This is a genomic window from Spinactinospora alkalitolerans (genome assembly GCF_013408795.1).
Taxonomy (GTDB): domain Bacteria; phylum Actinomycetota; class Actinomycetes; order Streptosporangiales; family Streptosporangiaceae; genus Spinactinospora; species Spinactinospora alkalitolerans.
In genome coordinates this window covers 2,629,434-2,744,776 of the sequence record NZ_JACCCC010000001.1, presented here as the reverse complement: position 1 = coordinate 2,744,776, position 115,343 = coordinate 2,629,434, and the positions used below count along the sequence as shown (strand labels likewise).

General features: G+C 73.7%; 95 protein-coding genes and 2 pseudogenes (2 of these 97 cut by a window edge). 40 read left to right on the top strand and 57 right to left on the bottom strand.

The window, feature by feature from the left end; translation table 11 throughout:
* The 3 genes from HDA32_RS12075 to HDA32_RS12065 form a co-directional block, all read right to left on the bottom strand.
* Window positions 1-216, bottom strand: the start of a protein-coding gene (locus HDA32_RS12075; protein ID WP_179643284.1) for a DedA family protein. Its footprint begins 459 nt before the window's first position; the window shows 216 of its 675 coding nt (coding positions 1-216); the start codon lies at window positions 214-216; its stop codon lies off the left edge, out of view.
* 103 nt (window positions 217-319) lie between these two features.
* Entirely contained in the window at window positions 320-1,009 is a 690-nt protein-coding gene (locus tag HDA32_RS12070; protein WP_179643283.1) for a GntR family transcriptional regulator, read from the bottom strand.
* 174 nt (window positions 1,010-1,183) lie between these two features.
* On the bottom strand, window positions 1,184-2,431 hold the full coding sequence (locus HDA32_RS12065) for a molybdopterin molybdotransferase MoeA (protein WP_179643282.1): 1,248 nt from the start codon (window positions 2,429-2,431) through the stop codon (window positions 1,184-1,186).
* 193 nt (window positions 2,432-2,624) lie between these two features.
* On the opposite strand from HDA32_RS12065, the gene HDA32_RS12060 reads away from it, so the two are divergent.
* The 7 genes from HDA32_RS12060 (at window position 2,625) to HDA32_RS12030 (ending at window position 13,780) form a co-directional block, all read left to right on the top strand.
* Entirely contained in the window at window positions 2,625-3,641 is a 1,017-nt protein-coding gene (locus HDA32_RS12060; protein ID WP_179643281.1) for a 2-dehydropantoate 2-reductase, read from the top strand.
* 106 nt (window positions 3,642-3,747) lie between these two features.
* On the top strand, window positions 3,748-5,706 hold the full coding sequence (locus tag HDA32_RS12055; protein WP_179643280.1) for a molybdopterin oxidoreductase family protein: 1,959 nt from the start codon (window positions 3,748-3,750) through the stop codon (window positions 5,704-5,706).
* 497 nt (window positions 5,707-6,203) lie between these two features.
* Window positions 6,204-8,210: an NAD(P)H-dependent oxidoreductase subunit E gene (locus tag HDA32_RS12050; RefSeq protein ID WP_179643279.1), complete on the top strand. Its 2,007-nt coding sequence runs from the start codon at window positions 6,204-6,206 to the stop codon at window positions 8,208-8,210.
* Window positions 8,207-9,154, top strand: coding sequence for a 2Fe-2S iron-sulfur cluster-binding protein (locus HDA32_RS12045; RefSeq protein WP_179643278.1), 948 nt, complete (start codon window positions 8,207-8,209; stop codon window positions 9,152-9,154). The genes HDA32_RS12050 and HDA32_RS12045 overlap by 4 nt, the downstream gene beginning before the upstream one ends.
* An 80-nt stretch (window positions 9,155-9,234) precedes the next feature.
* The gene (gene fdhD, locus HDA32_RS12040; RefSeq protein ID WP_179643277.1) at window positions 9,235-10,095 is read left to right on the top strand and encodes a formate dehydrogenase accessory sulfurtransferase FdhD; all 861 of its coding nucleotides are present in this window, start codon (window positions 9,235-9,237) and stop codon (window positions 10,093-10,095) included.
* A 369-nt stretch (window positions 10,096-10,464) separates the two neighbouring features.
* Entirely contained in the window at window positions 10,465-11,742 is a 1,278-nt protein-coding gene (locus tag HDA32_RS12035; RefSeq protein ID WP_312863143.1) for an ATP-grasp domain-containing protein, read from the top strand.
* A gap of 10 nt (window positions 11,743-11,752) precedes the next feature.
* Window positions 11,753-13,780 (top strand): CocE/NonD family hydrolase, encoded by a 2,028-nt coding sequence (locus tag HDA32_RS12030; RefSeq protein ID WP_179643276.1) that lies wholly within the window; start codon window positions 11,753-11,755, stop codon window positions 13,778-13,780.
* 57 nt (window positions 13,781-13,837) lie between these two features.
* Here HDA32_RS12030 and HDA32_RS12025 read toward each other — a convergent pair whose 3' ends face one another.
* Window positions 13,838-14,191, bottom strand: coding sequence for a hypothetical protein (locus HDA32_RS12025; protein WP_179643275.1), 354 nt, complete (start codon window positions 14,189-14,191; stop codon window positions 13,838-13,840).
* A 99-nt stretch (window positions 14,192-14,290) separates the two neighbouring features.
* Entirely contained in the window at window positions 14,291-15,025 is a 735-nt protein-coding gene (locus tag HDA32_RS12020; RefSeq protein WP_312863142.1) for a FadR/GntR family transcriptional regulator, read from the bottom strand.
* A gap of 381 nt (window positions 15,026-15,406) precedes the next feature.
* Here HDA32_RS12020 and HDA32_RS12015 point away from each other — a divergent pair, with 381 nt between their 5' ends.
* The 8 genes from HDA32_RS12015 (at window position 15,407) to HDA32_RS11980 (ending at window position 22,449) form a co-directional block, all read left to right on the top strand.
* Window positions 15,407-16,147, top strand: coding sequence for a (Fe-S)-binding protein (locus HDA32_RS12015; RefSeq protein WP_179643273.1), 741 nt, complete (start codon window positions 15,407-15,409; stop codon window positions 16,145-16,147).
* A 58-nt stretch (window positions 16,148-16,205) separates the two neighbouring features.
* The gene (locus HDA32_RS12010; protein WP_179643272.1) at window positions 16,206-17,666 is read left to right on the top strand and encodes a lactate utilization protein B; all 1,461 of its coding nucleotides are present in this window, start codon (window positions 16,206-16,208) and stop codon (window positions 17,664-17,666) included.
* The gene (locus tag HDA32_RS12005; protein WP_179643271.1) at window positions 17,663-18,292 is read left to right on the top strand and encodes a LutC/YkgG family protein; all 630 of its coding nucleotides are present in this window, start codon (window positions 17,663-17,665) and stop codon (window positions 18,290-18,292) included. The genes HDA32_RS12010 and HDA32_RS12005 overlap by 4 nt, the downstream gene beginning before the upstream one ends.
* A gap of 97 nt (window positions 18,293-18,389) precedes the next feature.
* Window positions 18,390-18,644, top strand: a complete 255-nt coding sequence (locus HDA32_RS12000) for a hypothetical protein (RefSeq protein ID WP_179643270.1) — start codon at window positions 18,390-18,392, stop codon at window positions 18,642-18,644.
* Between the two features lie 217 nt (window positions 18,645-18,861).
* A complete protein-coding gene (locus HDA32_RS30610; RefSeq protein WP_179643269.1) occupies window positions 18,862-19,158 on the top strand; it encodes a hypothetical protein in 297 nt (98 codons plus the stop codon).
* Window positions 19,159-19,241: 83 nt separating this feature from the next.
* Window positions 19,242-20,864 (top strand): RecQ family ATP-dependent DNA helicase, encoded by a 1,623-nt coding sequence (locus HDA32_RS11990; protein ID WP_179643268.1) that lies wholly within the window; start codon window positions 19,242-19,244, stop codon window positions 20,862-20,864.
* Window positions 20,865-20,937: 73 nt separating this feature from the next.
* Window positions 20,938-21,168, top strand: coding sequence for a CDGSH iron-sulfur domain-containing protein (locus HDA32_RS31750; RefSeq protein ID WP_179643267.1), 231 nt, complete (start codon window positions 20,938-20,940; stop codon window positions 21,166-21,168).
* A gap of 606 nt (window positions 21,169-21,774) precedes the next feature.
* Entirely contained in the window at window positions 21,775-22,449 is a 675-nt protein-coding gene (locus HDA32_RS11980) for a hypothetical protein (protein WP_179643266.1), read from the top strand.
* 77 nt (window positions 22,450-22,526) lie between these two features.
* Here the strand turns inward: HDA32_RS11980 and HDA32_RS31405 are convergent, their stop codons facing one another.
* From HDA32_RS31405 to HDA32_RS11950, 7 genes are all read right to left on the bottom strand, one after another.
* A complete protein-coding gene (locus HDA32_RS31405; protein WP_281370382.1) occupies window positions 22,527-22,652 on the bottom strand; it encodes a hypothetical protein in 126 nt (41 codons plus the stop codon).
* Between the two features lie 260 nt (window positions 22,653-22,912).
* Entirely contained in the window at window positions 22,913-23,977 is a 1,065-nt protein-coding gene (locus HDA32_RS11975) for a glycosyltransferase family 2 protein (protein WP_218882419.1), read from the bottom strand.
* Window positions 23,974-24,999 carry an iron-containing redox enzyme family protein gene (locus HDA32_RS11970; protein ID WP_179643265.1) on the bottom strand — a complete coding sequence of 342 codons (1,026 nt, stop codon included), beginning with the start codon at window positions 24,997-24,999 and terminating at the stop codon, window positions 23,974-23,976. The genes HDA32_RS11975 and HDA32_RS11970 overlap by 4 nt, the downstream gene beginning before the upstream one ends.
* A 58-nt stretch (window positions 25,000-25,057) precedes the next feature.
* Window positions 25,058-25,795, bottom strand: coding sequence for a class I SAM-dependent DNA methyltransferase (locus tag HDA32_RS11965; RefSeq protein WP_179643264.1), 738 nt, complete (start codon window positions 25,793-25,795; stop codon window positions 25,058-25,060).
* Between the two features lie 346 nt (window positions 25,796-26,141).
* Entirely contained in the window at window positions 26,142-29,174 is a 3,033-nt protein-coding gene (locus HDA32_RS11960) for an FAD-binding and (Fe-S)-binding domain-containing protein (protein ID WP_218882418.1), read from the bottom strand.
* Window positions 29,175-29,305: 131 nt separating this feature from the next.
* Complete coding sequence (treZ, locus tag HDA32_RS11955; RefSeq protein WP_179643263.1) at window positions 29,306-31,117, bottom strand: malto-oligosyltrehalose trehalohydrolase; 1,812 nt, start codon at window positions 31,115-31,117, stop codon at window positions 29,306-29,308.
* 30 nt (window positions 31,118-31,147) lie between these two features.
* Window positions 31,148-32,038 (bottom strand): putative RNA methyltransferase, encoded by an 891-nt coding sequence (locus HDA32_RS11950; protein WP_179646631.1) that lies wholly within the window; start codon window positions 32,036-32,038, stop codon window positions 31,148-31,150.
* Between the two features lie 305 nt (window positions 32,039-32,343).
* Between HDA32_RS11950 and HDA32_RS11945 the strand changes: the two genes are divergently transcribed.
* Together HDA32_RS11945 and HDA32_RS11940 are read left to right on the top strand one after the other, a co-directional pair.
* Window positions 32,344-32,793, top strand: coding sequence for a DUF4383 domain-containing protein (locus HDA32_RS11945; protein WP_179643262.1), 450 nt, complete (start codon window positions 32,344-32,346; stop codon window positions 32,791-32,793).
* A gap of 130 nt (window positions 32,794-32,923) precedes the next feature.
* Window positions 32,924-34,702, top strand: coding sequence for an HAD family hydrolase (locus HDA32_RS11940; protein WP_179643261.1), 1,779 nt, complete (start codon window positions 32,924-32,926; stop codon window positions 34,700-34,702).
* 119 nt (window positions 34,703-34,821) lie between these two features.
* On the opposite strand, the gene HDA32_RS11935 is transcribed toward HDA32_RS11940, so the two are convergent.
* Window positions 34,822-35,913, bottom strand: a complete 1,092-nt coding sequence (locus HDA32_RS11935; protein WP_179643260.1) for a zinc-dependent alcohol dehydrogenase — start codon at window positions 35,911-35,913, stop codon at window positions 34,822-34,824.
* A gap of 5 nt (window positions 35,914-35,918) precedes the next feature.
* The gene (locus HDA32_RS11930) at window positions 35,919-36,887 is read right to left on the bottom strand and encodes a Gfo/Idh/MocA family protein (protein ID WP_218882417.1); all 969 of its coding nucleotides are present in this window, start codon (window positions 36,885-36,887) and stop codon (window positions 35,919-35,921) included.
* A gap of 257 nt (window positions 36,888-37,144) precedes the next feature.
* On the opposite strand from HDA32_RS11930, the gene HDA32_RS11925 reads away from it, so the two are divergent.
* Together HDA32_RS11925 and HDA32_RS11920 are read left to right on the top strand one after the other, a co-directional pair.
* Entirely contained in the window at window positions 37,145-38,188 is a 1,044-nt protein-coding gene (locus tag HDA32_RS11925) for a glucosyl-3-phosphoglycerate synthase (RefSeq protein ID WP_179643259.1), read from the top strand.
* Window positions 38,185-39,402, top strand: a complete 1,218-nt coding sequence (locus HDA32_RS11920) for a glycosyltransferase (RefSeq protein WP_179643258.1) — start codon at window positions 38,185-38,187, stop codon at window positions 39,400-39,402. Before HDA32_RS11925 ends, HDA32_RS11920 begins: the two co-directional genes overlap by 4 nt.
* On the opposite strand, the gene treY is transcribed toward HDA32_RS11920, so the two are convergent.
* Window positions 39,366-41,774 carry a malto-oligosyltrehalose synthase gene (gene treY, locus HDA32_RS11915; protein ID WP_179643257.1) on the bottom strand — a complete coding sequence of 803 codons (2,409 nt, stop codon included), beginning with the start codon at window positions 41,772-41,774 and terminating at the stop codon, window positions 39,366-39,368. The genes HDA32_RS11920 and treY overlap by 37 nt on opposite strands.
* Before the next feature lie 53 nt (window positions 41,775-41,827).
* Window positions 41,828-44,002, bottom strand: a complete 2,175-nt coding sequence (gene glgX, locus HDA32_RS11910; protein WP_312863418.1) for a glycogen debranching protein GlgX — start codon at window positions 44,000-44,002, stop codon at window positions 41,828-41,830.
* A 325-nt stretch (window positions 44,003-44,327) separates the two neighbouring features.
* Between glgX and aroQ the strand changes: the two genes are divergently transcribed.
* The 3 genes from aroQ to HDA32_RS11895 all read left to right on the top strand — a co-directional run bounded on the left by aroQ (window position 44,328) and on the right by HDA32_RS11895 (window position 47,101).
* Complete coding sequence (gene aroQ, locus HDA32_RS11905) at window positions 44,328-44,777, top strand: type II 3-dehydroquinate dehydratase (RefSeq protein WP_312863417.1); 450 nt, start codon at window positions 44,328-44,330, stop codon at window positions 44,775-44,777.
* Between the two features lie 251 nt (window positions 44,778-45,028).
* Window positions 45,029-46,114, top strand: a complete 1,086-nt coding sequence (locus HDA32_RS11900; protein WP_179646629.1) for a phosphate ABC transporter substrate-binding protein PstS — start codon at window positions 45,029-45,031, stop codon at window positions 46,112-46,114.
* Window positions 46,115-46,252: 138 nt separating this feature from the next.
* Window positions 46,253-47,101, top strand: a complete 849-nt coding sequence (locus tag HDA32_RS11895) for an SDR family oxidoreductase (RefSeq protein ID WP_179643254.1) — start codon at window positions 46,253-46,255, stop codon at window positions 47,099-47,101.
* 223 nt (window positions 47,102-47,324) lie between these two features.
* Here HDA32_RS11895 and HDA32_RS11890 read toward each other — a convergent pair whose 3' ends face one another.
* Window positions 47,325-48,968 carry a glycosyltransferase family 2 protein gene (locus HDA32_RS11890; RefSeq protein ID WP_312863141.1) on the bottom strand — a complete coding sequence of 548 codons (1,644 nt, stop codon included), beginning with the start codon at window positions 48,966-48,968 and terminating at the stop codon, window positions 47,325-47,327.
* A 193-nt stretch (window positions 48,969-49,161) separates the two neighbouring features.
* Window positions 49,162-49,335 (bottom strand): hypothetical protein, encoded by a 174-nt coding sequence (locus HDA32_RS11885; RefSeq protein ID WP_179643253.1) that lies wholly within the window; start codon window positions 49,333-49,335, stop codon window positions 49,162-49,164.
* Between the two features lie 313 nt (window positions 49,336-49,648).
* Between HDA32_RS11885 and HDA32_RS11880 the strand changes: the two genes are divergently transcribed.
* The gene (locus tag HDA32_RS11880) at window positions 49,649-51,091 is read left to right on the top strand and encodes a WGR domain-containing protein (protein WP_179643252.1); all 1,443 of its coding nucleotides are present in this window, start codon (window positions 49,649-49,651) and stop codon (window positions 51,089-51,091) included.
* 104 nt (window positions 51,092-51,195) lie between these two features.
* Here HDA32_RS11880 and HDA32_RS11875 read toward each other — a convergent pair whose 3' ends face one another.
* The 10 genes and pseudogenes from HDA32_RS11875 to HDA32_RS11830 form a co-directional block, all read right to left on the bottom strand.
* Window positions 51,196-52,521 (bottom strand): ABC transporter substrate-binding protein, encoded by a 1,326-nt coding sequence (locus tag HDA32_RS11875; protein ID WP_179643251.1) that lies wholly within the window; start codon window positions 52,519-52,521, stop codon window positions 51,196-51,198.
* Window positions 52,522-52,589: 68 nt separating this feature from the next.
* On the bottom strand, window positions 52,590-53,669 hold the full coding sequence (locus HDA32_RS11870; RefSeq protein WP_179643250.1) for a branched-chain amino acid ABC transporter permease: 1,080 nt from the start codon (window positions 53,667-53,669) through the stop codon (window positions 52,590-52,592).
* Between the two features lie 2 nt (window positions 53,670-53,671).
* Window positions 53,672-54,523 (bottom strand): branched-chain amino acid ABC transporter permease, encoded by an 852-nt coding sequence (locus tag HDA32_RS11865; protein ID WP_179643249.1) that lies wholly within the window; start codon window positions 54,521-54,523, stop codon window positions 53,672-53,674.
* A gap of 8 nt (window positions 54,524-54,531) precedes the next feature.
* Window positions 54,532-55,020 (bottom strand): annotated as a pseudogene (locus HDA32_RS11860) (ABC transporter ATP-binding protein); the annotation flags it as partial.
* A 36-nt stretch (window positions 55,021-55,056) separates the two neighbouring features.
* Window positions 55,057-55,851 (bottom strand): ABC transporter ATP-binding protein, encoded by a 795-nt coding sequence (locus HDA32_RS11855; protein ID WP_179643248.1) that lies wholly within the window; start codon window positions 55,849-55,851, stop codon window positions 55,057-55,059.
* 165 nt (window positions 55,852-56,016) lie between these two features.
* Window positions 56,017-58,782, bottom strand: coding sequence for a LuxR C-terminal-related transcriptional regulator (locus tag HDA32_RS11850; RefSeq protein WP_179643247.1), 2,766 nt, complete (start codon window positions 58,780-58,782; stop codon window positions 56,017-56,019).
* A gap of 430 nt (window positions 58,783-59,212) precedes the next feature.
* Entirely contained in the window at window positions 59,213-60,778 is a 1,566-nt protein-coding gene (locus HDA32_RS11845; protein WP_179643246.1) for an FAD-binding oxidoreductase, read from the bottom strand.
* Window positions 60,779-61,020: 242 nt separating this feature from the next.
* On the bottom strand, window positions 61,021-61,482 hold the full coding sequence (locus HDA32_RS11840) for a PPOX class F420-dependent oxidoreductase (protein ID WP_179643245.1): 462 nt from the start codon (window positions 61,480-61,482) through the stop codon (window positions 61,021-61,023).
* Window positions 61,483-61,660: 178 nt separating this feature from the next.
* The gene (locus tag HDA32_RS11835) at window positions 61,661-61,900 is read right to left on the bottom strand and encodes a type II toxin-antitoxin system antitoxin (RefSeq protein ID WP_179643244.1); all 240 of its coding nucleotides are present in this window, start codon (window positions 61,898-61,900) and stop codon (window positions 61,661-61,663) included.
* Window positions 61,901-61,913: 13 nt separating this feature from the next.
* Entirely contained in the window at window positions 61,914-62,831 is a 918-nt protein-coding gene (locus HDA32_RS11830) for an SPFH domain-containing protein (RefSeq protein ID WP_179643243.1), read from the bottom strand.
* 93 nt (window positions 62,832-62,924) lie between these two features.
* Between HDA32_RS11830 and HDA32_RS11825 the strand changes: the two are divergent.
* Window positions 62,925-63,197: pseudogene (locus HDA32_RS11825) on the top strand (ATP-binding cassette domain-containing protein); the annotation flags it as partial.
* A 97-nt stretch (window positions 63,198-63,294) separates the two neighbouring features.
* Entirely contained in the window at window positions 63,295-63,984 is a 690-nt protein-coding gene (locus HDA32_RS11820; RefSeq protein WP_179643241.1) for an ABC transporter permease subunit, read from the top strand.
* A 55-nt stretch (window positions 63,985-64,039) separates the two neighbouring features.
* Here HDA32_RS11820 and HDA32_RS30600 read toward each other — a convergent pair whose 3' ends face one another.
* Together HDA32_RS30600 and HDA32_RS11810 are read right to left on the bottom strand one after the other, a co-directional pair.
* A complete protein-coding gene (locus tag HDA32_RS30600) occupies window positions 64,040-64,429 on the bottom strand; it encodes an STAS domain-containing protein (protein WP_179643240.1) in 390 nt (129 codons plus the stop codon).
* Between the two features lie 140 nt (window positions 64,430-64,569).
* The gene (locus HDA32_RS11810) at window positions 64,570-65,643 is read right to left on the bottom strand and encodes a tartrate dehydrogenase (protein WP_179643239.1); all 1,074 of its coding nucleotides are present in this window, start codon (window positions 65,641-65,643) and stop codon (window positions 64,570-64,572) included.
* Window positions 65,644-65,773: 130 nt separating this feature from the next.
* Here HDA32_RS11810 and HDA32_RS11805 point away from each other — a divergent pair, with 130 nt between their 5' ends.
* Window positions 65,774-66,118: a hypothetical protein gene (locus tag HDA32_RS11805; protein WP_179643238.1), complete on the top strand. Its 345-nt coding sequence runs from the start codon at window positions 65,774-65,776 to the stop codon at window positions 66,116-66,118.
* Here the strand turns inward: HDA32_RS11805 and HDA32_RS11800 are convergent.
* Window positions 66,057-67,250, bottom strand: coding sequence for a lycopene cyclase family protein (locus HDA32_RS11800; protein WP_179643237.1), 1,194 nt, complete (start codon window positions 67,248-67,250; stop codon window positions 66,057-66,059). The genes HDA32_RS11805 and HDA32_RS11800 overlap by 62 nt on opposite strands.
* Before the next feature lie 152 nt (window positions 67,251-67,402).
* On the opposite strand from HDA32_RS11800, the gene HDA32_RS11795 reads away from it, so the two are divergent.
* Entirely contained in the window at window positions 67,403-68,125 is a 723-nt protein-coding gene (locus tag HDA32_RS11795; RefSeq protein ID WP_179646627.1) for a class I SAM-dependent methyltransferase, read from the top strand.
* Window positions 68,122-69,660 (top strand): FAD-dependent oxidoreductase, encoded by a 1,539-nt coding sequence (locus HDA32_RS11790; RefSeq protein ID WP_179643236.1) that lies wholly within the window; start codon window positions 68,122-68,124, stop codon window positions 69,658-69,660. Before HDA32_RS11795 ends, HDA32_RS11790 begins: the two co-directional genes overlap by 4 nt.
* Before the next feature lie 10 nt (window positions 69,661-69,670).
* Here the strand turns inward: HDA32_RS11790 and HDA32_RS11785 are convergent, their stop codons facing one another.
* From HDA32_RS11785 to HDA32_RS11770, 4 genes are all read right to left on the bottom strand, one after another.
* Window positions 69,671-70,678: a DUF5914 domain-containing protein gene (locus tag HDA32_RS11785; protein WP_179643235.1), complete on the bottom strand. Its 1,008-nt coding sequence runs from the start codon at window positions 70,676-70,678 to the stop codon at window positions 69,671-69,673.
* A 61-nt stretch (window positions 70,679-70,739) separates the two neighbouring features.
* Window positions 70,740-71,672: a phytoene/squalene synthase family protein gene (locus tag HDA32_RS11780; RefSeq protein ID WP_179643234.1), complete on the bottom strand. Its 933-nt coding sequence runs from the start codon at window positions 71,670-71,672 to the stop codon at window positions 70,740-70,742.
* Window positions 71,672-73,171: a phytoene desaturase family protein gene (crtI, locus tag HDA32_RS11775; RefSeq protein WP_179643233.1), complete on the bottom strand. Its 1,500-nt coding sequence runs from the start codon at window positions 73,169-73,171 to the stop codon at window positions 71,672-71,674. Before crtI ends, HDA32_RS11780 begins: the two co-directional genes overlap by 1 nt.
* Before the next feature lie 79 nt (window positions 73,172-73,250).
* Window positions 73,251-74,330 carry a polyprenyl synthetase family protein gene (locus HDA32_RS11770; RefSeq protein ID WP_246334309.1) on the bottom strand — a complete coding sequence of 360 codons (1,080 nt, stop codon included), beginning with the start codon at window positions 74,328-74,330 and terminating at the stop codon, window positions 73,251-73,253.
* A gap of 344 nt (window positions 74,331-74,674) precedes the next feature.
* Between HDA32_RS11770 and idi the strand changes: the two genes are divergently transcribed.
* Complete coding sequence (gene idi, locus HDA32_RS11765) at window positions 74,675-75,241, top strand: isopentenyl-diphosphate Delta-isomerase (protein ID WP_179643231.1); 567 nt, start codon at window positions 74,675-74,677, stop codon at window positions 75,239-75,241.
* An 18-nt stretch (window positions 75,242-75,259) separates the two neighbouring features.
* Here idi and HDA32_RS11760 read toward each other — a convergent pair whose 3' ends face one another.
* Window positions 75,260-76,417 (bottom strand): magnesium and cobalt transport protein CorA, encoded by a 1,158-nt coding sequence (locus HDA32_RS11760; protein ID WP_218882415.1) that lies wholly within the window; start codon window positions 76,415-76,417, stop codon window positions 75,260-75,262.
* A gap of 519 nt (window positions 76,418-76,936) precedes the next feature.
* Between HDA32_RS11760 and HDA32_RS11755 the strand changes: the two genes are divergently transcribed.
* Complete coding sequence (locus tag HDA32_RS11755) at window positions 76,937-77,662, top strand: GAF and ANTAR domain-containing protein (protein WP_179643230.1); 726 nt, start codon at window positions 76,937-76,939, stop codon at window positions 77,660-77,662.
* Here the strand turns inward: HDA32_RS11755 and HDA32_RS11750 are convergent.
* On the bottom strand, window positions 77,659-78,699 hold the full coding sequence (locus HDA32_RS11750) for an SDR family NAD(P)-dependent oxidoreductase (protein WP_179646625.1): 1,041 nt from the start codon (window positions 78,697-78,699) through the stop codon (window positions 77,659-77,661). The genes HDA32_RS11755 and HDA32_RS11750 overlap by 4 nt on opposite strands.
* A 339-nt stretch (window positions 78,700-79,038) precedes the next feature.
* On the opposite strand from HDA32_RS11750, the gene HDA32_RS11745 reads away from it, so the two are divergent.
* Window positions 79,039-79,941, top strand: a complete 903-nt coding sequence (locus HDA32_RS11745; RefSeq protein WP_179643229.1) for a manganese catalase — start codon at window positions 79,039-79,041, stop codon at window positions 79,939-79,941.
* 60 nt (window positions 79,942-80,001) lie between these two features.
* On the opposite strand, the gene HDA32_RS11740 is transcribed toward HDA32_RS11745, so the two are convergent.
* On the bottom strand, window positions 80,002-80,937 hold the full coding sequence (locus HDA32_RS11740) for a glycosyltransferase family 2 protein (RefSeq protein WP_179643228.1): 936 nt from the start codon (window positions 80,935-80,937) through the stop codon (window positions 80,002-80,004).
* On the bottom strand, window positions 80,934-81,824 hold the full coding sequence (locus HDA32_RS11735; RefSeq protein ID WP_312863140.1) for a glycosyltransferase family 2 protein: 891 nt from the start codon (window positions 81,822-81,824) through the stop codon (window positions 80,934-80,936). The genes HDA32_RS11740 and HDA32_RS11735 overlap by 4 nt, the downstream gene beginning before the upstream one ends.
* Before the next feature lie 404 nt (window positions 81,825-82,228).
* Here HDA32_RS11735 and HDA32_RS11730 point away from each other — a divergent pair, with 404 nt between their 5' ends.
* A complete protein-coding gene (locus HDA32_RS11730) occupies window positions 82,229-83,068 on the top strand; it encodes a SigB/SigF/SigG family RNA polymerase sigma factor (RefSeq protein WP_179643227.1) in 840 nt (279 codons plus the stop codon).
* Between the two features lie 793 nt (window positions 83,069-83,861).
* On the opposite strand, the gene HDA32_RS11725 is transcribed toward HDA32_RS11730, so the two are convergent.
* The 14 genes from HDA32_RS11725 to HDA32_RS11660 form a co-directional block, all read right to left on the bottom strand.
* Complete coding sequence (locus tag HDA32_RS11725; RefSeq protein ID WP_179643226.1) at window positions 83,862-84,851, bottom strand: UDP-glucuronic acid decarboxylase family protein; 990 nt, start codon at window positions 84,849-84,851, stop codon at window positions 83,862-83,864.
* A gap of 41 nt (window positions 84,852-84,892) precedes the next feature.
* Window positions 84,893-85,579 carry an SDR family oxidoreductase gene (locus HDA32_RS11720; protein ID WP_179643225.1) on the bottom strand — a complete coding sequence of 229 codons (687 nt, stop codon included), beginning with the start codon at window positions 85,577-85,579 and terminating at the stop codon, window positions 84,893-84,895.
* A gap of 45 nt (window positions 85,580-85,624) precedes the next feature.
* Window positions 85,625-87,004: a PfkB family carbohydrate kinase gene (locus tag HDA32_RS11715; RefSeq protein WP_218882414.1), complete on the bottom strand. Its 1,380-nt coding sequence runs from the start codon at window positions 87,002-87,004 to the stop codon at window positions 85,625-85,627.
* Window positions 87,001-87,588 (bottom strand): D-sedoheptulose-7-phosphate isomerase, encoded by a 588-nt coding sequence (locus tag HDA32_RS11710; protein ID WP_179643224.1) that lies wholly within the window; start codon window positions 87,586-87,588, stop codon window positions 87,001-87,003. The genes HDA32_RS11715 and HDA32_RS11710 overlap by 4 nt, the downstream gene beginning before the upstream one ends.
* Complete coding sequence (locus HDA32_RS11705; RefSeq protein WP_179643223.1) at window positions 87,588-88,865, bottom strand: glycosyltransferase; 1,278 nt, start codon at window positions 88,863-88,865, stop codon at window positions 87,588-87,590. The genes HDA32_RS11710 and HDA32_RS11705 overlap by 1 nt, the downstream gene beginning before the upstream one ends.
* Entirely contained in the window at window positions 88,862-89,902 is a 1,041-nt protein-coding gene (locus HDA32_RS11700) for a glycosyltransferase (RefSeq protein WP_376766954.1), read from the bottom strand. The genes HDA32_RS11705 and HDA32_RS11700 overlap by 4 nt, the downstream gene beginning before the upstream one ends.
* On the bottom strand, window positions 89,899-90,939 hold the full coding sequence (locus HDA32_RS11695) for a glycosyltransferase family 9 protein (RefSeq protein ID WP_179643222.1): 1,041 nt from the start codon (window positions 90,937-90,939) through the stop codon (window positions 89,899-89,901). Before HDA32_RS11695 ends, HDA32_RS11700 begins: the two co-directional genes overlap by 4 nt.
* Complete coding sequence (locus HDA32_RS11690) at window positions 90,936-92,447, bottom strand: HAD-IIIA family hydrolase (protein WP_179643221.1); 1,512 nt, start codon at window positions 92,445-92,447, stop codon at window positions 90,936-90,938. The genes HDA32_RS11695 and HDA32_RS11690 overlap by 4 nt, the downstream gene beginning before the upstream one ends.
* A 2-nt stretch (window positions 92,448-92,449) precedes the next feature.
* Window positions 92,450-94,099: a carbamoyltransferase family protein gene (locus tag HDA32_RS11685; protein WP_179643220.1), complete on the bottom strand. Its 1,650-nt coding sequence runs from the start codon at window positions 94,097-94,099 to the stop codon at window positions 92,450-92,452.
* A gap of 878 nt (window positions 94,100-94,977) precedes the next feature.
* Entirely contained in the window at window positions 94,978-95,397 is a 420-nt protein-coding gene (locus HDA32_RS11680; protein ID WP_179643219.1) for a CBS domain-containing protein, read from the bottom strand.
* A gap of 106 nt (window positions 95,398-95,503) precedes the next feature.
* Window positions 95,504-95,992: a YflT domain-containing protein gene (locus HDA32_RS11675; protein WP_218882413.1), complete on the bottom strand. Its 489-nt coding sequence runs from the start codon at window positions 95,990-95,992 to the stop codon at window positions 95,504-95,506.
* Window positions 95,993-96,208: 216 nt separating this feature from the next.
* Window positions 96,209-96,463, bottom strand: a complete 255-nt coding sequence (locus HDA32_RS11670) for a hypothetical protein (RefSeq protein WP_179643218.1) — start codon at window positions 96,461-96,463, stop codon at window positions 96,209-96,211.
* Window positions 96,464-96,823: 360 nt separating this feature from the next.
* Window positions 96,824-97,069 (bottom strand): hypothetical protein, encoded by a 246-nt coding sequence (locus tag HDA32_RS11665; RefSeq protein ID WP_246334308.1) that lies wholly within the window; start codon window positions 97,067-97,069, stop codon window positions 96,824-96,826.
* Window positions 97,070-97,350: 281 nt separating this feature from the next.
* On the bottom strand, window positions 97,351-98,880 hold the full coding sequence (locus HDA32_RS11660; protein ID WP_179643216.1) for an OFA family MFS transporter: 1,530 nt from the start codon (window positions 98,878-98,880) through the stop codon (window positions 97,351-97,353).
* Window positions 98,881-99,587: 707 nt separating this feature from the next.
* Here HDA32_RS11660 and HDA32_RS11655 point away from each other — a divergent pair.
* Complete coding sequence (locus tag HDA32_RS11655; RefSeq protein ID WP_179643215.1) at window positions 99,588-100,553, top strand: TIGR03557 family F420-dependent LLM class oxidoreductase; 966 nt, start codon at window positions 99,588-99,590, stop codon at window positions 100,551-100,553.
* A gap of 151 nt (window positions 100,554-100,704) precedes the next feature.
* Here HDA32_RS11655 and HDA32_RS11650 read toward each other — a convergent pair whose 3' ends face one another.
* The 4 genes from HDA32_RS11650 to sucC form a co-directional block, all read right to left on the bottom strand.
* The gene (locus HDA32_RS11650; protein ID WP_179643214.1) at window positions 100,705-101,742 is read right to left on the bottom strand and encodes a permease; all 1,038 of its coding nucleotides are present in this window, start codon (window positions 101,740-101,742) and stop codon (window positions 100,705-100,707) included.
* A gap of 162 nt (window positions 101,743-101,904) precedes the next feature.
* Window positions 101,905-103,452 (bottom strand): aldehyde dehydrogenase family protein, encoded by a 1,548-nt coding sequence (locus HDA32_RS11645; RefSeq protein WP_179643213.1) that lies wholly within the window; start codon window positions 103,450-103,452, stop codon window positions 101,905-101,907.
* 21 nt (window positions 103,453-103,473) lie between these two features.
* Window positions 103,474-104,352: a succinate--CoA ligase subunit alpha gene (gene sucD, locus HDA32_RS11640; protein WP_179643212.1), complete on the bottom strand. Its 879-nt coding sequence runs from the start codon at window positions 104,350-104,352 to the stop codon at window positions 103,474-103,476.
* Window positions 104,353-104,367: 15 nt separating this feature from the next.
* Entirely contained in the window at window positions 104,368-105,543 is a 1,176-nt protein-coding gene (sucC, locus tag HDA32_RS11635) for an ADP-forming succinate--CoA ligase subunit beta (RefSeq protein WP_179643211.1), read from the bottom strand.
* A 141-nt stretch (window positions 105,544-105,684) separates the two neighbouring features.
* Here sucC and HDA32_RS11630 point away from each other — a divergent pair, with 141 nt between their 5' ends.
* The 7 genes from HDA32_RS11630 to HDA32_RS11600 all read left to right on the top strand — a co-directional run.
* Window positions 105,685-107,076 (top strand): MFS transporter, encoded by a 1,392-nt coding sequence (locus HDA32_RS11630; protein ID WP_179643210.1) that lies wholly within the window; start codon window positions 105,685-105,687, stop codon window positions 107,074-107,076.
* Between the two features lie 149 nt (window positions 107,077-107,225).
* Window positions 107,226-108,914 (top strand): thiamine pyrophosphate-binding protein, encoded by a 1,689-nt coding sequence (locus tag HDA32_RS11625; protein WP_179643209.1) that lies wholly within the window; start codon window positions 107,226-107,228, stop codon window positions 108,912-108,914.
* Window positions 108,915-108,959: 45 nt separating this feature from the next.
* The gene (gene frc, locus HDA32_RS11620) at window positions 108,960-110,189 is read left to right on the top strand and encodes a formyl-CoA transferase (protein WP_179643208.1); all 1,230 of its coding nucleotides are present in this window, start codon (window positions 108,960-108,962) and stop codon (window positions 110,187-110,189) included.
* Window positions 110,189-112,345 carry an acetate--CoA ligase family protein gene (locus HDA32_RS11615; RefSeq protein WP_179643207.1) on the top strand — a complete coding sequence of 719 codons (2,157 nt, stop codon included), beginning with the start codon at window positions 110,189-110,191 and terminating at the stop codon, window positions 112,343-112,345. The genes frc and HDA32_RS11615 overlap by 1 nt, the downstream gene beginning before the upstream one ends.
* Window positions 112,346-112,595: 250 nt before the next feature.
* Window positions 112,596-114,185, top strand: a complete 1,590-nt coding sequence (locus tag HDA32_RS11610) for an Nramp family divalent metal transporter (RefSeq protein ID WP_179643206.1) — start codon at window positions 112,596-112,598, stop codon at window positions 114,183-114,185.
* A complete protein-coding gene (locus HDA32_RS11605; protein ID WP_179643205.1) occupies window positions 114,185-114,751 on the top strand; it encodes a hypothetical protein in 567 nt (188 codons plus the stop codon). The genes HDA32_RS11610 and HDA32_RS11605 overlap by 1 nt, the downstream gene beginning before the upstream one ends.
* A gap of 93 nt (window positions 114,752-114,844) precedes the next feature.
* Window positions 114,845-115,343, top strand: the 5' portion of a protein-coding gene (locus HDA32_RS11600; protein WP_179643204.1) for a TerC family protein. Its footprint extends 566 nt past the window's final position; the window shows 499 of its 1,065 coding nt (coding positions 1-499); its start codon is at window positions 114,845-114,847; its stop codon lies off the right edge, out of view.

The window sequence follows — 115,343 nt, the reverse complement described above, 5'->3', positions numbered from 1 at the left end:
CAGCGTCGTCCAGATGATCGCGCCGGCCAGGCTGATGCCGCCCCGACTCGCGGTGAACCCGGCCAGGGGCAGCACGACCTCGCTGGGAATCGGCGGGAAGAGGTTCTCCAGGGCGACGACCAGTCCGGCGCCGGGAGAGCCCATCGTCTCCATGATGCCGGTGACCCATCCGGTGATGCCGCCCGTCGCCCGGACCACGGGGCCGGCCGCGTTCATGCCCGGCCCCCGATCGGAGTGCCCCGCCTCCGGTGTCCGCTCATGGAACCGACGCTATGTCGGCGCGGCGCCGACGGCCAGGAGGCGGGCCCGGGCCGGGTCCTCAGCCGGCGCTGACGCCGTCGATCTGCTCGTGGTAGGTGCGGCGGGTGCGCTCGGTGTGCTCGCGCATGAGGCGGGCCGCCTCCGTCTCGTCCCTGGCCACGATGGCCTCGATCATGCTGGCGTGCTCGTCCCAGGAGGCGCGGCCGCGCGAGCGGGCGATGGGCGCGTAGTACCAGCGCACCCTGCGGTCGACCTGGGCGGCCAGCTCGGCGAGCACCCGGTTGCCCGACACCTCGGTCACGCTGCGGTGGAAGTTGGCGTTGGCGGTGACCACGGCGTCGACGTCATCGTCGTCGACGGCGGTCACGCCCTCGCGCCACAGCCGCCACAGCAGGTCGATCTCCTCGGGCGCGGCGTTGCGGGCGGCCAGCCGGGCCGATTCGGTCTCCAGCAGCGCACGCACCGCGAGCAGCTGGTCGGCCTCGCTCTCGGTGGGCTGGTGCACGAAGGCGCCGTATCCGGGGCGCAGGTCCACCCACCCCTCGTTGCTGAGCCGCTGCAGCGCCTCGCGCACGGGCTGGCGGGAGACGCCCAGCTGCACGGCGAGCTCGCTCTCGACGAGGTGCCGGCCGGGGTGCAGTTCCCGCGTGATGATCAGGTCCAGCAGCGCTTCGTAGACGGCTTCCCGCAGCGGCACCGGGCGCTGGACCCGACCGGTCGCCGTGCCGTTCAACGGCTGGGAGGACATGAGGACCACTCCATCTCCGCGACGCGGTGCCCACGGCGGCGCCCCGATCCGGCATCGGCACGCTCATCGTCTGTTGTCCACAGTATACGAAAGACAGATCCGGTACCGGGCGGACGCCGGTCCGCCGCCGCGGCCGCACCCGCCGCCCCGCTCACCAACGCGACCGCCTCCCCCTCATCGCGGCAGTTCCACCAGTTCCACCGGGTGCGCGGACCCGCCCCCGCCCTCGGCCCGCGGCGGGATCACCGCGAGGGCGTCGGCCAGCGCGCTCCCGCGCAGGGTCGCCGAGCCGGCGTGCCCCACGGGCGCGGCGCCGTCGCCGTGCACGCGCACGCCGACCAGCCTGGTGTCGAGGGGGTGGGCGGCCACGTCACCGAGCAGGCGGGCGCGGCGCCCGGCGTGGGCGGGGTCGGCCCGCCCCGCCAGCGCGGCCAGCGCGGGAACCAGCAGGGTCAGCGCCGCGACGAGCGCGGCGTTGGGGTTGCCGGGCAGGCCGACCACGATCGGGCCGCCGGTGAGGGCGGCCAGCATCTGGGGGTGTCCCGGGCGGCAGGCCACGCCGTCGACCACGGGTCGGGCCCCCAGCTCGGCCAGCGCGGTGCGCAGGTGGTCGGCCGGGCCGACGGAGGAGGCCCCGCACACGGCGACGACCTCGGTGCCGGGGTCGTGGGCGACCGCGCGCAGCGCGGCGAGCAGGGGGTCCAGGCCGTCGGGGACGTGGCGGCGGGTGACCAGGGTGCCGCCGGCCCAGGCGACCAGGCCGGGGAGCACGGGACCGATCGCGTCGCGCACCGCCGCGGGGCCCGGTCGCCCCGAGGCGACCACCTCGTCCCCGGTGACCAGCGCGGCCACCCGCGGACGGCGCACCCGCAGGGTGTCGTGGCCGAGACCGGCCGCCAGGCCGAGCAGCGCCGGGGTGACCACCGCACCGGCCGGGGCCACGGTGGCCCCGGCCGGCACCGCCTCACCTCGGCGGCGGATGTGGCGCCCCGGCCGCACACCCCCGATGACGGTGCCGCCCTCGACGCGACCGGCGTCCTCATAGGGCAGCACCGCCTCGGCTCCCGCGGGAACGGCGGCCCCGGTGGCGATCTCCAGGGCCTGCCCCGGGAGCAGGGCGGGCACCGCGCGGCGGTCGCCGGCCAGCGCGCGGCCGACCACCCGCCAGGGGCCCGCCCCGGCGACGGCGTAGCCGTCCATAGCGGCGCTGTCGCACGCGGGGACGGCGACCGGGGACACGAGGTCGTCGGCGAGGGCCGCCCCGAGGGCGAGGTCGAGCGGGACCCGGGCCGCATCGGGCCGGTCGCCGCCGTGTGCGCGGGTGGCCGCGAACTCGCGGGCGGCCTCGCGAGCTCGCGGCCACGACCGTGGGCGGTGCGCGGACGGCACCGGGTGCGCGGCGACCGACAAGACGTCCTCCATCGATTCTCCTCCACCCTCATCAGCCCTACGCGCCCGCTACCCGGATCGGGCACCGCCGTACAGAAGAACCGGCAAAGTTCCCGATCGCCTCGGTTCCGGCCGCCTTTCTATCCGCCACCCTCTGGTCGCGGCCCGATCGACACTCTTTAGCATACTGTATACAACACTGTTCGTCACAGAGAAAGGACAGCCCATGCGAATCGCCGTTCTGGGAGCGGGCGCCATCGGCGCCTACGTGGGGGCCGCGCTGCACCGCGGCGGCGCCGAGGTCCACCTCGTCGCCCGCGGCGCCCAACTGGAGGCGCTGCGCACCGGTGGTGTGCGCGTCCTGAGCCCCCGCGGTGACTTCACCGCCCGGCCGCACGCGACCGACGACCCCCGCGAGATCGGCCCGGTCGACTACGTCTTCCTCGGGCTCAAGGCCCAGCACTACGCCGCCTGCACCCCGCTGCTGCGCCCCCTGCTCGGCCCGGCCACGGCGGTGATCGCCGCGCAGAACGGCATCCCCTGGTGGTACTTCCACGGCGTGGACGGCCCCTACGCCGGCTACCGGATGACCAGCGTCGACCCCGGCGGCGCGGTCAGCAGGGCGATCCCGGTGGAGCGCGCGATCGGCTGCGTCGTCTACGCCGCGACCGAGATCGCCGCGCCCGGCGTCATCCAGCACATGGAGGGCACCCGGTTCTCCATCGGCGAGCCCGACGGCAGCGTCTCACCGCGCTGCCTGGCCTTCAGCGAGGCGATGCGGGCCGGCGGGCTGAAGTGCCCGGTCGAGCCCGATCTGCGCGAGGACATCTGGGTGAAGCTGATGGGCAACATCACCTTCAACCCGCTCAGCGCGCTGTCGCGCTCGACCATGGCCCAGATCTGCCGCAACCGCTCCACCAGGGAGCTGGTCACCACGATGATGAACGAGACGCTGGACGTGGCGGCGCGGCTGGGCGTGCGGCCGTCCATCTCCATCGAGCGCCGCCTGGCCGGGGCCGAGCGCACCGGCGACCACCGGACCTCCACGCTGCACGACGTGGAGCGCGGCCGGCCGATGGAGCTCGACGTCATCCTGACCGCCGTGGTCGAGCTGGCCGACCTCACCGGTGCGGCCGCCCCGGCCCTGCGCGCGGTCAACGCCGCGGCCTGCCTGCTCAACGAGCGCCTGATGGAGGCTCCGGCCGCGGCGCCCGCGCCGCAGCCGACCGCACCGCAGGCCTGAGGAACCCGCCCGCGGCGGACTCTTTCGACCTTGCCGTCCCCATTGAGGCCGCATACTGTAGACAGTATTTCGAGCCTTTGGCCACGACGACCCAAGCGAGGCCACATTGCGATCAGACGACAGCCGCACCGCCCCCTATCAGCGCCTCACCCGCCCACTCGTGCGCGACAACGGCGAACTCCGCCCGGCCTCCTGGGACGAGGCCCTCGACCGGGCGGCCGAAGGGTTCGCGCGCAACATCGACCGGCACGGCCCCAACGCCTTCGGGATGCTCTCCTGCGCCCGGGCCACCAACGAGATGAACTTCGTCGCGCAGAAGTTCACCCGTACCGTCATCGGCACCAACAACGTCGACTCCTGCAACCGCACCTGCCACGCCCCCAGCGTCGCCGGGCTGGCCGCGGCCTTCGGCTCCGGCGGCGGGACGTCGTCCTACCAGGAGATCGAGGACACCGACCTGGTCATCCTGTGGGGCGGCAACCCGCGCTTCGCCCACCCGATCTTCTTCCAGCACGTGCTCAAGGCGGTGCACAACGGCGCCCGCCTCTACGTGGTGGACCCGCGCCGGACGTCCTCCGCGGAGTGGGCCGACCGCTGGCTGGGGCTCAACGTCGGCACCGACATCCCCCTCGCCCACGCCATCGGCCGCGAGATCATCCACGCCGGTCTCACCAACGACACCTTCATCGGCCGCGGCACCAGCGGCTTCGAGGAGTACCGCGCGCTGGTGGAGCCGTGGACGCTCGCCGCGGCCGAGGCCGAGACCGGCGTGCCGGCCGAGGCGATCCGCGAGCTCGCGCACGCCTACGCCCTGGCCGAGCGCGCGCAGATGTGCTGGACGCTGGGCATCACCGAGCACCACAACGCCACCGACAACGTGCGCGCGCTGATCAACCTGTCCCTGCTCACCGGGCACGTCGGCCGCTACGGCTCCGGGCTCAACCCGCTGCGCGGGCAGAACAACGTGCAGGGCGGCGGCGACATGGGGGCGATCCCCGACCGGCTGGCCGGCTTCCAGGACATCCTCGACCCCGAGATCCGGCAGCGCTTCGAGACCTCCTGGGGCCGCACGATCCAGCCGCGCCGCGGCCTGAACCTGACCCAGATGTTCGAGGCCGCCGACGAGGGCGAACTGACCACGCTCTACATCATCGGCGAGAACCCGCTGCAGTCGGAGCCGGAGACGGAGAAGACGCTGCGGCGGCTGAACGCGCTGGACCACCTGGTGGTCCAGGACATCTTCCTGACCAGGACCGCCGAGCAGGCCGACGTCGTGCTGCCGGCCAGCGCATCGTGGTGCGAGTCCGACGGCACCTTCACCAACAGCGAGCGCCGCGTGCAACTGGTGCGCAAGGCGCTGGACCCCCCGCCGGGCGCCCGCGACGACATCCACATCATCTGCGACATCGCCACCCGCATGGGGCTGCGCTGGGACCCGCCCAGCGCCGAGGAGGTCTGGAACGAGGTGCGCTCCCTGTCCCCCATCCACCGCGGCATGTCCTACGGGCGGCTGGAGGAGCTGCACGGCATCCAGTGGCCCTGCCCGTCGGAGGAGCGCGTGGAGCCGAGCTACCTGCACGAGCGGCTGTGGTCGCCGGATCCGGCCGTCCGGGGCGAGCCCGCGCCGTTCGGCATCGTGGGCCACTCGCCGCCGGTGGACCTGCTCGACGCCGACTACCCGCTGCGGCTGACCACCGGGCGCCGGCTGGACGACTACAACACCGGCGTGCAGACCAGCGGCTTCTCCTCGCCGCTGCGCCGGGGCGAGCTGCTGGACGTCTCGCCCGAGGACGCCGCCCGCCTGGACCTGGCCGACGGCGAGGTCGTGCGGGTCTCCTCCCGGCGCGGCTCGGTCCTGGTCCCGGTGTCGGTCGAACCCTCCATGCGCGAGGGGCTGGTGTTCATGACCTTCCACTTCCCGGACCAGGTCGACACCCAGTTGCTCACCATCGACGCCACCGACCCGATCGCCGGCACCTCGGAGTACAAGGCCGCCGCGGTGCGGATCGAGAAGGCCGAGCAGCCCTCCCCGGCCGGGGAGGGCGCGGTCCCCGCGGGGACCTAGAGGCGGACTGAGGGCCTTGTCGGGGCCGGGGTCGTGCAGAACCCCGGCCCCAGGGGGCGTGAACCTCAGCCGCAGGAGGGGGTTCGTGCGGGTGCGGTTCCCTCGCGTGGCCGAAGGCCCGTTGAGTGAACTGCGCACCCGTGCGCGAAGCGGACCCGCCACCTTGAGCTCGGACCGACACCGTGGTTTCGGCCTGGAACAAGGTGACCGGTGTGCTTCGCGCGGAGCCGGGCACCCCGCACACGGGCCTACGGCCACACGACGGACCGCCCGTTCACCGCGAACCCCTACGGCAGAGGCCACAAGAACCCCTGTGGTCAGGGATGGCGGCACGGTGACTCGCTCCCCGAAAAATCGGGGCTTGTCCGGCGCGTGATCGAGGCATACTGTAGCCCGTATACAAAATTCTGTGATGTGGACAACAGTCCATTGGACAACACCGGTTTCGGCGCACGGTGGGTGCGGCGATCGACACGAGGATTCGAGGTGACCGGGACGTGGACCTTCGCTTCCTGGAGGCTCCGCCCAGTGAGGTGGAGCGCGATGCCGTGGACGCCGTGCTCGGACCCGCGGAGTCGGGCTGGGACGGCGGCGAACGGCAGGCCGGCGACCTGCGCTACGCCCGCGGCGGGCACGCCGCGCGCGAGCGCCGGGACCTGCTGCTGCCCGCTCTGCACGCTGTCAACGACCGCGTGGGCTGGATCAGCCCGGCCGCGCTGGACTACATCTGCCGCCGGCTGACCCTGCCGCCGGCCGAGGCCTACGGGGTCGCGACCTTCTACGCCATGTTCGCCATGCACCGGCGGCCCCGGCGGGTCCTGCACGTGTGCACCGACATCGCGTGCGCGGCGCGGGGCGCCGACGGGCTGCGCGCGCGGCTGGCCGAGCGCCTCGGTCCGCCCGGCTCCGAGGAGGCCGAGGACGCCGGAGCCACCTGGCACGAGAGCCCCTGCCTGGGCATGTGCGAGCGGGCTCCGGCCGCGCTGGCGCTGGAGGCCGGGGCTCCCCCGCGCTTCGCCGTCGCGGCGCCGGCCGACGCCGACGCCCTGCTGGAGCTGGCCTCACCCGCCTCCGACGCCGGCGCCTCCGTCCCCGGCTCCAACGGCCACGGCTCCCCCGACGGCCGCCGCCCGGCCACCTTCGACGCCTCGCCCATCGCCGGGGCCGACCCCGAACCCCCGGCGGGGACGGCGGTCCCCCAGGCCGGGGACCCCGACCTGGTCCTGCTGCGCCGGGTCGGCGTGGTCGACCCCGAAAGCCTCGACGACTACCGCGCCAACGGCGGCTACAGCGCCCTGCGCCGGGCGCTGGCGCTGGGCCCGGCCGGGGTGCTGCGCGAGGTGAGCGACTCCGGCCTGGTGGGCCGCGGCGGCGCCGCGTTCCCCACCGGGCGCAAGTGGGAGGGCACCGCGCGCCAGCCCGCCACGCCGCACTACGTCGTGTGCAACGCCGACGAGAGCGAACCCGGCACCTTCAAGGACCGGGTGATCATGGAGGGCGACCCGTTCGCCCTGATCGAGTCCATGACGATCACCGGCTACGCCAACGCCGCCGAAAAGGGCTACCTCTACATCCGCGGCGAGTACCCCCGCGCGCTGGCCCGGCTGGAGAACGCCATCGCCCGCGCCCGCGAGCGCAACCTGCTGGGCCGCGACATCCTCGGCTCCGGATTCGACTTCGACATCGAGATCCGGCGCGGCGCCGGCGCCTACATCTGCGGCGAGGAGACCGCGATCTTCAACTCGATCGAGGGCTACCGGGGGGAGCCGCGCTCCAAGCCGCCCTTCCCGGTCGAGCGCGGGCTGTTCGACCGGCCCACGACGATCAACAACGTCGAGACCCTCGTCAACGTGCTGCCGATCCTGCTCATGGGCGGCCCGGCCTACGCCGGCATCGGCACCGGGCGCTCCACCGGCCCCAAGCTGTTCTGCGTCTCGGGCACGGTGCGCCGCCCCGGCGTCTACGAGGTGCCCTTCGGCGCGACGCTGCGCGAGCTGGTCGTGCTGGCCGGCGGCGTCGAGGAGGGGCGGGAGCTGCGGGCGGTGCTGCTCGGCGGCGCGGCCGGCGGGTTCGTGCGCGGCGACGAGCTCGACATCCCGCTGACCTTCGAGGGCGCCCGCGACGCCGGGGCGACGCTGGGCTCCGGCGTGGTCCTCGTCCTCGACGACACCGTCGACCTGGGCGCGATCCTGGTGCGCATCGCCGCGTTCTTCCGCGACGAGTCCTGCGGCCAGTGCGTGCCCTGCCGGGTCGGCACGGTGCGCCAGGAGGAGGCCCTGCAGCGGCTGTCGGCCGGCACCGGGGCCCGCCGCACCGACATCGCCCTGCTGCGCGAGGTCGGCACCGCGATGCGCGACGCCTCCATCTGCGGCCTGGGCCAGACGGCCTGGAACGCGGTGGAGTCGGCGATCGACCGGCTCGGCGTCTTCGCCGCACCCCCCGACCCCACCGGCCGGACCGACGCGGCCGACGGCCCCGTCGGCGTCTCCAAGGAGGACCGTTGAGCACCCCCACTCCCGTTCCGCTCGCGCCGCCCAAGCGGCTGGTCGACGTCACCATCGACGGCGAGGAGGTGCGCGTCCCCGAGGGCGCCACCATCCTGGACGCCTGCCAGGTGAAGGGCACCGACTGCCCGACGCTGTGCTACGGCGACACCCTCACCCCCAAGAACGCCTGCCGGGTCTGCGTGGTGGAGGTCGAGGGCGCGCGCACGCTGGCCCCGGCGTGCTCGCGCGCCGTGGAGCCCGGCATGGCCGTGCGCACCGACTCCGAGCGCGTCCGGCACAGCCGCAAGATGGTGCTGGAGCTGCTCGGCTCATCGGTGGACCTGTCCACCACGCCGGGGGCCGATGAGTGGATGGCCGACTACGGCGCCCGCCCCGAGCGCTTCGGCCCGCGCGCCGAGCCGGCACGGCTCGGGGAGCGCGACGCCCGCCACGCCGGGGCCCACGAGGCCGGCGACGGCGCGGCCGCGGCCACCGTCGAGCAGCCGGTCAAGGTCGACAACGACCTCTACGTGCGCGACTACGGCAAGTGCATCATGTGCTACAAGTGCGTGGACGCCTGCGGCGAGCAGTGGCAGAACACGTTCGCGATCGGGGTCGCCGGGCGCGGCTTCGACGCCCGCATCTCCACCGAGCACGACGTCGCGCTGCCCGATTCGGCCTGCGTGTACTGCGGGAACTGCATCGAGGTGTGCCCGACCGGGGCCCTGTCGTTCAAGACCGAGTTCGACATGCGCGCCGAGGGTAGGTGGGAGGAGGAGCGGCAGAAGCAGACCACGACGATCTGCACCTACTGCGGCGTCGGGTGCAACGTGACCCTGCACGTCCAGGACAATGAGATCGTCAAGGTCACCTCGCCGCACGACAATCCGGTCACGCACGGCAACCTGTGCATCAAGGGCAGGTTCGGCTTCCAGCACGTGCAGCAGAGGCGACACGACTAAAAAGGCGTCATTCGGGGAATTCCTCCCGAGTCCGGGCGAAACGCCCCGGACTCGGGCGACGCCGGAAAGGCACGGGACTGATGGGACGGGTCACGGTCCGGGAGAAGATCCTGCGGGTGCGGGACGGCAGCGCGGGCGACCGCGTCGACACCCTGGTGGTGGAGGAGCCGCTGGAGATCCGGCTGAACGGCCGCGCACTCACCGTGACGATGCGCACGCCCGGCCACGACTTCGACCTCGCCGCGGGCTTCCTGGTCAGTGAGGGCGTGGTCAGCGGGGCCGCCGACATCGCCGCCATCCGCTACTGCGCCGGCGCCACCGAGGACGGCTCCAACACCTACAACGTGCTGGACGTCGCCCTCGCGCCCGGCGTGGCCGTGCCCGACATGTCGCTGGAGCGCAACTTCTACACCACCTCCTCGTGCGGACTGTGCGGCAAGGCCAGCCTCGACGCGGTGCGCACCATCGCGCACTGGTCGGTGGCCGACGACCCCGCGCGGTTCCCGGCCGAAACCCTGGCCGCGCTGCCCGACCGGCTGCGCGAATCCCAGCGGGTCTTCGACCGCACCGGGGGCCTGCACGCCGCCGGGCTGTTCACCCCCGAGGGCGAGCTGCTGGCGCTGCGCGAGGACGTGGGCCGGCACAACGCCGTCGACAAGCTCGTCGGCTGGGCGGCGCGGGAGGGCCGGCTCCCGCTGCGCGAGACGGCGCTGCTGGTCTCGGGGCGCGCCTCCTTCGAACTGGCGCAGAAGGCGCTGATGGCGGGCATCCCGATGCTCGCCGCCGTCTCCGCGCCCTCGTCCCTGGCGGTCGATCTGGCCGCCGAGTCCGGGTTGTCCCTGGTGGGTTTCCTGCGCGGCTCATCGATGAACGTCTACACCGGCCGGCACAGGGTCCTCCTGGAGGAGGCGTCCGCGACGCCGATGGCGGCCCCGGGATGATCCGCCGGATCCCGGTGTAGGCGCGGGATCGGCCGACGTTTAGCAGCCCCCTGCGTCGGCCGATCCTGACGCGCAGGAAGCCGCTTTTCTCCGCTCCGGTCCCGCGCCGAACGCCGTCTGCGATGCGCACCGAACCAGCGGCTCGGTGCGCCGGGCGCTCACTCCTCGGCGCGGGGCGGCAGTGCCCCCAAGGGCCCGGGTTCGGCTCGAGGTCGGCGACCGGCGGTCCGTAGCGCTCCCGCGGCCTCTCCCGGGTCAGAGGGGACGATCCCTTCCTGTTCAGGCAGCACGCCCTTTCCCTGCGCGTCGGGACGTCTAAAACCGCTCAGCGGGGTAGTGCCACAGCAGCAGATGATCAAGGGGGGCACCGTGACCGAGAACATCTTCGTCCTTGGTCTGGACGAGCACAATCGGCAGACGCTGCACAGCCTGCCCCACCTCGCCCAGTACCGGTTCCACCCGCTGCTGAGCATCGACGAACTGCAGCGCCAGGAGAACATCCGGATGCCGGAGCTCCTGGAGCACGCGCAGGCGCAACTGGAGGCCTTCGACGGCTCGGTCGACGCGATCATGGGCTACTGGGACTTCCCGGTGAGCTCCATGGTGCCCATCCTGTGCGGGCGCTTCGGGCTGCCCTCGGCCACCCTGGAGTCGGTGGTCAAGTGCGAGCACAAGTACTGGAGCAGGCTGGAGCAGCGCAAGGTCATCGACGAGCTGCCCGGCTTCGCCGAGGTCGAGCTCGACGCCACCGCACCGCCGGAGCACCTGCACTACCCCATGTGGCTCAAGCCCGTGAAGTCCTTCTCCTCCGAACTGGCGTTCCGGGTGACCGACGACGGCGAGTTCACCGAGGCCATGGCCGAGATCCGCGAGGGCATCGGGCGCATCGGCGAACCCTTCGACTTCGTCCTGGACCGGGTCGACCCGCCGCCGGAGGTCGTGCGCGGCGGCGGGCAGGCGTGCCTGGCCGAAGAGGAGGTCGGCGGCGAGCAGGTGACCGTCGAGGGCTACAGCCGCAACGGCGAGGTGCGCGCCTACGGGGTGATCGACTCCCTGGTCTACCCCGGCACCTCCAGCTTCCTGCGCTACCAGTACCCCTCGCGGCTGCCCGGCGAGGTCACCGGCCGCCTGATCGACATCTCCGAGCGGGTCGTGCGCCAGATCGGCCTGGACTCGGTGACCTTCAACATCGAGTTCTTCTGGGACCCCGAGACGGGCGCGGTCAACCTCCTGGAGGTCAACCCGCGGCACTCCCAGTCGCACGCCCATCTGTTCGAGTACGTCGACGGCACCCCCAACCACGAGTGCGAGGTGCGGCTGGCCCTGGGCCGTGACCCCGAGCTGCGCCACGGCGAGGGCGCCTACGGCGTCGCGGCCAAGTGGTTCCTGCGCCGCTTCGACGACGGCCTGGTGCGCCGCGTCCCCGACGAACAGGACCTGGCCCGCATGGAGCTGGAGACCGCGGGCGTGACCGCCAAGATCGTGGCCGAGGAGGGCGGGCGGCTGTCGGACCTGCCCGGGCAGGACAGCTACAGCTACGAGCTCGCCCAGATCTTCGTCGGCGCCGCGGACGAGGAGGAGCTGCGGGACAAGTACGAGCGGTGCGTGGCCGCGCTGCCGTTCGAGATCGACGACATCGACGAGTAGGAGGGCGCTCATGCGCACGGTCACCTCCCTGCCCAACGCCGTCCGGGAGGACGAGCACCTGTGGATCCCCATGTCGGACGGGACCCGGCTGGCCGCAAGGATCTGGCGGCCGGTCTCCTCCGACGACGACCCGGTGCCGGCGGTGCTGGAGTTCATCCCCTACCGCAAGCGCGACCTCACCGCCAAGCGCGACTCCATCCACCACCCCTACATGGCCGGGCACGGCTACGCGTGCGCGCGGGTGGACCTGCGCGGCAGCGGCGACTCCGAAGGGGTGCTGACCGACGAGTACCTGGAGCAGGAGCTGTGCGACGCCGAGGAGGTGCTGGCCTGGCTGGCCGACCAGCCGTGGTGCAGCGGCCGCACCGCCATGATGGGCATCTCCTGGGGCGGGTTCAACGCGCTGCAGGTGGCGGCCAGGCGGCCCGAGAGCCTCGGCGCGATCGTCACGGTCGCCTCCACCGACGACCGCTACGCCGACGACGTGCACTACATGGGCGGCTGCCTGCTCAGCGACAACCTGTCCTGGGCCTCGACGATGTTCGCCTACACCTCCTGCCCGCCGGACCCGGCCCTGGTGGGAGAGCACTGGCGCGAGATGTGGCACGAGCGGCTGGAGGGCAGCGGACTGTGGCTGCAGACCTGGCTGAGCCACCAGCGCCGCGACGACTACTGGCGGCACGGGTCGGTGTGCGAGGACATGTCGGCCATCCGGGTGCCGGTGATGGCGGTGAGCGGCTGGGCCGACGGCTACTCCAACGCCGTCTTCCGGCTGATGGAGGGGCTGGACGTGCCCCGGCTGGGACTGATCGGCCCCTGGTCGCACAAGTACCCGCACCTGGGCCAGCCGGGTCCGGCCATCGGCTTCCTGCAGCAGGTGGTGCGCTGGTGGGACCGCTGGCTCAAGGACGCCGACAACAACATCATGGACGACCCGATGCTGCGGAGCTGGATGCAGGAGAGCGCCCCGCCCTCCACCGCCTACGCCGAACGGCCCGGCCGCTGGGTGGGCGAGCCCGAGTGGCCCTCCCCGCACATCGAGCTCCGGCACCACCCGCTGGGCCGGCACCGCATCGCCGAGCCCGGCGAGACCGTGGAGCCCATGGAGCTGACGCTGCAGTCGCCGCTGTCGGTGGGCCGGTTCGCCGGGAAGTGGTGCTCCTACAACGCGCCGCCGGACCTGCCCTACGACCAGCGCGAGGAGGACGGCGGCTCGATGGTCTTCGACAGCGGCCCGCTCCCCGAGCGCTGCGAGATCCTCGGGGCGCCGGTGGTGAACCTGGAGTTCGCCTCGGACCGGCCCGTGGCCATGGTCGCCGTGCGGCTGTCCGACATCGCGCCGGACGGCAAGGCCACCCGCGTGACCTACGGCCTGCTCAACCTCACCCACGTCAGCGGGCACGACACCCCCGAGGCGCTGGTCCCCGGCGAGCGCTACCGGGCGGCCGTGCGACTCAACGGCGTGGCGCAGGCGTTCCCCGCCGGGCACCGGATCCGCATCTCGCTCTCGACGTCGTACTGGCCGCTGGCCTGGCCGCCGCCCGAGCCCGTGCTGCTGACGGTCTTCCTCGGGGAGGGGACCGACGTCGTGCTGCCGGTCCGCCCGACCGGGGAGGCCGACGAGGTCGCGCCGGTCCCCTTCGAGGAGCCCGAGGGGTCGCCGCCCATCACCACGGTGCAGACCCGGCCCGGCGAGGAGCGCTGGGAGGTCACCCGGGACCTCGTCGGCTACCGGTCGTCGCTGGACGTGGTCAAGGACCTGGGCACCGTCCGCTTCGACGACATCGGCCTCGACGTCGCGCGCCGGGCCTACGAGACCTACTCGTGGGTGGCCGACGACTTCGACTCGGTCTGCGGCGAAGCGGAGTGGACGATGCGTTTCACCCGCGGCGACTGGGACGTGCGGACGGTCACCAGGACCGTGCTGACCTCCGACGCCAAGGAGTTCCACCTGCACGCCCAGCTCGACGCCTACGAGGGGCAGGAACGGGTGGCCTCGCGCAACTGGACCGCCGCGGTCCCCCGCGACCACATCTGACGCGGGGCGCGCCGCGGCCCGGCCCTCCCCGGTCCGGGCGCCGGACGCGTCCGGGCGTCACCGCGCGCTGAACGCGCACAGGCCGGCCCAGGCCGAGGCGAAGGCCGCGACCTTGCGGCGGGCGCCGCGGTCGGGCAGGCCCAGGCCGAAGACCACCGCGTCCCCGGCGTCGGCGGCCACCCGCGCCGCGATCGCCACCCGCAGCGGGCGTCCTTCGGGGGCCAGCGCCATCGCCAGGCCGATCGCGGTGTCGCGCACGCCGATCGCCGAGATCAGCGTGCGCACCGGCGCAGGAGCGCGCCCGTCGCCGGCGACGAGGCCGCACGGGCGGGCCAGCAGCTCCGGCCGCACCGTGATGGCGGCGCTGTAACCGGCGGTCACCAGGCCGAGGGTGCGCGCGAGTCTTGGCATGGTCGTCCCAACTCCTCCCGGGTGTCGGCCCGAACCGGCGTTTCTCCGGCGGGCTCGGGTGGCGGCTACCCCGGCGCGGGCGGCTGATGCCGGTGATCCTCAGTCGAAGTCGTCGAGGTGGGCGCACAGCCAGTTCTCGACCTCCAGGACGTGCATCGTCGCGGCGGCGCGGGCGGCGTCGGGGTCGCGGGCCAGCAGCGCCCGGTGGATGCGCTCGTGGTCCCGGCGCAGCCGCGCCGTCACACCGGCCTCGCGGTGGCCGCGCCAGACCCGGGCGTTGAAGGTCCGCGAGGACAGGCCGTCGTTGACCGCGGCCAGCGTGGCGTTGCCGGTGATCTCCACGATGGCCTGGTGGAAGGTGAGGTCGGCGGCGACCGTCTCCCCGACGCTGCCGCCCTGGTCGATGCGGTCCAGGAGCGCGCCGATCCGGTCCAGCTGCGCGTCGTCGGCCCGCGCGGCGGCCAGCGCGGTGGCCGCGGGCTCCAGCATGCGCCGGACCTGCAGCACCTCCACCAGCGTCTGTCCGCGCGAGACCTCGGCCAGCACGGAGAACGTCTCCAGCAGGTCGCGCGGGCGCAGCGCGGTGACGTAGACGCCGGCGCCGTGCCTGGCCTCCAGCACCCCGAGGGTGGTCAGCGCGCGGAGCGCCTCGCGCATCGAGCTGCGCGAGAGCCCCAGTTCGGCCGAGAGCTCCCGCTCGGTCGGCAGCCGCTGGCCCGGCCGCAGCGCGCCCTCGGCGATCATCGCCTTGATCCGCTCGATCGCCCGCTGCGTCACGGGCGTGCGCTCCGCTCCGGGCGGCGCGGCGGGCCGCCGGCCATCAGGAGTGACCACGGGCGCTCCTCTCATTGTCAGCGCGGCGGGAGCCGGCGGGGGCCGGTCCCCCATCCTGGCAGTCCGCCCTGCGCACTCCCGCACCTCGGTGCCTTGACACTGTCCCACCCGTCAGCGTAGAAGTGGTCGGACCAATTGTCGCATGCCACCCGGTCAACATCGCAGAAAGCGCGGTGGAATGCGATCGAGCGGCACGCGAGCACGGTGGTGATCGGACCAATGAACCCGCGGTCGTGACGGACAGCGGCGACACAACTTATTGAAACGGTTAAATAAGGAGCACCGCCACGAGCGGACGCGTACGGTCGTGACGTCGGGCCCAGCACAGGACGGCATCTCCAGAGCCCGCGCCCGCGCCGGCCGCTGGAAACGAGGAAGCGCATGCGAATCGCACTGTTCATCACGTGCGTCAACGACACCCTGTTCCCCCGGACGGGGTGGGCGGTGGTGCGGCTGCTGGAGCGGCTGGGGCACGAGGTGGTGTTCCCCGAGGCCCAGACCTGCTGCGGCCAGATGCACTACAACACCGGCTACCGCCGCGAGGCCCAGAGGCTCGCGGTCGGGTTCGTGCGGACCTTCGCCGACGCCGACGTGGTCCTGGCCCCGTCGGGCTCCTGCGCGGGCATGGTGCGCGACAACTACCCCCGCCTGGGCGAACCGGGCAGCCGGCTGGAGGCCGCGGTGGCCGAGGTCGCGCCCAGGGTCCTGGACCTGTCGGAACTGCTGGTCGACGTGCTGGAGGTGACCGACGTGGGCGCCTACTTCCCGCACACCGTCACCTACCACCCCACCTGCCACGGGTTGCGGCTGCTCAGACTGGGCGACCGGCCGCAGCGCCTGCTCAGGGCGGTGCGGGGACTGGAGCTGGTGGAGCTGGAGGGCGCCGCGGAGTGCTGCGGGTTCGGCGGCACGTTCGCGGTGAAGAACGCCGCGGTCTCGGCGGCGATGGGCTCGGACAAGGCGCGCCACGTCGCCCACACCGGCGCCGAGGTGCTGTGCGCGGTGGACAACTCCTGCCTGATGCACATCGGCGGCACGCTGAGCCGCCAGCGGGCCGGCGTGCAGGTCCTGCACCTGGCCGAGATCCTGGCCTCCACCGAAGAGGAGCCCGCGTCACCGTGAACCCGACCCAGGCACCGCCGGTCCGCCGACCCGAGGACCAACGCGAGGAGGAGGCGCGATGAGCGCGACGTTCATGGGCATGCCGGCCTTCCCCGAGGCCGCGCGCGCCGCCACCGGCGACGCCCAGTTGCGGCACAACCTGCGCAAGGCCACTCGCACCATCCGCGACAAGCGGGCCGCGGTGGTGGAGGAGCTCGACGACTGGGCCGGGCTGCGCGCGGCCGGCGCGGCGATCAAGAACCGCACGCTGCGCCACCTGGACACCTACCTGGAGCGCCTGGAGGAGGCGGTCACCGCGGCCGGGGGGACCGTGCACTGGGCCGCCGACGCCGCCGAGGCCAACGCCGTCGTCACCGACCTGGTGCGCGCCACCGGGCACGACGAGGTGGTCAAGGTCAAGTCGATGGCCACCCAGGAGATCGAGCTGAACGAGGCGCTGGCCGAGGCCGGCATCACCGCCTACGAGACCGACCTGGCCGAGCTGATCGTGCAGCTCGGCGACGACACCCCCTCCCACATCCTGGTGCCGGCGATCCACCGCAACCGCTCCGAGATCCGCGAGATCTTCCGCGCCAAGATGGCCGAGTGGGGGGTGCCCGCGCCCGACGGCCTCACCGACGATCCGCGCGCGCTGGCCGAGGCGGCGCGGACCCACCTGCGGGAGAAGTTCCTGACCACCCGGGTCGCCGTCTCCGGCGCGAACTTCGCCGTCGCCGACACCGGCACGATGGTGGTGCTGGAGTCCGAGGGCAACGGCCGGATGTGCCTGACCCTGCCCGAGACCCTGATCTCGGTGGTGGGCATCGAGAAGATCGTGCCCACCTGGGCCGACCTGGAGGTGTTCCTGCAACTGCTGCCGCGCTCCTCCACCGGCGAGCGGATGAACCCCTACACCTCCACCTGGACCGGCGTCACCCCCGGCGACGGACCCCAGGAGTTCCACCTGGTGCTGCTGGACAACGGCCGCACCGACACACTCGCCGACCAGGTGGGCCGCCAGGCGCTGCGCTGCATCCGCTGCTCGGCCTGCCTCAACATCTGCCCGGTCTACGAGCGCACCGGCGGCCACGCCTACGGGTCGGTCTACCCCGGCCCCATCGGCGCGATCCTCACCCCGCAACTGCGCGGCACCGCCTCCGAGATCGACGCGTCCCTGCCGTACGCCTCTTCGCTGTGCGGGGCGTGCTACGAGGTCTGCCCCGTCGCCATCGACATCCCCGAGGTCCTCGTGCACCTGCGCGAACGCGTCACCGAGGGCGGGGGCCACGCCGCCGAGCGCACCGCCATGGCCGCCGCGGGATGGGTGCTGGAGGACCGGCGCCGCCTCACCCTCGCCCAGCGCGCGGCGGCCAAGGCCCGCGGCCTCGTCCCCCGCCGCCTGCCCGGCCCGGGAGCCGCCTGGACCGACACCCGCGACGTCCCCGACATCCCCGCCGAGTCCTTCCGCGACCAGTGGCGCAGGCGCGAAAGCGGCGCGCCCGGGCGGAACGAGCGGAAGAAGAGGGGTGGGCGGCGGTGAGCGCCTCCAGGGAACACGTCCTCGCCCGCGTCCGCGCGGCCCTGGCCGACGTCCCCCGCGACGAGAAGCCCGAGGACGTCACCGTCCCCGACGACTACGCCCGCTCGCACGACCAGGGCGAGCCGATCGGGCTGCTGGTCGACCGGCTGGAGGACTACAAGGCCGTCGTGCACCGGGTCGGCGCGGCGGACCTGCCCGCCGCGGTCGCCTCGGCGATGGCCTGGCGCAACACCCACCGGGTGGTGGTGCCCGCCGACCTGCCCGCCGACTGGACGTCGCAGACCGCCACGAGGACCGTGGCCGGCGACGAGCTCGACATCGACGAACTCGACGCGGTCGACGGCGTGATCACCGGCTGCGCCGTGGCGATCGCCGAGACCGGCACCATCGTGCTCGACGGCGGCGCCGGACAGGGCCGCCGCGCCGTCACCCTCATCCCGGACTACCACCTGTGCGTGGTGCGCGCCGACCAGGTCGTCGCCGGCGTCCCCGAGGCCGTTGCGCGCCTCGACCCGCGCCGACCGCTCACCTGGATCAGCGGCCCCTCGGCCACCAGCGACATCGAGCTCGACCGCGTGGAGGGCGTGCACGGCCCCCGCACGCTGGAGGTGATCATCGTCGAGTGACCGGCCGGGCGGGTGTGAAGCCGGGGCCGCGGGGTAGCCGCACCGCCACGGCCGGCCGGCGCCGCGGCCGGGACCCCGCTCAGAGGAGGAGTCGACCATGGCGATCATCCGCGCCGAGCACGTCAGCCGACTGCTGAACTCGGCCGATCCCGACCCCGTGCTCATCGTGCACGAGGGCTCGGCCGACGTCGTGCCGGAGTCGGCGCTCGGCGGGCCGCCCTACCAGGGGGCGTTGCGGGTGGTGAGCGCGGAGGAGCTGGACACCGGCGACGAGCAGCGCCCGGTGTCGCAGGAGGACGTCGAGGCGCTGGCCCGGCGGCTCGACGCGGCGGTGGGCACCATGGGCGGCTGAGGAGCGGCCGACCGGGCCGCCCCTCCCGCGGCGCCGCGGCGCCGCCCGCGTGTTGCGCACTGCTCATGGCGGCCACGGCGCTACCGCGGACGACCGCGTCCGGTGGGCGTTTGGCCGCGCCCTCGGCGGGCAGGTGCCCTCGTTCTCGGGGTCGTCCCGGCTCAGCGGGCGATCCGCCCGCGCAGGGGCCGGCGGAGACGGAAAGGGGCGCGGCGACATGGGAGCACGCGGTGCCGCCTCGGTCGCGGCATCGGGGGAATGGACCGACGACGACGGGGTGCGTCTGCCGGCCGGGGAGGTGCACGCCTGGCACCCGGGCACCAACCAGACCGTCTGCGGCCTGGCGCTGAGCCGTTCCCGGCTGCGGCGGTTCCACCACGTCGCCTGGGAGGACGTGCTTCCCGAGTCCGGCGGCGCGGCCGACCGGGTCGTGCGCGTGTGCCCCAAGTGCTCGGCCGCGGCGAGCCCGAACAGGTCCAGGCGCCGGTGGACCCGGACGTCCCCCCGTCCGTGAGCGGCCGGGCGGGCGCACCCCGCCGCGCACGGCGGAGCGGGGCACGGCCGGGGAGACGGCGGCGGCCATCGAGAGGAGAAGCGGTGTCGGAGAAGCGGATCCGCGCGGCCCTGCGGCGGCTCCTGGGGGTGCGGGAGCTGCTCCCCGGGCAACTGCCGGCGATCGAGGCGCTGCTGGACGGGCGCGACACCCTCGCCGTGCTGGCGAGCGGCGGAGGGAAGTCGGCGATCCACCAGGTCGCCGGATGGATGCTCGGGGGCGCGACCGTCATCGTCTCGCCGCTGGTGTCGCTGCAGCACGACCAGGTCGAGGCGGCGCGGCGGCACGGCCTCGACGCCCACGGCCTCAACTCCGCCACGTCGGCGCGGGAGCGCGGCGAGGCGTACGCGAAGCTGGGGTCGGGCGCGACCTGCTTCGTCCTCATGGCCCCGGAGCAGCTCGACCGCCACGACGTGCTGGAGGAGGTGCGCGCCGCCGCCCCCCGGCTGTTCGTGGTGGACGAGGCCCACTGCATCTCGGCGTGGGGGCACGACTTCCGGCCCGACTACCTGCGACTGGGGAGCGTGGTCGAACGGCTCGGCCATCCGGTGGTGCTCGCCCTCACCGCCACCGCCGCGCCGCCGGTGCGCGCCGAGATCACCGAGCGCCTGGGCATGCGCGGCGCCGTCGAGGTCGTCCGCGGCTTCGACCGCCCCAACATCTTCCTCGACGTGCGCCGGCACGAGGACGGGGACGCCAAGAACGAGGCGGTCGCCTCGACCGCGGTCGAGGCGGCCAAGCCGGCCATCGTCTACACCGCCACCCGGCGGAGCAGCGAGTTCCACGCCGAACGGCTCACCGCGGCAGGCTGCGCCGCAGCCTGCTACCACGCCGGACTGCCGCGCTCGCAGCGGGACCGGACACAGGAGGCGTTCATGGCCGACGAGCTGGACGCCGTGGTGGCCACCAACGCCTTCGGCATGGGACTGGACAAACCGAACGTGCGCTGCGTCCTGCACGCCGACGTGCCGGGGTCCCCCGACGCCTATTACCAGGAGATCGGGCGCGCCGGGCGCGACGGCGACCCCGCACGCGCCGTCCTGTTCCACCGGGACCGGGACCTGGGCGTCCAGCGGTTCTTCACCGGCGGCCTGCCCGACGCGGACCCGCTGGAACGCGTCGCGGCCCGCGTGGCCCAAGCGGGGCGCGCCTCGCGGCGCGAGCTGCGCGAGCACGCCGACCTGTCGGCCCGCAGGCTCACCACGGCGCTGGACCTGCTGGAGCAGGTCGGCGCCCTGGAGGCGCGGGGCCGCCGCGGGGTGCGCTCCAGGCCCGGTGCGCCGCCCCCTGAGGAGGCCGCACGGCTGGCCGTGGAGCTGGCCGAACGGCACCGCGACTTCGAGCGCTCACGGCTGGAGATGATGCGGCACTACGCCGAGACGGCGGACTGCCGCGGCCGGTTCCTGCTCGGCTACCTCGGCGAGCCGGTGGAGCAGGAGTGCGGGCACTGCGACAACTGCGCCTCGGGGCGCTCCTCCGACGCCCCCTCGCACGCCGACGGCCCCGCCGCGTTCCCCGCGGACGCGCGGGTGCGGCACCGGAGGTGGGGCGAGGGGACGGTGATCGAGCACCGGCCCGACCGCCTCGTGGTGCTCTTCGACGACGAGGGCTACCGGGAACTGGACGCGGCGACGGTCGAGGACAACGACCTGCTCCGGGAGGCGTGAGGCGCCGCCGTTTCCGGTGCGCCACCGCGGGCGCCGCGGTTTCCGGGCGCTCGGCGGGGGTAGCGGGGCGGCCGTGGACGAGCCTCCGGACGCCGACCCGGTCACCGTGACGCCGTGCGAGAACGGCCCGCTGCTCGTCAGGGGCGCCTTCCGGCTGACCACGCAGGGCGGCGAGGAGATCGAGCCGGGACGCCGGACGGTGGCGCTGTGCCGGTGCGGGGCCTCGGCCGTGAAGCCGTTCTGCGACGGCAGCCACAAGGCGATCGGCTTCACCGCCCCCAGCGGGCCCGACGTCTCCTGCTGAGGCCCGCAGAAATCGCACCCGGCCTGTGCCGCCTGCGGCCGTGCGGCCGGCCATACCGGCCGTGCCATAACCCCGATGACGGTCTTGCCCATTGAGCAGCGGTGGTGTGAGCGGCCTGGAAGCGCTCAGCGGCGCGGCGATGACGCGGCCTGGGAGGGGCGGGGGCGGTCGTCCGGCCCCTGGGAGGTGATGAGCCGGCGTGCGGTTCCGCTCGTCGAGCCGTGCGCTCGCTCTCAGGCCAGGGGATTCGGTGGTGGCCGACTCGGCAACGCGGCCTGGCCGTAAACCGCCTTGGCGCACCCGTTGAGTCCCGGTTGGCTCGCATTCGCCCCCGCCGATCCGGGGCCTTTTCCGATGGCTCGTTTCGGCTCCCACCGGTTGGAACAGGACTGAGTGCGGCCGCCGGTCCACGGCGACGGGCAAGAGCCACAGACGCTCACCAGGGACCCCGTGCCGACACGGCCGGGCTCCAGCGGTCCCGGCACCGCCGCTTCCCACGGAGGCGGCGCCTGGGGCACTGGTTCCGAGGCGATCGCACCTGTGCGGAGGATCGGTTCCCGACCGCGGCGGCACGCCACGACGTATCAGGAACAAGGGGAGACAGCCATGGCAGTGAAGGTCTTCGAGGGAGTCGGGGCCGATGCGTGCCCCGAGGGGCACTACGCCCTGTATGAGCACGCCGAGTGCAACACCGATCCGCGCGGCGGCAGGATGCTCGTCGCCGATGAGCCCATCGCCGACCTCGACGCCCACGGCTTCGGCCACGTCGTGAGCTCGGTGGTGAACAAGACCGGCCGCCCGCTGCGGGTCTTCATCGGGGCCACGATCGAAGCCGGTCAGTCGATGGGAAGGCTGCCCCGAGGGCTCAACGACAACGTCACCGCCACCAGCCTGGACGACGGCTCCGTCAGCGCGGTCGACAGCCTCCGCAACACCTTCTACGCGGCGGCCGGCGGAAGCGTCGACGGTCAAGGCAAGGGCCAGGGAGCCTCCGGCCCGCTCGCCGGGGTGGCCGACACGGCCTTCACCGCCACCGGCGGCACCATGACCGAGAAAACCAAGCCCAAGGCATCGAAGTACAAGAAGGGCGACCAGGTTGAGTTCGATTACTCCAACGCTCTCTACGGCGGCAAGATCACCGATGTGTCCGGCGACCCCGTCAGTTACACCATCACCGACCTACGCCTAAGGTCCCGGCCCCCTGTCGGCTTTGGGTCCATGCGGCCCTATATTCCGTCCTCGACGACCGTGACCGAGGACAAGATCGTCCGCCGGATCTGAATCTCCGCATCGGGCGGCGCACGAGAGCCCGTCTCCGGCATCTGCGGAAGCGGGCTCCGCCTGGCCGACGAGTTCGGCTAGGTGTGGTGGTCGGGCCAATGGTGGGCCTGGCCGAACACACGGTCCATGGCGCGGCGCATACGGTCGGCCTCGACCTGGTCGCGCAACGGGTCGGGGCCTTCCTCGGCGTCCTGACCGGGCATGACCTGCTGGGACCGGCGTTTCGAAAACTGGGCGGGCCGTGGCGCCGTCCCAGGAGAGCACACACCGAAGCGGTCGGCCGGGTGACGGGCGGTCTTGAGGCGAAAGCGGCACCGCTGAGGTTTGCAGAGGTTGCGCGAGGCTGGGTCGCACGCCCACCGACGGCTCAAGCCCACCTGACTCCCGCAGACCTCGGTAGGGGGCGCGCGGTCCACAGGCGGCCTTTCCACTGTTCCTTGTGGCCAATGGTGGTCTGGGCGCCCTACCCCCGCGCGGCAGGACTCGCCGACGCAGCGGTTCGGCGGGCGCGGGCGCGCAGGTGGCGGGTGGAGTGGGCGGCCAGCCGCAGGTGGGCGCCCGCGTAGGCCACGCCGGTCCCGCGCAGCCGCGCCACCAGGGCCGGCCAGACGCAGACGCCCCTTTCGAGCACCCAGATCGGGGCGAGGAGGACGGAGGCCGCCGGGAACACCGCGCTCCCGCCGGCCCGTCGGCGGCCGACCTCGGCCAGGGCCACGGGCAGCGCCGCGCCCGCCAGGAGCAGGCCGAACCTGCGCCCGCGCACGGCGGCCGCGACGGCCGGCAGCACGGACAGGAAGAGCGCCATCCGCGCGGGCTGGGCGGTGTCGTCGTAGGCCTGCCGGAGGCGCTGGGCCCAGAACCGGCCGGTGCCGGGCGGCAGCCTGCGGACGTAGACGTCCAGAGGGCGCGCCTCGGTCCCGCCGTGCGCCCGGACGGTGCGGATCAGCTCCAGGTTCTCGAAGAGGACGCCGCCGTCGTAGCCGCCCATGGCCAGGAACGTCGAGCGCCGGATCCCGAACGTCCCCGGGTAGTCCCGCCCGACGCTGCGGTTGATCAGGGTCCTGGCGGTGTCCCACAGCGCGTGCCAGGGCGCGGGCTCGAAGAAGTTCTGCGGCCGCACCAGGTCGGCGCGGTCCAGCAGGGAGGCGACCGCGCGCAGGGCCGGCCCGTCGTAGCGCACGTCGTCGTCGGCGATGATCAGGCGTTCGGCCGTGGCGTGCCGGACGCCGGTGAGCACGCCGCTCACCTTCCCGTTGCCGCACCGTGTCCGCTCGTCGGGGCGCAGGTGCCGGACCGCGCCGCCCCATGCGCGGGCGTGCGCCCGGAACAGCGCGGGAGGCGAGCCGTCGACGACGACGACCTCGGCGACCTCGGCGCACTCGCCGATCCGGTGCAGGTAGGCGGTGAGCTCCGCCAGCCCGCTGTCGTCGTCCCAGCGCAGGGGCAGCACGTAGCCGACCGCGCCGGTGCCGCGGGGCGGGGCGGGCGGGTGGACCCGAGGGACCGCGTCCGCCGCGCGGGCCGTCATGCCGGGACCGCCGCGGCGCCGGCGCGCAGGGAGGTCTCGCCGCGCTCCCAGTGGGCCAGCACGTGGTCGGCGAACAGCCGGTCCAGCGCGAGGCAGACCGCCGCGCCGAAGAGCACCTCCCCGGCCTGCTCCGGGTGCTGCGCGGCGAAGCCGCCGCACATGTCGTGGGCGGCGATCTGCTCGTGGACCGCGTCGGCCTGGACGTGCTCGTCGTAGAAGCGGCGCGCCGCGGAGCCCGCCCCCAGCCGCCGCAGCCCCATCGAGTAGGCGCGGTTGGGCAGCGAAGAGGTCATCTCGAAGGCGGCGAGATGGCCGAGCAGCGCCCCGAGCCGGGCCCGGTGCAGGCCGAACAGGGACATGGCGTTGTTGACGGCGAGGGTGATCGCCGGGGCCCGCTCCACGTGGGCGCCGTAGGAGTCGTCCAGTCCGAGGCCGCGCATGGTGACCCGGAACAGCTCCGCGTGCATGCATTCCGCGCGGCCGCCCCCGTACTCGTCGGCCTGGATCTCCACGAGGGCTGCCTTGACCCGCCCCCTCGTCCTGGGGATCGCCCAGGTGTGCGGGTCGGCCTCCTTCAGGTGGTAGACGGAGCGGTGGGCGACGAACTCGCGGAACTGCCCCATGGTCGCGCGCCGCTGCAGGAACGCCGGCAGCGACGGACCGTCCCCGGTCCCGCCGGCCATGTCGGCCAGCGTCCGCGGGACCTGCGCCGCGGCCGCCTCCGGCATCGGGTGCACCGCCTCGCGCAGCGCCGCGTCCAGCGCCGTCTCCAGCCGCCGGCGCAGCGCCAGCAGGGACGGCTCCCATTCCCAGGCGGCCCTGACCCCGTCGAAACCCGAGTAGTGCAGCTCGTAGCAGGCGTACAGGGCGAGCTGGAGGTCCTCGTGGTGCAGGGCGCCGCCGAAGCGCTCCGGGGCCGCCGCGTCCCCGCGGGTCAGGGCGGCGGGCAGCTCGTGCGGCGGCTGTAGCAGTTCCGCGAACAGCGCCTCGGTGAGCGCTCCTCTGGGCCGTGGTAGTCGCATGCCCTCTCCCTCGCTCCTCCCCCCGGCTTGCGGGCGGCGACCGCGCCGGCCGCGGTGGTCACGCGCGCCTGCGGTAGACCGTCACGTGGTCGCGGCTGGCGTCGGTGAACGGGGCGCCGCTCCAGTCGGCCCACCGGTGCTCCAGCTCCATCCCGGCCAGCCTGGCCATCAGGTCCAGCTCGGCCGGCCACGCGTAGCGGTGGTTGGCCGGGAGCAGCCGTGTTCCGCGCGGGGTCATCCGCACCTTCGTGGTCCGCATGAGCTGCTCGCCGGGGAACAGCTCCGCCGCTTCGAGCACGACCTCGTCCTCGGCCACCGACAGCAGGCGCACCGACCTCCCGTCGCGAAACGCCCCGGGATCCGGCGTCCACGCCTCGACGGCGAAGCGCCCGCCGTCGCGCAGGTGCGCGGCGGCGTTGGCGAAGCAGCGCACCTGCGCCTCCTGGGAGGGCAGGGCGAAGACCGTGTTCAGGGCCAGGACCACCAGGGTGAAACGGCCCTCCACCCGGGTCCGGGCGAAGTCGCCCACGGTGACGGGGACGCCCTCGCCCCCTGGTTTGGCGCGGAGCTGGGCGACCATGTCCGGTGACCCCTCGATCCCCGCGACGCGCAGCCCGCGCTGGAGCAGCGGGAGGGCGAGCCGCCCCGTGCCGATGCCGAACTCCAGGACGGGGCCGTCACCCGCGAGTTCGGCCAGGCGCTGCACCGCCGCCGCGGTCGGCAGGTCCCGCACCGTCGCGTCGTAGACGTCGGCGATGCGGCTCCCGTAGGCGGACGGATCGAAGTCGGGGTCCATGGTGCTCCTCCGAACGGCACGGCCGTTCGGCTACCCCGGGGCCCGCACGCGAAACGCCGCAGGGACCGCTCGGGCCGGCGCCTGCGCGGGTGCGCCGGTCCCGAGCCGCGCCGGGGGCGTCGGCGCGCTGACGGCGGCCTTCCCGCGTCACCGGTGGGGAACGGAGAACCCGTTGACACCTGGCGATCGGATGTGCACGGGGGTTTGGCTGCCGCAGTGCGCGCAGCGCCGGCGGCGCAGCGGATCCGCGCCGTGGACGCCCACCTCACCCCCGCAGACCCGACGGCCAAAGCCCGATCAGACCACGGCTCTCCGATTCCCGTCAGCGACCGAGGGCCGCCTCCTCTCAGTCTCGCGTCTCCTTTTCCGGCCGGTCCGGCCGCAGCGCCGTGCGCAGGACCTCGGCGAGATGGCTGCCGGTCCGGTCGGTGCCCTGGGTGATCTGGGTACGGCAGGAGAAGCCGTCGGCCAGGATCACGTCCTCGGCGGCCGCGGCGCGGACCTTGGGGTAGAGCTCGCGCTCGGCGCAGCTCTGGGAGACCTCCCAGTGGCCGCGTTCGAACCCGAAGTTGCCCGCGAGGCCGCAGCAGCCCGAACCGATGACGTCGGGGTCGACGCCCAGGCGCCGCAGCACCGCGAGGTCGGCGCCGTAGGAGCCCTTCGCCTCCTGGTGGCAGTGCACCTGGGCCACCGCCGCGGCGTCCAGCCGGCCGAACGGCCACTCCCCCTCGTGCTCGGCGACCAGTTCGGCCAGGGTCGTGGTCTGCTCGGCCAGCCGCCGGGCCCGCGGATCGTCGGGGAGGAGCTCGCGCACCTCGTCGCGCAGCATCACCGTGCAGGAGGGCTCCAGGCCAACCACCGGGTACCCGGCGGCGAGCTGGACCTCCAGCGCGTCCAGCGCGTGCCGCAGCGCGCGGCGCACCATGCCGAGCTGCCCGGTGGAGTGCCAGGTCAGCCCGCAGCACACCGACCCGGCGGGCAGTTCGACGCGGTAGCCCAGCGCTTCGAGGACCTCCACCGCCGCCCGGCCGGTTCCGGGTTCGTGGAAGTTGGTGAAGGTGTCGGGCCACAGCACGACCGCGGGCCGGTCGTCGCGCGGGGACGGAGTCGGAGAAGCCGTTTCCTTTACGTTGTAGATTTGCTCTGTGCCGGCGGAGGATCCCCCGGTCCTCTTCCCCGCGGTGCCGACCGCTCCCGGGGCGGCCTGCGCCGGACCGCGCCGCCGCATCCACCGGCGCAGCGTCGTCTCGGCGAAGCGGATCATCCGGCGGCGGGGCTCGATCCCCCCGGCCCGCTTGACCAGGGCCGCCACCCGCGGCCGGGCCAGCAGGGCGTTGGTCGCGCGGGCGACCGGCGCCGCCGCCGTCACCAGCCGGGACCACACCGGCAGCCACCCCATCGACAGGTGCGCCATCGGGCGGAGGCGGCGCGCGTAGTGCCGGTGCAGGAACTCGGCCTTGTAGGTGGCCATGTCCACCTCGACCGGGCAGTCGCTGGCGCAGGCCTTGCAGGACAGGCACAGATCGAGCGCCTCGCGCACCTCCGTGGAGCGCCATCCGTCGGTCAGCGTCTCGCCGCGCAGCATTTCCGCGAGCACCCGCGCGCGGCCCCGGGTGGAGTGCACCTCGTCGCGGGTGGCCTTGAACGACGGGCACATCGACCCGGTGTGCAGGTTGCGGCAGGCCCCCACGCCCACGCACCGGCCGACGGCACGCGCGAAGGACCCGCCGTCGGTGGACAGCGCGTGGACGGGGAGGAGGTCGAGCCGGTCGTGGCCGGGGCCGGGCCGCAGGGCGGCGTCCAGCGGGTCCGGATCCACCAGCACGCCGGGATTGAGCCTCCGTTCGGCGTCGAACACGCCCTTGAACTGCGCGAACGCATCCAGCAGCTCGGAGGGGTACATGCGCGCCAGCAGCTCGGAGCGCGCCCGCCCGTCCCCGTGCTCGCCCGACACCGATCCCCCGTGCCCGGTGACCAGGTCGGCCGCGGCGTTCATGAACGCGCGGTAGGCGGCGAGCCCGCGGTCGGTGTGCAGATCGAAGTCGCAGCGCAGGTGCAGGCAGCCCTCGCCGAAGTGGCCGTAGGGGATGCCGCGCAGCCCGTGCTCGGCCATGAGGTCGTAGAGGTCGCGCAGGTAGGCGGCGAGGTTGTCCACGGGCACCGCGGAATCCTCCCAGTTGGCCCACGCCTCGCCGCCGTCGGCCATGCGCGCGGCGATGCCGGCCCCGGCCTCGCGGATGCGCCACAGCGCGCGGGCCTCGGCGGGGTCGCGCACGATCCGCTCACCGGCCTCGGGGAACCGCTCGCGCACCACGGCGGCGGTGCGCGCGGCTCTCTCCAGCGCCTCCTCGCGGTCCTGCCCGCCGACCTCGCAGTACAGCCAGCCGCGCCCCGGGGGCAGTTCCGAACCGGCGCCGGCCCGGCCGGGCCGGGAGCGCAGCGCCTGGATGAGGTCGTCGGCCATGCCCTCGACGGTGAGGACGTCGCAGCGCGCCAGGTCGGCGGCCGCGGTGGCCGCCTCGAAGACGTCGGGGAAGCCGAACACCACGAGCAGCCGCACCGGCGGGGACGGCACCAGCCTGACGGTGGCCTCGGTGACGATCGCGCAGGTGCTCTCGCTGCCCACCAGCGCCTTGGCGACGTCGAAGCCGTTCTCGGGCAGGAGGTGGTGCAGCCCGTAGCCGGAGACCTGGCGGCTGAACCGGCCCAGCCCGGTCCGCAGGGAGGCCAGGTGGGCGTCGCGCAGCCGGATGAGTTCGGCGTCGACGGCGGGATCGCCGCTGGTGCCGCGGCCCGCGTCGAACGGGCGGCCGTCGGCGAGCAGGCCGCGCAGCCCGATCACGTTGTCGGCCGTGGTACCCCAGCGCACCGAGTGCGACCCGCAGGCGTTGTTGCCGATCATCCCGCCCAGGGTGCAGCGGGAGTGGGTGGAGGGGTCGGGGCCGAAGGTCAGGCCGTGCCGTTCGGCGGCGGCGCGCAGGTCGTCCAGCACCACGCCGGGCTGCACGACGGCGGTGCGCGCATCGGGGTCGATGGAGACGATCCGGTCCATGTGCCGGGAGAAGTCCAGGACGACGCCCTCGCTGATCGCGTTGCCCGCGATGGAGGTGCCCCCGCCGCGCGAGACGACGGGCGCCCCGGTCTCGCGGGCGGCCTCAAGGGCCCCGGCCACGTCGTCGGCGTCGCGGGGCAGGACCACGGCCGCCGGGACCTGCCGGAAGACCGAGCCGTCTGAGGCGTAGGCCGCCCGGGTCGTCGTATCGGTCCGCACGATCTCGGCGGGCAGCGCCCGCAGCAGGGCGGCCGCCACCTCGCCCGCTCCGGGCCGGCGCTCGGCCGGGGTCTGCGATGTGCCTTCGTGTTCGCGTGCTACCACCACGCAATAAGTCCTACCAGGGAAAGGGCCGCGTCGTCCGGCCCCGGCCGGCGGTTTTTCGCGGCTCGGACCGGATCGGTCCCGCGTCCCCGCTCAGTGACCGCACCGCCCCTGCTCAGGGACGGTGCCGCGCCTCAGGTGGCCAGGACCGCGAAGGACTCGGCCGGCAGCCGGACCTCGGCCGCGCCGGTCTCGACCCCGCCGGCTCCGGTCCCCGCGCCCCCGGCCGAGGCGAGCAGGACCGAGCGCGCCGGGCGGTCCAGGACCGCGGCGGCGGCCTCGGCGCGCAGGTTGCAGACCACGCGCAGGGCGCCTCGGTGCAGCACGAGGACGCGGCCGTCCCCGCTCGCCCCGACCGCGAACCGGTCCAGGCGCGGGTCGGCCAGTTCCGGGCGGGCGCGGCGCAGGGCGATCAGCGACCGGTACAGCTCCAGCACCTCCTTGTGCCCGGGCCGGTCCCGCTCCTCCCAGCGCAGCACCGAGCGCTCGCGCGTCGCCGGATCCATCGGGTCGGGCACCTCGGCCCCGCCCCAGCCGTGCCCGGCGAACTCGCGCCGGCGGCCCCGGCGCACCCCCTCGGCCAGCTCCGGGTCGGGGAAGGAGGCGAAGAACCGCCACGGGGTCGACGCCGCCCACTCCTCCCCCATGAACAGCATCGGGGTGTAGGGCGAGCACAGCACGATCGCCGCGCCGCAGGCGAGCAGGCCGGGCCGGACCGCCTCGGGCATCCGGTCGCCGCGCGCCCGGTTGCCGACCTGGTCGTGGTTCTGCAGGTAGGCCAGGAACCGGCTGCCGGGGATGCTGCGGGTGTCGACGGGGGCGCCGTGCGTGCGCCCCCGGAAGGAGGACCAGGTCCCGGCGTGCAGGAACGCCGAGCGCAGGGTGCGGGCGAGGGCGTCGGGAACGGCGAAGTCGGCGTAGTAGCCCTGGTCCTCGCCGGTGAGCGCGGCGTGCAGCGCATGGTGCAGGTCGTCGCACCACTGTGCGGTCATCCCGCGGCCCCCGGCCTCGCGCGCGGTGACCATGGCCGGGTCGTTGAGGTCGGACTCGGCGATCAGGGCCAGCGGCCGGCGCAGTCCGGCGGCGAGCGCGTCGACCTCGGCGGACAGCTCGGCGAGCAGGTGCGTGGCGCGCCGGTCGGCGAGCGCGTGCACGGCGTCCAGCCGCAGCCCGTCCAGGTGGTAGTCGCGCAGCCAGCCCAGCGCATCGTCGATGACGTGGCGGCGCACCTCGTCGGAGCCGGGCCCGTCCAGGTTGAGGGAGGGGCCCCAGGCGTTCTCCCCGCTGAAGTAGGGCCCGAAGCGGGGCAGGTAGGCCCCTGAGGGCCCGAGGTGGTTGTAGACGACGTCGAGCAGCACGCCCAGGCCGCGCGCGTGGCAGGCGTCGACGAAGCGCTTGAAGGCGTCGGGCCCGCCGTAGGGCTGGTGCACCGCGCCCCACAGCACGCCGTCGTAGCCCCAGCCGTGCACGCCGTCGAAGGCGTTGACCGGCATGACCTCGACCAGATCGGCCCCCAGGTCGACGAGGTGGTCCAGGCGCCCGATCGCGGCGTCGAAGGTGCCCTCCTCGGTGAAGGTGCCGATGTGCAGTTCGTAGACGACGCTGCCCGGCAGCGCCCTGCCGCTCCACCCGGTGTCGGTCCATGGGAAGGCCGCGTGGTCGTAGCGGCGCGACGGCCCGTGCACGCCGTTGGGCTGCCACGCCGAGCGGGGATCGGGCAGCGCCTCGGGGTCGTCGTCGAGCAGGAACGCGTAGTCGAGGGGGTGCGCGGCGTCGGACGGCCCCACCGGCACGTCGGCGTGCCACCAGCCGCGCTCGTCCCGGGTCATGGGGTGGTCGCGGGCCGGGGGAGCGTCGAGGGGGCGGTCGCCGGGGCCGACGCGCACGCTCACGCGTTCGCGATCGGGCGCCCACACCGAGAAGCGCTGCGCGGGGCTCTGGGTCACGGGGCTGTCCTTACCCAGGCCGGGGCGGCCCTACCCCCGGGTGGGCGCCGGGCGCGGACGGTGCACCGACACAGAGAACGACCCGGTGACGGCCACGGGTTCGGGCAGCGCGGCGATCCCGCGCCGCAGCTCCTGCGGGCTCAGGTGCCGGGCGCTGGGGCCCATTTCGACGGCGGTGGCGGCGTCGGCGCGGGACAGGGCGAGGTCGACGTCGAGTTCGTCGCGGCCCGTCTCCTCGAAGAGGCCGCCGAGCGCGCGCTCCAGCCTCTCGTCCTTGCGCGGGTCCACCGACACCAGCCCCAGCGGACCGACCAGCTCGCCCAGGTGCCGGGCGGTCGGCGTCACGACGACGAGCGCGCCGTCGGGCCGCAGCACCCTGGCGAACTCGGCCCCGTCGCGCGGGGCGAACACGTTGAGCAGCAGCGAGACCGCGCCGGAGCGCAGCGGCAGGCCCTGCCAGGCGTCGCAGCCCGCTGCGCCCGCGCGGGGGTGGCACTTGGCCGCGCGCCGCAGCGCGAACTTGGAGACGTCCAGCGCGACGCCCGTCGCCCCCGGCAGGCGGTCCAGCACCGCGGCCAGGTGGTAGCCGGTGCCGGCGCCGACGTCGGCGACGATCCCGCCCGGGGCGCCGTCCGCGGTCCGCGCCCCGGCGCCAGGCCCGGCCGCCAGGCACGCGGCGGTCTCGGCCACGGCCCCGGCCAGCCGCGCGAAGTGCCCCGCGTCCTGGAAGGACCGGCGCGCCCGCACCATCTCGGCGGTGTCGCCCGTCCCCGCGGACCCGCGGCCGGTGAGCAGGCTGACGTAGCCCTCCTTGGCCACGTCGAAGCGGTGCCCGGAGTCGCAGCCCAGTCCATTGCCCGAGGCGGCGAGCCCGTGCCCGCAGTGCGGGCAGGCCAGCGCCCGCAGCACGGCGCCGGGCATGCGCAGCCGCGAGAGCACGTCGGGGCGCCGCCCGGGGGCTCCGTCCGGGACGCCGGCGGGGATGTCGGTGGTCATGGCAGTCGCCCAGCCTACCCAGGGCGCGCGGCCTCCGGCGCCGCCCGGCCGCCGCGCCGTGGACGTGACCCTTCCGTGTCCCTCCTCCACGCATCAACACGGCGGTTTCGGGATAGCGGTCCGTGGCCGGCCGGACACGCACCGGCCGGTGCGGGCCGCACCCGCGGTCCGGAACCGTCCGACGCGGGCCCGCGGACGGCCCGAAGGGACGCGAAAGGGAGGACGCGGACATGTCCAACGTGCACAGGGACCGCTCAGAGGTGTCGCTCGGCAGGACGGCGCGGCTGGTCGCCGCCATCGTCGCGGCGGTGTTCCTGCTCGTAGGGATCCTCGGATTCATCCCCGGGGCCACGACCGACTACGGCGCCATGCAGTTCGCCGGCCACGAGTCCGAGGCGCTGCTCCTCGGCCTGTTCCAGGTCTCCATCCTGCACAACATCGTGCACCTGCTGTTCGGCGTCGTCGGGCTCATCATGGCCCGCACCGCCCGCCTGGCCAGGCTCTACCTCCTGGGCGGCGGGATCGTCTACCTGGTGCTGTGGGTCTACGGCCTGCTGATCGGGCACGACAGCGCCGCGAACTTCGTGCCGCTGAACGCGGCCGACAACTGGCTGCACCTGTTCCTGGGCATCGGGATGATCGCCCTCGGCCTCGTCGTGGGCCGGGCCAAGCGCGGCTGAGCGCGCCGGCCCCTCGCCGATCCCGGTCCCGGCCGCGGATCCCGCTCCGCGCGGTCCGCGGCCGGGCAGGTGTAGGCGGCGGCGTTCGGGTCAGGTGGTGGGCAGGGCCCGACGCCGCTGGAGGTACCCGATGCGTTATCACGCGCTGGCATGCGACTTCGACGGCACGCTGGCCCGCGACGGGCTGGTCCCCGAGGCCACCATGGCGGCGCTGGAGCGGGTGTCCCGGTCGGGGCGCCGGCTCCTCCTGGTGACCGGCCGCGAGCTGGACGACCTGCTGGCGGTCTTCCCGCACGCCGACCTGTTCGACATGATCGTGGCCGAGAACGGCGGCGTGCTCTACGATCCCGGCCGGCGCAGCCTGCACCCGCTGGCCGAAGCGCCGCCGCCGGAGTTCGTGGAGCGGCTGCGGGCCGCGGAGGTGCGGCCGCTCGGCGTGGGCCACGTGCTCGTCTCCACCCGCGAACCGCACGACCGCACCGTGCTCGCCGCGATCCGCGACCTGGGGCTGGAGCTGCAGGTCGTGTACAACAAGGGCGCCGTCATGGTGCTGCCGCCCGCGGTCAACAAGGCCTCGGGCCTGACCGCGGCGCTGCGGCGGCTGCGGGTGTCGGCGCACAACGTCGTGAGCGTGGGCGACGCCGAGAACGACCACGCCATGCTGCGGCTGTCCGAATGCGGGGCCGCCGTCGCCAACGCCCTGGACGCGGTCAAAGAGCACTGCGACCTGGTGCTGCGGCGCTCCCACGGCGAGGGGGTCGCCGACCTCGCCGCGGCCCTCGTCGACTCCGACCTGCGCGGCGTCGCCATCACCCGCCACGACATCCTGCTGGGGACCGCGGACGGCGCAGCCGTGACGGTCCCGCCGTACGGTACGGCGCTCGCGGTCGCCGGGCCCTCGGGCAGCGGCAAGTCCACGGCGACGTCGGCCCTGCTGGAGCGGCTGGGACAGGCCGGGTACCAGTACTGCGTCGTCGACCCCGAGGGCGACTACACCGACTTCGAGGACGCGGCGGTGCTCGGCGACCCCACCCGGGCCCCGACGGTGGACGAGGCGCTGCGCCTGCTGGAGCAGCCGGAGCGCGACGTCGTGGTCAACCTGCTCGCCGTGCCGCTGCGCGACCGGCCGGCCTTCTTCGCCGAACTGCTGCCGCGCCTGGCCGGCATGCGCGGGCGGACGGGGCACCCGCACTGGACGGTGGTCGACGAGGCGCACCACCTGATGCCGCCGGAGCTGGCCGAACCGCCGGTGCGCGACCTCCACGACATCGGCGGCCTGATGATGATCACCGTGCACCCGGAGACGCTCAGCCGGCACGTGCTCGCCCTGCTCGGCACCGTCATCGCCGTGGGCGACGACCCCTCCGTGACGCTGCGGTCCTTCGCCTCCGCGCTGGGCCGACCCGAACCGCGGCTGCCCGCCGGCTCCGGGGAGGCCGACCCGGAGCCCTCCCCCATCACGGTGTGGGACACGCGGGAGGACGAGGCCCGCAGGCTGCGGCTGACGCCGAGCGAGGCGCAGCGGACCCGGCACCGCCGCAAGTACGCGGCCGGCACGATGTCGCGGGACAAGAGCTTCTACTTCACCGGCCCGGAGGGGCGGATGCGGCTGCGGGCGCGCAATCTGCAGACCTTCCTGGAGATCGCCGAGGGGATCGACGACGACACCTGGATGCACCACCTGCGCCGCCACGACTACTCGCGCTGGCTGGAGGACTCGGTCCGCGACTCGGAACTGGCCGGCCTGGTCCGCGCGGCCGAGGACGCCGGGGAGCTGGACGCGCGGACCAGCAGGGAGCGCGTCAGCGGCCTGGTCAACGAGCGCTACACGCTGCCGGCCGAGCCCACCCGCTACGACCCCGACCACGACGACGACGCCCCCGACCCGGGCAGCGGCGCGCCCCGGTAGCGCCGCGCCCGAGTCGCCGGCGATCGGGGGATCCGCCGTGCGGCCCTGCCCGATGTCGGGTGACGGGCGGCCTTGAGCGAAAAGCAGCGGCGGCGACGGGCGGTTCTCTGCGGACCTCGCTAGACCGTGAACACCGCCTGCACCACGTGGCGGCGGCGGTCGGCCACCTCGGCCATCAGCCGCGGGGCCTCCTCCATCGGCAGCACGTCGGTGACCAGGTGCTCCCGGATGTCGGTGCCGCGCGACCTCAGCAGCGCGAGGGTCTCCACGGACAGCCGCTCCCTGTCCCACAGGTGGGACATGCCGCGGGGCACCCGGCCGATCTGGGCGCACCGGATGGCCAGCCCGTTGTGGTGGAACTCCTCGCCCAGGCACACGGCCGCGGCCGTGTCGGTGTAGAAGGCCAGGTCCACCACGGTGCCCTGCGGCCGCAGCACGCGCAGGGCCGTGGCCAGGGCCTCCGACCGGCCGCGGCACTGGAAGACGACGTCGGCGCCGTGGTCGGCGGGGCCGTGCCGCCACCGCTCCTTGAACGCGCGGCCGGCGTCGGCCGCGCCGCCGGTGTCGAAGGCGTCCAGGCCGAGCGCGCGGCACAGCTCCAGGCGTGCGCGCGTCTCGTCGAGCACCACCACCTCGGCCGCGCCGTGCTCACGGGCGAACAGCGCCGTCAGCACCCCGACGACCCCGGCGCCCACGACGACGACCCTGCGGCCGGCCACGCCGTCGCCGAGGCCGCGGACGTCGGGGCCGCAGACGTCGGCCGCGGCGTGCAGGAGCCCGTTGGCGCAGATGGGGCCCATGTGCGCGGCGTAGATCCCGAGCACGGGATCGATGTCGTCGGGCAGCGGCACGAACCGGTCCGCGCGCGGGTCGGCGACGTAGCCCGTGCGGTGGCCGTAGGCCATGGCCACCAGCCTGCCGGTGCCGATGGCCGGGGTCCGGGTCTCCACGACCCTGCCGACCTGCATGTAGCCGAGTTTGCGGACCGGGTAGGCGGCCTCGGTCGGTTCGCCGGTGAACAGGCCGAGCGTGGCGTCCCAGCCGGCGCGCACCGAGGGGTTGGTGCCCCTGAGGAAGGTCAGTTCGGTTCCGGCCGACAGGCCGCTGAAGACCGTGGCGACCCGGAAGCGGCCCTCGGCGAGGGGCTCATCGGGTTCGGTCGCGAACTCCAGCCGGCCCGGGGCCGGCACGCACAGCACGCGCGTCGGCACCGGCCTCACCCCGCCACGGCGACGGACCGCTCGGTGCGCGCGGACCTGGCGACGGCGCAGGCGACCCGGTGGGTGCGCAGCGCGTCGGCGTAGTCGGTGCGGATGTCGTCGCCGATGCCGCGCACCGCGTCGACGAAGGCGCGGTCGATCCGGATCTTGGCGGTCCCCTCGTCCTCGAACAGCTCCGGCTCCTGCTCGGTGTGGACGCGCAGGCCCGCCTCCGAGATCTCCAGGGCCAGGCCCTCGGCGTAGACCTCCAGTCCGGCCCGGTGCTTCCAGGCCAGCAGGCAGGTCGCGGCCAGGCTGCCCACGGCCCCTTCGGCGAAGCGCAGGTTGGCGACGGTCGCGGCGGAGACGTCGGCTTCGGGGGCCGCCGCGCAGGTCAGCGACTCCAGCGCGTCGACCCGCACCACCTCGCCGGCCAGCAGCCGGGCGAGGTCGACCACGTGCGCGGCCTGCTCGATCACCTGCCCGCCGGACCGGTCCCTGCGGGCCCACCAGTCCACCGGCGGCACCTTGTCGAGCCAGTGGCCCAGCACCATCCGCACCTGCCGGTCGGCCAGGAGCTCGCGGGCCCGCTCCACCACCCGCAGGTAGCGCCATTGGTGCCCGACCGCGGTGAGCAGGCCGCGCGCCCGCACCCCGGCCGCGATCTCCTCGGCGACGGCCAGGTCGACGGAGATGGGCTTCTCCACGAAGAACGGCAGGCCCGCCTCCAGCACGGCCCGTTCGGGCGGTCCGTGGGCGTAGGGCGGCACGCAGACGTAGACCGCGTCCAACCGCTCCCCGGCCAGCATGGCGCGGTGATCGCCGTAGGCGGCGCCGTGGAAGCGGTCCGCCAGGGCCGCCGCGCGGTCCCGGTCGGGGTCGGCGACCGCGGCGATCCGGACGTCGGCGAAGCCGCCGAGCGCCTCGGCGTGGCGGGCCGCGACACCGCCGGCGCCGATCATCCCGATCACGCACGTTCCGATCACGCCTGGCTCTCTGCCACGGACACGCCCCTCCAAACATCGGTTCCCACGTTCGAAACGGCCGTACATGGGCAGGTGAGCCGCTCACAGGATCGATCGGCATCCGGCAGCGCCCGGGCGCGGTGCCCGGCCGTGCATCGGCCGACCACCGCGCGCTCACCGCCCCGAACCCACGGGGCCGCGCTCCGGGTGGATCCGGAGACGCTCGCGCACCGAAGCGAAAACCAGGGCAGGGACACCAGGGCGAAAAGAGGTAGTCGATGTCGCCGTCGGAGATCTCCACGTGGTTCTCGCGGCGGACCAGCTCGTCCGCGGACTGGCCCGCCGATTCCGCAATGGCAGCGAAGGGCGGCACCCGCATCAGCGTGGTGCTGCCGGCCCAGAACGAGGAGGAGACGGTCGGCGAGATCGTCCGGACCATCCGCCGCGCGCTGATGGAACGGGTGCCGCTCGTCGACGAACTGGTCGTGATCGACTCCCGGTCCAGCGACGACACCGCCCTGGTGGCCACGGCCGCCGGCGCGACCGTGGTCGCCCAGGACGACGTCCTTCCGGCGCTGCCGCCGCTGTCGGGCAAGGGCGAGGCGCTGTGGAAGTCGCTGGCGGTGACCACCGGGGACGTGGTGGTGTTCGTCGACGCCGACCTGCGCAACTTCAGCCCGCACTTCGTGACCGGGCTGGTCGGCCCGCTGCTGGCCGACCCGTCCCTGGCCTACGTCAAGGCCTGCTACGACCGTCCGCTCATCGAGGGCGGCCCCGACGGCGGCCCCGACGGGGGCCCCGACGGCGACTCCGGCACCGGCGGGTGCGCCTCCGCGCCCACCGACGGCGGGCGCGTCACCGAGCTGGTGGCCCGGCCGCTGCTCAACATGTGCTGGCCCGAGCTGGCGGGGTTCATGCAGCCCCTGGCCGGCGAGTACGCCGGGCGCAGGTCGGTGCTGGAGTCGGTCCCGTTCGTCTGCGGCTACGGCGTGGAGCTGGGGCTGCTGGTCGACCTGGTGGAGAAGGTCGGGCTGGACGGCATCGCCCAGGTCGACCTCGGGATCAGGGAGCACTCCCACCAGTCGACCGCGGCGCTGGGGCGGATGGCGGCCCAGATCATCGACACCGCGTGGTCGCGGCTGCACCGGCGCGGCCTGGTCAGCATGGACGAGCCGCCCTCCACCGAACTGGTCCAGTTCAGCCGGACCGCAGGGGGGTACCGGCCGCTGCGCTACGACGCCCAGGTCCCCGAGCGCCCTCCCATGGTCGAGGTGCTGCGCGCCGACCCCCGGCCGGTGCCGTCGGGGGAGGTGGACCGATGAGGGACCTGACCGTGCTGGTCAACGCCGGCCCCTGGCTGCCCGTGCCGCCCGACGGCTACGGCGGCATCGAGAACGTGGTCGCCGCCCTGGTGCCGGAGCTGCGGGCGCGGGGCGTGCGCGTGGTCCTGGCGACGACCGGCTCCTCGACGCTGCCCGCCGACGAGTACCTCTCGGTCTTCCCCGACGGCCAGTACGCCCACATCCAGAGCCCATACAACCAGGTGATGGGCATCGCGCACGCCCACGTCCGCGCCGTGCTGGAGCGGCTGCGGCGCCGCGGCGACGTGCACCTGGTGCACGACCACATGGAGGTCGTGGGGCCGGCGGTGCTCACGGCCGCGGGCTCCGACATCCCGCCGGTGCTGCACACGCTCCACTGGGACCTGGGCAAGCACCCCGACTTCTACGCCGGGTTCGCCGGGAACGGACGGGTCTTCGTCAACGGGGTGTCGGCCTCGCAACTGGAGCGCGCCCCCGCCGCGCTGCGCGCGCACAGCGCGGGCCACGCGCACCTGGCCACGCCCCTCGCCGTCGACGCCGACCGGCGCGGCGGTCCGGCCAAGCGGCCGCATTTCGCCGCGGTCGGGCGCATCACCGCGCTCAAGGGCACCCACATCGCGGCGCGGACCTGCCGCAGGCTCGGCCTTCCGCTGGTCCTGGCCGGGCCGGTCAACGGCATCGACTCCGCCGAGGAGCTGGAGCGGGTGCTGGCCGACCGCGGCGATCCGCGGCACGGGGCGCCCGATGTCCGCTACTACGCCGAGCAGGTCCGCCCGCACGTGGACGGCGACCTGGTGCGCTGGGTCGGCACGGTGGCGGGGGCCGAGCTGGAGGAGCTGCTGGCCACCGCGCGGGCGGCGCTGTTCCCGGTGCAGTGGGCCGAACCGGGCGGCACGGCGGTGGTGGAGGCGCTGGCCTGCGGGGCGCCGGCGGTCGGGTTCGCCCGCGGCTGCCTGCCGGAGCTGGTCCGGCACGGCCGCACCGGCCTGCTGGCCCGGACCGAGGAGGAGTTCGAGGCCGCACTGCACCGGACGGCCGAGATCGACCCGGCCGACTGCCGCAAGGAGGCCGCCGCGCGGTTCACCCCGGCGGTGATGGCGGAGCGCTACCTGGAGCTCTACGAGCGCGTGCTGAGCGGCGCCGGGGGCGCGGCGGTCCCCGCGCCCCGGGTGGCGGGTCAGTCCGGGCGGCGCAGCAGCAGGGCGACCGGGTAGCGGTCGAGCAGCTCGGACAGGCGGGGGGTGGTGTAGCCGTCGGGGCTGTCGGGGGCGAGGTCGCGGCCGGTGAGCAGGTCGCTCCAGCGCCCGGAGCCCGACGGCAGCGGGAGCACGGTGTCGCGCCAGCCGCCGGAGGCCTCCAGGCCCAGCGGGAGCCGGGTGGCGACGGCGACCACGTCGTGGGCGGCACCGCGGGCGAAGGCCAGGGCGTGGCGGGCCGCGGGACCGGCCGCGGCGAGCGGGCGGTAGCCGGTCAGGTCGCGGTCGCGCCGCAGGTGCAGGGCCGTGCGCACCACGTGCATCTTGGCCGCGCCGGTGGCGTCGACCCGCGGCAGCCAGCCGCCCTCCAGCCGCTCCAGCAGCACCCGGCGCACGGCGAAGTCCACCGGCCGGCGGTTGTCCGGATCGACCAGCGACAGCTCCCACAGCTCGCTGCCCTGGTAGAGGTCCGGCACGCCGGGCGCCGTGAGCTGCACGAGCTTCTGGCCGAGCGCGTTGCAGCGGCCGGCGCCGCGGATCCGGTCGGCGAACGCGGCCACGTCGGCCGACAGCTCCGCGTCGGAGAGCACCCGCTCGGGCCAGGAGTCCACCTCCTCCTCGAACACGGGGTCGGGGTCGACCCACGAGGTGCGCAGCTTGGCCTCCTTGGCGGCCTTGGCCAGGTAGCCGCGCAGCCGGGCGGCGCTGATCGGCCAGGCGCCCACCAGGGTCTGCCAGGCCAGCAGGTTCAGCGACGGCTCGCTCAGGCCGTGCTCGCGCGACCAGCGGCGCACCGCCCCGGCGAACTCCCCCGGGACCTCGGCGAGCGCCGCCAGGCGGGCCCGGACGTCCTCGGAGCGCTTGGTGTCGTGGGTGGACAGCGCGGTCATCGCGCGCGGCCACGACGCCTCGCGCTCGGCCGCACGGGCGTGGAACTCCTCGGGCGGCACCCCGAAGCGCTCGGGCGCCCCGCCCACCTCGTTCAGCGCGACGAACCTGGTGTAGCGGTAGAACGCGGTGTCCTCGGTGCCCTTGGCGACCACCATGCCGCTGGTCTGCTGGATCCGGCGGGCGAGCTCGCCGCGGGCGTCGGCGCGCACCCTGGCATCGAGGAACTCCAGCGCGCCGGCCAGGTCGGGGCGCCGCTCCCCCGCGCGCCGCACGGCCTCGCTCCAGTGGCCCTCGCCCTCGGGCAGGTAGGAACGGTAGACCGGGAACGCGGCGAGCAGTTCGGCGACGGCCTCCTCGATCCGCTCGGACGCACCGGAGGCGGGCGCACCGGGGTCCGAGCGCTCCGGCGGCGCCCCGCCGGGCGGCTCGGCCTCCTCCGACTCCAGCACCCCGGCGATCCGGCGGACCTCGGCGGCCAGGACCGTCGTGGCGACCGCGCGGCGGCACTCGTTCTGCACCGCCTCGAAGTCGGTCGGCACCCCCAGTTCCGCGGCCAGGCCGGTCAGCGGCGCGCATCCGTCGGGGTCCACGAACACCCCGCACACCTCGCGCAGCGCGTCGTAGCCGGTGGTGCCCGCGACCGGCCACGAGGCCGGCGGGCTCTCCCCCGCCGCGAGGATCTTCTCCAGCACGATCCAGCCGCCGAAGGCCGAGCGCAGGCGGCGGGCGTAGCCGCCGGGGTCGCACAGTCCGTCCGGGTGGTCCACGCGCAGCCCGTCGACCTCGCCGGCGGCGGCCCAGCGCAGGATCTCGCCGTGCGTCTCGGCGAACACGTCGGGCTCCTCCACCCGCACGGCGGCCAGCGTGGCGATGTCGAAGAAGCGCCGGTAGTTCAGCTCGGCGTCGCCGCGCCGCCACGACACCAGCCGGTAGTGCTGGCGCCGGTGCACCTCGCCGGGGTCGTCGCCGGAGGCTCCGGTGCCGGGGGCGATGGGGAACCGGTGCTCGAAGTAGGCGAGGCGGCCGTCGTCGATGGTCAGCTCCTGCAGCGCCGCCGCTCCGCCGTCGCCGTCGTCGGCCAGCACGGGCACCAGCAGCGGCCCGCTCGCCCAGTCGACGTCGAAGTGGCCGGCGTAGCGGGAGCGGCGCCCGTGCTCCAGCACGTCCCACCACCACGGGTTGGCCTCGGGGGCCGCCACCGACATGTGGTTGGGCACGATGTCGACGACGATCCCCATGCCGAGCCCGCGCAGGCGCTCGACCAGCTCCCGGCGCGCCGCGTCCCCGCCGAGCGCGTCGGAGACCCGGGTCGGATCCACCACGTCGTAGCCGTGGGTGGACCCCGGGGCCGCGGTGAGGATCGGCGAGAGGTAGACCGCGCCGGCGCCGAGGCGGCGCAGGTAGTCGGCCACCTCGGCGGCGTCGGTGAGCGTGAATCCCGGCCGCAGCTGCAGCCGGTAGGTGGAGCTCGGCGGCGATGATGGTGGTGTCTGCGTCATCGTGCTGTGACCTCCCCCGCCCGTGCGCCGTCCAATCCTTCAGCCGGGGCCGGTCACGACGCCGGACCCGTGCGCTGCAGGAGCAGCAGCGAACGCGCCGGGAGGCTGATCGTGCCCTTGGCCTTGACCGAGCGCGGCTCGGCCGGCGCGCCGTTGGTCCCGGCCCCGGCGACCATGCCGGCGCCGTTCTGGGAGAGGACCTCTCCGGTGGCGGTGTCCACCACGACCGTCCACTCGGTGCCGTAGTCCTGGCCGGGGACCGTCACCTCGACGTCGCCGTAGTGGGCGTTGAAGCACAGCAGGAAGGAGTCGTCGGTGACCCGCTCGCCGCGGGTGTCGAGATCGGTGATGCCGTCGCCGTTGAGGAACACCACGATGGCGCGGCCGAAGGCGTCCTCCCAGTTCTCCTCGGTCATCTCGTGGCCGTCAGGGGTGAACCAGGCGATGTCGCGCAGCTCGTCGCCCTTGCGGATGGGGCTGCCGGCGAAGAAGCGGGTCCGCCGGAAGATCGGGTGGCCGCGGCGCAGAGCGGTGATGGCGCTGGTGAACGCCAGCAGGTCGGCGTTGGCCTCGACCAGCGACCAGTCCACCCAGGTCAGCTTGTTGTCCTGGCAGTAGGCGTTGTTGTTGCCCCGCTGGGTGCGGCCGATCTCGTCGCCGTGCAGCAGCATCGGCACGCCCTGGGAGAGCATCAGCGTGGCCAGCAGGTTGCGCACCTGGCGGCGGCGCAGCGCGTTGACCCTGGGGTCGTCGGTGGGGCCCTCGGCGCCGCAGTTCCACGACCGGTTGTCGCCGTGGCCGTCCTGGTTGTCCTCGCCGTTGGCCTGGTTGTGCTTCCTGTCGTAGGAGACGAGGTCGGCCAGCGTGAACCCGTCGTGGCAGGTGACGAAGTTGATCGAGGCGAAGGGGCGGCGGCCGTCGTCCTGGTACAGCTCGGAGGAGCCGGTGACGCGGGAGGCGAATTCGCCCAGGGTGGCGGGCTCGCCGCGCCAGAAGTCGCGGATGGTGTCGCGGTACTTGCCGTTCCACTCGGTCCACAGCGGCGGGAAGTTGCCGACCTGGTAGCCGCCGGGGCCGACGTCCCAGGGCTCGGCGATCAGCTTGACCTGGGAGATCACCGGGTCCTGCTGGACGATGTCGAAGAAGGTGCTGAGCCGGTCCACGTCGTGGAACTCCCGGGCCAGCGCCGAGGCCAGGTCGAAGCGGAAGCCGTCGACGTGCATCTCCAGCACCCAGTACCGCAGCGAGTCCATGATCAACTGCAACGAGTGCGGGTCCCGCGCGTTCAGCGAGTTCCCGGTCCCGGTGTAGTCCATGTAGTAGCGGGGGTGGTCGTCGACCAGCCGGTAGTAGGCCTCGTTGTCGATGCCGCGCATGGACAGGGTCGGCCCCAGGTGGTTGCCCTCGGCGGTGTGGTTGTAGACCACGTCCAGGATGACCTCGATGCCGGCCTCGTGCAGCGACTTCACCATCGCCTTGAACTCCTGCACCTGGTTGCCCCGGCCGGGGTGGGCGGCGTAGCCGTCGTGCGGGGCGAAGAAGCCGATGGTGTTGTAGCCCCAGTAGTTGCGCAGCCCCCGGGCGATGAGCGCGTGGTCGTGCAGGAACTGGTGGACCGGCATCAGCTCCACCGCGGTGACGCCCAGCCCGGTCAGGTAGTCGACCATCACGGGATGGGCCAGGCCGGCGTAGGTGCCGCGCAGCTCCTCGGGCACGCCGGGGTGGCGCATGGTCAGCCCGCGCACGTGCGCCTCGTAGATGACGCTCTCGTTGTAGGGGACCTTGGGCGGGCGGTCGTTGCCCCAGTCGAAGAACGGACTGACGACGACGGACTTGGGCACGCAGGCGGCCGAGTCGGCGTCGTTGCGCTTCTCCTCGGTGCCGAAGCGGTAGCCGAACAGCGACTCGTTCCAGGACAGCTCGCCGGTGACGGCCTTGGCGTAGGGGTCGATGAGCAGCTTGTTGGGGTTGCAGCGCAGGCCCTTCACCGGATCGTAGGGCCCGTGCACGCGGTAGCCGTAGCGCTGCCCCGGCCCCACGCCCGGCAGGTAGCCGTGGTGCACGAAACCGCGCACGTCGGGCAGCCGGATCCGGGTCTCCTCGTCGTCTCCGTTGAAGAGGCACAGTTCGACGTGGTCGGCCACCTGGGAGTACAGCGCGAAGTTGGTTCCGGCGCCGTCGTAGGTGGCGCCCAGTGGGTAGGAGGCGCCCAGCCACGGTCGCAAAATCGTGCTCCTTATTGCGTCCCCCGCCCGGGCGGCCGGGGATCTTTTCGTGTCGGTGGCGCTCGGCGGCACGGCCGCGGTCCGCCGCCCCTGCCGCCGCGTTGTCGCGCTTCAGCGTAGAACGCCGACCCGCGCCGTGTGGAGCGTTCACGCAACGGCGTGTCCGCCCCGTCAATAAGCTGACGTGTGCGCCCGAACCGGTGAAGAAACCGGCAAACGGAACTGCGAGAGGGAAGGACCTCATCACTTGTCCGCTACCCCCGGCCCGGCCGGTGAATCCGTCGAATCCGCCGCAGCCTCCCCCGGCACCGTTGCGGCCCGGCCGAGCGTGCTGCTGCTGCACGGCCCCAACCTGAACCTGCTGGGCGAGCGCGACCCCGCCCAGTACGGCCGCACCACCCTGGCCGACATCGAGGCCCGCGTCACCGAGCTGGGCGCCGAACTGGGCGTGGACGTGGCCTGCCACCAGAGCAACCACGAGGGCGTCCTCGTCGACCACGTGCACGCCGCCCGCCGCCTGCACCAGGGGATCGTGCTCAACCCCGGCGCCCACGCCCACTACAGCATCGCCCTGCGCGACGCGATCGAGGCCGTCAGCATCCCCTGCGTCGAGATCCACATCTCCAACGTGCACGCCCGCGAGCCCTTCCGGCACACCTCGGTCACCGCCCCCGTCACCCGGGGCTACATCTCCGGCTGCGGGGTCTTCGGCTACGACCTCGCTCTGCGCGCGGTCCTGCACCGCATGGCGGAGGGGGCTGAGGGAGCGCAGGACTGAGCCGGCCCGCGCGGCGCTCCGCCCGGCCCCGCCGGTTTCCGGGCGGGCTGAGTGGTTGTTCACACCACCCGCGTCGGCAGCATTGTTCACTTCTTGTTAAATTCATCGACGGTGTTCCATGAGCACGGCGTTCACCGCCGTGCCGTCCATGCCGCCCGTCCACCGTTGAAAGGCGCTTTTACCCGCGCACGTGGTCGGCCGGCGCCGCAAGGGGGAATGAGAGAGTCGTGCTGCCGTCGACCTACCGCAGGATGTCCACGGCCGCGCTGGTCGGCGCACTGACGTTGACGGCGGGGTGTGGCAGCGACAACGCCGTGCGCGGCGCCGACCCCGTGCCGGTCCCGGCCGACCTGGAGTGCGTGCCCGGCACCCTCTCGGGAGCGGGCTCCAGCGCCCAGGAGAACGCGATGGCGGTCTGGATCGCCGGCTACCAGGTCGCCTGCCAGGACTCGCTGATCTTCTACGACGTGATCGGCTCCGGCGGCGGACGCAGCCAGTTCATCGACGGGGCCGTGGCCTTCGCCGGAACCGACGCGGCGCTGGACCCCGCGGAGCAGGAGGCCGCCAGGGAGCGCTGCAACGGCACCGAGGCGATCCACATCCCGGCCTACGTGGTCCCGATCGCCGTGGTCTTCCACCTGGAGGGCGTCGACTCCCTCAACCTGACCCCGCAGGCCATCGCCGGAATCTTCAACCAGGAGATCACCCACTGGGACGACCCCGCCATCGCCGAGGCCAACCCCGAGGCCGACCTCCCGCACACCCCGATCATCCCGGTCAACCGCTCCGACGAGTCGGGGACCACGGAGAACTTCACCTCCTACCTCGCCGCCGCGGCCGGTGACGCCTGGCCGCACGAACCCAGCGGGCAGTGGCCCCTGCCGCCGGAGGAGGCCGCTCAGGGCAACAGCGGCGTGGCCGAGGCCGTGGAGGGCGGCAACGGCACCATCGGCTACGTCGAGGCCTCCCACGCCGAAGGCATGCCGACGGTGCGGGTCGGCGTGGGCGAGGAGTTCGTGGAGATGTCCCCGGACGCCGCGGCGGGCGTCGTCGCCGACTCCCCCAAGCGCGAGGGCGGCGGCGAGTACGACCACGCCATCGAACTCGACTACGGCACCACCGAGTCCGGCAGCTACCCGATCGTCCTGATCAGCTACGAGGTCGCATGCCTGGCCTACGACAATCCCGACACCGTCGAGCACGTCACGGCGTTCCTGGACTACGTCATCAGCGAGGAGGGCCAGCAGGCCGCCTCCGGCGAGACCGGTTCGGCGCCGCTGTCCCCCGAGCTCCGCGAAGAGCTGAGCCGCTCGGTGGAGGCGATCGACTCGGTCTAGGCGCCGGCGGCGCCCGACCCGCTCCGGGTGCCGGAGGAGATCGCGGGTTTGATCCCCGGGCGACGGGATAGCGCCCCTGTGAACCGGTGAAAGCGGTGCGGAGGCGTCCGCACGCACGACCACGGGGGAGCTCGCACCATGACCCAGCCCGAGGCCCAGAGCCAGCCCTATCCGGGACACACCGAGCCGATGGACCCGCATCCGCGCGACGAGATGCGCGACTACACCGGCCGGGGCCTGCTGGAGGGCCGGACGGCCCTGATCACCGGGGGTGATTCGGGGATCGGCCGGGCGGTCGCGGTCGCGTTCGCCAAGGAGGGGGCCGACGTCGCGATCGCCTACCTGGAGGAGGACGACGACGCCCGCCACACCGCGTCGCTGGTGGAGAAGGCCGGGCGGCGCTGCCTGCCGATGCGCGGCGACCTGGGCGATGAGCGGCACTGCGAGGACGTCGTCGCCCGCACGGTGGCCGAGTTCGGCGGCCTCGACGTGGTGGTGCCGCACGCCGCGACCCAGGCGCCGGTGGGCGACTTCACCGAGCTGAGCACCGAGCAGTTGACCCGCACCTACCAGGTGAACGTGTTCAGCGTGTTCTGGCTGCTGCGCGCGGCGCTGCCGCACATGCCCGACGGCGGTTCCGTGGTGATCACGGGATCGGTGAACGGGCTGCGCGGCAACAAGAGCCTGATCGACTACGCCACCAGCAAGGCCGCGGTCATGAACCTGACGTACTGCCTGGCCCAGCACTACGTGGACCGGGGCATCCGGGTCAACTGCGTCGCCCCGGGCCCGGTGTGGACGCCGCTGATCCCGTCGACGCTGCCGGAGAATAAGGTCGAGGGCTTCGGCGGGCAGGCCCCGATGCAGCGGGCCGCGCACCCCGATGAGATCGCCCCCTCCTACGTGTTCTTCGCCAGCGGCCGGCTGTCCTCCTACTACTCCGGCGAGGTCCTGGCCCCCATCGGCGGAGAGATCCAGTCGAGCTGACCGGGGACGGACCGCGCGCCGGGTGCGCTGGATGCGGGCGGGCGGGGCCCGCCGTCAAGATCGGCGCCGAAGGGGCGGAACGGGAGAACGCCTCCGCCCACCCGGGGCCACCGCAGCCCTCGCCGCCGCTCCTGTTTCGCGACCGCCCGCCGCCCGGCGGTCGCACAGCAGACGGAGCCGCCCGCTCGCACCCCCTTTCCAACGCCCTCGATGCGGGGCGCGGTCAGGCCGGAGCGGGGCGGGTGAGGGCTCGGGTCAGGCGCAGCAGGGGGCGCGGGAGCGGCAGGCCGCGGCGCCTCCGGCGCGCCGCCGGGGAGGCGGCCCGCACCGGCGGGCCCGGCCGGGTCCGGCCACGCAGTTGTTCGGGGGCGAGCCGGGTGAGGTCGGTGAGGTCGTCCGGGCCGCCGTGGACGCGGTAGCGGCCGTGCACCTGCCCGACGACCGCGGCGAGGTCGGCGCGGCCCGCGCCCGCGCGCAGCGCGCGGGCCGCGGCGCGGGTGCGCCACAGCCGCAGGCCCTCGGCCGCGGCGCGGGGGCGGTCGGCGGTGGACGCGTGCGGCGGGGCGGCCGGGACCAGCTCGGTGATTCCGGCTCGGGAGCGCTCGGCCAGGGCGAGCAGCCGTTCGAGCGTGTCGCGCCCGATCCCGCAGCCGACCGGAACCTCCAGCAGGTAGGGCGAGGGGAAGCCGGTCCCGGGTGCGGCGGGGGCGAAGCGCACCCGCGGATCCGCCAGGTAGCCGGCCTGGACGAGGCCCAGCTCCAGCCGTGTGTCGGCGCCGTTCCCGGCAGGTCCGTCCTCCACCGGGCCGTCCCAGTCGGCCACCAGTGTGACGGCCAGGTCGGTCTCGGTGCACGACAGCAGCCGGTCCACGCACGCGCGCACCAGCTCGCAACGGGCTCCGGCCACCTCCACCACGGCGTGCACCAGCGGTACCCGCCGGATCCGGTCGGCGGCGCCGTCGCGGTGCGAGCGCGGGTACGGCATGAACTCGGCGAGCACGTCGGCGCTGAAGCGGGCGGAGGGCGCGCGGGTACGCGCCGGCGTGTCGTCGCCCAGGTGCCAGCCGCGCGCCCGGTGCTCGGGGACGAACACCCCGCCGGTCTGCCAGAGCCGGTAGCCGAACTCGGTGTCCTGGCCGAGGTCGAGTGAGGGATCGACCCCGCCGGCGGCCTCGTACAGCGAGCGGCGCACCGCGGCGCAGGAACCGGTGAAGGCCTGGAATCCCAGGTGGTCGGCTTCCCTCGGCCCGTCGGTCCGCGGCGGCTCCCGGTCCTCCCCGGCGCGGCCGCGGGCGTCGGCGAAGGCTTCGGGCAGCCGGCCGGAGCGGGCGAGGGCGGCGATCTCGGCGGGGTCGCCGGGGTAGCGGGCGGCGGAGCCGGCCCGGCCGATCGTGACGGCTTCGGGGTGGGTGTGCTGCCACCGGGCGTGCGCCTCGATGTGGCGCGGGTCGACGACCAGGTCGGCGTCCAGCCAGCAGATGATCTCGCCGGAGGTGGCGTGCGCCCCGTGGGCGCGGGCGTGGCCCGCGCCCCGGCCGGTGGCCGGGGCCCTCGCGATCCTGCAGTCGGCGGGGCGGATTCCGGGCAGGCGCAGGGGCGGGCTGGAGCGGTCGTCCACGACGACCACTTCGAGGAGATGGGCGGGGTAGGTCTGCGCGGCCAGCGCGGCCAGCGCGAGGTCGAGTCGGTGCTGCTCGCCGTGGGCGGCGATGATGACGCTGACGGTCAGCTCCGGCGTCCACTCCCCCAGCGCAGGAGGGGTCAGCGCGCCCCACTCGTTGCGGAAGATCCGGACGTCGGCCCGCTCCGTCCGGATCCGGTGGGAGGCGACGTCGGCGTGTGACAATGCGTACCTATTCGATTGCACACGGTCACTATAAGTGAGCGCCCGCCTCGCGGCGATCCGTTTCCCCGAAATGGAGCACCGCGCTCACCTGGTCGGTGTCGGAAAGGGATCGGCGCCCGCGAGCGGGGCGGCGGCGGGGCCGCCGACGTCATCGGGGCGTCCCCCGGGGGGGCGGAGAGCCGCGGAGGCTCGCAGCGCAGGGGGCGGCGCCGTTTCAGTCGTCGCCCCGCCCGGCCTGCTCGTCCGCGTGTTCGGACGGGCCGGCTCCGAGGATGGCGGCGAACAGCGCCACCAGTTCGGGCCGCATCGGTTCTTCGGCGATCATCTCCGTGGCAAGAGCGAGAAGCTGATCGTCGTCGAGATCGTCCCAGTCGATCCGCTCACTCATGCGGACCCCTCTGCCCTGGACACCCGCGTGCCATGTAACCCGTGGCCCGTGAATACCGAGCGCATCACTCTCCCATCGTCTTCGATCCGGCCGTCGCGGCACGCGATCGGCGACGACCACACTCTCACCGCCGGGCGCCTCCTGGCCATCCGGGGGGGCGCGGGAGGGCCGGCGCCGGAGCGCGACCGCCTGTCGGTACCGAGCGCTAGCTTGGCGGTGGCCCGGGGACGGAGGCCGCGGCGCGCCGGTCCCCGAGCCGGTGAGGCTTTGGTTCAGCAGGATATGGCGCACACCCGTGTCGGAGGGCGGACCCGTGGCACAGCAGACGGTCGATCAGAACACCTACCTTGAGCTGTCGGAGGAGAGCGGTGGCGCGCACAAGTTCTACGAGGTCGTGGTCAGCGGCACCGCGGTCACCATCCGCTACGGGCGCATAGGCGAGACCGGGCGGTCGCGCGGCGCGAGCTACGCCACCGCCGAGAAGGCGCGGGCCGCGGCGGCGAAGAAGGTCGCGGAGAAGGTCCGCAAGGGGTACGCGCCGGCGGTGCGCGGGGCGCGGCAGCGGCGCCCCGTCACCCGGCGCACCATGGTGAGCGGCCGCTCGACGGCCCGGCAGGCGCCGGTGCTGTGGCGGTTCCGCTCCGGCGGCCCCGCGTTCGGCATCTTCGTCGACGAGGAGCGCTGCTGGGTCGGCAACCAGCTCGGGGACGTCTACACGCTGTCCCACGACGGCACCGTCACCGCCCGCTACGGCCTGCCCGACGGCGTGAAGTGCATCGTCGCCGACGACTTCTGGATCTACGCCGGATGCGACGACGGCAGGGTCTACGACCTCGGCGGCAAGATCCCGCACGTGGCCTACGAGATCGCCGACGACGTCGACATCTTCTGGCTGGACATCCACGACGGCGTGCTCGGCGTCTCCGACGCCCAGGGGCGCATCACCACCATCGACCCCGAGGACGAGTTCCAGTGGGCCCGGCGCAGCACCGGGACCGACGGGTGGATGGTGCGCTGCGACGAGGGCGGCGTCTACCACGGCCATTCGCGCGGCGTGACGATGTACGACGCCCGCTCCGGCGACGAGCTGTGGAGCACCCCGACCGCCCCGGTGCTGTTCGGCTGGCAGGAGGGCGGCGAGGTCTACGCCGGCACCGGCCGCAACACGGTGGAGCGGATCGGCAAGGACGGCGCGCCGCGCTCCACCTACCGCTGCGACAGCGCGGTGTTCTCCTGCGCGACCTCGCGGGACGGCCGCTACGTCTTCGCCGGCGACAACCACTCCTCGGTCTACTGCTTCACCCGTGAGGGCGAGCGGCTGTGGAAGCTGGCGACCGGCTGCGGTTCGGCGTTCTCGATGCAGTTCCTCGACGACCGCCTCTACATCGCCACCACGGACGGCTCCCTGGCCTGCATCGACGCCGACGAGGCCGCGGTGCGCGCCGCGGAGCGGGGAAGTGTTCCCGAACCGGTCAGCGTGAAGGCGCCGACCTGGGAGGCGGTCACCCCGTCGGCGGAGCTGGAGACCGTGGCCGCCTCGGCTGCGGTGGAGGGCGACGGCGTGGTCGTGGAGTGCGTGCAGGACGGGGGCCGGCTGCGGGTCCGGGTCGTCTCCCCCGGCTTCGACCCGGCCCTGCGGGTGCAGTTCCCCAAGGACATCCGGCGGCCCGGCGGCCGCTACCTGGTCGAGGAGGTCTTGGAGTCCGGCAGCGGCGGCTTCTACCGCGCCCGCGGCGAGATCCGCCGCCTGGTGTGAGGGACGGCGGATCCTGACGCCCCCTTCCCCGCGCCGCCGACCGGAGCGGGGGCGGCCCGGCGGCGAGCGCCGCCGGGTCGTCGGGGGGTGCGCGCTTTCGCGCGTCAGGCGCCGTCGAAGAACTCGACCTCATCGGGGGCCGGGCGCTCCAGGTCGAACCCGGTGATCTCACCGCCCCCGCTGTCGGTGACCCTGGCCTCCTGCAGGACCTCCGGCTCCTCCCCGGCGCGGAACCGCGTGACGCTCGCGCCGGCGAAGCCGCCGTGGTCGTCGGCGCCGGAGGCGAACGGCACCGTCCCGGGGCCGCTCCACTCCCGCGATTCGAGCGCGCCGAGCAGGCTCTGCCGGTTCAGGTCGGGGCCGACGGCCTTGGCGACCTGAGCGAACATCGTGGCCTGCACCATGCCGTAGATCATGGTGTTGCTCAGCGGGGCCTCGTCGCCGACGTACTCGGCGTGGATCTCGGTGTAGAGCTGCGTCCAGGGGTCGTCCTCCATGTTGACCTGCGGCAGGTAGCCGGTGCTGATCAGCCCGTCCAGCAGGGTCTCGGCGGGCAGGTCCTCCTCGCCGGCCTCGGCGGCGAAGCTCTCCAGCATCCCGATCAGGGTCGTGCTGTCGGAGCCGCTGCTGCTGACCACGAACTGCGGTTCGTAGCCGATGCGCGCCGACTCCAGGATGGCCAGCGCCATGTAGTTGGGGACGCAGGCGCAGACCACCACGTCGGCCTCGGCCTCCTGCAGGGCCGAGATCTGCGGCGCGATGTCGGTGATCCCCGACTCGTAGGGCTCCTCGGCCACGATCTGCTCGCTGAGGTACTGGCCGAGCCCTTCGCGGGAGTCGCTGCCGTAGTCGTCGTTCTGGTAGAAGTAGCCGACCCTGGCGTCGGGGAACTCCTCGGCGATGAACTGCCCCTGGATCTTGGCCTCCTTGGTGTAGTCGACCTGGAAGCCGTAGCTGAGCGGGTACTGCCCGGGGTCGTTCCACATCAGCGCGCCGGAGGAGACGAACAGGTCGGGGACTCCCTCGTCGTTGAGGAAGTCGATGACCTTGGAGTGGGTGGGCGTGCCCAGTCCGCCGAGCATCGCGAAGATCTCGTCCTCCAGCACGAGCTTCCGGGTGACCTCGACGGTGCGGGTGGGATCGTAGCCGTCGTCCTCCACCCGGTAGTCGATCCGGCGGCCGTTGACGCCGCCGTTGTCGTTGACGTAGTCGAACACGGCCTGGGCGCCCACCGAGATCTGGCTGTAGCCCGGCGCGGCCGGACCGGTCAGCGGGTGGTGGGTGCCGATGACGATCGAGTCGTCGGTGACCCCGGTCGAGACGTCGAGGTCGGCGCCCTGGCCGTCGTCGGTCTCACCGGCGCCGCCGCAGGACGTCGCCAGCATCGCGGCCGCGACGGCGACCGCCATGGGGATCTTCCAAGATCTCATACTGGTCTCCACGAGGAGTGATGTGAGGGATGGGTCGGGAGGGAGAAGAGGGGGCGGGACGAGCGGGCTCACCGGCGGCGCAGCAGGGCGCCCAGCCCGCGCACCGCGCCGTGGACGCCCTGCGGCCAGATCAGCATGATGAGGATCAGGACCGCGCCGTAGAGCACGACCGGCAGGTTGTTGGCGACGTCGGTTCCGAGGTCGAGGCCGTGGGCCAGGTCCGACCCCCAGACATCGAAGTAGACGAGGGTCAGCGCACCCCAGAACGCGCCCCACAGGCTGCCGAAGCCGCCCAGGACCAGCGCGGCCAGCAGGCTCAGCGACAGCGTCACGGTGAAGGAGCTCGGGGTCGCGGTGCCGAGCAGGTAGGCCTGGGAGGCGCCCGCGAGCCCGCCGCACCCCGCGCTGATGACGAACGCGATCACCTTGGTGCGGCCCACCGGGATCCCCGACAGCGCGGCCGCGGCCTCGTCGTCGCGGATCGCGCGCATCCGCCGGCCCAGCCGCCCCGCGCTGACGGTGGCCAGCACCACCAGCGCCAGCAGCGTCGTCAGCCACACCGCGCCGGCCTGCCACTGGCTGTCGGAGACGATGCCGGCGAGCGCGGGCGGAGCACCGCGGGTGGAGAAGGAGAGTCCGTTACCGCCCCCGAAGAGCTCGGGGAAGCGCGTGGCGATCCCGGGAAGTCCCACCGCGAGCGTGAGCGTGGCGCCGGCCAGGTAGGGGCCGTGCAGCCGCGCGGTCGCCGCGCCGACGAGCACGCCGGCCACGCAGCTCACCGCGATGGTGATCAGCATGTTCAGCCACAGCGGCAGCATCGGCTGGTGCAGCACCAGCAGGGCCATGGTGTAGGCCCCGATGAACATGAAGGCGCCGTGCCCGAGCGAGATCTGGCCGCTGAAGCCGATCAGCAGTTGCAGTCCGGCCACGGCGAGCAGGTAGTAGCCGACGCTGCCGATCCGCAGGTCGGTCATCGGGCCGGTGACCGAGGTCACCAGCATGACCGCGGCGAAGGCCGCCGCGGCGGCGAGCAGGTGCCGCACCAGCGCGGGGAGGGCGCGCCACCTCCGGGCCGGCGATGCGCCGCCGTTGCCGCGCCGCCGCGCGTCGGCGGCCGCGGGGTCCCGGTGCCGCAGGGATGAGGCCATCACTACACCTTTCGCGCCGTCGGCCGGGTGAACAGCCCGGCGGGCCGGATGCTGAGCACCACGACGAGAATCGCCAGGGCGGCCAGCGTCGTCAGTTCGGGACCGGCGTAGCCGGAGACATAGGACAGGCCCAGGCCGATCAGCAGGCCGCCGAAGATCGCCCCGAAGGGGTTGTCCAGGCCGCCCACCACCGCGGCGGTGATGCCGTAGACGAACACGGCGTCGAGGGCGTGCGGGAAGAGGAACGGCGGGGTGGCGAGCATGCCGGCGAGGGCGCCGATCACCGAGGCCACGGCCCATCCCGCGGTCAGCATCAGCCCCACTCGCACGCCGCTCATGCGCGCGGCCTCGGGGTGGAAGGCCGCGGCCCGCATCCGCAGCCCCAGCGGCGTGAACCGGTACAGGGCGAACACCAGCAGCGCGGCGGCCCCGACGGAGGCGACGGCGAAGACGTCGGCGGCGGAGAACCGGCCGCGGTAGTCGAGGGGGTAGGGGAAGGAGTGCGGTTCGCTGCTCCAGACCATCCCCGCTATTCCCTGCAGCACCAGCAGCAGTCCCAGCGTCACGATGATCGCGCTCAACGGGGACCTGCCGTGCACCGGCCTGATGAGGATCCGTTCGGTGAGGGCGCCCATGACCAGGCCGCTGACGAGCGCGGCGGCGAAGCCGAGCCAGTAGCTGCCGGTGTGCTGGGAGACCGTGTAGGCGATGTAGACGGCGATCAGCGCGAGCGCCGGCTGGGCGAAGTTCACCACCCGGGTGGCCTGGTAGATGATGATCAACGACAGCGCCAGGGCCGCGTACACCGCGCCGTTGGTCAGGCCGTTGAGTGTCAGGTTGATGAATTGGTCCATGGTTCCCCTCAGAAGCCCAGGTAGGCGTGGCGCATCCGGTCGTCGGCGAGGAGCCCGCCGGAGGTTCCGGAGGTGACCACGGCCCCCTGGGAGAGCACGTAGCCCCGGTCGGTGATCGACAGCGCGCTGCGCGCGTTCTGCTCGACCAGCACGACGGTCAGGCCGGTCGATGCCCGCAGGTCCTGGAGCAGCCGCATGATCTGGCGGGTGATCATCGGGGCCAGGCCGAGGGAGGGCTCGTCCAGCAGCAGCACCTGCGGGCGGGCCATGAGCGCCCTGCCGATGGCCAGCATCTGGCGTTCGCCGCCCGACAGCGTGCCCGCGGGCCGGGCGCGGCGCTGCACCAGCGGCGGGAAGAGCTCGAACACCTCCCGCAGCGCCGCGGCGCGGTCGCGGCGGCCCGACCGCCACAGCGCCCCGAGCCGCAGGTTCTCCTCGACCGTGAGCTCGACGATCACCCCGCCGCCCTCGGGGACGTGGGCGATGCCGCGCCGTAGCTGGCGGAGAGGTCCTCGATCCGCAGGATCGGCCGCTCAGTCATCGGACCCCTCCCGCACCGACGCGCCGAGGTAGGCCTGGGCGACGGCGGGGTCGGCGCGGATCACGGCCGGGCTGCCCGAGGCGATGACCTCGCCGAAGTTCAGCACGACGATGTGGTCGCAGATCCCCATCACCAGGTCCATGTGGTGCTCGACCAGCAGCACGCCCATGCGCCGGCCGAAGGCGCGGATGCGGTCGCCGAGTTCGGTGATGTCGGCGCCGGACAGGCCGCTGGCGGGCTCGTCGAGCATCAGCAGCTCCGGTTCGGCGACGACGGCGCGGGCCAGCGCCGCCCGCTTCTGCACGCCGTAGGGCAGGGTCTGCGGCATCGCGTGCGCCGCGTCGGCGACGCCGAAGTCCTCCAGCACCGCCATCGCCTTGTCCCGCAGCCGCCGCTCGTCGCGCTGGTAGCCGCCGAGCCCGGTGAGCATCGCGGGCATGCCGCCCCCGGCCAGCCGGTCGGCGCCCACGATGACGTTGTCGAGCACCGACAGCCCGGGGAACAGGTTGAGCCCCTGGAGGGTGCGCGCGATGCCCAGCCCGGCGAGGTGGTGCGGGCGGTGGCCGCGCAGCGGCCGCCCCTTCCAGACGACGCGGCCCTGCTGGGGGCGGACGACGCCCGAGAGCACGTTGAACAGGGTCGTCTTGCCGGCGCCGTTGGGCCCGATGAGGCCGACGACGGTGCCGGGCGGGACCGCCAGGCCGACGTCGCCGAGGGCGAGGAGGCCGCCGAAGCGGACGGTGACCCCCTCGGCTCTCAGCAGGGGGGCCAGCGTGGTCGTGGTCATGAACGCTCTTTTCTGTGCCGACGGGTCGACCGGGGACGGGTGCGGGCGGTGACGCCGCGCGGTCGCATACCGACCGGTTGGGATGTCACGGTTGCGGCGAAGGGCCGACCGCAGCGGCGTCCGCGCGAGAGCGGGCCCGGCTCGCGGAGGGCCCGGCCCGCCCGGTCAGGGGAACAGGCGGGCCAGGTCCACTCGGGACCGGATGTTGAGCTTGCGGAAGATGCCCCGTAAGTGGTGCTCGACGGTGCGCGGACTGATGAACATGTGCGCGGCCACTTCGCGGTTGGTGGCGCCTTCGGCGACCAGGAGGGCGATCTGGTGCTGCTGGACGGTCAGCTCACCGGCGATCGGGGACTCGGGGCGGCGTTCGGAGTCGCCGATCGCGCGGAGCTCGGCGCGGGCCTGGTTGACCCACAGCCGCGCGCCGAAGCGCTCGAACGTCTCCAGCGCGTCGCGCAGGTGCTCGCGCGCCCGGCCGGGCAGGCGGTTGCGGCGCAGCGCCGCCCCGTACAGCAGCTGGGTGCGGGCGCGCTCCACGTCGTCGCCGCCGCTGGCCCGGTACAGCCGCAGGGCCTCCTCGAAGTGCTCCGCGGCCCGCTCGGTGCGCGCCAGCAGCCCGCGGCACCGGGCGGCCAGCGCCAGCGCGCCGACGCTGCCGGTGGCGGCGGCCCAGCGCTCGTAGCCGGCCAGCGCGCTCTCGGCCCGGGCGGTTTCGCCCGTACGCACGGCGGCCTCCACGAAGTAGGGCGCGGTCAGCAGCCGCATCGTGGGATGGCCGTGGCCGGGACCGGCGTTGACCAGGGCCCGCAGCCGGAAGAACGCCCCCGCGGCGTCCCCGTGCGCCAGCTCCAGCACGGCCAGGGCCCAGGTGCTCAGGGCCGTGGGCAGGCCGAGGCTGTTCTCGCTGGCCCGCTCGGCGACGGCGCGGGCGCGGGCGCGGCAGGTGTCGGCGTCGCCCTGGATGGCGGCCAGCAGGGACAGCGCCGCGAGGTGGTGCGTGGCGCAGTTGGGTTGGCCCGTCTCGCGCGCCACGCGCAGACCGGTCAGGCAGTTGCCCGCCGCCGAGGGGAAGCGCCCGGTCCAGAACTCCGCGTAGACCAGGAACTCCAGCGCCGGCGGCACGGCGGCGAGGGCCCCGCGGTGCCGCGCCGCGCGCAGCGCCCGCGTCGCCAGCGAGTGGACCCGGGAGGTGTCGCCCAACCGGAGTCCGGCGATGGCGGCCCAGACCAGCTCGGCCGGCTCGTCGACCTCGTCGGCCAGCTCCAGGACCCGGCGCAGGGGGCCGGCCGCCGCGGCGTAGTCGCCGGAGAAGGAGGTCGTGCAGCCCTCGAGGAAGGCGAAGCCGAGCCGCAGCGCGGGCGGGTCGTCGTCGCGCGCCAGCGGCGCCAGCCGCCGGGCCGCGGCGGCGTGGCGGACGGGGTCGCCGGCGAGGGATGCGGCGTCGGCGGCGCGCAGCAGCGCGCGCACGGCCAGTCCGCGGTCGTGCGGGATCAGCCGCTCGGCCGCGGCCATCAGGGATTCCGCCGCGTCGATGGCGTTGCCGTCGCGCAGTTCGATGGAGCCCCTGAGCAACTCGACCACGCCGGCCGGCCTGCCGGTGGCCGCGAGCGGCCGCGCACGGCCGAGCAGGGCCGATGCCCGCTGCGGCCGGCCGGCCAGCCACGCGTCGTGGGCCGCCGAGGACAGCCGGCACAGGCGCGCGTCCGCGGCCGGGGTCAGCTCCGCGGCGCGTTCGAGCACCGCCGAGGCCGCGGCGTGGCCCTCCAGCTCCCTGGCGGTGTCGGCCGCGGCGGCGAGTTCCGAGGCCAGAGCCGGGTCGGGTCCCTGCGCCGCGGCCGAGCGGTGGCCCGCGTAGCGGGAGGGCTCCCGGCTCGGGTCGAGCACCCGGGCCAGCATCGCGTGGGCCGCCCGGCGCCGGACGGCGGAGGCGTCCTGGCGGATCGCCTCGCGCATCAGGGAGTCGCGGAAGCGCAGCCGGTCGCCGTCGATCCGCACCACCCCGGCGTCCTCGGCCGGTTCGAAGACGCCGACGGACAGGCCCGGCCGGTCGGCGGCGCTCACCAGGTCGTCGGCCTGCGCCTCCGGATCGACCGCGGCGAGCAGCAGCAGTCGCCGGGTGATCGAGGGGAGGCCGTCGAGCCGGGAGACGAGGGCGCGGCGCAGCGCGCCGTCGAGGGGAAGCGGCTCCGGAAGGGGGCGGGCCCCGGCGAGCTGGTCGGCGGTGAGGGCCGCGACGAGCCCCCGGGCGGCGAGCGGGTTGCCGCGGGCCGCCGCGGCCAGGTCGGCCCGCACCCGCACCTCGAGTGTGCCGGGGGCCGCGTCGGCGAGCACGTCGTGGACCGCGTTGTCGTTCAGGGGGGCCAGGTTCAGCACCGGGACGCCGGGGAGCGTCGCCTTGCCCTGCTCGTCGCGCGCGGCGAAGACCATGGCGATCGGGTCGGCGTCCAGGCGCAGGGCCGCGAAGAGCAGCACGTCGAGGGAGGCGGGGTCCATGAGGTGGGCGTCGTCCACGCAGCACAGCAGGGGCGAGGTCCGGCCGACCAGGGAGAGCAGCCCCAGCGCGGCGATGGACAGCGCGAAGCGCTCGCTCTCGGCGACGTCGCCGGACTCCAGCATCCGGCCCAGCACGGCGGCCTGGGCCGCGGGCAGCTCCGCCGCCCGATGCGCCACCGGGCGCAGCAGCCGCTGCAGGCCGGCGTGGGCCAGCCTGGACTCCGGCCGCACGCCGCCGGTCCGCAGCACGGTGAAGTCGCTCGCCGTCACGGCGGCGTGCTCCAGCAGGGCCGACTTGCCCAGGCCGGGCCCGCCCGAGACGAGCAGCGCAGCGCCGCAGCCGGACCTCGCGTCGCCCAGTGCGACCGCGATCGCCCGCTGCTCTGAGTCCCGGCCCCGCAGGCGGACAGAGGGAGCCGGCCGGTATCCACCAACCACGCCCTCAAGTTACACAGACGCTTCCTGCCACGTCAGGGGCCTGCGGGCAGACTGGTGATTTCACGGATGGGCCGGGCGGCGGGGCGGGAGGCGTCCCACCGCGCGGCCCCTCTCCCGCCTGCGCCGCCGCGTGCGCCGCAGGCGGGTGCGGCGCCGGCTGCGGCGCACCGGCCCCGGGCCGCCACGGACGTCCGAGGCGCTGGTGTGCCGAGCCGTTGATCCGATGCGTGTTCCGCGGAGGCGGGACGCTCATCGGGCTCTGACCGCCGCGTTCGCGGGGCGGGGCGTGCTTTCCGGGCCCCGGGTCCACTGTGCCGCCGGCGGCTCGCGCGCACCGCGACAGCCGCCCCCCCCTGCGCGGACCCGGTCGCCGGACACCGGCCATGCCGCCAGGACCTGGGAACAGCCCCCGCCTTCCCCCGTCAACGATCTAGGGCTGCCCGGACCGCTCGGGCGGGAGTTCGATCGACTGCTTGTTGCGGAACACGTCGAGCGGGTCCCAGCGCTTCTTGACCTGCCGCAGCCGGGGATAGATCCCCTTGTAGTACAGGGTGGACCACGGCACGCCCGAGGTGTTCCAGGTCGCGGTGTCGTTGAGGTCGACGTCGGGGTAGTTGATGTAGCAGCCGTCGGTCTCCTGGTTGGGCACGGGCACTCCCCCTGTGTCGGTGTACATCGACCTGTACAGCTTGCGGATCCAGGCCAGGTGCTGCCTCTCCCGGGAGTCGCCGCGGGTCCAGTAGACCTGGTGCTGCAGCTTCATGATGGAGTCGCGCTGGGGGACCGCGGTCTCGCGCGGCGGCTTGTTGATCGCCGCGCCGTAGGAGTCGACCTGGATCAGCGCCTCCTTGTTCTCGTAGCGCTCGTCGCTGAGCGCGGCCCACATCGCCTCGATCTGGGCGGTCGTGAAGGGCGTGCGGTGGTAGGCCGACTTGTACTTGCCGCAGCGGTTCTCGCCGGAGCTGTTCAGCACCTGGGTGGCCGTCAGCCAGGGCAGCAGCCGCGGCGTCTTCAGTTCGGGGATGGGCGGGTGCTCGCCCATGGCGGTGGTCATGGGCCTCGCCAACGGGACGATCGAGCCGTCGATCGCCGCCAGGAACTCGCCCATCGCCTCGGTGCCCGCGGAGGTGTCGGCGTCGATCTGGGCGATGAGGCCGATCTCGCCGTTGCTGACGTGGTTGAGCTTCAGCATCGAGAAGAGGTTGCCGAACTTGTCGCCGGTCCCCTTGTGCGCCTGGAAGAACTCGCCGTACTTGCGCACGAGCGTGGTGAAGTCCTCCTTGCGGACCTCGGCCCACTTCCACGCCAGGCCGGTCAGCAGCACCTGCTTGGGCGGCTCGGGCAGGCCGCGGAACCAGAACCGGGTGACCACCCCGAAGTTCCCGCCGCCGGCCCCGGTGTGCGCCCAGAGCAGCTCCCTGCGCGCGGGGTCGGGATCGTCGCGCTTGGCGACCACCAGCTCGACCGTGCGGTCCTTCTTGACCACCGCCACCTCCACCGCGTAGAGGTAGTCGACCGTGAGCCCGTGCTGGCGCGAGAGCAGGCCGAAGCCGCCGCCGGTGACGTGCCCGCCGACCCCCACGGAGTAGCAGGAACCGCCGGGCAGGGCCTTGCCGGTCAGCGGGTACAGGTGGCTGTAGACGTGCCAGTTGGTGGCGCCGGCCTCCACGTAGTGCGCGTCCAGCTTCGGGTCGTAGCCGACGCCGCACATCGGGCCGACGTCGATGATCACCCGGACGTCGTCGCCGCAGACGAAGTCCTCGTAGCTGTGGCCGCCGGAGCGGACGGTGATGCGCGTGCGCCGGGGGTCCTTCGGGGTCTCCTTGACCGCCTGGGCCAGTGCCGCGGCGACCTCGGTGCCGGAGCGGGCCAGCCGGATGTACTCCGGCTCGGCGATCCAGCGCTGGTTGAAGCCGCGGTTCAGCGCCGGGTAGCGCTTGTCACCGGGGCCGATGGTGACGTCCGTGGTCCGGGGGGCCTCTGCTGCGTCCGTCATTCGCGCCGCCTTGCGCCGGGGATGCTGGGAGCCACCACCGAGATACCCGGACCCTCTTGTCACAAAAAGTAGTGAATCGAGTTCACTGGGTTACGGGCTGCTCTTCTGTCCCGTTTCGCCCGGCTTCGGGGCGGTGTCGGTGGCGGCCGCGCGCGGATAAATCGCACCCGAAAGGCGGGCCGCGGACGCTGCGGGCGGCCCGATCCCGCCCCGTCCGCGGCCCCGCCCCGCCGCTGCGGGGCTCAGGCCAGGCCCGGCGGGAACCCTCCCGTGGCCACCGGCCCCCAGCGCCGCGGCGTGATCCGGATCAGCGACTTGCCCTGGCGCTGCATGGCCGCGCGGTACTCGTCCCAGTCGGGGTGCTCGCCGGAGATGACCCGGAAGTACTCCACCAGCGGCTCGATCGCCTCGGGGACGTCCAGCACCTCGGCGTCGCCGTCGACCTGCACCCAGGCGCCGTCGAAGTCGTCGGAGAGCACCATGACGCCGACCCGCGCGTCGCGCCGGGCGTTGCGCGCCTTGGCGCGCTCGGGGTAGGTCGACACGACGATCCGCCCGTCGGCGTCGACCCCGCAGGTGACCGGCGAGGCCTGCGGGCTCCCGTCTGCGCGCCTGGTCATCAGGACTGCGTGGTGCCTGGGCCGGACGAACTCCAGCATCTCTTCCCGGGTGACCGTCTGCGCGGTCGCGATCCTCGGACTCATGCGGCCACCTTACTGAGGCCCCCACCGGTTGCGCCCCCGAGCGGCCGGGGCGCGCCGGTCACAGACCGTACTCCTCCAGCAGGCGCAGCCAGACCTCGCTCATCGTCGGGTGGGCCGGGACCTCGTGCCACAGGCGCTCCAGCGGCACCTCGCCGACGGTCGCCGCGCGCGGGGCCGGCTACTCCTCCTGCTCCTCGGGCGGCCGCTCCTCCGAGGACTGCGCGTCCTTCCTGCGGGGGCGGCCGCGACGCGGCATCGCGCCGGTGTTGCGGGGCATCCGCCCGGCGTCGGAGAGGGCGCGGCGGAGCAGGAACTCGATCTGGGCGTTGGTGCTGCGCAGCTCGTCGCCTGCCCACCGGGCGAGCGCGTCGTGCACGGCGGGGTCGAGCCTGAGCAGGATCTTCTTCCGCTCACTCACCGGAGTGCCGCCATCACTGGTACAGCGATCCCGCGTTGACGACCGGCTGGGTGGCCCGATCGGAGCACAGCACGACGAGCAGGTTACTCACCATCGTCGCCTTCCGCTCCTCGTCGAGATCCACTACATCCTGCTCGGCCAGCCGCTGCAGCGCCAAATCGACCATGCCGACGGCGCCCTCCACGATGCGCCGGCGGGCGGCCACGACGGCCCCGGCCTGCTGGCGCTGCAGCATCGCCTGGGCGATCTCGGCGGCGTAGGCCAGGTGGGTGAAGCGCGACTCGATGATCCGCACGCCGGCCGAATCCACCCGCTCGGAGATCTCGCGGGAGAGCCGCTCGGTGATCTCGTCGGCGTTGTCGCGCAGCGACAACTGGTCCTGGGAGTGGGCGTCGTAGGGGTAGTTGTTGGCGATGTGGCGGACCGCGGTCTCGGCCTGGATGCTGACGAACCTGACGAAGTCGTCGACCTCGAACACCGCCCGCGCGGTGTCGGCGACCTGCCAGACGACGACCGCGGCGATCTCGATCGGGCTGCCGTCGAGGTCGTTGACCTTCATGACGGTGGTCTCGTGGTTGCGGATGCGGGTGGAGACCCGCCTGCGGGTGGTCAGCGGGTTGACCCAGCGCAACCCGTCGGTGCGGACCGTGCCGGTGTAGCGGCCGAGGAACTGCAGCACGCGCGCCTCGTTGGGCGCGACGACGGTCAGCCCTGCCCCGATCAGCAGCGCGAGCAGCACCAGCACGACGCCGCCGATCAGGCCGGCCGGCCCTCCGCCGCCGATCCCCCACACGGCCGACACCACTCCGGCCGCGAGCAGCACCAGGCACCCGAGGACGGCCGGGATTCCGTGGGCTCCGACGGCGGCCCGTTCCCGCACCTGCGGCGTCGGCATCTCGACCCCTGCGGCGGGGCCGGCGTTGGCGTTCATCCGCGTTCCTTTCGATCGTTTACTTGATGACTGGAGTCTAGCATTGTGATATCACTTTTTAATAGCGACCGCTCATAATCCACGGAGCCACCCATGATCGAAGTACGCGGACTCACCAAGCGCTACGGCGACACCCTGGCCGTCGACCGGCTGTCCTTCGACGTCGCCCCCGGCGCCGTCACGGGCTTCCTCGGTCCCAACGGTGCGGGCAAGTCCACCACGATGCGGATGATCCTCGGCCTGGACGCCCCGACCGACGGATCGGCCACCGTCAACGGGCGCCACTACCGGAACCTGCCGGCGCCGATGCGCGAGGTCGGCGCGCTGCTGGACCCCGAGGCCCCGCACCCCGGCCGCACCCGCCGCGGCGCCGCGCTTCACCGCGACGCTGGCCGCTGAGTGGGTCAAGCTGCGCAGCCTGCGCTCCACCTACGTCGAACTCGCGATCGCCCTGCTGCTGGGGGTGGTGCTGACCGCGCTGATCTGCCTGGCCCTGGGCGCGGCCCCGGAGGGGGAGCTGCCGCAGGGCGCGCCGAGCCCCGACTTCGCGCTGGGCGCGGCGCTGCTGGGCCCCGGGGTGAGCCAGATCGTGCTCGCCGTCCTGGGAGCGAGCAGCGTCGGATCGGAGTACTCCACCGGGATGGTCCGGCTGACGCTGGCCGCCACCCCGCGCCGACTGCGGCCCGCTGCGGCCAAGGCCCTGGTCGTCGGCGCGGTCACGCTGGTCGCCGGCGCGGTGACCGTGTTCGCGGCGTTCTTCGCCGGCCAGGCGGTCCTGGCCGGCCAGGACCTCCCGCACGTCGGCATCGATGACCCGGACGTGCTCGCAACGCTGCTGGGCGCCTGCGCCGCCATGCCGTTCTACCCGCTGCTGGCCATGGCGCTGGCGGTGCTGACGCGCAACGTCGCCGGCGCCGTCAGCACCGTGCTGGCGCTGATGTTCGCCCCGTCCGTGATCGGGGTCTTCCTGCCCGAATGGGCGCAGGAGCACGTGCTGCGCCTCCTGCCCCACTCCGCGGTGAACAACCTGCTCGATCCGTCGATCACCGGCCCGACCGACCTGGATCCGTGGCAGGCCGCCGCGCTGGCCGCGGCGTGGCTGCTCGTCTTCTTCGGCGCGGCCGCGCCGGCGCTCACCCGGCGCGACGTGTGACCTCGGACCGGGCGCGGGCCGCTCCTCACCGGTGCGGCTCCGCTGCGGCCGGTGCTCAGCCGCGCAGGTTGAGCGGTCCCGGGCCGTCGCCCAGCCTGCGGTGGGAGTGGGCGAGGGCGGCCTCGACGATGGGATAGACGTCGAAGACCTGCTCCATACCCAGGGCGTCCAGGGTGCGGGCGGCCGGCCGGGAGGGCTCGGCGAGCACCATGTGCCGGCCCTCGCGCAGCAGCGTGCGGTAGGCCGCCATCAACGCGCGGATGGCACTGGCGTCGAAGAAGCGCACCCGGGACAGGTCCACCACCAGGCAGCCGCACCCCGACCCGGCGGCGGCGCGCAGCAGGGACTCCAGCATCTCGTCGGCGCTGGCGAGGTCGACCTCGCCGTGGACGGCGACGACCGCGGTCTCACCGCACGGGAAGTATTCCCGGTTCTCTCCCGACACGCCGCAACGCCTCCCTTGTCTCCCACGCCCGGCAGCGCCCCTTTCGATGGTAGCGAGCCGCGCCGCGCCGCGAGGGGAAATCACCCGATTCCCTGAAGTGGTTTCAGCGGAGCGGCGCCCGCCCCGGGGCCCGGACCCCCTCAGAGCCGGTCGATGACGGCCGCCGTGACCTCCTCCGTGGTGGCCGTGCCGCCGAGGTCGGCGGGCAGCACCCCGGCCCCGGTCGCGGCGGCGACCGCGCCGTCCAGCCGCGCGGCCTCCTTCGCCAGCCCGAGGTGGTCGAGCATGAGGGCTGCGCTGCCGATCGCGCCCAGCGGGTTGGCCGTGCCGCGACCGGCGATGTCGGGGGCGCTGCCGTGCACGGGTTCGAACATGCTCGGAGCGCGCCGCTCAGGGTCGAGGTTGGCGCTGGCGGCGAGCCCGAGGCTGCCGGTCAGCGCGCTGCCGAGGTCGGAGAGGATGTCGGCGTGCAGGTTGGAGGCGACCACGACGGAGAGCTCCTCGGGGTTGAGCACGAACCGCGCCGCCATCGCGTCGACCAGGCCGCTGTCGGACTCGACGTCGGGATACTGCGCGGCGACCCGGGCGAACACCTCGTCCCAGAGCACCATGCCGTACTGCTGGGCGTTGCTCTTGGTCACGCAGGTGACCTTGGGCCGCGACCGGGTCCTGGCCAGCTCGAAGGCGAAGCGGATGATCCGCTCGCACCCGGCCTCGGTGAACAGCGAGGTCTGCACCGCCACCTCGCTGCCCGGCCCGCGCGCGGCCAGGTTGCGCCCGCCCAGCCCGGCGTACTCGCCCTCGCTGTTCTCCCTGACCACGACCCAGTCGAGCTCGGCGGTGTCGTCCCTGCGCAGCGGCCCGGTCACGCCGGGCGGGAAGCGCACCGGCCGGATGTTGGCCCACTGGTCCAGGCCCTGGCAGATCGCCAGCCGCAGCCCCCACAGGCTGATGTGGTCGGGAACGTCGGGCCGGCCGACCGCGCCGAAGTAGACCGCGTCGAATCCGCGCAGCGCCCGCACGCCGTCGGCGTCCATCATCCGCCCGGTCCGCGCGTAGTGGTCGCAGCCCCACGGGAACTCGGTCCACTCCAGGGCGAAGGCGCCGGTCTCGGCGGCGAGCGCGTCGAGCACTCGGCGGCCCGCTGCGACGACCTCCGGGCCGATGCCGTCACCGGGGACGGCGGCGATCCGGAACGTGCGGGGTGCGGTCACGGTGCGACTCCTGCCTGGTGGGCTGTCGGCTGCACCGCACATCCAACCGGCCGACCGGGGCCGGCGTCCAAGACCGGTCGCCGATGCGACCTATAGCCGCCGCCTATCGGTGGCCGAGTGGGTGAGGGCGGTGTCGACGAACGCTCGGGCGGCGGGGGGCGGTCTCCTCCCGCCCCGCCAGCGGGTGGCCGCCGGGCACGATTCCGCGCTGCCGGGCCACGCCACCTACCGCGGCCTCGGGGAGCAGCGGCCCTCCCCAGGGAGGAGGGGTTCGAAGGGCCGCCGCACGGTCGGGCCGGGGCTCGCTCCGCTCGTCGCCGCCGTCCTCTTCCTGCCGCCGCTGGACCTCCCGGAAGCGCAGCAGACGCTGGGCGGGGTCCTGACCCTGCTGCCGCTCCCGCTGACGGTCGGCCTCACCGGCATCGGTTCCCAGCGCCGCCTCGCAGGCCGTGCCACAGGCGCTCGGCGGCGGTGAGTGACATCGGGCCGACCGGGGTGCTGGTGCCGATCAGCAGCTCCCCGACCGGGCCGGAGGTGCCGTCGAGGAAGCCCAGCACGTCGGGCAGCGCGTTGCGGCGGAACAGCCGGGCGAAGAACGCCGCGCCGTCGATGCGGCCGGTGTCGAGGGCGCGCAGCAGGACCGCGTCCATCGCCAGGTGGCGGCGGCGGTGCGGCGTGGGCGGGACGGGCGTGCGCCCTTCGGCCAGGGCCCGCGCGACGGCCGCGCCCTGGCGCTGCACCCCGCTGAAGGTGTAGCCGGTCGCGGGCCGGGTGGCCCCGCCGGCGGTGCCGATCCGGAACACCCGCAGCCCCGCCCGGGTGGGAAAGCGGGCGTCGGTCATCGGGATGGCCCCCTGCTCGGCGGCCGTGACCGTGAAGTCTCCGAGCCGCAGCACGGTGCCGGTGTAGTGCCGCAGCGCCGAGCGGTACCCGGCGTCGTCGAGGACCTCCCGGGTGAACTCGGTGTACTCCACCAGCGCCTCGCGCCTCGACAGCGGCAGCACGTAGCCGAAGCTGACCCCGTTGCGGGGCTGCGGCGTGCGCAGGTCCATGAGGTCGGCCTCGCCGGGGGTGAAGGCGTCGTCGGCGGTGCGCACGAACCAGCCGCGGAAGTGCTGCAGCAGCGTGGTCGTCCCCCGCGGGAGGGGGGTGGGCGGCCGGGAGTCGAACACCCAGCGCGCGGTCAGGCTCAGCGCGCGGCCGCCGGGGTCGCGCGCGTGCACCGCGGCCCGGTCGCGGCCGTCCTCGACGCGTTCGACGGTGGCGCTGATCTGGCGCACCCGTTCCCCCAGCCCCGAGCGGACGAGGCGCTCGTGGTCGGGCGAGCGGATCATCTTGTAGACCAGGGGCGCGGTGGGCGCGCGGTGCCGCGTGCCGTCGGGCTCGATGACCGACAGCCGCCGCCAGCGCGCCGTGACGACCTCGTCCCACTCCCCCCGTTCGGGCTCCCAGAAGCACCAGGTGCGCACCGGCGGGCGGATCGGCCCTTCGGGCGGCTCCAGCAGCGCGACCGTCGGCGCCCGGCCCGCCCCGATCCGGGCCAGCCGGTGGGCCAGGGAGAGCCCGGCGGCCCCGGCCCCCACCACGGCGACATCGACATCGACCATGGCCCCAGGATGTCAGTGCGGAGCGCGGTGGCGCCGCATCCGGGCGTCGCGGTGGCGCGGGAGGGGCCGGGTTGACATCCTGGGGCCGACCGGATTCATCGGCGCCGGGAACGACGGGGGAAGGGGAGCAGGTGCGCGATTCCGTGGAGGACATGAAACCGCGGCGGGTGACCGAGGAGTTCGACCGTGCGGCGCTGTCCTACGACAGGCTCGTCGGCGCCAACCCCGGCTACCACGCGCACCTGCGCGCCTCGGTGCGCCGGCTGCACCTGCCCGGTAAGGGCGCCGGGCTGCGCGTGCTGGACCTGGGCTGCGGAACCGGCGCCTCCACCGCCGCGCTGCTGGCGGTGCTCCCGTTGGCCGAGATCGTCGCGGTCGACGCCTCTGAAGGCATGCTCTCGGTGGCGCGCGCCAAGCGCTGGCCGGACAACGTGCGCTTCGTGCGCGCGAGGGCCGAGGACCTGCGCGCCGCCGACCTGGGCGGCCCCTTCGACGCGGCGCTGGCGGCCTACCTGGTCCGCAACTGCCCCGACCCCGACGGGGTCCTGGCCACCGTCGCCGGCCTGCTGCGGCCGGGCGGCCGCCTGGCGGTCCACGAGTACTCCGTCGCCGACTCCGCGGCGGCGCGGGCCGTGTGGACGCTGGTGTGCTGGTCGGTGATCATCCCGGCCGGCCGGGCGCTCACCGGCCGCGCCGACCTGTACCGCTACCTGTGGCGCAGCGTCCTGGACTTCGACGGCGCCGCGCGGCTGCGGGGGCGGCTGGCGCGCTGCGGCTACCGGGACGTGCGCACCGTGGCGCTGCCGGGCTGGCAGCGCGGCATCGTGCACACCTTCCTGGGCCGGCGCCCCACGCGCGCCGAGGAGGCGGCGTGAAGGTCCCCGGACGCGACCCGCGCGCACGCGCCGTCCCGGCCCCGGCCCCCCTCGGCCGGCCGGACGCGTCCGCCCGCGTCGCGGTGGTCGGGGGCGGGATCGCCGGCCTGGCCGCCGCGGCCGGGCTGGCCGAGCGCGGCGTGCGGACGGTGCTGCTGGAGCGCGAGGCCTACCTGGGCGGGCGCGTGGGCGGGTGGCCGACGACGCTGGGCGACGGCACCGGGGCCACGATGAGCCGCGGATTCCACGCGTTCTTCCGGCAGTACTACAACCTGCGCGCGCTGCTGCGCCGCGCAGATCCCGACCTGGGGATGCTCACCCCGCTGCCGGACTACCCGCTGGCGCACCGCGACGGGGCGGCCGACCGGTTCGCCGGCCTGCCCGCCGCGCCGCCGTGGAACGCGATGGCGTTCGCGGCGCGCAGCCCCAGCTTCACCTGGCGGGAGCTGTCGCGGGTCAACGTCGCCGCCGCGCTGCAGCTGCTCGACGTCGACGTCCCCGGCGTCTACGAGCGGCTGGACCACATCGACGCGCTCGACCTGCTGGAGCGCATCCGGTTCCCGCGGGCGGCCCGGCACCTGGCCTTCGAGGTGTTCTCGCGCAGCTTCTTCGCCGACCCGCGGCTGCTGTCGGCGGCGGAGCTGGCGGCGATGTTCCACATCTACTTCCTGGGCTCGGCCGAAGGGCTGCTGTTCGACGTCCCGCGCTCGCCGTTCCCGCAGGCGCTGTGGGAGCCGCTGGCCGCGCACCTGCGCGGGTGCGGGGCCGAGGTGCGCACCGCGACGGCGGTCGAGGAGGTCGCGCCGGGCGGGCGGCGCCGGTTCGCGGTGCGGACCGGCGGGAGCGGCGGGGAGGATGAGGAGTTCGACGCCGTGGTGCTGGCCACCGACGTGGGCGGCCTGCGCCGGATCGTCGAGCGCTCGCCCGGCATCGCCGACGACGCCTGGCGCAAGCGGGCCGCGAACCGGCCGGGCGCGCCGCCCTTCCTGGTCTCGCGGCTGTGGCTGGAGCGCCCGGTGGCGGCGCGGCGGCCCGGGTTCCTGGGTACCAGCGGCCACCCCAGCCTGGACAACATCAGCGTGCTGGAGCGCTACGAGGACGAGGCGCGCGCCTGGGCCGGGCGCACCGGCGGTTCGGTGGTGGAGCTGCACGCCTACGCGCTGGCCGAGGGCTGCGACGAGCGGACCGAGCACGAGCGGCTGATCGCCCAGATGCACGAGGTCTACCCCGAGACCGCTGCGGCCCGGATCGTCGACGAGCGCCACGAGCTGCGCGCCGACTGCCCGCTGTTCCCTCCCGGCGGCTTCGCCGAGCGCCCGGCGGTCGGCACGCCCGACCCGTTCCTGGTGCTGGCCGGCGACCACGTCAGGGTGGACCTGCCGGTCGCCCTCATGGAGCGCGCGGCGACCAGCGGCTTCCTCGCCGCCAACGCGCTGCTGCGCCGGTGGGGGCTGCCGGGGCACACGGTGTGGAGCGTGCCCGACCGCGGCCGCATCCCCCCACTGCGCGCCCTGGCCCGGCGGCTGCGCCGGTGAGCCGTCTCCCCTACCCCGGCCAGCGGCCCGAGGTGCGCAGGGTGTAGCGGCGTTCGGCGTAGGCGAGGTCGTCACGCCACAGGCGGCGGGCCGCCAGGCGCATGAAGGGGCGCACCGCCGGGGCGATGCGGCGGGCCAGCAGGAAGCCGGTGCGCTCGGAGGAGGCGATGGTGGCCTCGATGACGGCCGTGCGCGGCACGCCCCGGTCGTCGACGCCCAAGGGCGTGGCGTGGGTCTCCACGGCGCTGCCCGCGCCCTCCCCCTCGATGATGTGCATGACGACGGTGCGCGGTTCCGGGCAGGTGAAGGCCGCGCGCACCGGGACCCCCCAGTTGCCGGCGACCTTGAACGACACCTCCACCACGAACCGGTCCTCCTGCGGGTCGGGATCCTTGGGCGCCTCGGTCACCCGCAGCCCGACGAAGGAGTAGGGGTGGAACCACGACCCGTGCCACGGGTCGAGCCGGTTGGCCACGACGTCCTCGGGTTCGCAGCGTCCGGCCATGGCGGCCACGGCCGCGATGGCGGTGCGCGCCTCGGGGCGCCGCGGCAGCACCGGCTCGGGCAGCGGCTCCTCCCCTCCCGCCGCGTCGAGCCGGACCCAGGCGAGCACGCCGTCGTCGTGGACCGGGAAGGGGTCCCAGCCGGGGAGGCCCTCCGGTCCCAGCGCCAGCCCGTGCCACCGGCACACCAGGTCGTCGCCCTTCACCGCGCCCCGGCACAGCGGGGCGCCCAGGTGCGGGCAGGCCCCGGGGGCGGCGTGCAGCGCGCCGTCGGAGGTGCGCCAGGCGACCACCTCAGTGCCGGCCACGACCCGCCCGAACGGCCGGCCGGCCGTGATCTCGTCGGCCGCGGCCAGGACGTACCAGTTGCCCGAGGGCCGGGCCAGCGCGCGTTTGAGCGCCGCCGAGATCAGGGCGGGGGAGGCTCCGCGCCAGGTGGGCTCTTGCCGCGCCCAGGGGGTCGCGGGCATGCGCCGCAGCGGCAGGCGCCGGGGGGAGAAGTCCTGAGCGGGCATGGGGTGCGTTCCTCTCTGCGGTGGCTTCGGCCGGTCCCCGGGAGCGGCGGGGCCGACGGGGTCAGGAGGCGGCGAGGCGGGCCGCGACCGCCCGGCCGAGCGCGGGCAGGGCCACCCGGACCCGCCGGGTGGTGGGGACGGCGTGGCGGCGGCTCCAGACGTCGTAGTCGGCGGCCTCGATCTCGTCCAGGATGCCCTGGTAGAGCGTGAAGGCCGTGGCGACACACGGGCGCGACACCGGGGAGAGCATGGCGATGCCGGGCGCGGCCCTGGCGTAGTCGGCCCGGTTGAGCTCCACGAGTTCGGCCAGTGCCGCGCGCACGCGCGGGTCGCCGCGCCGGTTGCGCCGGCACCAGCCGAGCAGACCGCGGTCGACGCCGTGTCCGGCCAGCACGTCGGCGGGCAGGTAGATCCGGCCGCGGTCGAGGTCCTCGGCGATGTCGCGCAGGAAGTTGGTGAACTGGAACGCCTCCCCCAGCGCCGCCGCGTGCGGGGCGGCCCGCTCCCGCGGCACCACCGTGCCCAGGACCGGCAGCACCTGCAGCCCGATCACGGCGGCCGAGCCGTACATGTAGCGGCGCAGTTCCTCGTGGGTGGCGTAGTCGGTGACGGTGAGGTCCATCCGCATGGAGTCCATGAAGGCGGAGAAGTGCGCGGTGTCGATGGCGTGGCGTCGGGCGGTGTGGGCGACGGCGCGCAGCACGGCCTCCTGCGCGGGCTCCCCCGCCAGCGCGGCGCGCAGCCGGGCGTCGAGCTCGGCGACGCGCGCGGCGCGCTCCTGCGGCGCGCTCTGCCGCCGCGGGTCGTCGACGACGTCGTCGACCCAGCGCGCGAACCCGTAGAGCGCGTGGATCGCGGGGCGGCGCGCCGGGGGCAGCACCCGGGTGGCGAGGAAGTAGGTGCGACCGTGCAGGGCGTGCAGTTCGCGGCAGCGCGCGTAGGCCGCGCGCAGCCCGGGGTCGGTGATCCCCGCCGCGTCCAGTTCGGTTCGCATCACAGGCTCCTTGCGTGGGCGGCCGGCGCGCCGGTGACGCGCGCGGCGGCGAGCTTCCCCGAGACGAGCACGGTCGGCAGGCCGACGCCGGGCGTCGTCCCGCACCCGGCCAGGACGGCGTTGGCGACACCGGAGACCAGGTTGCGCGGGCGGAACGGCCCGGTCTGGGAGAAGGTGTGGGCGGTGGCGAAGGGCGTGCCGAAGGCGTGCCCCTGGCGGGACCAGTCGCCGGGGGTCACCAGGCGCTCGGTGACGACGGCGGAGCCGAACCCGCTCAGCCCCCGCCGCTCCAGCGTCGCCACGAGCTCGTCGCGGTAGCGGGGGCCGACGTCGTCCCAGTCGAGGCGGCCGGTGCGCAGGTTGGGGCAGGGGGCCAGCACGTAGAACAGGTGGCGGCCGTCGGGGGCCAGCCCGGGGTCGGTGTGCGTGGGCCGGGTGATGAGCAGCGAGGGGTCGCTCATGAGCCGGCCGTCCCGGGTGATCTCGGTGAACGTGCGCCGCCACGCGCCGCCGAAGGAGATCGTGTGGTGTTCCAGCCCCTCCCAGGTTCGGTCGGTGCCCGCGTGCAGCACGACGGCCGACGGCGAGAAGCGCAGCGGGACCGGCCGCCAGGGCGTGCGCCCGAGGAGCCGGTAGGACATCGGCAGGTCCGGGGTGAGGACCACGGCGTCGCAGGGCACGCGCTCGCCGTCGGCGGTGATCGCCGCGGTGACCCGGTCGCCCCGGCGCTCCAGCCGCCGCACGGCCGCCCCGTAGCGGATCCGCGCGCCGGCCTTCTCCGCGGCCCCGGCCATGGCCTCGCCCAGGGCGCGCATGCCCCCGCGCGGGAAGTACACGCCGGCGACGGTGTCCATGTAGGCGATGACCGCGTAGGCGGCGAGCGCGCGCTGCGGCGGCACCCCGGCGTAGAGCGCCTGGAAGGAGAAGATGCGGCACAGCCGCTCGTCGGAGAGGAACCGGCCGATGGCCGGTGCCAGCCGGCCGAAGCCGCCCATCGCGGCCAGCCGGGCCAGCTCGGGGGAGAGCAGGCCGAGCGGGGAGTCGAAGTTGGCGTCGATGAAGCGGTGCATCTGCAGCCGGTACAGCTCGCTCAGCCAGGCGCGCAGCCGCAGGTAGCCCTGCGCCTCGCGGGGTCCGGCGGCCCGGCGGACCTCCTCGGCCATGGCGTCGGCGTCGGTGTGCACGTCGATCGTGGAGCCGTCGGCGAAGTTCGCCCGGTAGGCCGGGGCCAGCGGCACCAGGTCCAGGAGGTCGTGCACCGACTCCCCCACCCGGCCCAGCGCCTCGTCCAGCAGCTCCGGCATGGTCAGCACGGTGGGTCCGGTGTCGATCCGGAAGCCGTCGAGGTCGAGGCGGCCGGCCCGGCCCCCGGGGTGGGGGTCGCGTTCGATCACGGTGACCTCGCGGCCGTCGCCCAGCAGGTGCAGGGCCGCGGCGAGGCCGGACAGGCCGGCTCCCACGACCACGACGTGGTCGGTGCGGCCGGGGACGGTGCGCAAACGCCCTCCTGTGGTCGGCTCGTGGTCGGCTCCGGTGGTCGGGGGCGCTCCGCCGTCGCGCCGGTCCCGGTCGGCCTCTTCAGCGGTCGCGTTCGGTGGCGCGCACGGCGAGGCGGCGCAGCGCGCGCACGGCGGCCTCGCTGATCGGCGCCTGCTTGAGCCGCTGCTGTCCCTGCTCGGCCAGTCGGCGGATCCGCTCCTCCACCTCCTGGCGCGCGCCCAGCCGGTCAAGGAGCGCGCGCGTCGTCTCGATGTCGGCGCCGGTGAGGCCGGGGTCGCCGACCGCGGCGGACAGCTCCGCCAGCGCCGCGGCGTCGCCGCGCTCGCGGGCCCTGCGCATGCCGATCGCCAGCAGCAGCGTGCGCTTGCCCTCGCGCAGGTCGTCGCCGACGGGCTTTCCGGTGGCCTCGGGCGCGCCGAACACGCCGAGCAGGTCGTCGCGCAGCTGGAAGGCGATGCCGATGTCCTCGCCGTAGCCGCGCAGCGCGGCCACGACGCCCTCCCCCGCGCCGGCGATCACGGCGCCGAACTGCAGGGGGCGCTCGACGCTGTAGGCCGCCGTCTTGAGCCGGTCCGCGCGCAGCGCGGTGATCTCGGAGTCGTCGCGCCGGGCCTGGCCGTGGATGTCGAGGAACTGGCCGGCCATCATCTCCGTGCGCATCGCCCGCCACGGGCCCCTGGCCCGCGTCCGCGCCGCCGGGGACAGCCCGGCCTCCTCCAGCATGTCGTCGGCCCAGGCCAGGGAGAGGTCTCCGGTCAGCATGGCCAGGGCCGTGCCGTAGCGCTCGGGGTCGCCGAACCAGCCGCCGTCGCGGTGGACCGCGCCGAAGAGGACGTGCACCGCCGGGTTGCCCCTGCGCAGCGCGGAACCGTCCATGACGTCGTCGTGGACCAGCGCGCAGGTCTGGATCAGTTCCAGCGCGGCCGCCGCGCGCAGCATGGCCCCGGCCGCGGGCCCCTGGTCGGCGCCACCGGCGGCCCGCCACCCCCACCAGGCGAACAGCGGCCGCAGCCGCTTCCCGCCGTCGAGGGTGAAGCGCGTCAGCCGGTCCACGACCGTCTCGGTGAACTCCGCGTCCATGTCGGCGCAGTCGCGGCGGCGGCGTTCCAGGAAGTCGGTGAGAAAGTGCCGGACTTCTTCGGCGACACGCCCGTCCATGGAGCCTTCGCGCTCCGAATCGTTCGATGATGGCCGTGGGACTGCGAGCCCGAGCCCGGTATCCGTCATATCGAACCTCCTGACCTCGCCGGACGGCTGCGCGGACGGGATGCGGCGGTCGCCGCCGCGGACCCAGCCTCTTACTTTTCATAAATCTTGATCTTTAAACATCTTGCTGGTATAGCTTCTGTGGACGCTTCCCGGACCGGGACCGCGCGGCCCGACCGCCCGCCGATCGGGCGGTGTACACGTTTCGCTACCCAAAGAACAGACCGCGGAACGACGGCGGCACCGTTCGCGCGTGCGAGCATGGCCACCACGAGTGAGGGAGGGACCGGGAACCGATGGGAACGGCGCGATCGACCGGAGAAGAGGCTGCCGGGGCGCAGGAGCTGGTGGTGCTGCTCGACGAGGAGCACCGCCCCGTGGGCAGCGCGGCCAAGAGCACGGTGCACCACGGTTCGACGCCGCTGCACCTGGCGTTCTCCTGCTACGTCTTCGACCCCGAGGGCCGGCTGCTGGTCACCAGGCGCGCACTGGCCAAGCAGGCCTGGCCCGGCGTCTGGACCAACTCCTGCTGCGGCCACCCCGGTCCCGGCGAGGCGGTGGAGGAGGCCCTGGTGCGGCGGGTGCGCGAGGAGCTGGGGATCGGGGTGCGCGACGTGCGGGCCGCGCTGCCCGACTACGCCTACCGGGCGGTCGACGCCGGCGGGACCGTCGAGAACGAGTTCTGCCCCGTCTACCTGGCGACCACGACGGAGCGGCCCTCGCCCGATCCGGCCGAGGTCATGGAGTGGCGCTGGGTGGACTGGGCGGGGTTCTGCGCCGCCGCCGCCCGGGCGCCGTGGGCCATCAGCCCGTGGGCCGCCGAGCAGACCGCCCGGCTGGCCGCCGAAGGGGTGCGGCCCTGACCGGGCCCCGCCGGGGCCTCACAGCCAGTCGCGGCGCTTGAAGATCACGAACAGCACCAGGCTCACCAGGAACATCAGCCCGACCGCCATCGGGTAACCGTAGGCCCAGTGGGTCTCGGGCATGACGTCGAAGTTCATCCCGTAGATCCCGCCGACCACGGTCGGCGCGAACAGGATGGCCGCCCAGGAGGAGATCTTCTTGACCTCCTCGCTCTGCGTGTAGCTGGCCTCGGTGAGGTGCTTCATCTCCTCGTTCTGGGCCTGGCTGACCAGCGTGGCGTTGACGGCCAGGATGTCCTGCAGCATCTGGCGGAAGCCGTCGACCCGCTCGGCCACGATCGTGGCGTGGTCGGCCACGTCGCGCAGGTAGCGCTGCAGCTCCTCGTCGGTGCCGTACTTGTCGAAGCCCGCCGCCAGGCCGCGCAGGATACCCAGCAGCGGACGCGCGGCGCGCTGGAACTCGATGACCTCGCGGGACAGCTCGTAGATGCGCCGGGACACCTGCGGGTCGCCGTTGAAGACCTGGGTCTCGATCTCGTCGATGTCGTTCTGCAGACCGGCGACGACCGGGGCGTAGCCGTCGACGACCGCGTCCAGGACGGCGTAGAGCACCGCCTCGGGCCCCAGCCGCAGCAGGTCGGGGTCGGCCTCCAGGCGGCGGCGCACCTCGCCGAGGTCGGGGGCCCGGCCGTGCCGCACGGTCAGCACGAAGTCGTGCCCGACGAACAGGTGGAGCTCGCCGAACTGCACCTCCTCGACGGCGTCGACGTAGCGGGCCGCGCGCAGCACCACGAACAGCGTGTCGCCGTAACGCTCCAGCTTGGGCCGCTGGTGGGCGACGATCGCGTCCTCCACCGCCAGCTCGTGCAGGCCGAACTCCTCGGCCGCGGCCACCAGTTGGGCCTCGGCCGGCTGGAACAGGCCGATCCAGGCCATGGCGCCGGGGGTGCGGGGCACCGACCGGTGCAGCTCGGTCAGGTCGGTGGGGCCGGACCGGCGGCGGCCGTCCACGTAGACGGCGGCGTCGATGACGCTCTCCTCCACCGGCGGGGAGGAGGCGGGCTCGGCCGCGCGCGGGTCCATCGAGTACTCCGGCGCCGGGGAGGCGGCGCGGCGGGCGGAGTGGCCGTTGGCGCGCAGGCTCGGCAGCCATGCGCGCATGCGCCGTTGCGACATGGGACGCTCCCGGGGCGAGTTCGTTGGGACGGCGACCGCCGGGCACGCGGGGCGGCGCCCCGGGTGGCCGCGCGGTGCGCGCCATGAGGATGCGGAACTAGCAGCCGCTACTTGGAGGTCGGCTCATGATCAGGCCCCACCTCCCGCATCCCTGGTCTCGCTCGACGACACTTCAGGGTACCCGTTCGCCCCGGGGGCGGCGAAGCGGTCTCGTGCCCGTCTGGCGCGCCCTGCGGGGATTCCTCCGTTTCGGGACCTTCTCCCCCCGGTTTCGACCGGAACGCGCATCACCGGCGCACGACGTTGACAGCGTCGACGGCCAATGTAAGGCTCGCAGCGTTCTTGTAGGACGAAGGAGGTCAAAAAGTCGGCTTCCTCTCGTTTTCGTTATCAACACGCGGACCGGAGGATTAACAGGAGCGCGACGGCCGGACACGGGCCCGGGCAGCCATGTTCGCCGCCCGGCGCGTCCTCGGCGTTCTTCCGGAGCCACCGCGCTGTGGGAGAAAGCTGACGAGAATGCCTTTCCCCGAGGACCACGTCTCCTCGGCCGAGGTCCGCGCACGCATCCTGCGGGACATCTTCGCCGAACCCGACGTTCACGACGGCCTGCACCAGATCGCCGACCTGGCGGTGCGCACCATCACCGGGTGCGACCACGCGGGCATCGCCCTGGTGGAGGACCACTCCGCGGTCCACACCCCGGTGTTCACCGACGAGGTCGTGCGCCGATGCGACGCGCTGCAGCACGGCCTGGGTCAGGGCCCCTGCCTGGACCCGGCCTGGCCGAGCGCTTCGGTGCACCTGGCCGACACCTCGTCGGAGCCGCGCTGGCCCCGCTACGCCGAGGCCGTCCGCGAACTGGGAATCGGCAGCACCCTGACCTTCCTGCTGTTCACCTCGGGGAGCGCGCTGGGGGCGCTCACCCTCTACGCCTCCCGCTCGGGCGCCTTCTCCGCTGCGGACCAGGACGTCGGGATGGTGCTGTCGGCCCAGGCCGCCACGGCGCTCGCCGACGCGCGGCGCATCACCAACCTGCACCGGGCGCTGGAGTCGCGGGAGACGATCGGGCAGGCCCAGGGCATCCTCATGGAGCGCCACCGGATCACCGCCGACCAGGCCTGGCAGCGGCTCAGGACGGCTTCGCAGGACCTCAACGTCAAGCTCGCCAAGCTGGCCGAAGAGATCACCCGCACCGGCGAGGAGCCCTGGGACGGCCCCGCGCCCGGCACCACCACCGCCTAGCGCTGCGCCGCCTCTTCCCCGCTGCCGTTGGGTGAGAGCTGGTTGAAGCGGCGGCTCGCGTCGTCGCCGAGTCTGGTCAGGGTGCGCAGGAACGCGTTGTCGGCGCGCCGTGAGGCGTCCAGCCCGCTGGTCGGCCGCTCCTCGCCCGAGGCGGGCAGGACCCGGTTCATCATCCGCAGGCCCCACTGGGTCACCTGCGGGCACGCGCCGTGCACCAGGATGGCCACGCGTGCCGGCGGGGTGAGCACCAGGTAGGACCGGCCGGTGCGCACCGCGTGCACGATGCGGGCCGCCGCGCGTTCGGCGTCCATCGAGATCGGCGGCGGGCCGGCGCCCAGCGCCGAGAACCAGGCGTACTCGCGCGCCGGGACGCCGGCGAAGAACGCCCTGCGGTGGGAGCCCGTGCGCATGAGGCCGGGAACGACGGTGGTCACCCGCACCCCCTCCCCCGCCAGGGAGGCGTCGAGCCCTTCCGACAGCGCCACCGCGGCGAACTTGGCGCAGGAGTAGGGCAGCAGGTGCGGCACGCTGATCTTGCCGCCGACGGAGGTGATGTTGACCAGGTGTCCCCCGTTCTCCCGCAACTGCGGCAGCGCGGCCTCGATCACCCGCATCGGCGCCCAGAACATGATGTCCATCGCCTCTTCGAAGTCCGTGCGCATCAGCGCGCCCAGCGGCCCGACCTGGATGATGCCGGCGTTGTTGACCACGATGTCCAGCCGGCCCAGGTGCGCGGTGGCGGCCGTCATCATGGCCGTGGTCTCTCCCGGATCGCGCAGGTCGCACACCAGCGCGTGCGCGTCGACGCCGCGGGCGCCCAGGTCCTCCACCGCGCGGTCCAGCTCCGCGCGGTCGCGCGCGCAGATCACCACGCGGGCGCCGCACGCGCCGAACCCGCGCGCGAGGAGCAGGCCCAGCCCCCGTGAGGCGCCCGTGACCAGCACCCCCTTGCCGGTGAGGTCCGCAGCGGGCCGGGCGGCCCGCCACGCCGCCGCGGCGGCCGCCGCGGCGAATCCGACTCCGAGCACGGCTCCCATTCGTCCCACCTGCGGTCCCCTTTCCGTGCGCTCCTCGTCAAGAGGGTCCACTGGCCGATATCGGGACCGGTAAACACCGGGGGCCGACCGGTCCGGCCCGGGTGCACCGGAAGACGGGGCATCGACCCGCTACCCCCGGTCGCCCTCCCATCACGGCGGCGCGCCGCCATGTTTTGTTTACCGTTGCGCAAGGCATGCGGGCGGGGAGCGTCGGGTAGCCGCCGCACAACCGCGGGCCGGGTCCACCGCGCGGTGGAGCGCACATCCCTCCGGCCCTGAGCAAGCGCAGCGATTCGCGGCCGGGCCATGTGCGTCCGCGGGCCGCGGTAAGGAGCATGGATGTTCCGCCACACCAAGCACCTGCAGTTCGAGGCCAAGCCCGAGAAGCCCGACGCCCTGTACGCGATGAAGCTCCAGGAGCTGATCGGCGGGGCCTGGGGCGAGATGACCGTGACCATGCAGTACCTGTTCCAGGGCTGGAACTGCCGCATCGAGGGCAAGTACAAGGACATGATCATGGACATCGCCACCGAGGAGATCGGGCACGTGGAGATGCTCGCGACCATGGTGGCCCGGCTGCTGGAGGGCGCGCCCGACGACGTCACGGCCAAGGCGGTCAAGGATCCGGCGGTCGCCGCCGTGGTGGGCGGAATGAACCCGCAGCACGCCATCGTCGGCGGCGGCGGCGCGCTGCCCGCCGACTCCGTCGGCACGCCGTGGAACGGCAAGTACATCGTCGCCAGCGGCAACCTGATGGCCGACTTCCGTGCCAACGTCGCGGCCGAGGCCCAGGGGCGGCTGCAGACGGCCCGGCTGTACAACATGACCGACGACCCCGGCGTCCGGGCGATGCTGAAGTTCAACCTGGCGCGCGACACCGTGCACCAGAACCAGTGGCTGGCGGCGATCGAGCAGCTGCAGGAGGACGGCCTCGAAGGGCCCGTCGCACCGAGCGCGCTGTTCGACGAGGAGAACCAGGAGCACGCCAACACCCTGTGGGGACTCTCCGACGGCGAGCAGGCCCACGAGGGGCGCTGGGCGAGCGGTCCCGCGCCCGATGGCATGCACGAGTTCCACTACCTGGAGAACCCCGCGCCGCTGGGCGGCCCGGCCTCGGCTCCGCCGCCCTCCGGGCACCTGTACGCCACCCACGACGGCGACATGGGCGAGGGCTCGGCCAAGGGCCCCGACGCGGCTCCGAACAAGACCATGGGCGACAAGATCAAGGACACCTTCAGCTGATCGGGTCCTGACGGGGCGCGGCGGGCACCGGCCCGCCGCGCCCTTTCTGCGCGCAGGGGCTCAGCCCACGTAGCGCCGCGCGGGTGAGCGCCGCTGCGGCTCCTCCAGCAGGCGCAGCCCGTTCTCCACCTCGGCGGGGACCGGGCGGCGCTCGCGCAGCACCCAGGGCAGGCCGACCAGCGCCTCGGCCAGCGCTCTGAGGGTGGACAGGTCGCGCGGCACCGAGCGCAGCACCGCCCAGGTGCGCCGCCCCGCACCGGCCGGCGGCCGGCGCAGCCAGGCCGTCCACAGGGTGTTGCGGATGCCCAGCCTGCGGCGGCGGCTCCCGTCGCGGCTGAGCGAGGGCGCGTGGTGCACCCGCAGCTCCGGCGTCCAGCACATCCACCAGCCCGCCGCGGCCAGGTCCAGCGAGAGCAGCTCCTCCTCACCACCCAGCCACAGCCGCGGGGAGAACCCTCCCACCTGGGTGAACGCGCTCACCCGCAGCACCGAGGCCCCGGCGAGGATGCTGAGCAGCGCGGGCCCGGGCAGGCCCGGCGGCGCGGGCACCGGCGAGTCGCGCAGCTCCGGGGTGATGGGGTCCTCGCGCTGATCGGGCTCGACCAGGATCAGTCCGGTGAGCGATGCGACGTCGGGGTGGCGGTCCAGCAGGTCGGCGGCGCGGGCCGGCGCCTCCGGCTCCCACCAGGTGTCGTCGTCGCAGAACATCACGTAGGGCGTGTCGACCGCCCGGACGCCGACGTTGCGCGCGACCGCGCCGAGGTTGGTCCTGGACCGGATGAGCGTGACGCCGGGGTACCGCTCGCGCACGGCGTCGGCGGTGCCGTCGGTGGAGGCGTTGTCGACCACGACCACGGGCGGGTGCCCGGCCGGCCGGGTCATGTGCCTCAGCACGCGCATGAGCTCGGCCCTGCGGTCGTGGGTGATGACGACGACGCTGATGCGCGGGTCGTGGCGGGCACTGCGGGCGCTGCGGGTGCTGTCGGCCGTGCTCATCGCGTCTCCAGGATCCGCAGGTCGCGCTCGACCCTGGCCGGCAGCCGCCTGCGGCCGCGCAGCGCCCGGGGCATCCGGCGCAGGGCCTCCCCCAGCGCCCCGCGGGCCCCGGGATCGGTGACCGCCGCACGCGCCAGCTCCCCGGTCTCGCGCACCGCGCGCTCCAGGGGCCGGCGCAGCCAGGCCGCCAGCACCGCGTTCCTGCGCTCCAGCCGTCCGCGCCAGGAACCCGGCGGGCGCAGCGCGGAGGGGTGGTGCAGCGCGTGGACGTCGGCGACGTGGCACAGCGCCCAGCCCGCTGCGGCCAGGTCCTGGGCGAGCAGCGCCTCCTCCCTCGTGAAGAACAGCAGCTCGCTGAATCCGCCGACCTGCTCGAAGGCCGTGCGGCGCACGACGGCCGCGCAGGCGAGGAAGCCCAGCACCTCCGGACCGGGCAGGCCGGGGCCGCGCCGGAACGGGTTCTGCGCCATCTGGGCGTTGATCGGGTCGGGGCGGCGCTCCTCGCCGACGAAGGCGGCCGCGGCCAGCAGGCCCAGCCGCGGGCATTCGTCGAAGACGTCGGCGGCGCGCTCCAGCGCCCCGGGTGCCCACCACGAGTCGTCGTCGCTGAAGGCGACGTAGGGGGTCCGGGCCAGTGCGACGCCGACGTTGCGCGCCGCGGCCCCCCGGTTCTCCGGCAGCGTCACCGCCTCGACCCAGGGGAAGGCCGAGCGCGTGAAGGCGCCGGTGCCGTCGGCGGAGGCGTTGTCGACCACGATCACGGGCGGGCGCGGCCGCAGCTCCGCCAGTCGGCTCAGGGTGCGTCCCAGTTCCTCCCTCCGGTCCTTGGTCGCCACGACCACCGTGACCCGGGACGACCGGGGTACCGGGGTGTCCTCGTTCAACACGCGTGACCTCCTGGGATGCCTTTGTCCGGACGCGGGCGAAAGGCCGCTCGCGGCGGCCGGATCGGCCGATTCACCACGAGGCAGCTACCCGGACGTTCTTCGTGAATGCGAATAGCGTGTAAAACGTTGCCATAGAAGACCGTGGCGGTTCCGCCGAGTCGCGGATCGTGCCTAGACTCGGAGCTGTCGTGCCAGAGGTCCGACAGAGCGGCCTGCTCCGTACGTCACATCACACGATGGTCACCGCAATCTTCGAGGCCCAATGGTGACCGTCCGTACTCGCCGCACGGAACGCGCGAAGCGCGCATATCCGGATATTTTCCACGGCTGTTTCGCCGTGCGCGCACGACACGGGCGAGACGTGACCCGGCAAATTGCCTGCTGTGCGTTGGGAGAGACGTTCGATGCCCGCATCGAAGACGCTGCAAGACCGAACCCAGACTCAGATTCCCCGCGCCCGACCGCCCCGATACGCCAGGTCTGACGAGGAGTATCGTCGCCAGACGCGTGAGTTGCTGAACAGCCTCAGAGAAGTCGAGCGCGGCGACCCGAGGCGGGAGGTCATATGCCGCAGGCTCATCGAGTTGCACACTCCGGTGGTGCGGCGAATAGCGCGCCGCTACCGCAATCGGGGGGAGCCGGAGGAGGACCTCCGCCAGGTGGCGATGGTCGGCCTCATGCAGGCGATCAGGGATTTCAACCCTGATTTCGGCAAGGATTTCATTTCCTACGCCCTGCCGATGATGACCGGCGAGGTGAAGCGCCATTTCCGCGACCGCACCTGGGCGATCCGGGTACCGAGGAAGCATCAGGAGAAAAGGGCCGAGCTGAACCGGGTGACCGCGTCGTTCACCCAGCGCAACGGCCGCTCCCCGACAATTTCCGAAATAGCCAAAATGCTTGAGATGTCCGAAGAGGACACCATCGAGCTCGTCGACGCCTCGACCGCCTACAGCGCGCTGTCGCTGGACGTTCCCTACGGCGCCGACGAGGAGGAGAAGACGCTCGGCGACACGCTGGGCGACGTCGACGCCGACCTGGAGAGCGTCGTGGACCGCGCCGCGCTGCGCCCGGCCCTGGCCGCGCTGGCACCGCGCGAACGGCGGATCCTGCTGCTGCGCTTCGCGGGCAACAAGACCCAGGCCCAGATCGCCCAGCAGGTCGGGCTGTCGCAGATGCACGTGTCCCGGATGCTCAGCGCGACGCTGCGCAAGCTGCGCGCGGAGCTGCTGAGCGAGGGCTAGGGAGTGTTCGACGAAGGCTTTCGGATGCCCCTACTGTGCGCTGCTCCGCAGGCTCGCACAGCGGGGGTCCTGCCTGGTGGCCGCGAGCCCGAAATGGTTCGGAAGACACGATCTGGATCGCTGACGGGAGTTGGAGGACTGTGACCGCAGTCCTCCATTCACCACCGCACGACCCGGGAAGGCTGCCGTCAGCGCGCCGGGCCCGCACGGGCTCGGCAGAACCTGGAGACGGTCCCCGTCCTCTCCCATCACCGATCTGGGGTGCCGGGTCGTCGGTTCGATGCGTGTTCCGCGGAGGCGGGGCGCTCACCGGGTTCTGACCGCCGCGTTCGCGGGGCGGGTTTCCGGGATCCGGATCCGCTGCGCCGCCGGCGGCTTGCGCGCACCGCGACAGCCGACCCCCCGTACGGACCCGGTCGCCGGACACCGGCCATGCCGTCAGGACCGCAGCGGCGAATCCCCCCGCCCCCACCCGATGACCTGAACGCTCTCCCCGGCACGGCGACATCCCCCGAATCAACGACTCAGGACACCAGGGGCCCGCCGCCGGACCGTGCTCCGCACCGGGGAGGTTGTGGCGAGAGCGCGGCCGGTCCCGCGCACGGGCCACCCGTGATCTGGAACGTGGCCGCGCCTCGCCACCGAAGCGTCGCCGGGCTCTGGCGCATGCGGCCACCGATGTGCTTCGGCCGCGAGGCGCGCGCCGGGATCCTCATAGGGCGCCGGCCCCGATCACGGCGCGCACTCTCGCGGCAGCCTCCTGCACAGCCGACCGTGCGGGGCGAGGACCGCGTCACCCCGCGGAGATCGCCTGGGGCGGCTCGCTGGCCCCGGTTCCCAACCGCTCCCTGAACCACGCGATGGTGCGCTCCAGCCCTTCGTCCATCGCCACCTCCGGGCGCCAGCCCAGCAGCTCGGCGGCGAGCGTGGTGTCGGGTCGGCGGAACCGCGGATCGTCCTGCGGCCGCCCGACGAAGGTGATCGGCGAGTCCGACCCCGTCAGCGTGCGGACGAGCTCGGCGAGGCGGATCATGGACAGCTCGTGGGCGCTGCCGATGTTGACCGGCCCGGTCGCGTCGCTGTCGGCCAGGGCCAGCAGCCCCCGAACGGTGTCGTCGACGTAGCAGATCGAGCGGGTCTGCATGCCGTCGCCGGCGACGGTGACCGGCTCGCCGGCCAGCGCCTGGCGGATGAACGTGGGCACCGCCCGCCCGTCATCGGGACGCATCCGCGGACCGTAGCAGTTGAAGATCCGCGCGATCCCGACGTCGGCCCCGCGGTCGCGGTGGTGGGCCATCGTCAGGGACTCGGCGTAGCGCTTGGCCTCGTCGTAGACGCTGCGCGGGCCGACGGGGTTGACATTGCCCCAGTAGGTCTCGCGCTGCGGGTACTCCAGCGGGTCGCCGTAGACCTCGCTGGTGGAGGCCAGCACCAGGCGCGCCCCGTGGGCCCGGGCCAGCCGGAGCGCGTTGCGCGTGCCCAGACTGCCGGCCTCCAGGGTCTCCACCGGCAGGCGCAGGTAGTCCACCGGCGAGGCGGCCGAGGCGAGGTGGAAGACGAGGTCGACGTGCTCGGTGACCCACACCGGGCGGGTCACGTCCGCCTCGATCAGCCGGAAGCCCGCTCGGCCGCACAGGTGCCGCACGTTGTCGGGGCTCCCGGTGGCGAAGTTGTCGACGCACACCACGTCCACGCCGCGCTCCAGCAACCGCTCACACAGGTGGGAGCCGACGAACCCGGCGCCGCCGGTCACGACGGCCCGCCGCATCTGTCCTTGGGTCATGGTCTCTCCTCCTCGTCCTCGACCGTGCGGTTCGCCGCGTATCAGGGCCAGGACGTCTCGTTGGACGTGCAGACGACCAGCTCGCGCACCTCGCAGCCGGGCGGCTGGCGGAGCGCGAAGAGCACGGCCTGCGCGACGTCGGCGGGATCGTTGAGCTTGGCGTCGGGGCCCGGACGGTACTGCTCGGAGCGGCCGTCGAAGAACGCGGTGTCCATGCCGCCCGGCACCAGCAGCGTCACGCCGACCCGGCCGGCCTGCTCGGCGGCCAGCGCCCGGGTGAAGCCGACCACGCCGAACTTGGAGGCGCAGTAGGCGGTGGCGTCGCCGACCGCGCGCAGCCCCAGCGTGGAGGCGCAGTCGACGATGATGCCCCGGCTGCGCCGCAGGTGCGGCAGTGCCGCGCGCGCCACCGCGGCCGTGCCGAGCAGGTTGACCCGCACGACCCGTTCCCATTCGTCGGCTGGGACGTCGTCCAGTGGGCCGCAGGCGTCGATGCCTGCGGCGTTGATCACCGCGTCCAGTCCTCCGGCGGTCTCGGCGAGCCGGTTCACCGCGGCCTCGGTGGCCTCCCGATCGACCAGGTCGGCCCGGGCGAAGTCGAAGTCCTCCGCCGGCCGCGCGCGGTCCAGGACGAGGGGCCGGCCGCCCTCGGCGCGCACGGCCTGGGCGACGGCGGCGCCGAGCCCCGAGGCACCACCGGTGATGAGGGTGTTTCCGAGCGGTCGCATGAACGCCTCCTTATCGAGTCTCGATGTCGTGAAGGGGTGGTTCTCTCAGTCCCCGGTCGTGCGCATCGCGGTCACCAGGCCGGTGGTGGAGCGCCCCGGCAGCAGGGGCAGCAGCACGACCTCTCCGCCGTAGTCGGCGACGACCGGGGCCTCGGGCAGGCTGGTGATCGCGTAGTCGCCGCCCTTGACCCACACGTCGGGGCGCAGGCGGTCCAGCAGCCCGCTCGGCGTGGGATCGTCGAACACCGCGACGGCGTCGACGCATTCGAGCGCGGTCAGCACCCGCACGCGGTCGTGCAGCGGGGTGAGCGGGCGTTCGGGGCCCTTGAGCCGGCGGATCGCCGCGTCGCTGTTGACGCAGACGATCAGGCCGTCGCCCAGCGCCCTCGCCCGGCGCAGCAGGCTGACGTGGCCGGCGTGCAGCACGTCGAAGCAGCCGCCCGCGGCCACGACCCGACCGCCGGAGCGGCGGATCCGCTGGGCGACCTCCACCGCGCCCTCGCGCAGTCCCATGGGCAGTGCGCCGGTCATCGGCCCCACCGTCGTGGTCGCCCCGGCACCGCCGGCCGCGACGAACCGGGAGGCCGCCTCGACGGCCTCGCTCACGGCGTCGGCCGCGGTCGTTCCACGGCCGAGCGCGGCGGCCGCGCACGCCGCGAACCGGTCGCCGGCGCCGCAGACGTCGGCGGCGGCGTCGACCGGCGGGGCCGGCAGGCTGCGGCCGTCGCCGCCGGCCCGCGCCCACACGGCGCCGCGCGGGCCGAGCGTGACGGCGACCGACTCCGCGCCCCAGCCTCGGGCCAGTTCGGCGGCCCGGACCAGCCCGGCCTCGGGATCGTCCTCGGCGACGCCGGCCTCGGCCGCGTTCGGGGTGACCAACTGCGCCCCCGGCACCGGTTCGGGTCCGCGGGGATGCGGGTCCCACACGACGGGCACCGATCCGGCGCGCGCGGCCAGCGCCTCGCGGACCGCGGGCAGCGCGGCGACGCCGCGCCCGTAGTCCGACACCAGCACAGCGCGGGCCCGGGCGACGGCGGCGGCGATCCGCTCGGGGTCGACGCGCGGGTCGGCGCGCCCCTCGCCGTCGTCCACGCGCATCACGGGCCGGCCGTCGGCGAACACCCGGGTCTTGACCGGGGTGCGGCCCCGCAGCGGCAGCCGGTTCAGCGCGACGGTGTCGTGGAGCAGTCCGGCGAGCCGCTCACCGGCGGCGTCGTCGCCCACCGCGGACACGAGCACGACCGGCACCCCCTGCCGGGCGGCCAGCCACGCGGCCAGCGCGGCGCCGCCGGGCCGGTGGCGGGTGTCGGCGTCCTCGATCACCGGCACGGCGGCGTCCGGGGTACTCCTGCGGGTGGCGCCGTTGAGGTCGATGTCGAGCAGGGCGTCCCCGATCACCACGAGCGGGCGGATGCCGCGGCTCATGCCCCGACCTCCTGGCGGCCCGCGCGCGGCGCGGGCGGCCCGGTGAACGCCGAGTCCACCACGGAGCACAGCAGGTGGATGAGCGCCAACTGGACCTCCTGCACGGTCGAGGCGCAGGAGGAGGCGACCCGGACGGTCTCTCCGCAGGCCGCGGCCAGCGCGTTGGGCGTGTCCCCGGTCATCGCCCACGTCGTGACGCCGAGCTCGCGGGCCGTCGTCGCCGCGACGACGATGTTCTCGCTGGCGCCGCTGGTGGACAGGCACAGCAGCACGTCGCCGGGGCGGGCGTGCGCGCGGACCTGGCGGGCGAAGACGTCGCGGTAGCCGTAGTCGTTGGCGATCGCGGTGACGCTGGAGGTCTCGGCGTGCAGCGCGATCGCCGAGAGCGGTCGGCGTTCGGCCTCGAAGCGCCCCACCAGCTCGGCGGTGAGGTGCTGGGCCTCCGCGGCGCTGCCCCCGTTGCCGCAGGCCAGCAGCCGCCCGCCGTCCTTGAGGACGTCGGCGAGGTGGCGCCCCCACTGCTCCACCCGATCGGTGTCGGTCTCGGTCAGTGCCGTCTGCAGGTCCGTCAGGTGCGGGTGCATCAGATACCTCCGGAGATGGCCGGCTCCCTGGTGTGGCGGCCGGTGCCGCGCGCGGTGGTCGGCGCCTGGTCCTTGCGGTGCCGACCGGGCCGGCGGCGCAGCACCTCCTCGTAGCGCTCCTGGGTCTGGCGGGCGACCTCCGGCCAGGAGTAGCGGGCCGACGCGCGGTCGGCGCCGGCGATGCCGTAGCTCTCCTTGCGCACCGGGTCGGTCAGCAGGGCCCGCAGCGCGCGGCCGAGCGCGCCGGGTTGGCGCGGCGGTACCAGCAGCCCCGTGACCTCGTGGATCATGGTGTCGAGGTGGCCGCCCACGTGCGAGGCGATGACGGGCACGCCGCAGGCCATGGCCTCGACCGTGGCCATCCCGAACGGTTCGTACCACGGGACGTTGACGGCGACGTCGGCCGAGCGGAGCAGGGCCGGCACGTCCTCGCGGGCGACGCACCCGGTGAAGCGGACCCGGTCGGCCACCCCCTCCACCGCGGCGATCCGGCGCAGCCGGGCGACCTCGGGGTCGTCGTCGAGCCCTTCGGGCGCGGGGCCGCCGGCGATGACGAGTTCGGCCGTCGGAACGGAGGCCAGCGCGCGCACGACCGTGTCGACGCCCTTGCGCTCCACCAGCCGGCCCAGGCTCAGCACCCGGAGCCGCTCGCCGCCCCTGGGCGCGGCCGGCCCTTCGGGCGTGAAGCGGGTGAGGTCCACCCCGCACGGCACCACCGAGATCGCCTCGGGGGCGACCCGCCAGGACCGCAGCTCCTGGCGCTCGTCGGAGGAGGTCGCGATCACCATGGCGACCTCGTGCGCGACCGAGAGCTCGGCCTCGATGCGCCCGGCCGGGCTGGTGTCCTGGGATCCCTGGTGCCGGCGCTTGACCGAGCCGAGCGCGTGGAAGGTGTGCACGACCGGCACGCCGGTCTCGCGGGCCGCCCGAAGCGTCGCCATTCCACTCATCCAGAAGTGGGAGTGGGCGATGTCGGGGCGCTCCCGCGCCCACTCCTCGGCCAGCAGGTCGCCGAACTCCGGCATGTGGCGCGGCAGGTCGTCCTTTGGGATCTCTCTGGGCGGCCCCGCCGCGACGTGGCGCACCCGGACCCCGGGCGCGAACGCGACGACGTCGGGCTGGGTCTCGTCGGTCCTGCGGGTGTAGACCACCACGTCGTGGCCGTCGGCCCCGCAGGCACGGGCCAGCTCCGCGACGTGGACGTTCTGGCCGCCGGCGTCGGCGCCGCCGAGCGTGGCCAGCGGGCTGGCGTGCTCTGAGATCATGGCGATCTTCAACGTGTCACCTCCTCGAGCAGCCGGTCCCAACTCGTCAGGAACCGACACAACGGATACTTCTGCAGCGCCGCGGCGCGGGCCTGGAGGCCCGTCTGCCGGGCGCGTTCGGGGTCGCCGACGAGGTCGCGCAGCGCGCGGCGCATGACCGGCAGGCGCGTGGTGACCACCCCGGCCCCGTCCGGGACGGCCTCGACGGCCTCGGTGGAGGCCAGGGCGACCACGGGCATCCCGAGCAGCATCGCCTCGATGAGCGACAGGCCCAGCGAGGTCCACCGGATGGGGTGGGCGTACACCCGGCGCAGCGCCAGCTCGGCGTGCATACGGCGCTGCGGCAGGTCCTCGACGGCGGTCAGCCGTTCGGGGGGCAGGTCCAGGTGGCGGGCCGCCTCGGCGACGCGCATGCCGAACAGGTCCAGCGGGGCCGCCTCGGACAGGCCGGGCAGCAGGTCGGTGCCCGTCACCCGCCAGCGGCGCAGCGGCTCGTTGATCACCACGCCGGCGCGCGGGACCTCCCCGGTGTAGCGGTAGCCGGGGTCGACCACCCCGTGCTCGATGACGCTGGTGGGCGCGCGCCCGCAGTCCCAGAACAGCTCGTTGAAGTGCGTGACGTGCACGACGGGCACGTCGGCGCGGTCGGCCACGGGGTGCCGGGTGGCGGGGACGTCGCCCTTGGGCGTGTTGTGCTCCACGTAGACCACGGGGACGTCGCGGCCCGGCCGCCGCCCCAGCCAGCGCTCGGCCAGCTCCAGTTCGTGCGGGCGCTGCACCACGACCACGTCGACGTCGGTGTCGCGCAGCGAGTCAGGGGGGACCTCGACGGCGTTGCCCGGCCACCTCCACGACGTGGCCCGGCCGCGGCCGTCGGGACCGCGGTCCTCGGTCACCGGGAGCAGGCAGGTGTGCCTGCCGTGCACGAAGGAGGTGGTCCAGGAGCCGTGGACGTGCCAGAGCAGGATCCGCAGCGTCCGCCGCCGCTGCCGGGGCTCCTCCCGCCGCGGCGGCGCTGACGGGGCGATGGTCTGCTCGGTCGTGCTCATATCCTCTCCTCGATCAGCCCGTGCACGGCCGTGACGACGTCGTCGACGCCGACCGCGTTCAGGCAGGGATGGCCGGGGACGGGGCACTCGCGGGCGCGCGTCCCCCGGCACGGCGCGTGCTGGTCCCCCAGCAGCACCGTCGGCGTGCCGTAGGGCGCCCAGTTCTCGGCGGGGACGACCGGCGCGAACAGCGAGACGACGGGCGTGCCGACCGCGGCGGCCAGGTGCGCGGGGCCGGTGTTGCCCGACACCACGGCGGCGGCGCGGTCCAGGACGGCGGCCAGTTCGGCCAGGCCGGTGCGGCCCGCGAGGTTGAGCGCCGCGTCCCCGGCGATCGGCGCGACGGCCTCGCGCTCCTCGGCCGTGCCGGTCACCACGACGCGGTGGCCCTCCGCGGCCAGCTTCTCGGCGGTCTCGGCGGCCAGTCGCCGCGGTACGGCCCGGGCCGGCACCGAGGCCCCGGTGTGGATCACGACGTAGCCCGGCGGCCCGGTCAGGTCCGCGACGTCGGGCAGCGGCCGCCGGACCGCGAGCGCCCCGCGGTCGCCGGGCGGCAGCCGGTACCCGGCGGCCTCGGCCAGGGACAGCATGCGCTCGCTCTCGGGGCCGCGCTCGGCGGTGCGGTGGCGCAGGTCGAGCAGGCTGCCGGGGTAGTCCTCGCTGATGGCGCCGATCCAGGGCACACCGGCCAGGCGCAGCAGCAGCGCCAGCGGCAGCGGCGACTGGTGGAAGGAGGTGAGGATCAGCGCGGCGTCGGGAGCCTCGGCGCGCACCCGCGCGGACAGCTCCTGCACGGCGGGGCCGGTGAGGGCGGGCGGTTCCGGGTCGATCCACGGCGCGCACCACTGGATCACGGCGTCGGCGTCGGGCAGCAGGTCGGCCGCTGCCCGCCCCCGGGGGCCGGCCAGCAGCACCACCCGGTCGGCGCCGGTCGCGACCGCGCGGACCGCGGGGCCGGCCAGCAGCACGTCGCCCACGTTGTCCATCCGGGCCACCAGGACGGTGCCCCCGGGGCCGGGTCCGGTGGGAGCGGTCATGGCCGCACCCCCCGCAGCGCCAGGCCGACCGCGTCGGCCAGGGTCGCGGCGACCTCGGCGGCCGCGGCGGTCTCGGCGGCCAGGGTGCGTCCGTTGGGGACCAGGATCCCGCGGGCCCCGGCGGCCCTGGCCGCGTCGACGTCGGCGCCGATGTCGCCGATGACGACGCAGTCGCGCGGGCGCACGCCGAGCTCGGCCGCCGCGGACTCGATGAGCCCGGGGCGCGGCTTGCGGCATTCGCAGCCGTCGCCGTCGCCGTGCACGCACACCCGCCACACGTCGAACGGTCCGAGCAGCGCCTCGACCCTGGCGTTGACGTCGTCGAGCTGGTCGGGCGAGATCAGGCCGCGCGCGACGCCCGACTGGTTGCTGACGACGCCCACGCGCAGGCCCGCCCGGCGGGCCCGTTCCAGCGCGGCCCGTGCGCCCTCGACGGGGCTGACCCGCTCGGGGTCGGCGTTGTAGGGCACGTCGTGGATCAGGGTGCCGTCGCGGTCGAAGAGGATGGCCGCCGTGGTCGGCGCGCGGCGCGGTCCGGCCCTGCGGTGCCGCCACTCCCCCGCCAGCCGCTGGTAGCAGGCGACGGGCGGGATGACCGCGCTGGTCGCCGCCATCGCCGCGACCTCGGCCGGGGTGCGCGGCCCGGCCGCGATCCGGTGCAGGGCGAACTCCGCGGTGAGACCGGCCCACGCCGCGCCCAGCGCAGCGGCGGCCCACCGCCCGGCGCTGCGCCGCCCGGCGAGCAGGCCCAGCGTCAGGGTCGAGCCCAGCGCAGCGGTGGCCAGGGCGTGCCGGGGCAGCCGGCCGGGGGCCTCGGCGACGCGTTCCCGCCAGCGGGCGCCGTGCAGCCGGCGCATCAGGGCGTTGTCGGCGTTGCCCCGCTGCGCGCCGATCGAGGCCCAGGGCCCGGCGGCGCGCAGCGGGTGGACGCACACCCGTTCGCCCCGGACCAGTTGGTAGCCGGCGTTCATGACGCGCAGCGCGATGTCGGTGTCCTCGCGGTAGGCGCGGGCGAAGCGCGGGTCGAACCCGCCGATCTCGGCAAGGACCGATCTGCGGTAGGCCATGTCGGCGGTGATCCAGCGGGCGCCGGCCAGGCCGAGGGTGGCGCGCTCGGCGTCGGTGGGGCGGCGGCCCTGCGGGGGCGGCACGTGGATGCGGCCCTGGCTGCCCGCGGTGTATCCGGGCAGGTCGGCGAGGTCGGCGGCGAGGCGGCGGGGCCAGTCCCGCGGCGGTGCGACGTCGTCGTCGAGGAAGGCGATCCACGCGGTGCCGGCGGCGCGCCACCCGGTGTCGCGCGCGGCGGCGGGGCCGCGGCCGCCCGAGCGCAGCACCCGCACCCCGGGCAGGCCGGCCACCGCGAGCTCCGGTCCGGGTTCGCGGCGGTCGTCCACGACCAGGATCTCCTCGGGGCCGTCGTCCCCGGCGTCCAGCAGCGGGCGGACCGCGTCGGTCAGGCTGGGCCGGCCCACGGTCGGGATCACCACGGTGTAGCTCGTCCCGGCCATGCTCAGCACCGTCCGTGGGCGTCGCGGCGGCGGACGACGAACGGGCCAAGGGCGAGGACGTCGACGGGCGCCGAACCGAAGCACTCCAGCGCGTCGCGCGGGTCGTCGACCATGGGGCGCCCCGCGGTGTTGAGGCTGGTGTTGACCACCACCGGCAGCCCGGTGTGGGCCTCGAAGCGGTACAGCATCCTGGCCAGCAGCGGGTCGTCCTCGGCGCACACCGTCTGCACGCGCGCGGTGCCGTCGGTGTGCACCACGGCGGGGATGCGGTCGCGCCAGTCCGGCGCCACGTCGTGCACGAAGAGCATGTAAGGGCTGGGCAGCGGGCCGCGGGAGAAGATGTCGGCGGCGCGCTCGGCCAGCACCATCGGCGCCACCGGGCGGAACTGCTCGCGGCCCTTGACGTCGTTGAGCCGCTCCAGGTTGGCCGGGTGGGCCGGGTTGGCCAGCAGGGAGCGGTGCCCCAGGGCGCGCGGACCGTACTCGCTGCGGCCCTGGAACCAGGCGACGAGTTCGTTGCGGGCCAGCGCCGCGGCGATGGTCTCGGCGAGGTCGTCCGGGCGCTCGTAGGCGACGTCGGCCCGCTCCAGGACCGCGGCGAGCTCGTCGTCGTCGAAGCCGCGCCCCAGGTCGGCGCCGCGCATGGGCGAGACGTCCTCGCCGGCCTCCTGCGCCAGGTGCAGCGCGCCGCCCAGCGCCGTCCCGGCGTCGCCGGCCGCGGGCTGCACCCACACCTCGTCGAACGGGCCCTCGGCGGCGATGCGGGTGTTGGCGACGCAGTTGAGCGCGACGCCGCCGGCCATGGTCAGCCGGCGCTCGCCGGTGCGCTCGTGCAGCCAGCCGACCAGTTCGAGCAGGACGTCCTCGACGCGCCGCTGCACGCCTGCGGCGAGGTCGGCGTGGTCGCCGGTGCACTCCGCGCCGGAGTCGCGCCGCTTGACCAGGGCGTCCCAGTCGACGGGATCGATGGCGACCAGCCCGTCGCCGGCGTAGCGGATCAGCTCCTCCAGCTCCTCGGCGAACCGGCGGGGGTCGCCGTAGGAGGCCAGGGCCATGATCTTGTACTCGTCGCTGGAACGGCGGAAGCCCAGGTGCTGGGTGAGGTCCTCGTAGGTCAGCCCGAGGGAGTCGGGCAGGCTCTGGCGGGCCAGGACCTCCAGCCGGCCGTCGCGGTAGACGCCGGCGAGGTGCGAGGCCGCCTCGCCGCGGCCGTCGGCGACGAACACCGCGCCGTCGCGCCCGCCCGGGGCGGCCAGCCCCGCGGAGGCCGCGTGGGCGACGTGGTGCGCGACGTGCACGACCCTGGCCGGGTCCAGCCCCGGCAGCGCGGTCGCGAGGAACCGCGGGGCGCGCTCGGCGTAGAGCGTCCGCAGGCGCTCCCACGTCGGGTCCTGCCCCTGCTGCTCGGTCGGCACCAGCGCCGGGTCGTAGGAGTAGGCGACGCCGTCCAGTTCGTCCGGGCGAACGCCGGCCTCGTCCAGGCACCAGCGCATCGCCTGCTCGGGGAGCTCCCAGGCGGAGAACGGGACGGGTTCCTTGCCGTGCTTGCGCCGGCTGAACCGTTCTTCCTCGGCCGCTGCGACGATCTCCCCGTCGACGACGATGGCCGCGGCCGGGTCGTGGAATATGGCGTTGACACCGAGAAACCGCATGGGTCGGCGTCCTTTCCGGATCGCGTCAACCTTCGCGTGCCCGGTCGTCTGAGCACGCCGGTCAACTACCAGACGAAGCGACTCTCAAACGCTGCGGCGTCGAAAACCCTTATGAGCAGGCTCTCAAACAGGCGTTCGAACACGCAGAGTGACGAAAATCGGCTCGGAGGAGAAGTTCGGGATCCGAGGCGCCGGCCGCCCCGATGCTCGGCCGCGATCGCCCGGCGCGCGGGCGATCGCGGTCGCACCGCGCCCCACTGTGGGGCGCATGAGGGATTTGTTTCGTTTTGCTCTGGCCTCTCCTGATCCGGGCGTGGAGCTGACCGCGAGTGATCCCCGCATCGCGGTGTGCGGTGCGCGGATCGGCGGAGATCGCCCGCACGCGAAGACGCGGGGGCGTGGAGCTCGGGCCGAGCGAGGTCCTCAGAAGTCGCGTCGGGCCGTCGGTGACCCGGCGGCCGGGACCTGCTGCGCGGCCTTGCGGTCGCCGGGTGGCCGGGTGGCCGGAAACCGTGGGTGGGAAAGCGGCAACGAGGTCGGCGGCGGATTCGGACAGGCGCACGAACGCCGACGCTTCTTGATCTTGTGGGGGCTGAAACCGCTTGAACAGGCCCGATCTTGAACAGGCCCGATAAGGTTGAGATCGGCGAAGCAGAAGAAATGGGACGGTCGCTGCGACCGTCCCATTGACTCAGCGGCGGCCCGCGTTTACCCTCGCTGCGTCGACAGCGTGGGAGCGGCGGCAGCCCCCCAATACGGCTCGCAACCGATGCCGCCGCTCCCCGGCCCCGGGCCTCTGCATCCACCGGGGGAATGACTGTAACCCCGGGAGTCCCCGGGAGGAAGCCCCTGGACGGAAAAAGCGCTGCTCATCACGTTCAGGCGTTCGGCGGCGCCTCGCTGATGTCGCTCAGCGCCGAGTCCGGCTCGCGCTCGGCCGCCAGGTCTCCGATGGAGACCACGCCCACCAGGCGGCCGTCCTCGCTGACCGGCAGGCGTCGTACGGCGTGCTCGCGCATGAGCCGGATGGCGTCGTCGACGCGGGCGTCCGGCCCGATCGCGGCGACGCTGGTGCTGCAGATCCGCTCCACCGGCGTGGCCGCCGGGTCCTCGCCCGAGGCCACGGTGCGGACGACGATGTCCCGGTCGGTCACGATCCCGACGAGCCGCTCATCCCGGGCGACCAGCACGTCACCGGTGTTGTACTCGCGCATCATGCGGGCGGCGTCGGCCACCGTGCCCTGCGGCTCCAGCGTGGCGAGTCCGACGTGCATGACGTCGCTGACGTGAGTTGCCATCTTCCCTCCTCCGACGGGCGGATTCGCGCGTCACGCCGCCCTCTACCGGCCGTCGCGACCGGCAAACCCGCGCGGCGGCGGGCGCGCCTCCCTCGCGTCCGGCGGCTCAGCCCTGCTCCGGCCTGGCGGCGAGCAGCTCCCTCGCCCGTCCGGCGTGCTCGGCGGCCACGATCACGTCGTAGTGGTCGGCCTGCAGCCCGGAGTAGGAGGCGAAGTCCCGCCTGCCGCCCTGCATGGCGTGGCTCACCAGGCCGAAGACGGCCCCGGCGATGACGCCCCACACCAGCGCGCCCAGGATCAGCACGAACCAGGAGGCCGCGCCCGGCGGGGTGAACAGGGCGATGAAGAGCCCGATGAGCAGGCCGAACCACGCGCCCGCCGCAGCGCCGTTGCCCGCGGCCCGCAGGTAGGTCATGCGGCCGGTGATCTGCTCCACCCAGCGCACTCCGATTCCCACGATGGCGGTGTGCTCGACCGGGAAATGCTGGTCGGAGAGGTAGTCCACCGCAGCCTGGGCCTGGACGTAGTCCCCGAAACTGCCGATCGTCTCCTTGGCCGCGAACGGGTCCGCGCCCTGCGGCACTGGCGTCGCCACTGATCTGCCTCCTTCGGCCGCCCCCGCGCACCGGGGACCTCGGCGTTCATTGGTCGCAGTGCGGCCTCTAACCTCTGCGGCGCCGGATATTCACGGAGCGGCGCACCGCCCCGGTTCGGCCGGGGCCGCAGAACGGCGCCGGCCGGCCCGCGATGTCGCGGACCGGCCGGGTATCAGCCGTGGGTGCACCGAAGGAGCGGGCATGGTGCCGGGTCGCTAGTCGGACCCGCTGCTGACGCTGTAGGAGAACGCGCCGTGCGAACCGGCCTTGCTGAACGACTTCTTGAAGAAGACATCGCCGTCGTCGTCGGCGTATGACTTCACGTGGTAGGAGAACGCGCCGTGCGAACCGGCCTTGCTGTACTCGGCCTCGTAGTAGGTGTCGGCCATGGCGACGGCCGGAGCCCCCAGGACCAGGGCCGGGATGACGATGCCCGCGAACACGATTCGGCGTGCGGTCGTGGCGATCATGGAACTTCCCTCCAGGAAGGACGGTCCGGCGATCTGCCGGACCGACGGTCCCGCTGCGCCCCGTTCATGACCGCTACCGTCCACCCGGTGGGAACGGGACGTGAGGACCACAACCCATGCTGGTCGAACTTCTCCCACCGAAAAACCGGAAACAGGTATCCCGTTTCCCAAAGCCCCCGCAGAGGGGTCAAGTCGGAATTGACCTCCGGTGTCCTTTTCCGCGGCAAAGGGCCCCGCCCGTGGCACGGGCGGGGCCCTCCTGATCGCCGCGGCCTGAACATCTCGGTGCGGCGTCATGGTCCGGGGGCGGCGAAGGTCGCATGGAACGCGCCGCACCCCGCCGGACCGCTAGCCGGACCGCTAGTCGGCCTCACTCTCGACGCTGGAGGAGAAGGCCCCGTGCGGACCGGCCTTGGTCTTGGTCTCCTCGTACGACGCGTCGCCGTCGCCGTCGGCGGACGACTCCACGCTGTGCGACCACGCACCGTTGGGGCCCGCGGCGCTCTGCTCGGCCTCGTAGTCGGTGTCGGCCATGGCGACGGCCGGAGCCGCCAGCACCAGGGCCGGTGCCGCGATGCCCGCGACCAGGATCCGGCGTACGGTCATGGCATCCATGAAATTTCCCCTCCCGAGAAGGCGGTCCGGCGCTCTGCCGGGCCGGCGGCCCCATCGGCGCCTCCCGCCCCTTCCGCCGCCGTCCACGGCGGTGGAGAGCGGACCGCTGAAGCCACCACCCATGCTGGTCGAGAGCACTTCTCCAGAGAACAGAGGGAAGGTATTCAATTACCAAAAGTCACCGCAGACGCGTCAAGTCGGATTTGACCTGCGACGAGGGATTTGTGCGCCCGCAGCGGATTCCCGCGGAACCGGGCGGACCGGCCCCGGCGTCACCCCGTGAACAACTGGGCCGCGGTGAGCAGCACCCGGAAGACCCCGTAGCCGAGCAGGACGCTCACGAGCGTCCAGGCGAGCACCAGCCGGGGCCTGCGCCCCTCGGCGGCGGCGGCGGTGGCGGACGCGGTCCGGTCGGCGGTCGGCGCCGCGCCGGAGACCCCGGGCTCGTGGAACCGCTCGGCGACCGGGCGCACGAGCGCGTTGGCGACGAAGCCGACGACGAGCAGCCCCACCATGGTGAACAGCGGCGCCTGGTAGGCACCCTGGGTCAGCGTGCCGGGCTCACCCTCGGCGTCGAGGAAGGCGTTGACGATGAGAGGGCCGGCGACGCCTGCGGCCGACCAGGCGGTGAGCAGCCGGCCGTGGATGGCGCCCACCTCGTAGGTGCCGAACAGGTCGCGCAGGTAGGCCGGGACCGTCGCGAACCCGCCGCCGTAGAAGGACAGGATCAGGCAGGCCAGGACCACGAACAGCCATGTGGCGCTGGAACCGACGGTGGCCAGCAGCGTGTACAGCACCGCCCCGACGCCCAGGTAGATCATGTAGACGGGCTTGCGGCCGATGAAGTCGGAGGTCGAGGACCATCCGAACCGGCCGGCCATGTTGAACAGCGACAGCAGTCCGACGAAGCCGCCGGCCGCCGCGACGGAGACCGTGGTCGAGCCGCCGTCGCGGAAGAAGTCCTGGATCATCGGGCTCGCCTGCTCCAGGATGCCGATGCCCGCCGTGACGTTGGTGAACAGCACGACCCACAGCAGCCAGAACTGCGGCGTGCGCACGGCGTTGCGCGCCGAGACGCCGGCCGTGGTGATCATCGGCGCCGAGCGCTGCGCCGCCGGGTCGAAGCCGGCGGGCCGCCATCCCTCGGCCGGCACCCGGATCAGCAGCACGCCGACCATCATCAGGGCCAGGTAGCCCAGTCCGAGCGTCACGAACAGCCCCACGAGGGCGCCGCCGGAGGCGACCGAGCCGCCCACGGCGGGGTCGTAGCCCGGGTCGTAGAACACCATGAGCTGGTTGGAGACCGGGGAGGCGACCAGCGCCCCGCCGCCGAAGCCCATGATGGCCAGGCCCGTGGCCAGGCCCGGGCGGTCGGGGAACCACTTGATCAGGGTGGAGACCGGAGAGATGTAGCCGATGCCCAGCCCGATGCCGCCGAGGACGCCGTAGCCGAGGTAGACCAGCCAGAGCTGCCCGGCCGCGATGCCGAGCGCTCCCACCAGGAAGCCGCCGCTCCAGCAGGCCGCCGAGACCAGCATGGCCTTGCGCGGGCCGTTGCGCTCCACCCAGGTGCCGCCGACCGCCGCGGACAGGCCGAGCATGACGATCGCGAGGCTGAAGACGACGCCGATCGCGGTCTGGCCGGTGCCGAAGTGCGCGACGAGCGAGTTCTTGTACACGCTCGTGGCGTACACCTGCCCGATGGAGAGGTGGACGGCGAGCGCGGCGGGCGGTATGAGCCAGCGGTTGTAGCCCGCCGACGCTATCGAGTTTTCCCGATCCAGGGTGCTGAGTACCGACATCCGTTCACTGTCGCCGTGCCCACCGGAGGCGGTCAATGCCCCGATATCGGGGGCTTTTCCCACTCGGCACTCGCGCCGCACCCCTGTCCGGCGCACCAAACGCAGGCGCGGGCGGCACCAGGATGCGTATCGACGCTGAAACGGCATACAGAATCCATAAAAAGGAAGGCGGCGGCACTGCGGGGACGCTACGTTCCAATATGATCACTGACAGCTCATCCCGGTGGCGCGCCGGGAGCCTTCGCCGTCCCTCGGGAGTTCGCGGCCCTGCCCGGCCGGTCCTCGACGAGCTCGGCGAGGAGATGACCAGCGGGATCCGGGCGCGGGTCGCCGAGTACGCGCGGCCCCCGAGGCCGTCGACGGCCTCGGGGGCCGACGCGCTGGCGCCTTCCCGGGACCGTCGCCGTGGTCGTGCTGCACGAGAGCGAACCCGACGCCTGCGGGCCGCCGCCCGGTGCCGCTCGGCGGCGCCCGGACCGATCCCGTCCCGGCCATCGGTTGACATGTCCACGGCCCCAAGGCGGCTAAGGCGGCTTTGCCGGTAAAGCAGAACGGCTTCAGCCGTTGTCAAGCCGCCACCTGCGTCTTCGCGTCGCGGCCCGCGGCGGTGCATTGATCGCCGGACCGTGGGCAGACGCCCCTACCGGCATCGCGCGACGGAGGCGCACGCGGGCGGCGGCCCGGGCCGCCGCTGGAGGAGGGACACCGTGAAGATCGGTTACAAGCTGTTCGCCGAGGGGTACTCGCCGCAGGAGATGGTGCGCCAGACCGTGCGCGCCGAGCAGGCCGGATTCGACTTCGTCGAGATCAGCGACCACTTCCACCCGTGGCTGTACAGCCACGGGCACTCGGGCTTCGTCTGGTCGATCCTCGCCGCCGCGGCGGCCCGCACCGAGCGCATCGAGCTGGCCACCGGCGTCACCTGCCCCTTCATCCGCTACCACCCGGCCGTGGTCGCCCAGGCCGCCGCGACGACCGCGCTGCTCGCCGAGGACCGCTTCACCCTCGGGGTCGGCGCCGGCGAGCGGCTCAACGAGCACGTCGTCGGGCGCGGCTGGCCCGCTGTCGGCGTGCGCCACGAGATGCTGCGCGAGTCCCTGGAGATCATCAGGCTGCTCTGGTCCGGCGGATACCACTCCTATGCGGGCCGGCACCTCGCGCTGGAGGACGCGCGCGTGTTCGACCTGCCCGAACGGCCGCCCCGGATCGCGGTGGCGGCCAGCGGCGCGGCGTCGGCCCGGTTGGCCGCCGAACTCGGCGACGGCCTCTTCGCCACCGAGCCCAAGCCCGAGCTGACCGATGTCTACGCCGAGGCCGGCGGTTCGGGACCCAGGTACGCCGAGGTACCGCTGTCCTGGGCGCCGGACGAGGAGGCGGCGGTCGCCTCGGCGCACGAGAGGTTCCGGTTCGGCGTCACCGGCTGGAAGGTGCAGTCGGAGCTGCCCAACCCGGTCAACTTCGAGGCCGCGACGGCGTCGGTGCGCCACGACGACATGCGCGAGGCGTTCGGCTGCGGTCCCGACCCCGAGCGCCATCTCGCCGTCGTCCGGCAGTTCGCCGACGCCGGCTTCGACCACCTCGCGCTCCTCAACGCCGGGCCCGACCCCGACGGGTTCTTCGACTTCTTCGGCCGCGAACTCGCCACGCCCGTCCGGGCCCTCGCCCCGGCCTGAGCCTGCCCGCTTCTTACGGACACCTTGTGCGCCCGCTCGCACCCCCGGCGCCGTCGCTGCCGCTTTCCCTCACGACCGCCCGCCGCCCGGCAGCGGACAAGGCCGCGCAGCAGGCTCGAGCCGGCCGGTCGCCAACGGCCCGAGCGCGGTGCTACCACCCCGGGAGCGTCAGCGCCGCTCCGGTCGCCGCGCCGATGGCGACGACGGCTGCGGCCAGGGCGACGAGGCCGCGCGGCGGGACGACGGCGCGCAGCATCAGCAGGGCGGGCAGGCTCAGGACGGGGAGGGTGACCAGGAAGGCTCCCGCCACTCCCGGCACCGCGCCGGCGCGGTGCAGCGCCGCCGCGACGGGGATCTCGGCGGCCAGGGGGACGATGAGCAGCGCGCCGCCGACGGCGGCGAGGACCAGCATCGGCGCCGCCGCTGTGTCCCAGTCCAGCGCGGCGAGCCAGGTCTGGGCGATGCCGGCGGCCAGGACCACGATCAGGTAGTCGGGCAGCAGGGTGCGCGCGAGCCGGGCCAGGCTGCGGCCGAACCGGCGGAGTGCGAGCAGGTCGTCGAACTCCGGTCCGCGCAGCGGCTCGGGCGGGCCGTCCTGGGCGCGCGGCGCACCGCCGAAATGGTAGGCGACGAAGAGCACGAGGGCCGCGCCGGCGGCGACGCGCGCCGCCGTCCACTCCCACGGCAGCACCGACAGGCACAGGACGAGGACGGCCGGGTTGAGCATGGGCCCGGCCACCCAGAACGCGACCGTTCCCGCGACCGGTGCGCCGCGGCGGCCCAGCGCGACGGCCACCGCCGCGGCGCCGCCGGAGCACAGCATGCTCAGCCCGCCCAGCAGCGCCCCGGCCGCAGCCGAACGCAGAGGACGGCCGCCGTGGCCGAGGAGCCGCAGCAGCCGCCCTCTGGGCACCAGCGCGTCGACGGCCGCCGCCACGACCAGTCCGGCCAGCACCGTCTTCCACGCGCCGAGCAGGTGGGCGGCTGCGTGGCCGATCCCCGACACCAGGTCCGGCGCGCCCCCGCCCGTGAGGCCGGCGTCGAAGGCCGTGCGCTCGGCCACGCCAGCGGGTGACCAGTAGGACCAGGTGAGGAGCGCGCAGCCGAGCAGGACGGCGAGCAGCGGCGCCCGCCCGGCGAGGCGGGATCGCCGCGCACCGGGGACCGCCGAAGGGGACCGCGTGACCATGGGGATCGCTTTCTCGTCGGTCGGGGGCGGCTGAACTCCGGAGAGGTTCAGAGGCCGAGGTCGTGGGCGAGGATGCGCGGCAGGGCAACGGACAGGTGCGTGCCGCCGGCGCTACGCGCACTGCGACAGCCGGCCCCTCTCCACCCGCGCCCTTAAAGCTCTCTAGGCGTGGGACTCGGGTCGCAGGGTGTAGTCGGGGAAGTTGCCGGGCAGGCGTTCATCGGCGGGGCCGTCGGTGACGGCGTGCACGAGGAGGTGGCCGCCGACGAAGGCGCCGCGCCAGGAGTCGCCCCAGCCGCCGAAGAGCTCGGCGCGGTCGCCGCGGGAGCGGGGCTTGTTGACGCCGACCTTGAAGGCGCGCACGCTGCCGGCGATGCGGGCGGCGGTGGCCTCGTCGTCGCAGGAGACGCTGCCGACCAGCGCCCCGTTGCTGGCGTTCATGGCGGCGAGCAGTTCGGCCTCGGTGTCGACCAGGACGATGGAGTCGACCGGGCCGAACGGTTCGGCGTGGAACAGCGGCGAGGGCCTCGGCGGCTCCAGCAGCGCCACCGGGGCCATGTAGGCGTCGGTGTTCTGCCCGGCCACGAAGCGGCCGCCGTCCAGGTCGCCGCTGTACAGCGGCACGGCTCCCTTGGCGATCGCGTCGCTGACCTGCTCGCCGAGGTCCTTGGCCTTGGCCGCGTTGATCAGCGGTCCGAAGTCCAGCTCCGGCAGCTCCTCCCCCTGTTCGGAGACGGCGAGCGGGTTGCCGAACCTGACGGCGGCGACCGCGGGCAGGTAGGCGGAGAGGAACCGGTCGAACAGCGAGCGCTGCACGACGAAGCGCGGGTAGGCGGTGCAGCGCTGCTTGGCGTAGTCGAAGGTCTTGCGCACCTGGCCGGAGAAGGTCTCCCAGTCGCCGAACTCCCACACGCCCCAGCAGTTGAGCCCCTCCTGCTCCAGGATGTGCCGCTTGCCGAGGTCGGCCAGCGCGGTGGCGATCTGCCCGCCGGCGTCCCTGCCGCCCACGAACGACACGCAGCCGACCTCGGACGAGCGCACCAGCGCCGGCGACAGCTCCCGGCCGCTGCCGCTGATCAGCGTGAACGGCAGCCCCTCTCGGGCGGCCAGCGCGGTGGCCAGCGTCAGGCAGGCCAGGCCGCCGTCGGTGGGGGTCTTGGCGATCGCCGCGTTGCCCGCGAGCACCTGCACGCACATCGCGTGCGCCAGGACGCTCATCGGGTAGTTCCAGCTCGCGATGTTGCTGACCGGGCCGTCCAGCGGGGAGCGCCCCTCCAGCATCGGGCCGATCTCCTCCAGGTACCACTCCACCCCGGAGATCGCGCGGTCGACGTCCTGGCACGCCAGCCGCCACGGCTTGCCGATCTCCCACACCAGCAGCAGGGCGAGCAGGTCGCGGTGCTCGGCCCAGGCGTCCAGCGCCGCCCGCACCCTGGCCCGCCGTTCGGCCTCGGGCACCCGTCGCCATTCGCGGTGCCGGTCGGCCGCGGTGCGCACCGCCGCCTCGGCGGCGTCGGCCGTCAGCATGGGCGGTCCGGCGATCTCGCCGCCGTCAACGGGTGAGAAGGCCGGCCGGGGCTCGCCGTCGTCCCGCCAGCGCCCGCCCCAGAAGTTGTGCACGCGGTCCGCGCCGAACGCCTCCGGCGCCGCCGCTCGGCAGTGGCCGTACACGGTGTTCCACTCGGTCCCGGATTTCAGCATGAACGTCATGGGATCTCCCGCCAGAAGGGGTCAGTAGAGTGCGCGGACCAGCCGCGCGGTTTCGCTGGGGGTTTTGCCGACCTTGACGCCGGCGGCCTCCAGGGCCTGCTTCTTGGCCGCGGCGGTGCCCGAGGAGCCCGAGACGATGGCGCCGGCATGGCCCATGGTCTTGCCCTCGGGCGCGGTGAACCCGGCCACATAGCCCACCACCGGCTTGGACACGTTGGCCTTGACGAACTCCGCGGCCCGCTCCTCGGCGTCGCCGCCGATCTCGCCGATCATCACGATGGCGTCGGTGTCGGGATCGGCCTCGAAGGCGGCCAGCGCGTCGATGTGGGTGGTGCCGATGATCGGGTCGCCGCCGATGCCCACACAGGTGGAGAAGCCGATGTCGCGCAGCTCATACATCATCTGGTAGGTCAGCGTGCCGCTCTTGGACACCAGCCCGATCCGGCCCGGCTTGGTGATGTCGGCCGGGATGATCCCGGCGTTGGCGGCCCCCGGCGTGATCAGCCCCGGGCAGTTGGGCCCCACGATCCGCGTCGCATGGCCGGCGGCGCCCGCATGGGACCAGAACGCCGCGGTGTCGTGCACCGGAATGCCCTCGGTGATCACCACCGCCAGCCCGATCCGGGCGTCGATCGCCTCGATCACCGCATCGCGGGCGAACCGCGGCGGCACGAAGATCACCGTCACATCGGCGCCGGTGGCGGCCATGCCCTCGGCCACCGACCCGAACACCGGCACCGCCGCGCCGTCGAAGTCCACGCTCTGGCCGGCCTTGCGCGGGTTGACCCCGCCCACCACATTGGTGCCCGAGGCGAGCATCCGCCGCGTGTGCTTGCCGCCCTCAGAGCCCGTCATGCCCTGGACCAGCACCCTGCTGTCCTTGGTCAGAAAAATAGCCATGGTTTCTCTTCGTCCTTACTTCGCCGCGGCGAGTTCGGCGGCCTGGGCTGCGGCGCCGTCCATGGTGTCGACCCGGCGCACCGCCGGATGGGCCCGCTCCTCCAGGATCTGGCGCCCCAACTCGGCGTTGTTGCCGTCCAGACGCACCACCAGCGGCTTGGACACGTCGTCACCACGCTGCTCCAGCAGCTCCAGCGCCTGCACGATGCCGTTGGCCACCGCATCGCAGGCCGTGATCCCGCCGAAGACGTTGACGAACACGCTGCGAACCGCCGGATCACCCAGAATGATCTCCAACCCGTCGGCCATCACCTCCGCCGAGGCACCACCCCCGATGTCGAGGAAATTGGCCGGCTTGACCCCGCCGCGCGCCTCACCCGCATAGGCCACCACGTCCAGCGTCGACATCACCAGACCCGCACCATTGCCGATGATGCCGACCTCACCGTCGAGCTTGACGTAGTTCAACCCCTTCTCCTTCGCCCGCACCTCGAGAGGGTCGGCGTCGCCGTTGTCGTGGAACGGGGTCCGCTCGGGGTGCCGGAAGGCCGCGTTGTCGTCGAGGGTGACCTTGCCGTCCAGCGCGATGATGTGGCCGTCGGTGGTGCGCGCGAGCGGGTTGACCTCCACGAGGAGCGCGTCCTCTTCGCAGGCCACCTGCCACAGCCGCATCAGCACCGTGCTGATCCGCGGATGGGTGTCGGAGGGCAGTCCGGCCTGTTCGCAGATCCGCCAGGCGGTGTGCCGGTCGAGGCCCTGGGCGGGGTCGACGGGCGTGCGCACGACGGCGTCGGGCCGGGTCCTGGCGACCTCCTCGATGTCCATGCCGCCCTCGGCGGAGCAGATCGACAGGAAGGTGCGGTTGGCCCGGTCCAGCAGCAGGGAGAAGTAGTACTCCTCGGCGATGTCGCTGGCCTCTTCGACCAGGACCCGGTGCACCGTGTGGCCCTTGATGTCCATGCCGAGGATCTGCTCGGCCTTGGCTGCGGCGTCCTCGGGGCCCTCGGCCACCTTCACACCGCCGGCCTTGCCCCGCCCGCCGGTCTTGACCTGCGCCTTGACGACAACGCGCGGGCCGAGTCTGGTGGCGCTGAGCGCGGCCTGCTCCGGAGTGCCGGCCAACTGGCGCTGGGCCAGCGGCACGTCGTGCTCCCCGAAAAGCTGCTTGGCCTCGTGTTCGTAGAGATCCACCGAACCTCCTCGTGCGTCGCGGTTGCGGAGCTCCCATCAGTCATACGTCAGATCGTATGCAGTATGCAATGCCCTCTTTCCGGCTCTTCCCAATCGGACGATGCAGTCGCATACTGTATGCATCACTCCGGAGGGAGGATCATGAACAGCGTTCGTCCCGCATCCGAGGCCCCCGGCCACCTCGTCTTCCCCCACCCGCGGCTCAGCGGGGAGTTCCGCGACTGGCGCGGCCGGCGCTACCTGGTCGGCGCCTCCGCCAGGGAGCTGACCGGCAGGGACCGTTCGGCGGTGCTGGCCGGGACCGTGCCGGCCCTGCTCGCGGTCGGCGTGCTGCAGTACGGCTACGGCTCGGTGGTGCCGGTCCTGACAGCGGCCCACGGCCTGAGCACCGCCCAGGCGCTCACCCCGCTGCTGGTGTGGGCGCTGTTCCAGGGCGGTTCGGCCGTGCCGGTGGCGCACCTGCGCGAACGCGGCGCCCTGGCGCCGGGCCGCGCCGTCGTGCTGGGCGCGGCGCTGTGCGCGGTCGCGCTGGCGACGCTCGGACACGCCGACGGGCTCGGCGCGCTGCTGCTGGGCTACGGCGTCCTGGGCGGAGCGGGCGCGGGGCTGGTCTACCACTCCTGCGTCCACCTGGCCGCGGCGTGGTACCCCGAGCGGCCGACCGCCCGCACCGGGCTGGCCGGCGGCGCCTTCGCGCTCGGGGCCGCACCCGTGGTCGTCGCCGCGACGGTCGGGCTGCGCCCCGACGACCTCGCCGCGGCGTGCACGGTCGCCGCGATCGTGGTCGGCGGCGTCACCGCGCTGTGCGGCCGCCGGCTGCCCGAACCGCCGCGCCACTGGTGGCCGCCGCACCCCGATCCGCGCGCCTGGGCGCTGGACCGCAGGGTCAACCCCGCCCTGGCCGCCAATCCCGCCGCGGCGGGCGAGCACTCCCCCGCGCAGGCCTGGCGCAGCGGCGCGCTGCCGGCGATGAACGCCGTCCTGGCTCTGGCCGGCGCGGTCTCGCTGTTCAACATCGCCTGCCTGCCGGTCTTCCTGCACGCCTGGGGCGCCTCCCCCGCCGCGGTCGCCGCCGCGGTGGCGACCCTGGTGGCGACCAACGGCGCCGGTCGCGTGGCGGCCGACCGCGCCTCGGAGCGGCTGGGCCGCCGCCGCACGCTGGGAGCCGTGCTGGCCCTCAGCGGGATCGCGCAGTTCGGCCTGGCCGCGGGCGGGGCGAGCGGAGCGGTCCCGTTGCTGCTGTGCTGCGCCGCGCTGGCCGGCGTGGGCGGCGGCGCCTGCTACCCGTTGACCTCGGCGCTGGCCGTGGACTACTTCGGCGTCCGCGACGCCGGCCGCAACCAGGGCTTCGTCTACAGCGCCAAGGCGCTGGGCGGGCTGCTCGGCATCGGCGGCGCCGCCGTCCTGCTGGCGCTCGCGCCGACGAACGGCCACGTCGCGGCGTTCTGCGCGGCCGGACTCCTGGCGCTGGCCGCGGCCGCGCTGACCCTCCGGCTGCACCGCCCGATCAACATCCGCACGATTCCCGGCTAGTCCTATCTAGACACCGACCCCCGGCTCATGTAGCAATGGAAAACATACGGTATGCAGTATTCAATAACCTCGGACTCGCCCGGACCCCACGTCCCACAGCACGACGAGCGCCCCGCAACGGGGCACACGGTGAGGAGATGAGCACGCAGATGGCGGATCACAAGAGCGAGGCAACGACGATCTCCGGCGGCCACCTGGTGGCCAAGGCCCTCAAGGCCGAAGGGGTCGACGTGATCTTCACGCTGTGCGGCGGCCACATCATCGACATCTACGACGGCTGCGTCGACGAGGGCATCGACGTCATCGACGTGCGCCACGAGCAGGTGGCCGCGCACGCCGCCGACGGCTACGCCCGCGTCACCGGCAAACCCGGCTGCGCCGTCGTCACCGCGGGCCCGGGCACCACCGACGCCGTCACCGGCATCGCCAACGCCTACCGCGCCGAGAGCCCGATGCTGGTCATCGGCGGCCAGGGAGCGCTCAGCCAGCACAAGATGGGCTCGCTGCAGGACCTCCCGCACGTCGACATGATCAACCCCATCTCCAAGTTCGCGGCGACCGTCCCGCACACCGAGCGGGTGGCCGACATGGTCTCGATGGCGTTCCGCGAATCGCTCAACGGCGCCCCCGGCCCGTCCTTCCTGGAGATCCCGCGCGACGTCCTGGACGCCGACGTCCCGGTCGACAAGGCCCGCGTTCCCAGGCCCGGCGGATACCGGGCCTCCACCCGCCAGGGCGGCGACCCCGCGGCGATCGAGCGGCTGGCCGAGCTGCTGGTCCGCTCCGAGAAGCCCAGCATCCTGCTCGGCTCTCAGGTGTGGACCACCAGGGCCACCGAGTCGGCCACCGATCTGGTGCGCGCGCTCAACGTCCCCGCCTACATGAACGGCGCGGGGCGGGGCACGCTGCCGCCCGGCGACCCGCACCACTTCCAGCTCTCCCGGCGCTACGCCTTCACCAACTCCGACCTGATCATCATCGTCGGCACGCCCTTCGACTTCCGGATGGGCTACGGCAAGCGCCTCTCCCCCGACGCCACCGTGGTGCAGATCGACCTGTCCTACGCCACCGTCGGCAAGAACCGCGACGTCGACCTGGGGCTCGTGGGCGACGCCGACGTGATCCTGTCCTCGGTGCTGCAGGCCGCCTCCGGCTACGGCGACAACGGCGCCCAGGGCCGCAAGGCCTGGCTGGAGGAGCTGCGCGCCCAGGAGCGCCAGGCCGCGGACAAGCGGGCGGAGCTGCTGCACTCCGACGCCGCGCCCATCCACCCCTACCGCCTGGTCAACGAGATCAACGAGTTCCTCACCGAGGACTCCATCTACATCGGCGACGGCGGCGACATCGTCACCTTCTCCGGTCAGGTGGTGCAGCCCAAGTCGCCCGGCCACTGGCTGGACCCGGGCCCCCTGGGGACGCTGGGCGTGGGTGTGCCGTTCGTGATGGCGGCCAAGTACGCCCGGCCCGACAAGGAGATCGTGGCGCTGTTCGGCGACGGCGCGTTCAGCCTCACCGGCTGGGACTTCGAGACGCTGGTCCGCTTCAACCTGCCCTTCGTCGGCATCATCGGCAACAACTCCTCGATGAACCAGATCCGCTACGGCCAGATCGCCAAGTACGGCGAGGAGCGGGGCGACGTCGGCAACACCCTCGGCGACGTCCGCTACTCCGAGTTCGCCAAAATGCTGGGCGGCTACGGCGAGGAGGTCCACGATCCGGCCGACATCGGCCCGGCCCTGCGCCGCGCCCGGGAGTCCGGCAAGCCCTCGCTGATCAACGTCTGGATCGACCCCGAGGTCTACGCGCCCGGGACCCGCAACCAGACCATGTACAAGTGATCCGGCGCCGGCGGTGCGGAGACCGAGAAGACGAGGAGAAACGCCATGACGAAGGCGCTTGAGGGCGTGCGCGTCCTCGACATGACCCACGTGCAGTCCGGCCCCTCGGCGACGCAGATCCTGGCCTGGCTCGGCGCCGACGTGCTGAAGGTGGAGGCGCCCAGCGGCGACATCACCCGCCGGCAGCTGCGCGACCTGCCCGACGTGGACAGCCTTTACTTCACGATGCTCAACTCCAACAAGCGCAGCATCACGCTCAACACCAAGAGCGAGCAGGGCAAGGAGATCTTCCTGGAGCTGGTGCGCCGCTCCGACGTGCTGGTGGAGAACTTCGCCCCCGGCGCGCTGGACCGCATGGGCTTCACCTGGGAGGTGCTGCAGCAGGCCAACCCGCGGCTGGTCTACGCCTCGATCAAGGGCTTCGGCCCCGGCGCCTACGCCGACTTCAAGGCCTACGAGGTCATCGCCCAGGCGATGGGCGGCTCGATGAGCACGACCGGGTTCGAGGAGGGGCCGCCGCTGGCCACGGGCGCGCAGATCGGTGATTCGGGCACCGGAATGCATACAGTAGCCGGTATCCTCGCGGCGCTGCTCCAGCGCACCGGCACCGGCCGCGGCCAGCGGGTCGAGGTGGCCATGCAGGACTCCGTGCTCAACCTGTGCCGGGTCAAGCTGCGCGACCAGCAGCGCCTGACCCACGGCCCGCTCGCCGAGTACCCCAACGAGGACTTCGGCGACGAGGTGCCCCGCTCCGGCAACGCCTCCGGCGGCGGCCAGCCCGGCTGGGCGGTGCGCACCGCCCCCGGCGGGCCCAACGACTACGTCTACGTGATCATCCAGCCGCCGGGCTGGGCGCCGATCACGCAGCTCATCGGCCGCCCCGAGCTGGCCACCGACCCCGATTGGGCCACCCCCGAGGCCCGGCTGAACAAGCTCGACAAGGCGTTCGCGCTCATCGAGGAGTGGTCCATGCAGCTTCCCAAGTGGGATGTGCTGGCCGCACTCAACGAGCACAACATCCCGTGCGGCCCGATCCTGTCCACCCGGGAGATCATCGACGACCCGACGCTCAACGACAACGGCGTCGTGGTCACCGTGCCGCACCCCGAGCGCGGCTCCTACAAGACGGTCGGCCTGCCGATGCGGCTGTCGGACTCCCCCGCCGACATCGAGAGCTCGCCCCTGCTCGGCGAGCACAACGACGACGTCTACGGCCGCGAGCTCGGGATGAGCGCCGACGACCTCGCCACGCTCAAGACGAATGGAGTGATCTGATGGCCACGCAGCCCGCGACGACCGGGACCGGGCACGACAGCGCGGCCGTGCGCGCCGTGCTCGACCGCGCCAGACAGGAGGGCCGCACCTCCCTGACCGCCCCCGAGGGCAAGGCGGTCGCCGACGCCTACGGCATCCCCACGCCCAAGGAGGCGCTGGCGACCTCGGCCGACGAGGCGGTGTCGCTGGCCGTCGAGCTCGGCCTGCCCGTCGTCGCCAAGATCGTCTCGCCCGACATCCTGCACAAGACCGAGGCCGGCGGCGTCGAGGTCGGTCTGGAGTCCCCCCAGGAGGTCGCGGCGGCCTACCGGCGCATCGTCGCCAACGCCCGCGCCCACGACGCCGAGGCCCGCATCGACGGCGTGCAGATCCAGCAGCAGGTCGGCGCCGGGGAGGAGGTCATCATCGGCGCCACCACCGACGTCACCTTCGGCAAGATCGTGGTGTTCGGCCTCGGCGGCGTCCTGGTGGAGGTACTCAAGGACGTCACCTTCCGCCTGGCCCCGGTCTCGCACGAGGAGGCGCTGTCCCAGGTCGGCGACATCAAGGCCGCCGAGATCCTGCGCGGCGTGCGCGGCGGGCGGGGCGTGGACCGCGAGGCGCTGGCCGACGTCATCAGCCGGCTGTCGCAACTGGTGACCGACTTCCCCGAGATCGCCGAGGCCGACCTCAACCCGGTGTTCGCGAGCGCCTCCTCGGCCGTGGCGGCCGACCTGCGCTTCGTGCTGGACTTCGACCCGCCCGCACCCCCGAAGCGGTTCAGCAGGGAGGAGATCCTCCAGGCCACGAACCGGATCTTCAAGCCGGCCTCGATCGCGATCATCGGCGCCTCCAACGAAGAGGGCAAGATCGGCAACTCCGTCATCAAGAACGTCGTCAACGGCGGCTACTCGGGCGAGATCTACCCGATCAACCCCAAGGCCGACGAGGTGTACGGGCGCAAGTCCTACAAGAGCGTCGCCGACGTCCCCGGCGATGTCGACGTCGCGATCTTCGCCATCCCGGCGAAGTTCGTGGCCGGGGCGCTGGAGGAGGTCGGCGCCAAGGGCGCGGCCGGGGCGATCCTCATCCCGTCGGGCTTCGCCGAGACCGGCGAGCAGGAGCTGCAGGACGAGGTCCTGGCGGTGGCCCGCCGGCACGGCGTCCGACTGCTCGGCCCCAACATCTACGGCTACTACTACACGCCGGAGAAGCTGTCGGCGACCTTCTGCACGCCCTACGACGTGGCCGGGGGCACCGCGCTGACGTCGCAGTCGGGCGGCATCGGCATGGCCATCCTGGGCTACAGCCGCAGCACCCACACCGGCGTCTCGGCGATCGTGGGCGTGGGCAACAAGGCCGACATCGACGAGGACGACCTGCTCACCTTCTTCGGCCAGGACGACAACACCAACGCGATCGCCATGCACCTGGAGGACCTCAAGGACGGCCGCGCCTTCGTCGAGGCCGCGCGCGAGGTGGTGCCGAAGAAGCCGGTCGTGGTCCTCAAGGCCGGGCGGACCTCGGCCGGGGCGCGCGCCGCCGGCTCCCACACCGGGGCGCTGGCCGGCGACGACAAGGTCTACGACGACATCCTGCGCCAGGCCGGCGTGGTACGCGCTCCCGGGCTCAACGAGCTGCTGGAGTTCGGCCGGGCGCTGCCGGTGCTGCCCGCGCCCAAGGGTGAGAACGTCGTCATCATCACCGGTGCGGGCGGCTCGGGCGTGCTGCTGTCCGACGCCGTGGTGGACAACGGGATGAGCCTCTACGAGATCCCGCCGGACCTGGACTCGGCGTTCCGGGCGTTCATCCCGCCCTTCGGCGCGGCCGGCAACCCGGTCGACATCACCGGCGGCGAGCCGCCCTCCACCTACGAGAAGACGATCCGGCTCGGCCTGGAGGACGACCGGGTGCACGCGCTGATCCTGGGCTACTGGCACACGATCGTGACGCCGCCGATGGTCTTCGCCGAGGTCGTCTCGCGGGTGGTCGAGGAGGCCAGGGCCAAGGGCATCGACAAGCCCGTCGTGGCCTCGCTGTCCGGCGACACCGAGGTCGAGGCGGCCAGCGCCTACCTGTTCGACCGCGGCGTCGTCGCCTACCCCTACACCACCGAAAAACCGGTCCAGGTCCTCGGCGCGAAGTATCGCTGGGCGCGCGCCGCCGGGCTACTCTGATCCAACGCTTGATCAACAACGCATCCGATCATCCCCGGTGCCCCCAGCGCCGCCACGCAGAGGGCACCGGGACCATCGTCGGGGCGGCCGCTCCGCCAGCGGCCACCGCGGCGACGAGTCGAGACGGCAACGGCGGCCGGGCGACCGGGCGCACATCGAGGAGTAAACGGAGGTCGGGCACGACGCCTGTCAAGGGGGCGCATGGGGGCGACCGCTCACATCCGCACATCCCATCGAGGGAGATCCGCCCATGGATTCCTCTGACGTCAACACCGGAGGCACACCGACCCAAGGTGTTCCTCCTCAGCCGCAGCCCCAGCCGCAGCAGCCACTGATCCCCGCCCAGCGCGGCGCCGAGCCCTCCGGGGCGGACGCGCAGGGCGCCCCCACGGCCTCCGAGGAACGCGTCTGGCGCGCCGGCCGACTCGAACCGATGCCCATCCGGCCGCTGCCCAAGGCGCCGCCCTCCATCCACATCCTCGGCCCGACCGTCTTCCTGGTCGCACTGGGCGTGGGCATGGGCGAGTCCTACATGTGGCCGCGGCTGGTGCTCATCTTCGGCCCCGAGATCCGCTGGCTGTTCCTGATCGGCGTCAGCCTGCAGGCCGTGGTCATGCTGGAGATGTCGCGCTACGCGATGGCCACCGGCGAGAGCATCTTCTTCGGCGCCGCCCGCGTGTTCAAGCCACTGATGTGGTTCTTCTTCATCACGGCGATCCTGGTCTACATCTGGCCAGGCCACCTGTCGGCGGGCGCGTCGGCGCTGGAACGGGTGACCGGCATCCCCTGGCAGGCCTCCGCCGTGACGGGCATGCTGCTCGTCGGCGTGGTCTTCACCCTCGCCAAGGTCATCTACAGCCTCCTGGAGAACGTGCTCTCCATCTGCATCGGGGTGCTCGTGGTCGGCACGTCGGTGGTGGCGGCCCTGGTCGGCAACCTCGCCGACCTCTCCAGCACGATCACCGGGATGTTCGCCTTCGGCTACCTGCCGGAGGAGGCCGTCTCACCGATCTGGTTCCCCATCCTGGTCGGCTCGATCGCCTTCGCCGGCCCCTCGGGCATGCAGCAGATGTGGTACACGCTGCACCTGCGGGACAAGGGCGCCGGCATGGGCGCGCACATCCCCCGCATCCGCGGCCTGCGCCACGCCGACGACCAGGAGAGCATGCCCTCGCGCGGGTTCATGTTCGACACCGAGAACCCCGACGAGATGGCGAAGTGGAAGGGCTGGCGGCGCTGGGTCACCTTCGACGCCCTGGTGCTGTTCTGGGGCATCACGATGCTGGTGACGATCTCCTTCACCGTGCTCGCCCAGGCCTCGGCCCGGCTGGACCCGGGGGTCACCACCGTGATCCGCGACGGTGAGCGCGACGCCGCGCTGGACGCGATGGCGGGCTCCTTCGCCGCGGCCGGCAGCCCCATCTTCGGCACGGTGTTCTTCTGCTTCATCGCGCTGATCGGGCTCAACGCCACGCTCGGCCTGTTCGACTCCTTCTCCCGGGGCCAGGCCGACATGACCTACTTCTTCGTCCCGGGCGCCAAGCGCTTCAGCATCTCCAAGCTGTACGGGTTCTTCCTGTGGGGCCTGATCGCCTTCGGGATCGGGATCCTGCTGTTCGGGCCCGCCGACGGGCCGGCCGCCATCCTCGACGTGCTGGCGTTCCTGTCCACCTTCGCCATGGGCGCCTACTGCGTGGTGCTGCTGCTGGTCAACAACCTCACGCTGCCCAAGCCGATCCGGCCGGGGCTCATCCCCAACGCCATCATCGGCTTCGCCGCGGTGTTCTACCTCGGCATGCTGTTCTACTCCCTGTTCGCCTTCGGTGTGGTGGTGAGCTGATGACCGCGCCCGTCTCCGCCCCGCACTCGCGCACCTCCTCGATCGCCTGGTACGCCGAGGTCGCCCTGCCCGGTGTCGCCGTCGGAGCGGTGGCCGGGCTGTTCGCCGCCGGGGTGGCCGCGCTGGCCGGGCTGCCGGCCGCCCTGGCCCTGACCATCGCCGCCTCGCTGGGCGGGCCGCTGGCCCTGTTCGGCGGCGCCTACTGCGTGCTGCTGGCCACCGGCCGCTTCCGCGTCGGCACGGTGGCCCCGGTGGCACTGTACTGGATGGTCTGCTTCCCGCTGGCCCGGCTGATCGAGGAGTTCGCTGCGGCGCAGGTTCTGGGCAACCGGACCGTGCTCGGCGAGCCGCTCTGGTCGTTCCTGGTCTTCCAGGCCATGCTGAGCGTCGGTTTCGCCATCGGCTTCCTCTGGCTGCACGAACGCCTGGCGCCGCACTGGCTGATGCGGATCAGGCCGCGCAACCCGGTAGCCGCGGACCTGGCCGAACGCTATCTGGAGCACATGAATACGATGGTTCGCCGTCGCCCTTCCGCCGCAGCGGCCCGGCGGCGCTCATCGACCTGACAGCCGCATTCCCGTAACACCGATCCCGGGCACGCGGGCCGCGTGCCCGGGACCGGCACAGCCGTGCCATGAGCCCTTCAGGAGTAGTTGATCGTGGATATTCAACCGTGGGTGTGGGGAGTGACGGTCACCGTCCTGCTCGCCGTGATCGCCCTCGACTTCGCCATCATCGCCCGCCGCCCCCATGAACCCTCCATGCGCGAGGCCGCGATCTGGATCTCGATCTACGTCTCACTGGCCATCGCCTTCGGGATCGGTCTGGCCTTCTTCGCCGACGGTGAGCAGAGCCTGGACTTCTTCACCGGCTGGATCGTGGAGTACTCGATGAGCATGGACAACCTGTTCGTGTTCATCCTGATCCTCGGGGCCTTCGCCGTCCCGCCCAAGCACCGCCAGCGCGTGCTGCTGGTGGGCATCGCGCTCGCCCTGCTCTTCCGCGGCCTGTTCATCGCGCTGGGCGCGGCCGTCGTCAACGCCTTCGCCGGCGTGTTCTTCCTCTTCGGCGCGTTCCTGCTCTTCACGGCGTGGAAGCTGGTCGCCGGCGGCGACGAGGACGAGGAGTACCAGGAGAACGCCGCGGTGCGGATGGTGC

What these genes read in the sequence shown, in the direction of transcription:
- HDA32_RS12070 (WP_179643283.1), bottom strand. Translation starts at nt 1,009, where the DNA reads ATGTCCTCCCAGCCGTTGAACGGCACGGCGACCGGTCGGGTCCAGCGC.
- HDA32_RS12065 (WP_179643282.1), bottom strand. Translation starts at nt 2,431, where the DNA reads ATGGAGGACGTCTTGTCGGTCGCCGCGCACCCGGTGCCGTCCGCGCAC.
- HDA32_RS12060 (WP_179643281.1), top strand. Translation starts at nt 2,625, where the DNA reads ATGCGAATCGCCGTTCTGGGAGCGGGCGCCATCGGCGCCTACGTGGGG.
- fdhD (WP_179643277.1), top strand. Translation starts at nt 9,235, where the DNA reads ATGGGACGGGTCACGGTCCGGGAGAAGATCCTGCGGGTGCGGGACGGC.
- HDA32_RS12030 (WP_179643276.1), top strand. Translation starts at nt 11,753, where the DNA reads ATGCGCACGGTCACCTCCCTGCCCAACGCCGTCCGGGAGGACGAGCAC.
- HDA32_RS12025 (WP_179643275.1), bottom strand. Translation starts at nt 14,191, where the DNA reads ATGCCAAGACTCGCGCGCACCCTCGGCCTGGTGACCGCCGGTTACAGC.
- HDA32_RS12015 (WP_179643273.1), top strand. Translation starts at nt 15,407, where the DNA reads ATGCGAATCGCACTGTTCATCACGTGCGTCAACGACACCCTGTTCCCC.
- HDA32_RS12010 (WP_179643272.1), top strand. Translation starts at nt 16,206, where the DNA reads ATGAGCGCGACGTTCATGGGCATGCCGGCCTTCCCCGAGGCCGCGCGC.
- HDA32_RS12000 (WP_179643270.1), top strand. Translation starts at nt 18,390, where the DNA reads ATGGCGATCATCCGCGCCGAGCACGTCAGCCGACTGCTGAACTCGGCC.
- HDA32_RS30610 (WP_179643269.1), top strand. Translation starts at nt 18,862, where the DNA reads ATGGGAGCACGCGGTGCCGCCTCGGTCGCGGCATCGGGGGAATGGACC.
- HDA32_RS11980 (WP_179643266.1), top strand. Translation starts at nt 21,775, where the DNA reads ATGGCAGTGAAGGTCTTCGAGGGAGTCGGGGCCGATGCGTGCCCCGAG.
- HDA32_RS31405 (WP_281370382.1), bottom strand. Translation starts at nt 22,652, where the DNA reads ATGCCCGGTCAGGACGCCGAGGAAGGCCCCGACCCGTTGCGCGACCAG.
- HDA32_RS11975 (WP_218882419.1), bottom strand. Translation starts at nt 23,977, where the DNA reads ATGACGGCCCGCGCGGCGGACGCGGTCCCTCGGGTCCACCCGCCCGCC.
- HDA32_RS11970 (WP_179643265.1), bottom strand. Translation starts at nt 24,999, where the DNA reads ATGCGACTACCACGGCCCAGAGGAGCGCTCACCGAGGCGCTGTTCGCG.
- HDA32_RS11965 (WP_179643264.1), bottom strand. Translation starts at nt 25,795, where the DNA reads ATGGACCCCGACTTCGATCCGTCCGCCTACGGGAGCCGCATCGCCGAC.
- HDA32_RS11950 (WP_179646631.1), bottom strand. Translation starts at nt 32,038, where the DNA reads ATGCCCGGCGCCGTGCTGCGGGCGCTGGCCTGCCCGCACTGCGGGCAC.
- HDA32_RS11945 (WP_179643262.1), top strand. Translation starts at nt 32,344, where the DNA reads ATGTCCAACGTGCACAGGGACCGCTCAGAGGTGTCGCTCGGCAGGACG.
- HDA32_RS11940 (WP_179643261.1), top strand. Translation starts at nt 32,924, where the DNA reads ATGCGTTATCACGCGCTGGCATGCGACTTCGACGGCACGCTGGCCCGC.
- HDA32_RS11925 (WP_179643259.1), top strand. Translation starts at nt 37,145, where the DNA reads ATGTCGCCGTCGGAGATCTCCACGTGGTTCTCGCGGCGGACCAGCTCG.
- HDA32_RS11920 (WP_179643258.1), top strand. Translation starts at nt 38,185, where the DNA reads ATGAGGGACCTGACCGTGCTGGTCAACGCCGGCCCCTGGCTGCCCGTG.
- treY (WP_179643257.1), bottom strand. Translation starts at nt 41,774, where the DNA reads ATGACGCAGACACCACCATCATCGCCGCCGAGCTCCACCTACCGGCTG.
- HDA32_RS11900 (WP_179646629.1), top strand. Translation starts at nt 45,029, where the DNA reads ATGTCCACGGCCGCGCTGGTCGGCGCACTGACGTTGACGGCGGGGTGT.
- HDA32_RS11895 (WP_179643254.1), top strand. Translation starts at nt 46,253, where the DNA reads ATGACCCAGCCCGAGGCCCAGAGCCAGCCCTATCCGGGACACACCGAG.
- HDA32_RS11885 (WP_179643253.1), bottom strand. Translation starts at nt 49,335, where the DNA reads ATGAGTGAGCGGATCGACTGGGACGATCTCGACGACGATCAGCTTCTC.
- HDA32_RS11875 (WP_179643251.1), bottom strand. Translation starts at nt 52,521, where the DNA reads ATGAGATCTTGGAAGATCCCCATGGCGGTCGCCGTCGCGGCCGCGATG.
- HDA32_RS11870 (WP_179643250.1), bottom strand. Translation starts at nt 53,669, where the DNA reads ATGGCCTCATCCCTGCGGCACCGGGACCCCGCGGCCGCCGACGCGCGG.
- HDA32_RS11865 (WP_179643249.1), bottom strand. Translation starts at nt 54,523, where the DNA reads ATGGACCAATTCATCAACCTGACACTCAACGGCCTGACCAACGGCGCG.
- HDA32_RS11855 (WP_179643248.1), bottom strand. Translation starts at nt 55,851, where the DNA reads ATGACCACGACCACGCTGGCCCCCCTGCTGAGAGCCGAGGGGGTCACC.
- HDA32_RS11845 (WP_179643246.1), bottom strand. Translation starts at nt 60,778, where the DNA reads ATGACGGACGCAGCAGAGGCCCCCCGGACCACGGACGTCACCATCGGC.
- HDA32_RS11840 (WP_179643245.1), bottom strand. Translation starts at nt 61,482, where the DNA reads ATGAGTCCGAGGATCGCGACCGCGCAGACGGTCACCCGGGAAGAGATG.
- HDA32_RS11830 (WP_179643243.1), bottom strand. Translation starts at nt 62,831, where the DNA reads ATGAACGCCAACGCCGGCCCCGCCGCAGGGGTCGAGATGCCGACGCCG.
- HDA32_RS11800 (WP_179643237.1), bottom strand. Translation starts at nt 67,250, where the DNA reads ATGGTCGATGTCGATGTCGCCGTGGTGGGGGCCGGGGCCGCCGGGCTC.
- HDA32_RS11795 (WP_179646627.1), top strand. Translation starts at nt 67,403, where the DNA reads ATGAAACCGCGGCGGGTGACCGAGGAGTTCGACCGTGCGGCGCTGTCC.
- HDA32_RS11785 (WP_179643235.1), bottom strand. Translation starts at nt 70,678, where the DNA reads ATGCCCGCTCAGGACTTCTCCCCCCGGCGCCTGCCGCTGCGGCGCATG.
- HDA32_RS11780 (WP_179643234.1), bottom strand. Translation starts at nt 71,672, where the DNA reads ATGCGAACCGAACTGGACGCGGCGGGGATCACCGACCCCGGGCTGCGC.
- HDA32_RS11770 (WP_246334309.1), bottom strand. Translation starts at nt 74,330, where the DNA reads ATGGACGGGCGTGTCGCCGAAGAAGTCCGGCACTTTCTCACCGACTTC.
- idi (WP_179643231.1), top strand. Translation starts at nt 74,675, where the DNA reads ATGGGAACGGCGCGATCGACCGGAGAAGAGGCTGCCGGGGCGCAGGAG.
- HDA32_RS11760 (WP_218882415.1), bottom strand. Translation starts at nt 76,417, where the DNA reads ATGTCGCAACGGCGCATGCGCGCATGGCTGCCGAGCCTGCGCGCCAAC.
- HDA32_RS11755 (WP_179643230.1), top strand. Translation starts at nt 76,937, where the DNA reads ATGCCTTTCCCCGAGGACCACGTCTCCTCGGCCGAGGTCCGCGCACGC.
- HDA32_RS11750 (WP_179646625.1), bottom strand. Translation starts at nt 78,699, where the DNA reads ATGGGAGCCGTGCTCGGAGTCGGATTCGCCGCGGCGGCCGCCGCGGCG.
- HDA32_RS11745 (WP_179643229.1), top strand. Translation starts at nt 79,039, where the DNA reads ATGTTCCGCCACACCAAGCACCTGCAGTTCGAGGCCAAGCCCGAGAAG.
- HDA32_RS11740 (WP_179643228.1), bottom strand. Translation starts at nt 80,937, where the DNA reads ATGAGCACGGCCGACAGCACCCGCAGCGCCCGCAGTGCCCGCCACGAC.
- HDA32_RS11730 (WP_179643227.1), top strand. Translation starts at nt 82,229, where the DNA reads ATGCCCGCATCGAAGACGCTGCAAGACCGAACCCAGACTCAGATTCCC.
- HDA32_RS11725 (WP_179643226.1), bottom strand. Translation starts at nt 84,851, where the DNA reads ATGACCCAAGGACAGATGCGGCGGGCCGTCGTGACCGGCGGCGCCGGG.
- HDA32_RS11720 (WP_179643225.1), bottom strand. Translation starts at nt 85,579, where the DNA reads ATGCGACCGCTCGGAAACACCCTCATCACCGGTGGTGCCTCGGGGCTC.
- HDA32_RS11715 (WP_218882414.1), bottom strand. Translation starts at nt 87,004, where the DNA reads ATGAGCCGCGGCATCCGCCCGCTCGTGGTGATCGGGGACGCCCTGCTC.
- HDA32_RS11710 (WP_179643224.1), bottom strand. Translation starts at nt 87,588, where the DNA reads ATGCACCCGCACCTGACGGACCTGCAGACGGCACTGACCGAGACCGAC.
- HDA32_RS11700 (WP_376766954.1), bottom strand. Translation starts at nt 89,902, where the DNA reads ATGAGCACGACCGAGCAGACCATCGCCCCGTCAGCGCCGCCGCGGCGG.
- HDA32_RS11695 (WP_179643222.1), bottom strand. Translation starts at nt 90,939, where the DNA reads ATGACCGCTCCCACCGGACCCGGCCCCGGGGGCACCGTCCTGGTGGCC.
- HDA32_RS11690 (WP_179643221.1), bottom strand. Translation starts at nt 92,447, where the DNA reads ATGGCCGGGACGAGCTACACCGTGGTGATCCCGACCGTGGGCCGGCCC.
- HDA32_RS11685 (WP_179643220.1), bottom strand. Translation starts at nt 94,099, where the DNA reads ATGCGGTTTCTCGGTGTCAACGCCATATTCCACGACCCGGCCGCGGCC.
- HDA32_RS11680 (WP_179643219.1), bottom strand. Translation starts at nt 95,397, where the DNA reads ATGGCAACTCACGTCAGCGACGTCATGCACGTCGGACTCGCCACGCTG.
- HDA32_RS11670 (WP_179643218.1), bottom strand. Translation starts at nt 96,463, where the DNA reads ATGATCGCCACGACCGCACGCCGAATCGTGTTCGCGGGCATCGTCATC.
- HDA32_RS11665 (WP_246334308.1), bottom strand. Translation starts at nt 97,069, where the DNA reads ATGACCGTACGCCGGATCCTGGTCGCGGGCATCGCGGCACCGGCCCTG.
- HDA32_RS11660 (WP_179643216.1), bottom strand. Translation starts at nt 98,880, where the DNA reads ATGTCGGTACTCAGCACCCTGGATCGGGAAAACTCGATAGCGTCGGCG.
- HDA32_RS11650 (WP_179643214.1), bottom strand. Translation starts at nt 101,742, where the DNA reads ATGGTCACGCGGTCCCCTTCGGCGGTCCCCGGTGCGCGGCGATCCCGC.
- HDA32_RS11645 (WP_179643213.1), bottom strand. Translation starts at nt 103,452, where the DNA reads ATGACGTTCATGCTGAAATCCGGGACCGAGTGGAACACCGTGTACGGC.
- sucD (WP_179643212.1), bottom strand. Translation starts at nt 104,352, where the DNA reads ATGGCTATTTTTCTGACCAAGGACAGCAGGGTGCTGGTCCAGGGCATG.
- HDA32_RS11630 (WP_179643210.1), top strand. Translation starts at nt 105,685, where the DNA reads ATGAACAGCGTTCGTCCCGCATCCGAGGCCCCCGGCCACCTCGTCTTC.
- HDA32_RS11625 (WP_179643209.1), top strand. Translation starts at nt 107,226, where the DNA reads ATGGCGGATCACAAGAGCGAGGCAACGACGATCTCCGGCGGCCACCTG.
- frc (WP_179643208.1), top strand. Translation starts at nt 108,960, where the DNA reads ATGACGAAGGCGCTTGAGGGCGTGCGCGTCCTCGACATGACCCACGTG.
- HDA32_RS11615 (WP_179643207.1), top strand. Translation starts at nt 110,189, where the DNA reads ATGGCCACGCAGCCCGCGACGACCGGGACCGGGCACGACAGCGCGGCC.
- HDA32_RS11610 (WP_179643206.1), top strand. Translation starts at nt 112,596, where the DNA reads ATGGATTCCTCTGACGTCAACACCGGAGGCACACCGACCCAAGGTGTT.
- HDA32_RS11605 (WP_179643205.1), top strand. Translation starts at nt 114,185, where the DNA reads ATGACCGCGCCCGTCTCCGCCCCGCACTCGCGCACCTCCTCGATCGCC.